This window comes from Kurthia zopfii (assembly GCF_003143955.1).
GTDB lineage: Bacteria > Bacillota > Bacilli > Bacillales_A > Planococcaceae > Kurthia > Kurthia zopfii.
The window spans coordinates 1-115,343 of record NZ_QFVS01000001.1; the positions used below are offsets into that span (position 1 = coordinate 1).

General features: G+C 36.5%; 108 protein-coding genes, 1 tRNA gene, 1 other RNA gene, 1 pseudogene and 3 other annotated features (1 of these 114 running past the window's edge). Of the genes and pseudogenes, 90 read left to right on the plus strand and 21 right to left on the minus strand.

What is annotated here, in order from left to right; all coding sequences use genetic code 11:
• The 4 genes from DF281_RS00005 to DF281_RS00020 form a co-directional block, all read left to right on the plus strand.
• On the plus strand, positions 1-154 hold a 154-nt coding region (locus DF281_RS00005), incomplete at its 5' end, for a transposase (protein ID WP_146191504.1).
• A gap of 151 nt (positions 155-305) precedes the next feature.
• Positions 306-890: an XTP/dITP diphosphatase gene (locus tag DF281_RS00010; protein ID WP_109348390.1), complete on the plus strand. Its 585-nt coding sequence runs from the start codon at positions 306-308 to the stop codon at positions 888-890.
• Positions 891-903: 13 nt separating this feature from the next.
• A complete protein-coding gene (locus DF281_RS00015; RefSeq protein ID WP_109348202.1) occupies positions 904-1,419 on the plus strand; it encodes a metallophosphoesterase in 516 nt (171 codons plus the stop codon).
• A gap of 69 nt (positions 1,420-1,488) precedes the next feature.
• Positions 1,489-1,562: transfer RNA gene (locus tag DF281_RS00020), tRNA-Arg, on the plus strand.
• Between the two features lie 161 nt (positions 1,563-1,723).
• Here DF281_RS00020 and DF281_RS14630 read toward each other — a convergent pair.
• Positions 1,724-1,891, minus strand: a complete 168-nt coding sequence (locus DF281_RS14630) for a hypothetical protein (RefSeq protein WP_166636027.1) — start codon at positions 1,889-1,891, stop codon at positions 1,724-1,726.
• Between the two features lie 1,164 nt (positions 1,892-3,055).
• Here DF281_RS14630 and DF281_RS00025 point away from each other — a divergent pair.
• Positions 3,056-6,304: an NACHT domain-containing protein gene (locus DF281_RS00025; RefSeq protein WP_109348203.1), complete on the plus strand. Its 3,249-nt coding sequence runs from the start codon at positions 3,056-3,058 to the stop codon at positions 6,302-6,304.
• Between the two features lie 1,148 nt (positions 6,305-7,452).
• Entirely contained in the window at positions 7,453-8,439 is a 987-nt protein-coding gene (locus tag DF281_RS00030; protein WP_109348204.1) for a proline dehydrogenase family protein, read from the plus strand.
• 52 nt (positions 8,440-8,491) lie between these two features.
• On the opposite strand, the gene DF281_RS00035 is transcribed toward DF281_RS00030, so the two are convergent.
• A complete protein-coding gene (locus tag DF281_RS00035) occupies positions 8,492-9,820 on the minus strand; it encodes an AAA-type ATPase lid domain-containing protein (protein WP_109348205.1) in 1,329 nt (442 codons plus the stop codon).
• A 181-nt stretch (positions 9,821-10,001) separates the two neighbouring features.
• Here DF281_RS00035 and pruA point away from each other — a divergent pair, with 181 nt between their 5' ends.
• The 4 genes from pruA (at position 10,002) to DF281_RS00055 (ending at position 14,166) form a co-directional block, all read left to right on the plus strand.
• Entirely contained in the window at positions 10,002-11,546 is a 1,545-nt protein-coding gene (pruA, locus tag DF281_RS00040) for an L-glutamate gamma-semialdehyde dehydrogenase (protein ID WP_109348206.1), read from the plus strand.
• Positions 11,547-11,712: 166 nt separating this feature from the next.
• Positions 11,713-12,600, plus strand: a complete 888-nt coding sequence (locus DF281_RS00045; protein WP_166636028.1) for an AraC family transcriptional regulator — start codon at positions 11,713-11,715, stop codon at positions 12,598-12,600.
• On the plus strand, positions 12,601-13,362 hold the full coding sequence (locus DF281_RS00050; RefSeq protein ID WP_109348208.1) for a class I SAM-dependent methyltransferase: 762 nt from the start codon (positions 12,601-12,603) through the stop codon (positions 13,360-13,362).
• A 75-nt stretch (positions 13,363-13,437) separates the two neighbouring features.
• The gene (locus tag DF281_RS00055; protein WP_109348209.1) at positions 13,438-14,166 is read left to right on the plus strand and encodes a sulfite exporter TauE/SafE family protein; all 729 of its coding nucleotides are present in this window, start codon (positions 13,438-13,440) and stop codon (positions 14,164-14,166) included.
• Between the two features lie 147 nt (positions 14,167-14,313).
• Here DF281_RS00055 and DF281_RS00060 read toward each other — a convergent pair whose 3' ends face one another.
• Positions 14,314-14,931, minus strand: coding sequence for a zinc ribbon domain-containing protein (locus DF281_RS00060; RefSeq protein ID WP_109348210.1), 618 nt, complete (start codon positions 14,929-14,931; stop codon positions 14,314-14,316).
• A gap of 177 nt (positions 14,932-15,108) precedes the next feature.
• On the opposite strand from DF281_RS00060, the gene DF281_RS00065 reads away from it, so the two are divergent.
• Complete coding sequence (locus DF281_RS00065; RefSeq protein WP_109348211.1) at positions 15,109-15,393, plus strand: hypothetical protein; 285 nt, start codon at positions 15,109-15,111, stop codon at positions 15,391-15,393.
• A gap of 90 nt (positions 15,394-15,483) precedes the next feature.
• Positions 15,484-15,627, plus strand: coding sequence for a hypothetical protein (locus tag DF281_RS14635; protein ID WP_166636029.1), 144 nt, complete (start codon positions 15,484-15,486; stop codon positions 15,625-15,627).
• A gap of 53 nt (positions 15,628-15,680) precedes the next feature.
• Here DF281_RS14635 and DF281_RS00070 read toward each other — a convergent pair whose 3' ends face one another.
• Genes DF281_RS00070 through DF281_RS00080 form a run of 3 tightly spaced genes read right to left on the minus strand, consistent with a single transcriptional unit; the run spans position 15,681 to position 18,178 of the window.
• A complete protein-coding gene (locus DF281_RS00070; RefSeq protein WP_370447840.1) occupies positions 15,681-16,619 on the minus strand; it encodes a metal ABC transporter substrate-binding protein in 939 nt (312 codons plus the stop codon).
• Positions 16,616-17,458, minus strand: a complete 843-nt coding sequence (locus tag DF281_RS00075) for a metal ABC transporter permease (RefSeq protein WP_109348212.1) — start codon at positions 17,456-17,458, stop codon at positions 16,616-16,618. Before DF281_RS00075 ends, DF281_RS00070 begins: the two co-directional genes overlap by 4 nt.
• Positions 17,459-18,178 (minus strand): metal ABC transporter ATP-binding protein, encoded by a 720-nt coding sequence (locus DF281_RS00080; protein WP_109348213.1) that lies wholly within the window; start codon positions 18,176-18,178, stop codon positions 17,459-17,461. It lies immediately after the preceding gene.
• A 188-nt stretch (positions 18,179-18,366) separates the two neighbouring features.
• Between DF281_RS00080 and DF281_RS00085 the strand changes: the two genes are divergently transcribed.
• Positions 18,367-18,816 carry a DUF1569 domain-containing protein gene (locus tag DF281_RS00085; RefSeq protein WP_109348214.1) on the plus strand — a complete coding sequence of 150 codons (450 nt, stop codon included), beginning with the start codon at positions 18,367-18,369 and terminating at the stop codon, positions 18,814-18,816.
• Positions 18,817-18,838: 22 nt separating this feature from the next.
• Complete coding sequence (locus tag DF281_RS00090; protein WP_109348215.1) at positions 18,839-19,144, plus strand: hypothetical protein; 306 nt, start codon at positions 18,839-18,841, stop codon at positions 19,142-19,144.
• 21 nt (positions 19,145-19,165) lie between these two features.
• Here the strand turns inward: DF281_RS00090 and helD are convergent, their stop codons facing one another.
• Complete coding sequence (helD, locus tag DF281_RS00095; RefSeq protein ID WP_109348216.1) at positions 19,166-21,484, minus strand: RNA polymerase recycling motor HelD; 2,319 nt, start codon at positions 21,482-21,484, stop codon at positions 19,166-19,168.
• Positions 21,485-21,747: 263 nt separating this feature from the next.
• Between helD and DF281_RS00100 the strand changes: the two genes are divergently transcribed.
• Positions 21,748-22,050 (plus strand): antibiotic biosynthesis monooxygenase family protein, encoded by a 303-nt coding sequence (locus DF281_RS00100; protein ID WP_109348217.1) that lies wholly within the window; start codon positions 21,748-21,750, stop codon positions 22,048-22,050.
• A gap of 120 nt (positions 22,051-22,170) precedes the next feature.
• Here the strand turns inward: DF281_RS00100 and DF281_RS00105 are convergent, their stop codons facing one another.
• The 3 genes from DF281_RS00105 to DF281_RS00115 all read right to left on the minus strand — a co-directional run bounded on the left by DF281_RS00105 (position 22,171) and on the right by DF281_RS00115 (position 24,646).
• Complete coding sequence (locus DF281_RS00105; protein ID WP_109348218.1) at positions 22,171-22,896, minus strand: 3-ketoacyl-ACP reductase; 726 nt, start codon at positions 22,894-22,896, stop codon at positions 22,171-22,173.
• A 68-nt stretch (positions 22,897-22,964) separates the two neighbouring features.
• Entirely contained in the window at positions 22,965-24,146 is a 1,182-nt protein-coding gene (locus DF281_RS00110) for an aminotransferase (protein ID WP_109348219.1), read from the minus strand.
• On the minus strand, positions 24,146-24,646 hold the full coding sequence (locus tag DF281_RS00115; protein ID WP_109348220.1) for an Lrp/AsnC family transcriptional regulator: 501 nt from the start codon (positions 24,644-24,646) through the stop codon (positions 24,146-24,148). The genes DF281_RS00110 and DF281_RS00115 overlap by 1 nt, the downstream gene beginning before the upstream one ends.
• Before the next feature lie 207 nt (positions 24,647-24,853).
• Between DF281_RS00115 and DF281_RS00120 the strand changes: the two genes are divergently transcribed.
• From DF281_RS00120 to mqo, 4 genes are all read left to right on the plus strand, one after another.
• Positions 24,854-25,177: a nucleoside triphosphate pyrophosphohydrolase gene (locus DF281_RS00120; RefSeq protein WP_109348221.1), complete on the plus strand. Its 324-nt coding sequence runs from the start codon at positions 24,854-24,856 to the stop codon at positions 25,175-25,177.
• Positions 25,177-26,157 carry an HNH endonuclease gene (locus tag DF281_RS00125; RefSeq protein WP_109348222.1) on the plus strand — a complete coding sequence of 327 codons (981 nt, stop codon included), beginning with the start codon at positions 25,177-25,179 and terminating at the stop codon, positions 26,155-26,157. The genes DF281_RS00120 and DF281_RS00125 overlap by 1 nt, the downstream gene beginning before the upstream one ends.
• 9 nt (positions 26,158-26,166) lie before the next feature.
• Positions 26,167-26,880: a hypothetical protein gene (locus DF281_RS00130; protein ID WP_240605490.1), complete on the plus strand. Its 714-nt coding sequence runs from the start codon at positions 26,167-26,169 to the stop codon at positions 26,878-26,880.
• Positions 26,881-27,210: 330 nt separating this feature from the next.
• A complete protein-coding gene (gene mqo / locus DF281_RS00135) occupies positions 27,211-28,692 on the plus strand; it encodes a malate dehydrogenase (quinone) (protein ID WP_109348224.1) in 1,482 nt (493 codons plus the stop codon).
• A 99-nt stretch (positions 28,693-28,791) separates the two neighbouring features.
• Here the strand turns inward: mqo and DF281_RS00140 are convergent, their stop codons facing one another.
• Positions 28,792-30,084 carry a globin-coupled sensor protein gene (locus DF281_RS00140; protein ID WP_109348225.1) on the minus strand — a complete coding sequence of 431 codons (1,293 nt, stop codon included), beginning with the start codon at positions 30,082-30,084 and terminating at the stop codon, positions 28,792-28,794.
• Between the two features lie 325 nt (positions 30,085-30,409).
• On the opposite strand from DF281_RS00140, the gene DF281_RS00145 reads away from it, so the two are divergent.
• The 4 genes from DF281_RS00145 (at position 30,410) to DF281_RS00160 (ending at position 33,649) form a co-directional block, all read left to right on the plus strand.
• Positions 30,410-30,736, plus strand: a complete 327-nt coding sequence (locus DF281_RS00145) for a hypothetical protein (RefSeq protein WP_109348226.1) — start codon at positions 30,410-30,412, stop codon at positions 30,734-30,736.
• Positions 30,673-31,008 carry a hypothetical protein gene (locus DF281_RS00150; RefSeq protein WP_109348227.1) on the plus strand — a complete coding sequence of 112 codons (336 nt, stop codon included), beginning with the start codon at positions 30,673-30,675 and terminating at the stop codon, positions 31,006-31,008. The genes DF281_RS00145 and DF281_RS00150 overlap by 64 nt, the downstream gene beginning before the upstream one ends.
• Positions 31,009-31,260: 252 nt before the next feature.
• Entirely contained in the window at positions 31,261-32,469 is a 1,209-nt protein-coding gene (gene sstT, locus DF281_RS00155; RefSeq protein ID WP_109348228.1) for a serine/threonine transporter SstT, read from the plus strand.
• A 142-nt stretch (positions 32,470-32,611) separates the two neighbouring features.
• Positions 32,612-33,649 carry an AbrB family transcriptional regulator gene (locus DF281_RS00160; RefSeq protein ID WP_166636030.1) on the plus strand — a complete coding sequence of 346 codons (1,038 nt, stop codon included), beginning with the start codon at positions 32,612-32,614 and terminating at the stop codon, positions 33,647-33,649.
• Between the two features lie 43 nt (positions 33,650-33,692).
• Here DF281_RS00160 and DF281_RS00165 read toward each other — a convergent pair whose 3' ends face one another.
• Positions 33,693-34,211 (minus strand): ClbS/DfsB family four-helix bundle protein, encoded by a 519-nt coding sequence (locus DF281_RS00165; protein WP_166636031.1) that lies wholly within the window; start codon positions 34,209-34,211, stop codon positions 33,693-33,695.
• A 546-nt stretch (positions 34,212-34,757) separates the two neighbouring features.
• Here DF281_RS00165 and DF281_RS00170 point away from each other — a divergent pair.
• From DF281_RS00170 to DF281_RS00240, 15 genes are all read left to right on the plus strand, one after another.
• The gene (locus DF281_RS00170; RefSeq protein WP_109348231.1) at positions 34,758-35,183 is read left to right on the plus strand and encodes a DUF1641 domain-containing protein; all 426 of its coding nucleotides are present in this window, start codon (positions 34,758-34,760) and stop codon (positions 35,181-35,183) included.
• A gap of 310 nt (positions 35,184-35,493) precedes the next feature.
• Complete coding sequence (locus DF281_RS00175) at positions 35,494-36,687, plus strand: NAD(P)/FAD-dependent oxidoreductase (protein WP_109348232.1); 1,194 nt, start codon at positions 35,494-35,496, stop codon at positions 36,685-36,687.
• Positions 36,688-36,957: 270 nt separating this feature from the next.
• Entirely contained in the window at positions 36,958-37,941 is a 984-nt protein-coding gene (locus DF281_RS00180) for a tetratricopeptide repeat protein (protein ID WP_109348233.1), read from the plus strand.
• Positions 37,942-38,046: 105 nt separating this feature from the next.
• Complete coding sequence (gene tig, locus DF281_RS00185) at positions 38,047-39,333, plus strand: trigger factor (protein WP_109348234.1); 1,287 nt, start codon at positions 38,047-38,049, stop codon at positions 39,331-39,333.
• Between the two features lie 280 nt (positions 39,334-39,613).
• Complete coding sequence (gene clpX / locus DF281_RS00190; RefSeq protein ID WP_109348235.1) at positions 39,614-40,882, plus strand: ATP-dependent protease ATP-binding subunit ClpX; 1,269 nt, start codon at positions 39,614-39,616, stop codon at positions 40,880-40,882.
• A gap of 167 nt (positions 40,883-41,049) precedes the next feature.
• On the plus strand, positions 41,050-43,374 hold the full coding sequence (lon, locus tag DF281_RS00195) for an endopeptidase La (protein WP_109348236.1): 2,325 nt from the start codon (positions 41,050-41,052) through the stop codon (positions 43,372-43,374).
• Positions 43,375-43,956: a ribosome biogenesis GTP-binding protein YihA/YsxC gene (yihA, locus tag DF281_RS00200; protein WP_109348237.1), complete on the plus strand. Its 582-nt coding sequence runs from the start codon at positions 43,375-43,377 to the stop codon at positions 43,954-43,956. It abuts the gene before it with no gap.
• A gap of 55 nt (positions 43,957-44,011) precedes the next feature.
• Complete coding sequence (locus DF281_RS00205; protein WP_109348238.1) at positions 44,012-44,596, plus strand: precorrin-2 dehydrogenase/sirohydrochlorin ferrochelatase family protein; 585 nt, start codon at positions 44,012-44,014, stop codon at positions 44,594-44,596.
• A gap of 159 nt (positions 44,597-44,755) precedes the next feature.
• Positions 44,756-46,120, plus strand: a complete 1,365-nt coding sequence (gene hemA, locus DF281_RS00210) for a glutamyl-tRNA reductase (RefSeq protein WP_109348239.1) — start codon at positions 44,756-44,758, stop codon at positions 46,118-46,120.
• An 88-nt stretch (positions 46,121-46,208) separates the two neighbouring features.
• Positions 46,209-47,039: a cytochrome C assembly family protein gene (locus DF281_RS00215; RefSeq protein WP_109348240.1), complete on the plus strand. Its 831-nt coding sequence runs from the start codon at positions 46,209-46,211 to the stop codon at positions 47,037-47,039.
• Between the two features lie 20 nt (positions 47,040-47,059).
• Entirely contained in the window at positions 47,060-47,992 is a 933-nt protein-coding gene (gene hemC / locus DF281_RS00220) for a hydroxymethylbilane synthase (RefSeq protein ID WP_109348241.1), read from the plus strand.
• Positions 47,982-48,743 (plus strand): uroporphyrinogen-III synthase, encoded by a 762-nt coding sequence (locus DF281_RS00225; RefSeq protein ID WP_109348242.1) that lies wholly within the window; start codon positions 47,982-47,984, stop codon positions 48,741-48,743. Before hemC ends, DF281_RS00225 begins: the two co-directional genes overlap by 11 nt.
• Complete coding sequence (hemB, locus tag DF281_RS00230; RefSeq protein WP_109348243.1) at positions 48,740-49,723, plus strand: porphobilinogen synthase; 984 nt, start codon at positions 48,740-48,742, stop codon at positions 49,721-49,723. The genes DF281_RS00225 and hemB overlap by 4 nt, the downstream gene beginning before the upstream one ends.
• A gap of 2 nt (positions 49,724-49,725) precedes the next feature.
• Entirely contained in the window at positions 49,726-51,018 is a 1,293-nt protein-coding gene (gene hemL / locus DF281_RS00235) for a glutamate-1-semialdehyde 2,1-aminomutase (RefSeq protein WP_109348244.1), read from the plus strand.
• A 565-nt stretch (positions 51,019-51,583) separates the two neighbouring features.
• Positions 51,584-51,797, plus strand: a binding site (T-box leader).
• A gap of 69 nt (positions 51,798-51,866) precedes the next feature.
• A complete protein-coding gene (locus DF281_RS00240) occupies positions 51,867-54,515 on the plus strand; it encodes a valine--tRNA ligase (RefSeq protein WP_109348245.1) in 2,649 nt (882 codons plus the stop codon).
• A gap of 153 nt (positions 54,516-54,668) precedes the next feature.
• On the opposite strand, the pseudogene DF281_RS14850 reads toward DF281_RS00240, so the two are convergent.
• From DF281_RS14850 to DF281_RS00260, 3 genes and pseudogenes are all read right to left on the minus strand, one after another.
• Positions 54,669-55,161, minus strand: a pseudogene (locus DF281_RS14850) (transposase); the annotation flags it as partial.
• Positions 55,162-55,444: 283 nt separating this feature from the next.
• Positions 55,445-56,269, minus strand: coding sequence for an ATP-grasp domain-containing protein (locus DF281_RS00255; protein ID WP_109348248.1), 825 nt, complete (start codon positions 56,267-56,269; stop codon positions 55,445-55,447).
• 7 nt (positions 56,270-56,276) lie between these two features.
• Positions 56,277-57,143 (minus strand): ATP-grasp domain-containing protein, encoded by an 867-nt coding sequence (locus DF281_RS00260; RefSeq protein ID WP_109348249.1) that lies wholly within the window; start codon positions 57,141-57,143, stop codon positions 56,277-56,279.
• Positions 57,144-57,241: 98 nt separating this feature from the next.
• On the opposite strand from DF281_RS00260, the gene DF281_RS00265 reads away from it, so the two are divergent.
• Positions 57,242-58,489, plus strand: coding sequence for a bifunctional folylpolyglutamate synthase/dihydrofolate synthase (locus DF281_RS00265; RefSeq protein ID WP_109348250.1), 1,248 nt, complete (start codon positions 57,242-57,244; stop codon positions 58,487-58,489).
• 54 nt (positions 58,490-58,543) lie between these two features.
• Here DF281_RS00265 and DF281_RS00270 read toward each other — a convergent pair whose 3' ends face one another.
• Positions 58,544-60,079: a hypothetical protein gene (locus tag DF281_RS00270; RefSeq protein ID WP_109348251.1), complete on the minus strand. Its 1,536-nt coding sequence runs from the start codon at positions 60,077-60,079 to the stop codon at positions 58,544-58,546.
• Positions 60,080-60,598: 519 nt separating this feature from the next.
• Between DF281_RS00270 and pilM (DF281_RS00275) the strand changes: the two genes are divergently transcribed.
• From pilM (DF281_RS00275) to pheA, 17 genes are all read left to right on the plus strand, one after another.
• The gene (gene pilM / locus DF281_RS00275) at positions 60,599-61,576 is read left to right on the plus strand and encodes a type IV pilus biogenesis protein PilM (RefSeq protein ID WP_109348252.1); all 978 of its coding nucleotides are present in this window, start codon (positions 60,599-60,601) and stop codon (positions 61,574-61,576) included.
• Complete coding sequence (locus DF281_RS00280) at positions 61,573-62,163, plus strand: hypothetical protein (RefSeq protein WP_109348253.1); 591 nt, start codon at positions 61,573-61,575, stop codon at positions 62,161-62,163. Before pilM (DF281_RS00275) ends, DF281_RS00280 begins: the two co-directional genes overlap by 4 nt.
• Entirely contained in the window at positions 62,163-62,879 is a 717-nt protein-coding gene (locus DF281_RS00285) for a hypothetical protein (RefSeq protein ID WP_109348254.1), read from the plus strand. Before DF281_RS00280 ends, DF281_RS00285 begins: the two co-directional genes overlap by 1 nt.
• Positions 62,880-63,081: 202 nt before the next feature.
• Positions 63,082-63,606 carry a Maf family protein gene (locus DF281_RS00290; RefSeq protein ID WP_166636033.1) on the plus strand — a complete coding sequence of 175 codons (525 nt, stop codon included), beginning with the start codon at positions 63,082-63,084 and terminating at the stop codon, positions 63,604-63,606.
• Positions 63,597-64,289 (plus strand): RadC family protein, encoded by a 693-nt coding sequence (gene radC, locus DF281_RS00295; protein WP_109348256.1) that lies wholly within the window; start codon positions 63,597-63,599, stop codon positions 64,287-64,289. The genes DF281_RS00290 and radC overlap by 10 nt, the downstream gene beginning before the upstream one ends.
• 95 nt (positions 64,290-64,384) lie before the next feature.
• Positions 64,385-65,404 carry a rod shape-determining protein gene (locus tag DF281_RS00300; protein WP_109348257.1) on the plus strand — a complete coding sequence of 340 codons (1,020 nt, stop codon included), beginning with the start codon at positions 64,385-64,387 and terminating at the stop codon, positions 65,402-65,404.
• A gap of 13 nt (positions 65,405-65,417) precedes the next feature.
• Positions 65,418-66,317 carry a rod shape-determining protein MreC gene (gene mreC / locus DF281_RS00305; RefSeq protein ID WP_109348258.1) on the plus strand — a complete coding sequence of 300 codons (900 nt, stop codon included), beginning with the start codon at positions 65,418-65,420 and terminating at the stop codon, positions 66,315-66,317.
• Positions 66,318-66,319: 2 nt separating this feature from the next.
• Positions 66,320-66,847 (plus strand): rod shape-determining protein MreD, encoded by a 528-nt coding sequence (gene mreD / locus DF281_RS00310; RefSeq protein WP_109348259.1) that lies wholly within the window; start codon positions 66,320-66,322, stop codon positions 66,845-66,847.
• 13 nt (positions 66,848-66,860) lie between these two features.
• Positions 66,861-67,541 carry a septum site-determining protein MinC gene (locus DF281_RS00315; protein WP_307725158.1) on the plus strand — a complete coding sequence of 227 codons (681 nt, stop codon included), beginning with the start codon at positions 66,861-66,863 and terminating at the stop codon, positions 67,539-67,541.
• A gap of 1 nt (position 67,542) precedes the next feature.
• Positions 67,543-68,340, plus strand: coding sequence for a septum site-determining protein MinD (gene minD, locus DF281_RS00320; protein WP_109348261.1), 798 nt, complete (start codon positions 67,543-67,545; stop codon positions 68,338-68,340).
• Between the two features lie 253 nt (positions 68,341-68,593).
• Positions 68,594-68,675: a sequence feature (ribosomal protein L21 leader region), on the plus strand.
• 13 nt (positions 68,676-68,688) lie between these two features.
• Positions 68,689-68,997, plus strand: coding sequence for a 50S ribosomal protein L21 (gene rplU, locus DF281_RS00325; RefSeq protein WP_109348262.1), 309 nt, complete (start codon positions 68,689-68,691; stop codon positions 68,995-68,997).
• A gap of 21 nt (positions 68,998-69,018) precedes the next feature.
• Positions 69,019-69,360: a ribosomal-processing cysteine protease Prp gene (locus DF281_RS00330; RefSeq protein WP_109348263.1), complete on the plus strand. Its 342-nt coding sequence runs from the start codon at positions 69,019-69,021 to the stop codon at positions 69,358-69,360.
• Between the two features lie 13 nt (positions 69,361-69,373).
• A complete protein-coding gene (gene rpmA / locus DF281_RS00335) occupies positions 69,374-69,667 on the plus strand; it encodes a 50S ribosomal protein L27 (protein WP_109348264.1) in 294 nt (97 codons plus the stop codon).
• A gap of 252 nt (positions 69,668-69,919) precedes the next feature.
• Positions 69,920-70,456, plus strand: a complete 537-nt coding sequence (locus DF281_RS00340) for a Spo0B domain-containing protein (RefSeq protein ID WP_109348265.1) — start codon at positions 69,920-69,922, stop codon at positions 70,454-70,456.
• 3 nt (positions 70,457-70,459) lie between these two features.
• A complete protein-coding gene (gene obgE / locus DF281_RS00345; RefSeq protein ID WP_109348266.1) occupies positions 70,460-71,749 on the plus strand; it encodes a GTPase ObgE in 1,290 nt (429 codons plus the stop codon).
• 18 nt (positions 71,750-71,767) lie between these two features.
• Entirely contained in the window at positions 71,768-72,223 is a 456-nt protein-coding gene (locus DF281_RS00350; RefSeq protein ID WP_109348267.1) for an ACT domain-containing protein, read from the plus strand.
• 15 nt (positions 72,224-72,238) lie between these two features.
• On the plus strand, positions 72,239-73,108 hold the full coding sequence (pheA, locus tag DF281_RS00355) for a prephenate dehydratase (protein WP_109348268.1): 870 nt from the start codon (positions 72,239-72,241) through the stop codon (positions 73,106-73,108).
• Positions 73,109-73,189: 81 nt separating this feature from the next.
• Here the strand turns inward: pheA and DF281_RS00360 are convergent, their stop codons facing one another.
• The gene (locus DF281_RS00360; protein ID WP_109348269.1) at positions 73,190-73,735 is read right to left on the minus strand and encodes a transcription repressor NadR; all 546 of its coding nucleotides are present in this window, start codon (positions 73,733-73,735) and stop codon (positions 73,190-73,192) included.
• Between the two features lie 180 nt (positions 73,736-73,915).
• Here DF281_RS00360 and ruvA point away from each other — a divergent pair, with 180 nt between their 5' ends.
• The 9 genes from ruvA to DF281_RS00400 all read left to right on the plus strand — a co-directional run bounded on the left by ruvA (position 73,916) and on the right by DF281_RS00400 (position 83,004).
• Positions 73,916-74,536 carry a Holliday junction branch migration protein RuvA gene (gene ruvA / locus DF281_RS00365; protein WP_109348270.1) on the plus strand — a complete coding sequence of 207 codons (621 nt, stop codon included), beginning with the start codon at positions 73,916-73,918 and terminating at the stop codon, positions 74,534-74,536.
• Positions 74,537-74,548: 12 nt separating this feature from the next.
• A complete protein-coding gene (gene ruvB, locus DF281_RS00370) occupies positions 74,549-75,553 on the plus strand; it encodes a Holliday junction branch migration DNA helicase RuvB (RefSeq protein ID WP_109348271.1) in 1,005 nt (334 codons plus the stop codon).
• An 18-nt stretch (positions 75,554-75,571) separates the two neighbouring features.
• Positions 75,572-76,618, plus strand: coding sequence for a tRNA preQ1(34) S-adenosylmethionine ribosyltransferase-isomerase QueA (gene queA / locus DF281_RS00375; protein ID WP_109348272.1), 1,047 nt, complete (start codon positions 75,572-75,574; stop codon positions 76,616-76,618).
• 3 nt (positions 76,619-76,621) lie between these two features.
• Complete coding sequence (gene tgt / locus DF281_RS00380; protein WP_109348273.1) at positions 76,622-77,767, plus strand: tRNA guanosine(34) transglycosylase Tgt; 1,146 nt, start codon at positions 76,622-76,624, stop codon at positions 77,765-77,767.
• 43 nt (positions 77,768-77,810) lie between these two features.
• Positions 77,811-78,086, plus strand: coding sequence for a preprotein translocase subunit YajC (gene yajC, locus DF281_RS00385; RefSeq protein WP_109348274.1), 276 nt, complete (start codon positions 77,811-77,813; stop codon positions 78,084-78,086).
• Between the two features lie 130 nt (positions 78,087-78,216).
• The gene (locus DF281_RS14640; protein ID WP_166636034.1) at positions 78,217-78,375 is read left to right on the plus strand and encodes a hypothetical protein; all 159 of its coding nucleotides are present in this window, start codon (positions 78,217-78,219) and stop codon (positions 78,373-78,375) included.
• A gap of 12 nt (positions 78,376-78,387) precedes the next feature.
• Entirely contained in the window at positions 78,388-78,684 is a 297-nt protein-coding gene (locus tag DF281_RS00390) for a post-transcriptional regulator (RefSeq protein ID WP_109348275.1), read from the plus strand.
• Positions 78,685-78,853: 169 nt separating this feature from the next.
• On the plus strand, positions 78,854-81,139 hold the full coding sequence (secDF, locus tag DF281_RS00395) for a protein translocase subunit SecDF (protein ID WP_109348276.1): 2,286 nt from the start codon (positions 78,854-78,856) through the stop codon (positions 81,137-81,139).
• A gap of 140 nt (positions 81,140-81,279) precedes the next feature.
• The gene (locus DF281_RS00400) at positions 81,280-83,004 is read left to right on the plus strand and encodes a S8 family serine peptidase (protein WP_109348277.1); all 1,725 of its coding nucleotides are present in this window, start codon (positions 81,280-81,282) and stop codon (positions 83,002-83,004) included.
• A 195-nt stretch (positions 83,005-83,199) separates the two neighbouring features.
• On the opposite strand, the gene DF281_RS00405 is transcribed toward DF281_RS00400, so the two are convergent.
• From DF281_RS00405 to DF281_RS00415, 3 genes are read right to left on the minus strand one after another with little or no spacing between them, the layout of a single operon-like run.
• Entirely contained in the window at positions 83,200-85,068 is a 1,869-nt protein-coding gene (locus tag DF281_RS00405) for a PilX N-terminal domain-containing pilus assembly protein (protein WP_109348278.1), read from the minus strand.
• The gene (locus tag DF281_RS00410) at positions 85,049-85,534 is read right to left on the minus strand and encodes a prepilin-type N-terminal cleavage/methylation domain-containing protein (protein ID WP_109348279.1); all 486 of its coding nucleotides are present in this window, start codon (positions 85,532-85,534) and stop codon (positions 85,049-85,051) included. The genes DF281_RS00405 and DF281_RS00410 overlap by 20 nt, the downstream gene beginning before the upstream one ends.
• Positions 85,535-85,546: 12 nt before the next feature.
• Complete coding sequence (locus DF281_RS00415; RefSeq protein ID WP_109348280.1) at positions 85,547-86,149, minus strand: type IV pilus modification PilV family protein; 603 nt, start codon at positions 86,147-86,149, stop codon at positions 85,547-85,549.
• Between the two features lie 217 nt (positions 86,150-86,366).
• Between DF281_RS00415 and DF281_RS00420 the strand changes: the two genes are divergently transcribed.
• From DF281_RS00420 to dtd, 15 genes are all read left to right on the plus strand, one after another.
• A complete protein-coding gene (locus DF281_RS00420) occupies positions 86,367-87,731 on the plus strand; it encodes a G5 domain-containing protein (protein ID WP_166636035.1) in 1,365 nt (454 codons plus the stop codon).
• Complete coding sequence (locus DF281_RS00425; RefSeq protein WP_109348282.1) at positions 87,728-89,386, plus strand: GspE/PulE family protein; 1,659 nt, start codon at positions 87,728-87,730, stop codon at positions 89,384-89,386. The genes DF281_RS00420 and DF281_RS00425 overlap by 4 nt, the downstream gene beginning before the upstream one ends.
• A 14-nt stretch (positions 89,387-89,400) precedes the next feature.
• Positions 89,401-90,441, plus strand: coding sequence for a type IV pilus twitching motility protein PilT (locus DF281_RS00430; protein WP_109348283.1), 1,041 nt, complete (start codon positions 89,401-89,403; stop codon positions 90,439-90,441).
• Positions 90,441-91,646, plus strand: coding sequence for a type II secretion system F family protein (locus tag DF281_RS00435; RefSeq protein ID WP_109348284.1), 1,206 nt, complete (start codon positions 90,441-90,443; stop codon positions 91,644-91,646). The genes DF281_RS00430 and DF281_RS00435 overlap by 1 nt, the downstream gene beginning before the upstream one ends.
• 110 nt (positions 91,647-91,756) lie before the next feature.
• Positions 91,757-92,227, plus strand: a complete 471-nt coding sequence (locus tag DF281_RS00440; RefSeq protein ID WP_172461965.1) for a prepilin-type N-terminal cleavage/methylation domain-containing protein — start codon at positions 91,757-91,759, stop codon at positions 92,225-92,227.
• A gap of 27 nt (positions 92,228-92,254) precedes the next feature.
• Positions 92,255-92,689, plus strand: coding sequence for a prepilin-type N-terminal cleavage/methylation domain-containing protein (locus DF281_RS00445; protein ID WP_109348286.1), 435 nt, complete (start codon positions 92,255-92,257; stop codon positions 92,687-92,689).
• A gap of 136 nt (positions 92,690-92,825) precedes the next feature.
• A complete protein-coding gene (locus DF281_RS00450; RefSeq protein ID WP_109348287.1) occupies positions 92,826-93,326 on the plus strand; it encodes a prepilin-type N-terminal cleavage/methylation domain-containing protein in 501 nt (166 codons plus the stop codon).
• A gap of 80 nt (positions 93,327-93,406) precedes the next feature.
• Complete coding sequence (pilM, locus tag DF281_RS00455) at positions 93,407-94,960, plus strand: pilus assembly protein PilM (protein WP_166636036.1); 1,554 nt, start codon at positions 93,407-93,409, stop codon at positions 94,958-94,960.
• On the plus strand, positions 94,960-95,679 hold the full coding sequence (locus tag DF281_RS00460; protein ID WP_109348289.1) for a hypothetical protein: 720 nt from the start codon (positions 94,960-94,962) through the stop codon (positions 95,677-95,679). The genes pilM (DF281_RS00455) and DF281_RS00460 overlap by 1 nt, the downstream gene beginning before the upstream one ends.
• 8 nt (positions 95,680-95,687) lie before the next feature.
• A complete protein-coding gene (locus DF281_RS00465; protein ID WP_109348290.1) occupies positions 95,688-96,431 on the plus strand; it encodes a prepilin peptidase in 744 nt (247 codons plus the stop codon).
• Between the two features lie 60 nt (positions 96,432-96,491).
• Entirely contained in the window at positions 96,492-96,869 is a 378-nt protein-coding gene (locus tag DF281_RS00470; protein WP_109348291.1) for a LapA family protein, read from the plus strand.
• Positions 96,870-96,974: 105 nt separating this feature from the next.
• Positions 96,975-99,314, plus strand: a complete 2,340-nt coding sequence (gene recJ / locus DF281_RS00475; protein WP_109348392.1) for a single-stranded-DNA-specific exonuclease RecJ — start codon at positions 96,975-96,977, stop codon at positions 99,312-99,314.
• Position 99,315: 1 nt separating this feature from the next.
• Positions 99,316-99,828: an adenine phosphoribosyltransferase gene (locus DF281_RS00480; protein WP_109348292.1), complete on the plus strand. Its 513-nt coding sequence runs from the start codon at positions 99,316-99,318 to the stop codon at positions 99,826-99,828.
• A gap of 166 nt (positions 99,829-99,994) precedes the next feature.
• Positions 99,995-102,190 carry a RelA/SpoT family protein gene (locus DF281_RS00485; protein ID WP_109348293.1) on the plus strand — a complete coding sequence of 732 codons (2,196 nt, stop codon included), beginning with the start codon at positions 99,995-99,997 and terminating at the stop codon, positions 102,188-102,190.
• 15 nt (positions 102,191-102,205) lie between these two features.
• Positions 102,206-102,643 carry a D-aminoacyl-tRNA deacylase gene (dtd, locus tag DF281_RS00490; protein ID WP_109348294.1) on the plus strand — a complete coding sequence of 146 codons (438 nt, stop codon included), beginning with the start codon at positions 102,206-102,208 and terminating at the stop codon, positions 102,641-102,643.
• Between the two features lie 74 nt (positions 102,644-102,717).
• Here dtd and DF281_RS00495 read toward each other — a convergent pair whose 3' ends face one another.
• Complete coding sequence (locus tag DF281_RS00495) at positions 102,718-104,085, minus strand: N-acetylmuramoyl-L-alanine amidase family protein (RefSeq protein WP_109348295.1); 1,368 nt, start codon at positions 104,083-104,085, stop codon at positions 102,718-102,720.
• A gap of 117 nt (positions 104,086-104,202) precedes the next feature.
• Positions 104,203-104,442, plus strand: a binding site (T-box leader).
• Positions 104,443-104,521: 79 nt separating this feature from the next.
• Between DF281_RS00495 and hisS the strand changes: the two genes are divergently transcribed.
• From hisS to ptsP, 10 genes are all read left to right on the plus strand, one after another.
• Positions 104,522-105,790 (plus strand): histidine--tRNA ligase, encoded by a 1,269-nt coding sequence (hisS, locus tag DF281_RS00500; protein WP_109348296.1) that lies wholly within the window; start codon positions 104,522-104,524, stop codon positions 105,788-105,790.
• A 17-nt stretch (positions 105,791-105,807) separates the two neighbouring features.
• Positions 105,808-107,595 carry an aspartate--tRNA ligase gene (gene aspS, locus DF281_RS00505; RefSeq protein ID WP_109348297.1) on the plus strand — a complete coding sequence of 596 codons (1,788 nt, stop codon included), beginning with the start codon at positions 105,808-105,810 and terminating at the stop codon, positions 107,593-107,595.
• Positions 107,596-108,080: 485 nt separating this feature from the next.
• Positions 108,081-108,262, plus strand: a non-coding RNA gene (ssrS, locus tag DF281_RS00510) — 6S RNA.
• Between the two features lie 78 nt (positions 108,263-108,340).
• Entirely contained in the window at positions 108,341-110,137 is a 1,797-nt protein-coding gene (locus tag DF281_RS00515) for a hypothetical protein (protein WP_115329390.1), read from the plus strand.
• A gap of 191 nt (positions 110,138-110,328) precedes the next feature.
• Positions 110,329-112,248, plus strand: a complete 1,920-nt coding sequence (gene nagE, locus DF281_RS00520; RefSeq protein ID WP_109348299.1) for an N-acetylglucosamine-specific PTS transporter subunit IIBC — start codon at positions 110,329-110,331, stop codon at positions 112,246-112,248.
• Positions 112,249-112,312: 64 nt separating this feature from the next.
• Positions 112,313-113,461: an N-acetylglucosamine-6-phosphate deacetylase gene (gene nagA, locus DF281_RS00525; RefSeq protein WP_109348300.1), complete on the plus strand. Its 1,149-nt coding sequence runs from the start codon at positions 112,313-112,315 to the stop codon at positions 113,459-113,461.
• 22 nt (positions 113,462-113,483) lie between these two features.
• Positions 113,484-114,206, plus strand: coding sequence for a GntR family transcriptional regulator (locus DF281_RS00530; RefSeq protein WP_109348301.1), 723 nt, complete (start codon positions 113,484-113,486; stop codon positions 114,204-114,206).
• Between the two features lie 10 nt (positions 114,207-114,216).
• Positions 114,217-114,933 carry a sugar isomerase domain-containing protein gene (locus DF281_RS00535; RefSeq protein ID WP_109348302.1) on the plus strand — a complete coding sequence of 239 codons (717 nt, stop codon included), beginning with the start codon at positions 114,217-114,219 and terminating at the stop codon, positions 114,931-114,933.
• Between the two features lie 14 nt (positions 114,934-114,947).
• Positions 114,948-115,217 (plus strand): phosphocarrier protein HPr, encoded by a 270-nt coding sequence (locus DF281_RS00540; RefSeq protein ID WP_109348303.1) that lies wholly within the window; start codon positions 114,948-114,950, stop codon positions 115,215-115,217.
• A 1-nt stretch (position 115,218) separates the two neighbouring features.
• A protein-coding gene (gene ptsP / locus DF281_RS00545) for a phosphoenolpyruvate--protein phosphotransferase (protein ID WP_109348304.1) crosses the window boundary here: on the plus strand, positions 115,219-115,343 show its 5' portion. The gene runs 1,585 nt beyond the window's last position; the window shows 125 of its 1,710 coding nt (coding positions 1-125); it begins with the start codon at positions 115,219-115,221; the stop codon falls past the right edge of the window.

A 115,343-nucleotide genomic window follows, 5' to 3' on the forward strand; every position in this document is an offset into this window, starting at 1 on the left:
CTTTCTTTTCCCTTATAACAACGGAAGAATTGAAGGAATTAACAATAAAATCAAAGTCTTAAATCGAGTTGCCTATGGTTACAGGAACTTTGAAAACTATCGCAACCGAATCTATTTACACTTCGCATTAAAAAGAGCGAGCCACGCTTCATAAATGAAAAGTGATCTCGCTCAAACCAATCGATTTTTATTCAATTGAAAACTCTCACCAACGTTATTTGACAAAGAGCCCTTTTTTGGTTGAAAACAGTAGAAAGAATAACTTTGTGCTAAAATAAGAGGACAATGTAATGGAGGTTTTAATGATGAAAAAAGTAGTAATCGCAACAAAAAATAGAGGGAAAGTGAAAGACTTCGAAGCAATTTTCGGCCCATTAGGTTATGAAGTTGTGACGATGTTTGACGTAGCACCAGATATGGAAATAGAAGAGACAGGTACTACTTTCCAAGAAAATGCCATTTTAAAGGCTGAAACGCTTTCTAAAGCGCTTAATATGCTTGTTATAGCCGATGATAGCGGTTTAATGATTGATGCGTTAAACGGCGAACCAGGCGTTTATTCAGCACGTTATGCAGGTGATCATGACGATGAGGCAAATATGGATAAAGCTTTGAAAAACCTACAAGGCGTACCTACTGAAGAAAGAACTGCAAGATTCTGCTGTTGTCTAGCAATTACAGGACCAGACTATCCAACAGAAACAGTATTCGGCACTTGTGAAGGTATTATTTTAGAAGAACGTCGTGGAGAAAATGGCTTCGGCTATGATCCAATCTTCTTCGTTCCATCAAAAAATAAAGCAATGGCAGAGATGACACCAGAAGAGAAGGGCGCAATCTCTCACCGAGGCAACGCATTACAATTATTGAAAGAAAAAATTAACCTATAGAGGTGACATAGCGATGAAAATTGTTGTATTAAGCGATACGCATGGTGATGCCAATCTAATCGAGCAAGTATATGAACAAGAGCAAGACGCAGATGCATTCTTCCATTGCGGCGATAGTGAATTAGCGTATGACGATGCCCATTTTCATAATATGTATCGTGTTAAAGGGAATTGCGATTTCGATCGTAACTTTGTAGATGATCTACTTATACCGATTGGCGAACGCTCAATCTTTATGACACATGGCCATCTTTATAATATTAAGATGACATTAACACCACTGGATTATAAAGCGCAGGAGACAGGTGCTGACATCGTACTATTCGGACATTCGCATCTACTTGGAGCTGAGCAAATTGGCGATACATTATTTTTAAATCCCGGCAGTTTACTACTTCCAAGAGGCGGTAATCCAAAAAGCTACGCAACAATTGAATGGCAAGCAAACACCGATGAAATCAAGGTTTCCTTCCTTTCACCAACTAAAGAAAAAATCTCAGAACATTATTTCTCTATATTGAAAAAATAATGTTGACATATTATCCAGTCCTGGTCTATAATAGGTATTGTCCTTAAGAAAATGTTCTTAAGAAACAATGTCTCAGTAGCTCAGCTGGATAGAGCAACGCCCTTCTAAGGCGTCGGTCGGGGGTTCGAATCCCTCCTGGGACATCAAAGGGTTCAGATTGAAAAAAGTTTGAACTTTAAAATTATGCTTCAAATCCTTTATAGATAAGGGTTTGAGGCATTTTTTTGTTTTAGGGGATTAAGATATGGATAGGTTGAAAAAGGTGCGGTTTGTATACCTGATTACACAAAATATGTACCGCAGTTTATACGCTTAATAATCGTTCGAAAATGCTAGTAGTTAGTTTTGAATCTATATCGCACAACTCTTCCATAAGTTGCGCATATGTAGATGTTGTAAAGTCTAATGATACGTGACCAAGTCGCTCTGATACATAGAGTAAACTAATTTCTTTATAAGGCAATATACTCACGTGTGTATGTCTTTAACCCCACTCTGTAATTATAGGTGTAATATGTAGAGAACGTTTGGAACGGAGCAGTACATCACTTAATAGATCTTTTGTAATTACATGAATAGGAGATTTAGCATGATAAAATATACGCTCATCTATAATCTTTTTATCATTTTATTTTTTAAGGATTTAATTCATTAGCAAACAAGTCTTTAGAATTTATTAAAGAGTTCAAATATTTTTTAAAAAGTATTACTGAAGTAACCGAATAAAATTACTTAGATTTCCCAAAGAAAATAATTTAAAATCAAAATTAAGTTTTATTGAATAAAAATATTAGTGGAGATTACATTATCCAATTTATATAATTATTAGTTAATAAATGTTTTTACGATATACAGGCTTCTTTAATGAAATTATATATTGGAAGTTATTGGTGTTGCAAAGAGACGGTATCTTTGCAACATGGAACACCTAAATCTAATTTTCCTGAAGAAAAGATGTAGAGGAATTTTAAAGTAATAGTTATAGAAAATATATAATTAAGGTTCCTTCATTTGACTAACATAATATTGAAAATTCTGGTTAGACTAATACTAAATGGCTATAATAAAAAGTAAAGTTCGAAATAAAGGGGGAGTTCTTATTCAAAAAACCTAAAATAAATAGAACAATCTCCCGAAATTAGACTTTATTAAAGGATTTACATAGTAAGGTAATAGGGGGTGGAGATAAGATTTTTCCTCTTTCGATAATTGAGATAGAAAATAAAAAATTAATTTATGAATTTGAAACTCTAGCTAGAGGTTTATTTTTATTATGAAATCAAGAGCCATATGAAGATGAAATATAAGCTGCTTCAGAAATGTTTAATAATGAATATTATTAAGAAATTATGGATTTTACTAATACCGTAATTAATCTAATCAAAGGTGTGGCTGCTTATCGGGAACTAATTTTTTTTGAAAAACCTAAAATATTTACTAATCAATTCAGTCTAGTTGATGAGTTCAACTGTCGAACAATTAAATTATGTTTGTTTAAAGGTATGAAAGTTTAAATGAAGTAAAATAGTATGACGAATGAAAACAAACAAAAATATCAAAATAGCGTTGAATTTATTAAGTTAATTTTAATTCAGTGAATTAAAGTTATAATGCAGACATAGATGGGGTGTTCTAATTGAAAACGGCAAAAAATTCTCTAATTGGTTATTCTTATCAAAAAACAGTGGCCTTTTATATATTAACTCTTATGGACGCAGAAAGAGAAATTTTAGAGATAGAAGTAGAAGCTGATGTCGAACATAAATTTGATGATTTAGTAATAGTTAATCATGATGGCTCTAAAACGTACTGTCAAATGAAAGACTTTAAAGAAGTAAAAGCCACTGATATCACTGTAAAGGATGGAGTAGCAAAAATTAAGTCCATTCCACATGTAATATCAGAAATGAAAAATATTATCTTCGTTAAAAAAATCGACATGGAATGTAACTCGGAAATATTAGGCTTGCCAAGCTATTCGATTAATGATGTCTACATTATTTCTTTATCTAGAGAAGAGATTAGAGCAAAGGTAGAAGAACTTTATGAAATAGATATGACTAGGATGGCACTTCTAGAATCATTTTTTGAAAAAAGGTTGGATGATCGAGAAATGTTAATTAGTCTTTCAGAATTACCTATCTTACAAACCTACTCTAATCAACTAGTAGACCCTTCTATTGAAGTCAGAGAGTTTCATCTTTCTAATCAAACGACTTTATTTATTGAAGGAAAGCCTGGTGTTGGTAAAAGTCACTTAGTAAATAATTTAAGAGTCGTTGGAGAAAAAATAATCTATAGATTTTGGATATCTAATCAGGACTATGATTATCAAGATAGATTGCGTTACGATAATTTTATTGGCAATTTAATAAAGATGATTTTTAAGAAGTTAGTTAAAAAAGACAATGCTGAAATTGCAGCTGAATTAGTAGCTAATAAAACTACACTAATTATAGATGGGCTAGATCATGTAGAAAATTATAATCCATATGAATTAGATAGATTTATTCAGTTTATAGAGATTATGGAACAGAGTGGTGTTAAGGTAGTCATATTTTCAAGGCCATTAAAACATTGTATTAAGTGGGAAATTTATAGATTACAAAATTGGGATTTTGACCAAACTTGCACCTTTTTGAATAAACAATATCATTTATCTGATTATTTATTATCTAAAGAGATATTCCAAATCACTCAAGGCTATCCGATTTTAGTGAAGTTTGTAGCAGACTCCTATAAAATAAATAAAAATATACCCGATTTACCACAATTAAATACTGTCAATGAATATTATGATGAAATAACGAAGCAGTATAGCAATAAAGAAACCTTAGGATTGTTCTTAACTTCTAATTCATATTTTATGAGGTCGGAGATAGATACTTTACTAGGTACTAACTCAATGTTTATTAATCAGATAATAGATGAGCATCCTTACTTATTTGAAATCAAGTTGAATAGGATATCTTTACTACATGATAGTTTGAATACTTATTTAAGAATATCTTTATCTGGAAATTTGAGTGTAGAACAAGTTGTAACTGATATTAAAAGCAAGGTATATGAATCAATTATGTCAGGGAAAAAACAATATATAAATAGATATTTACATTTTAATTTCGATATTAACGAGCAACTTCAAATTACAAGAACATATGCAGATATAAATTTCTTCGAAAAATGGTTTAAAGGAACAATAGATATAGAATCGGTTCAAGAGTTTTACAGTCAATTAAGGTATACACTTAAAGGTATTGCCCCAAACAAATTAACAATAAATAATTATTATGATTTAAATTTAATTTTAAATATTTTAGCTAGAGATCACATCTCAAGTTTAAAAGAATTTTTATATATTTATATTAAATCATTACTATTTAACGGATACACCGAAGACAATATCACAAGTAATGGTTATCTTTTCGGAATGTGGTACTTTATAAAAGAGGGGAATTATTCGTCTTTAGAAGTAGTTGAAGCTCATAATCATTTCGATACTACAGATTTTTATATGTCTATTCGGAATAAAATTGAAGATGTGGACAAGTATTTTGATATATTAGAAGCTCATGTTGATTTTAATAAGGCACAACATTTATTGGGTGAGGTTAGTGAATTAGACTTCAAAGATATAATAGAAAATATATTTGTAATACTATATATAAATGAGTCTCCAAAACAAACAGAATTTGAGGTGTGGAAAAATAAAATACATGATTATATAGACCGGAATGAAGATATAACATTTTTTATAAAAGAGATTTTTAGTAAATATGGTCATCGAGAACTGTTTATTCCATCTGTAATGGTATCTATAGTATATAGATTAAAGACATTAGGTTTTTTAAAAGAGGAAAATGAATTTTTAAATCTTTCTTTAGAAGATTTTTTCAGTCAATATAAAGGGAAAGATTCTTTTGAATTAATAAGCTATGTAGAAGATTATTTAAGGCTAAATCTATTTTTGAAAAATTCTATTGATATGGATTCCATTTATAAACTATTTACGTGTTATTATGCAAGGAAAGATTATACAGTCCATAATATTTGGAAGCCATTAATACTATTTCAAAGAAAAGGATATTTAGAAATCGAAAAAAGCACTGAAATAATTAGGGAACTTCAATCTAAATCAGAAAAAGGTATAAGACATATTCTTGATTACTATGTAGATAATTTAAATAATCAGGAGTTTAGTTATTTTATTCAAGAAATATATTCGAAGGATACAGACTTAAACTTAAATGTTTTTAATTTAGCACCAGATAAAATAAATATGCTAAGTTTAGAGCTTGTACAAATAGAATTCTTTAAAATGTTGCGCGGATATTGTTATAGTAAAAAAATCGAATATAACGAGCTAAAAAATATCTTACATTCAAAGTATTCAAACGAGGTATTAAAGATAATTAAGAGTTGTGAATACAAAATATGGGGAGAAAATACTTTTTTTGATCTTGAAGATTTTAAAGGGTATGAAGAAATTTTTCAAATAACTTGTAAAAGAGAACATCATGACTATATAGAAGTGACTAGCAATTATGAAAAGGGTTTTTTAACCGAAGAAGATATACAATTTGTTATCAACGAGGAGCTATTGCCAATAGAGATAGCTAGTTTACCAGATGGATTTCATAGTGCTTTTAGTGAGTTAGAATTATATCGACACTTTGAACACAAAACACTAACAAATAATTTTCAGGAAATTTTACATGCAGCAATATGTAGTAAAATTTCTAGTATAGACAGTCCATCAAACTTATTTGAAATGATAGGAAATGTTCCTGTTTTTGTAGAAGAGTTTATTTCTAGTGAAGTAGACTTCAATTCTTTGGCGAGTAGTTTTTTCACGTTTCTTAAAATTTCGGGAGTAGATGAGTAGGTTATATTACATTTAGTTGGATAATTCTAATTTAAGTATGTTAGTTACTAAAAAGATAGATATTAATAGGCAATTAAAAAATTTAGCGTAGGGTTGCTTTAATGACAATAGTTATTGCATGGGTGAGGAAGGTACGAGATGTAGAAGATTTATGGCTAGCTTCGCATAGCTGATTATCGTAGAATGGCACTGTTTGGGATGAATATTTGCAATCAAACTTACTTCCGGGAAAAAAAGTTTACTGCATTTGCTGATAACACACTTATCGCTTATCCTAATAAGAAGTATTCCATTTTTTAGAGAACTATAAGATTTAGAACTGATTTTACGTTCTTGAATTCCAAGAGGGAGACTCTCATTCGATGAATTTTGTTCTCGTTAGAAAACTAGGTTTGTATGTGTATTTGATTTGTTATTATAATAATTATTAATACTGAGTGAGCAGAAAAAATAATGAAAAAAGCGAGATCACTTTTCAATATCGAAATGTGATTTCGCTTTTAATTTTCATTAATAACCAATAATATTCGAGTAAATAAATTATTAAAAATCTGCGAATTAAAAAATGAATAAAGGATCGCATAAGTCTATATAGATCACTACTTCCAGCAAAACCGATTTTTATGAATAAAGAAAATAAGCGATGTATAGTCTAGTGAAAGAATCCTATTTGGTATCATCATTCTGTTCGCTTATATATGTTTCTTTCAAAAAAATAGAAAAACGTCGAAGAAATATTTTTTCTTTAAAAATAAAAAACATTTCCTCTGAAGTTGAAATAATAGCTGCAGATTAGAAAGACTCCTTTATGATGATTACTATCAAAAAAACACCATGTCCCATCTGAATGAATCATCCGATTTTGTATTGATCTAAACAAATATCAGAAATTGCATAAAATTCTTCTCAAAATTAACTCCTCGTTTTTAGAAAAAGAATAAAAATAATCGTGGAAATTGAAAAAATATCAATTTTACAAAAATATTTTTCGAAATAAAAAAGTGTCTAAACCATTGACGTAGTAAGAGTTTTGAAAAAATTATGGAAGATTATTATTTTAAAAAATAAAAATTGTTCTTTTAATTCAGAAAAATATAGTGTTATACTCTCGTTGCAAACTAATTTAAGGTGTTAGGGAGGAATTTTTTATGGCATTACGTGATGTATTTATGAGTTTATCTGAGAACCAATTACTAAATGGAATGGCTCAAAAATATGGTTTACGCATGGGGGCACAAAGTGTTGTAGCTGGAACAACTATTCCGGAAGTTGTGGAAACAATTAAGGAATTAAACAAAGCGAACATTTCATGTACAGTAGATAATTTAGGGGAATTTGTATTTGAAAAGTCTGCAGCAACAGCAGCTAAAGCAAATATTTTAGAAGTGATTCAAGCAATCCACGATGAAAATCTGGATGCGCATATCTCGTTAAAACCATCTCAACTTGGTCAAGATATCGATATCGACTTCTGCTATGAAAATTTAAAAGAGATCGTATCGGTTGCTCATGGTTACGGAATTTTCGTAAACTTTGACATGGAGAATTACGCTCGTCTACAAAGTTCATTCGACTTACTTGAAAAATTACATGTGGAATATGACAATGTTGGAACTGTTATTCAAGCATACTTTTTCGAGTCAGAAGCGAATATTGAAAAGTATAAAAACTTCCGCCTTCGTATCGTAAAAGGCGCATATAAAGAAAATCCAGATGTTGCTTACCAATCAAAAGAGGACATCGATGAAGCTTACTTACGTCTAATCGAACAACATTTACTAATCGGTAAATTCACTTCGATCGCGACACATGACCATAATGTAATTAATCATGTGAAAAAATTCGTAAAAGACAATAATATTCCGAATGATAAATTCGAATTCCAAATGTTATACGGTTTCAGAAAAGAAATGCAGTATGATTTAGCAAAAGAAGGGTACAATTTCTGTACATACCTACCATTCGGTAATGATTGGTACGGTTACTTCATGCGTCGTCTTGCAGAAAGACCACAAAACTTAGCGCTTGTATCTAAACAAGTGTTCACGAAGAAAACAAATACAGTGATTGCAGTAGGAGCAGCAACATTCTTACTTGGTAGACTTTCTAAGAAATCAAAAAAAGTTAAAAAATAATTAAATATAAAAAAAGAGATTAGGATTTTAGGTCCTAATCTCTTTTTTTGCGTTATTTTGTAAATTGTTTTGCATCAATTTGGAAGTTTTTCATACGATATTGCAAACTCTGTCTACGAATGCCGAGTGCTTCGGCAGATTTTGAAATATTCCCATCATGAAAATCGAGCGCTTTCGTAATGTAGTAGGATTCTACCTCTTTCATGTAGTGATCCAGTGGGCGAATATCGCTAGAATTTTTAATAATAAACAATTCACTTGATTCTTCAACGTCCGTTTGCATGACATGTTGGATTTTCCACTTGAAGTGAGGTGGCAATAAATGCATCTCAATAGTCGTTTCATTCGTAATGACAGTCGTCATTTCATCCAACAATGCTTCTAATTCTTTTAGATTGCCTGGCCAAGTGTAATTTAAAAATAATTCCTTCACTTCTGGTGATAAAGCTTGAATGGCAGAACCATAGTTTTCACGATGTCGTTGGAAGTAGTCATTAATAAATGGCATGATATCTTCTTTTCGCTCACGTAATGGCGGCACATAAATTGTAATCGATGAAAACAGTCGGTATAGATTTTTTGATAATTTTTGTTCTTGGATCAAATCAATCGGATCTTTGCCAACACTCGCAATCATCATATGGTCATGATGTGGGTGCTGTTCAAAGAGTGAGACGAGATGTTCCTGTGCAGGAATTGATAAATACTCGATTCGCTCTGCGAAAAAAGTCATCTTTTTCTCTTCGATAATTTGTTTTTCTAGCTGATTTAAAATGGTTTCTTCATCTCGACGACAAATCATATTAATAAACGCCTGATTCGGATTCGATAAATCGTGGTGAATACCTTCCGCAATCATGTCGATCCCAGTTCCAGATTCGCCAATGAGAAGAACAGGCATTTTACTTAGCGCAACTATTCTCGCTTTTTGAATGACTTCTTTCATGACTTTCGATACAGCCGTGATGATATCAAAAGTAAGAGGAGCGCCGTATCGACGTAAAGGGCGATACATCATTAGCTCGATTTGTGTAATATCTCGAGCGAATTCCACTGCACCAATTACTTCACCATCTTCAAGAAGTGGATAGATATTGCTAATGTACGTAACTTCTTGATTTTTCTTATTCCAAAAAATTTTTTTATGATTTGTTAATTGTTTTCCTGAATGCAACACTTGGAAAATTTCACTTTGATCAGATTCGAAATCGATTATTTCATGCGCACGATGATTTTCAAAATCGATTTCATCAATGCCTTCAAGTTCTCTCATTTTCCCATTGTAGACAATGAATTCGCCATCTAAATTGATTGCGCGGATTCCAGTATCACCTTGCTCGATAATATATTTATAAATATTTAATAATTTTTGATTGTCCATAATGTCCTCCTGTATTGCACATATGGGTTTTATTGTAACATTTGACGAGTAGTTTGCGCGATATTTTAAAAGATTTTGAAAATTATAGTTGCGTAATGCTAAAAAATATTGCATGATATATTTAGAAATAGAAATTAAGTGCAAAATTATTTGGCACTTCATCACTTAGGGGGCAATTTACATGATTCCATACAAACATGAACCATTTACTGACTTTTCAATCAAAGAGAACAAAGATGCATACTTAGAAGGATTAGCAACTGTACAAGGTTACCTTGGTCAAGCGTATCCATTAATCATCGGTGGCGAAAGAGTTTCTACTGAGGAACAGATCACTTCTTACAACCCAGCTAAGAAAACTGAAGTAATTGGAAGCGTTTCAAAAGCGTCTAAAGACTTAGCTGAAAAAGCAATGCAAGTAGCAGATGAGACATTCAAAATGTGGAGTCAAGTTGAACCAGAAATTCGTGCAGACGTTTTATTCAAAGCAGCATCAATTATCCGTCGCAGAAAACACGAATTCTCAGCACTATTAACTTTAGAAGCTGGTAAACCTTGGAATGAAGCAGATGCAGATACTGCAGAAGCAATCGACTTCTTAGAATATTATGCACGCCAAATGCTTCGCTTAAAAGACGGTCAAAAAGTTGAGAGCCGTGTAGGTGAATACAACCGTTACGACTACATTCCACTAGGTGTAGGGATCATCATCTCACCATGGAACTTCCCATTCGCAATCATGGCGGGTACTACAGTAGCAGCAGTTGTAACTGGTAACACAGTTCTATTAAAACCAGCTTCTACAACTCCTGTAGTAGCATACAAATTTATCGAAGTTCTTGAAGAAGCGGGTCTTCCTGCTGGCGTAGTAAACTTCGTACCAGGTTCAGGCGCAGAAGTAGGCGATTACTTAGTTGATCACCCACGCACTCGTTTCGTATCATTCACTGGTTCTCGTGATGTAGGTCTACGCATTAACCAACGTGCTTCAGTTCTTAACGAAGGACAAATTTGGATCAAACGTATCATCGCTGAAATGGGTGGTAAAGATACAATCGTAGTTGATAAAGAAGCTGATTTAGAATTAGCAGCTCAATCAATCGTGAAATCTGCATTCGGCTTCTCAGGACAAAAATGTTCAGCTTGTTCTCGTGCAATCATCGTAGAAGATGTATACGAAGAAGTAGTAGCACGCGTAACTGAATTAACAAAAGCATTAACAATCGGTGATCCAACTGACAATGCAAACTTCATGGCTACAGTAATCGATGAAGCAGCATTCAAAAAAATCACTTCATATATCGAAATCGGTAAAACTGAAGGTAAATTAATGGCTGGTGGTACTGCAGATGATTCAGTTGGTTACTTCGTAAATCCAACAGTATTCGCTGATGTAGATCCAAGCGCTCGTATCATGAAGGAAGAAATCTTTGGCCCAGTAGTAGCAATCGCTAAAGCAAAAGACTTCGACCAAGCAATCGAAATTGCAAATGATACAGAATACGGCCTAACAGGTGCTGTTATTACGAAAAACCGTCTGAACCAAGAGAAAGCTCGTAAACAATTCCACGTAGGTAACTTATACTTCAACCGTGGCTGTACTGGAGCAATCGTTGGTTACCAACCATTCGGCGGATTCAACATGTCAGGTACAGATTCAAAAGCTGGTGGCCCTGATTACTTACAATTACACATGCAAGCTAAAACAACTTCAGAAACTTTCTAATAAAGTCTGAAATTGACGAGAGAGATCGCATTTTTACATGCGGTTTCTCTTTTTTATTTGGAGTTTCTTCTATTATAATGTCGTAAAAAATATAGCAAGTTTGGAACAGAGTTCTCATTTCAAGATTGTTATAATGAAAATAGATGCAAGAGAAGGAAGTGAGCCATTGAATTATCATGAGGATATTAAACGAAGTATTGAATATATTGAGCTGCGTATTAAAGAGGATCCCAAAGCATTTGATATTGCTCATAATGCAGGTTATTCAGTATTTCATTTTAGTCGCATTTTTCGCTTATATTATGGCACACCGTTAATGGATTTTGTCCGAAAAAAACGACTAATCGAAGCGAGGAAGGAACTAAAATCAAAAAGAAAAATAATTGATGTGGCAATGGATTTCGGATTTCAAACTGCGAGTGGTTTCTCGAAGGCGTTTCGGAAAGAGTTTGGTTATAGTCCAACAGTATATATTTCGCGAAGTACGGAAACGAACTTTGAATCTATTTTACAAGATGGAAATATAATAAAAACACCTACTTTTATTCAAAAATCTTCATTCAAAATAGCTGGATATGGTATAAAAACAATGCAATCTGAAGGAAATACGAAAGATATCGCAGCTTATTGGGATACGTACACAGGGGAGAATTTAGAAAGCAAAATGTATGCCAAACTAGAACCACCAAATCACGGAGAAGTTGGGATTAGTGTGACTTCAGAGGAGGGGCTATTAACTTATCTATTCGGAGTTATTGTAGACAACTATGATAAAGTAACTCAAGAAATGATGACATTTGAAGTACCAGAAGCACAATATGCTGTTTTTACAACGCCACCAGTGAATAATATTGTCACAGCTATGAATTATGACGAAGATCCACTGGCGAAAGTTGTGAAATCAACTTGGCAATATATATTTGAAGAATGGTTTGAAACGAGTGACTATGTTTTTGATGAATCAAAAGTGGATTTTGAATTTTATGATGAAAGATGTCATGGTCTCGAAGATGCAGTAATGGAAATATACGTACCAATAAAAAGGAGAGATTGAATGTTTAGTTATTACGGTAAATTATGTACAGAGGTTTATGAATTAACCAAACCAGTTGGTTGTTCAATAGATGGTGACCTTGAGTATTATAAAAGTCGATTAAAGGATGTACAAGGAAAGATATTAGAAGCGGCTGTTGGCTCAGGAAGAATCATCATTCCTTTGCTAGAAGAAGGCTTTGATGTTGAAGGCATTGACTACTCAAATGAGATGTTAAAAGTTTGTCGCGAAAGATGTGAAGAAAGAAATTTGGATGCGCGTTTATTTGAAGCGAATTTAAAAGACTTCACATTGCCGAATCAATATGAGGCAATAATCATCCCGACAGGTTCATTTTGTTTAATAGAAAAGCGGGAAGATGCTATGAACGCTTTACAAAGAATATACGAACATTTGCAAATAGGCGGGCGTTTTATTGTAGATCTTGAAATTCCGTATGATTGGAAAACAGATGAAATTACAACCTCTACATTCGAGTTACCAAATGGGGATGGCATCACGATGGAAAGGAAATCAATCGACATGGATTGGTTGAATCAAGTGACGACTTCCTATTTGAAATATGAGAAATGGCGTGAAGGAACACTAATTGATTCGGAGTTACAAAAATTCTCATTACGTTGGTATGGGATTGAGGAATTCCGGTTACTATTAGAAAAAATAGGTTTCACAAATATTAGTTGTTCTGCAAATTATGAATACAATAAACAGCCAACAGATATCACTCAAAGCATTACATTTGAAGCAACTAAAAAACTCTGAAATTTCGGATTATTTAACTTTGACAAGTAAATTCTATGCTAAAATTGTGTTACAACAATGGAAGCAGGGGATACTATGGATTTCGCAATATTTTTTATGATTGGCGTTGTCGGCAATGTCATCGGAACGCTCGTCGGTGGTGGAGGGCTCATCAGTTTGCCAACGATGTTATTAATGGGGATGCCCGTCCATTCCGCAATTGGCGCAAATAAAGTATCCAATACAATTAGTTCATTATCGAGCTTTTTAGTGATTTTTAGACGTAAAGAAGTAACGATGAAAGAAGCGGGAGCTGTCCTCATCTTTTGTCTAGTCGGCGGAATTCTCGGTGGACTTGTCGCTTCTTTACTTAGTGGTGAAGTGTTGATGATGATTGCGATCGTCCTACTAAGCTTCGCATTCATTATGTCCTTTATTAATGCGGGCAATTTTGATGGAACGAATATTTTTAAGGCGAATAAGAAAACAGGTGCTGCATTAGTCGGAATCGGCATGTATGATGGCATGTTCGGCCCTGGAAGCAGCACGCTTGCGATGTATGTGTATGCAAGTCAAAAAATCGCATATATTCGCGCAATCGGTTTAGCTAGAGTAGGGGTTTTCGCAAGTTGTTTTGGATCGGCTATTACATATATTGCGACAGGGAAAATTCATTGGCCACTAACAATCGCATTAATGACTGGTGCAATTATTGGGGCTCAAATCGGTGTAAGAATCGCCCGTAAGTTAAAAACGAAACATATAAAGCCGCTGCTACGACTTGTCACCATCTTATTAATTGTACAAATGATCATTGATCATTGATTATTTTGCATAACAAGAATGGCTAAACGAAAAAAGAAAGGACTAAGGCATAAAAGCCAAAGTCCTAGGAAGTAATAATTTTGATATAGTGAGCCATTTCAATCTTATAGAGAAGAATTGAGATTTTCTTCACGTGTTTTTTTTCGATTAATTAATGCAATTACACAAACGCCTATAAAAAAATAAATTGATTAAGAAAAATCCAATGAGAATATTCACAACTGGATTGGAATACTCAGGGAAATAGGCAAAGTATTGAGCGATTGCTAGACCGGACCATTGATAAAGACCGAAAAATCTAAGAAAAGAATCATAAGGGAAGTAAAGTAAGATTAATGCCCATATTCCAGTAAGCCATATTAATTTATTACGCGTATAGTATTGTAGTATTAATAGAATGAGTAACCCGATGCCACTGATTACAAAATAAAGTGCTACTCTTGGTTTAACTGAAAAATCATCTGTATCCGATTCAATAATACCAGCTGTAACATAAAGTACGTACCACATAATAATATTAGCTATAATGGCTGTATTTCTAAGGTGGAAAATGGGAAGAAAAGTACCTATTTTCTGAGTAGATTGATTCGATTTAACTCGGCTAGACGAAAAATGTTGTTGAGTATAGATGAGCTTTGTAGTATCGCTTGAATCCAAAGTGTTTTCATTCTCTTGATTAAGCGTATTCGGTAATTTGATGCCACAATTACCACAGAAATTTGCGTCACTGATCAGTTTAGCTCCGCAATTATAACAAAAATTCATTTATTTTAAACTCTGAAAAAATATAAATAATGTATGAAATTGATAAATCCTTCATTTATTTATGAAAACTATAATGAATGTATTTACAAAAAAGGTATAGATGTATAATAATGGTTAACCTCCGTGAAATATAGCAGCATTGGCAACACAAAGTCTGAAGAGCGAAAGGAGAGAATGATGAGCAAAACAAATTATATAGAATTATATATCCTTTCTGGTGTATTAATCGTTGTAGGAATTCTATTAATGTTTAAAAGTTATAGTATGGGCGTAGAAATTAGTGATGAGTGGTTAGCAAACAGAGAAGATGATATTGGAGATACAGTTAAATACATGAGTTTGGGGCAGTTCTATCAAAATAATTTCGTCTTTATCGGGCGCACTCTTTTTGTCTTTGGTTTAGTCGTATCGATCGTGACATTTTTTGTTTCGAATTTAACGAAAGATAAGGCAGAACAATAAATGAAGATCATCCTTCGTGAATTGCTTTATTGACGGTGAGCGTGTAAAATAATCATAGTCTATTTAAGTGATCGAAGAAGGTGAAAGAGAATGGGGAAGTATCAATTAGATTCAAAAGGGCATGCTGCAGTGAATAAGTATCATGAGAAAAACATACCAGCACAAGATGATAAAAAACAACGTCTTGCAAAGTTACGTGAAGAAATATTAAAGAAAAAACAATCAAAAAAATAAATAAATCCAAATGAAAAAATCGCTTCCCATAATAGGAGAGCGATTTTTTTGTATTATTTTTTCACTAAACCGTCGTGAATTTGAGTTAAGTTCCATTCCATCATATCGTAGTAGCTATCGCCTTCTTCACCTTGTTCTGAAATAGAGTCAGTGAAGATTTTCGCATGAATTGGAATATTTGTTTCTTTAGAAATCATTTTCATAGGGCGATCATCTACACTACTTTCAACAAATAAGGCAGGGACTTCTGTTTTACGAAGTTGATCGACTAGATTTTTGATTTGGTTCGGTGTTCCTTCTTCTTCTGTGTTGATTTCCCAAATGTAAGCTGATGGGATGTCATATGCTTTCGAGAAGTATTTGAAACAACCTTCACTCGTTACGATCATTTTTTGAGCTTTTGGAATATCAGCAAATTTTTCTGTTGCTTCAGCGTTTAATTTCGCAAGTTTTGCAGTGTATTCTTTTACATTTTTTTCGTAAGTTTCTTTATTAGCAGGGTCTTTTGCGATTAATTGAGTCGCGATGTTGTTGGCATAAATAATGCCGTTATCAAGATTTAACCATGCGTGAGGATCTTCTTTACCTTGGCCTTTTTTACCTTCTAAATAAAGTGGTTCTACACCTTTACTCACCGCAAAGTAATCTTTACCATCTTCTTTTTTCGCATTGTTCATTAATTTTGTGAACCAAGCATCTCCGCCTGTTTCAAGGTTTAAACCGTTATAGAAAATCAAATCTGCATCTGTGGATCTTTTAATATCTTCTGGTAACACTTCATAATCATGTGGATCTTTACCGACTGGTACGATACTATGTAGCTCAATTTTGTCACCTGCGATATTTTTCGTCAGATCCCAGAGGATTGAATTGGTTACAACAACTTGTAATTTTCCTGAAGCTGCTTCTTTTTTGTCGCCACATGCTACTAGGAAAATCGATAATGCGAGTAGTAAGCTCATGAAGACTGTTGTTTTTTTGGTCATTCTCATGCTTTTAGTACCTTCTTCCGTAAATGAATTTGTTTTGGTGAAACTAAGAAACTAATTAAAAAGATAGATGTTGAAGTAAGTACGATTGTCGAACCTACCGCAATATTGAATGAGTAACCGATGAACAGTCCGATTATAGATGAAAATGCTCCAAGGAAGGCGGACAGTACAATCATTTTACTCAAACTTTTCGTATATAAATAAGCAGTGGCTGCAGGAGTGATTAACATGGCAACAATTAGAATTGTACCAACACTTTGCATCGCACTTACTGCAACAACAGTTAGAAGTGCCATCAATAAGTAGTGATAAGCATTAACTTTTACACCGAATGCTTTTGCCATATTCGGGTCGAATGATGTAAGTAATAATGGTTTGAAGAAGATGACTACGACTAGAATAACGATCGCAGATACGATGATTGTTAGCCATTTATCAAAATCTTGAACAGCTAGGACATTCCCAAATAAAATGTGGAAAAGGTCTGTAGAACTGTTTGCGACACCGATTAGAATAACACCAAGTGCTAAAAATGAACTGAATGTAATACCGATTGCTGTGTCACTTTTGATCTTACTATTATTAGAAATGAATGTGATGATAATAGAAGCAAAAAGTCCGAATACGATTGCACCAACGAAGAAGTTGATACTTAAAATGTATGAAATTGCGACACCTGGTAATACAGCGTGTGAGATGGCGTCACCCATAAGTGACATCCCTCTTAATATGATGAAACAGCCGACAACACCAGCGACAATGCCGATGACAGTTGCTGTAACTAATGCGTTTTGTAGGAACTCGTAATCAACAAGTCCGTTTATGAAATTTGAAATCATTTATAACACTCCTAACCCTAAAGCTGCGCCATATGTGCCAATGATATTGCTTTGGACGAATGTTTCTTTCGTTGGACCATAGGCGATTAATTTTTTATCCATCATGATGATTTCGTCGAAGTAATGATCAACTTTTCCTAAATCATGGTGGACAATCATAATCATTTTGCCTTCATCTCGGAAGCTTCTTAAAATATCCATGATGATTTTTTCAGATGTTGCATCAATACCGACGAATGGCTCATCTAGGAAGATCAAGCTTGCTTCTTGTACAAGTGTTCGAGCGATTAGTACACGCTGGAATTGACCACCTGATAATTCGCCGATTTGACGGTTTTTATATTCGACCATTTTCACTTTTTCAAGTGCTGCGTCGACTTGTTGCCAATGTTTTTTCGTTAATTTTTGCATTAAGCGTAGTTTTGGATAAAGTCCAAGTGATACACATTCGCGTACTGTAATGGGGAATGTATAGTCGATGGCACTTTTTTGCTCTACATATGCGACTTCTTTTTGCATTTTTTTGAGTGGTTGTCCTCGGAAGAACAGCTCACCTTTACTCGGAATTAGTTTTAACATTCCTTTTATTAATGTTGATTTACCTGCGCCGTTAGGTCCTAAAATACCGACAAGTGCAGGACGATCAATTGAAAATGATACATGGTCAACAACGTTAGTGATGCCATCATAGGATACTTCGATGTCTTTTACTTCTAGCACTTTCCTTCATCCCTTTCTTTTCTCTTAAGGCAATTAACATTCCCTTGTATAAATTTCTTTCCCTCGGGAAACTTTATTCTTATGATACACTTTCTCAGTTAAGTTGTAAACCCTCTAAAACTGACAAAATGCAAAAATATCCATATAATGAAATGTATATATTAATAGGTAGAGGAGCGTGATTTTTTATGAAAACTATTTTTGAAAAAGATGGTTTTTCAGAAGTTTTAGAACGTCTTGACCGCTTATCGCCACAATCGCAAGCAAAATGGGGGAGTATGAATGTTGCGCAAATGCTCGCTCATTGTAATGCATTTCAAGATATACCGATGCAAAAAACGCAGAGTGAACTTGATTTCATTGGTCGTTTCGTTGGTCCGTTTATTCGACCGATGATGTATAATGACAAACCTTTACCACATGACTTGTCGACGATTGCTTCGATCAAAATGACGGATGAGAAAAATTTTGACGTTGAAAAAATTACGCTTAAATCAAAATTACAGGAGTTTTATGAAGCAGGGCCAAATTCATGTGATGGAGTTATTCATCCATTTTTCGGAAAATTAACGGGAGAGCAATGGGGAAAAGGGGTATATAAACATTTAGATCATCATTTTCAGCAATTCGGTGTATAAAAATAATTGGGTGGTGTAATTCATGGTTCATGATGGCAATATTATGTTTGCGGTACTTATTTTATCTTTCATCTTATTAATGCTATTACTAGAAAAGCATATAAAGCTTTCGCAATCGGAGGGTACAATTACTTTACCCAAAATTGCTGCACCTACAACAATTGTTGTACTTTTTATGCTTAATTTCTTTTTATCGCTCAATTGGCAAAAACCAAGTGAAAGAGAGTGGATTTTACTAGTTGGTTTCATGATCATTGCTGTTCTCTTTATTTTGAACTTAGTTATTCGATCGAAAATACGAAAAAAAGTAGGAATCGTGGCAAAATAATTGCCTGATTCCTACTTTTCCTTAGTTCATTTCATATCGATTTTCTGGGACAGCTTCCAATAAAGGTGTTACGGATCCAACAGAATGAATTTGCAACGCATGCATGGCGCGTGTACATACAGTGTAGAAAGTTTTGCGAAGTGAATCGTCCGCATATACTTCAGTAGAAGCGTTGTAGACAATTACTGCGTCGAATTCAATCCCTTTCGACAAGTAAGAAGGGATAACAACAGTGCCGACTTCATACTCTGAAGTACTTTGCTTCACTCTTTTAATATTTGGAATATTAGATAATGCTTCATAAGCTTCCACACATTCCTCATCTGAAAGACAAATTACGGCAATGCTTTGGTAGCCGTGATTTTGGAAGTCGTGAATTTGCTTTGAAAGAGCATCATGTAGAGCTTTTTTCGATGTGTGCGTTGTCACGACTGGACGTGAACCTGCTCGATTGAAAGAGACAATTGATTCACCATTCGGCACGATGCTTTTCGTGAATTCGATAATTTCCTTCGTTGAGCGGTAACTGCGCTGAATATTGACGACAGCCGTTTCATCCTCGCCATACAATGAAGTAAGCGACATGAAGTCATTTGTATCTTTCGCATGGGCGAAAATGGCTTGATTGAAGTCGCCAAGAACTGTCATATTCGCAGCAGGGAAGAGACGCTTTAAAAATTCAAATTGGAAAGCAGAATAATCCTGTGCTTCATCAATTAGTAAATGTCTAATTTGGCGATTTGTTTGGAATCCTTTCATCAATTCTTGCATGAAAAGGAATGGAGTTGCATCCTCATAATACAATTCATCCAGATCCATTTTTCTGAAAGTATCGATGCGAATTTCTGACCAAAGTGTTAGATTATCTTGAACGAGCCAGTCAAATAGATGGCGATAAATTGTTTTTGAATCAATGAAATCGACATTATTGACTTTTTTACGTAGTTTATTCATTTTTCTTTTCACTAAGTAAATCGCTAAATCTCGATGTGTTAAATCGTATTCATCATATTCAGAAGGTCTATAACCTTTTTTCTTCGCCATGATCTTATGGATTTTCGTGAAGCGGTCATCTGAAATTAATTCAATTTCATCGAGGATCCAATCTGATTTAATCGCTTTTTTCTCCGTTTCTTTCAACAGTTTTAAAATCGATTCCTTTAGTAAATCAAGGCGATTGTGAAGCTTCATACCAAGATTTTCACTATAAAATTGATTGTATAATTGCTCTTTCGTCATAATGACTTCACCATTGAAATTGAGATCATGGAATAGCATGCCTTCTTCACTTAATGACACGAAATAACGTTCCATCGCTTCGAAATAGGCAGGGGAAGCTTTATATTTAATCGCTTGAAGTCTTTGCCCATAGCCTTCTTGATTTTTCGCAGTTAAAATAAATTCAAGTTGATCATACGGGTTTTCTAGCTTCATTTCGTCACCAAGGCGATGCTCCAAATAATCTTGGAAAGTCACTTGCTGCATATTTTCCTCACCAAGTTCAGGCAAGACATTCGACACATAGCTATTAAACATCGTATTCGGCGAGAATAGAATGATTTGATCTGCTGTCATCGATTCACGGTATTTATATAGTAGGTATGCAACACGTTGAAGTGCGGCAGAAGTCTTCCCAGATCCAGCAGAGCCGTGAACGATCAGAAGTCGACTACCTGTATGGCGAATAATTTTATTTTGTTCTTGTTGAATTGTTGCGACAATACTATGCATTTTTTTGTCGGTACTTTGACCAAGCACTTGTTGTAATACTTCATCGCCAATCGTGACAGAAGCATCGAACATTGTCTGTAATTGGCCATCACGAATCATATATTGGATTTTCTTCTCCAATTGACCGGTTATTTTTTTGTGAGAAGGGGTGCGGTAGTAAGTCGGCCCAATTTCAGATTCATAGTAAATGCTCGAAATCGGTGCGCGCCAATCATATATTAGAATTTCATCATTTGCTTCGTCAGTTAAAGTGGCAATGCCAATGTAAATTTCATCCGTTGTTTTTTCGCGATCTTCACGAAAATCGATTCGACCAAAATACGGATTATCCTTCATTTTTCTAAGTTTCGAACTTTTCTTATTCGCATGGCGATGCATACTTTGGTTCACCGCAAGCGCTTGCGTTTCTTGACGTAAGCCAATCATCGTTTCAAGGTAGTCATCGAAGCTTTCGACATTTACTTTTACTTCATCCCAGAAATATTTCTGAATGTTATTCCGTTCATTTTTTAATTGTGATGATTCTCCAACTAGTTGTTGTAGTTCATTATTGATCGTTTGAATTACTTCTGTGATCCGTTGTTGCTCTCGTTGAAATGCTGCATCCAAATGGATCGCCCCTTTGACTATTTGATGTTTGACAAAATTTGATTTGTACTGTATTATTTAAAATAAGGAATACTATACGATTTCTTCTATAAATGCGTATAGCTAATATAATATACCATGAATAAAGTATTGTCGCAATCATATTGATGGTTGACGACGTTTTTTTATGCCTTTTTTTAATTAATAATGAGAATCATTTTCATTGACAATGCATTAATATGTTTAGTACGCTTAATACATACATAGTGAAAGGGAGTTTTAACATGATTGTACAAATGAGAAGATTCACCGTAACAGAAGGCAATGGCCATTTAATGGTTGAAAAATTTACAAAAGGTGGCGGCTTAGTTGAACAACAACCAGGCTTCATCGACAAAACTGTTTTAGAGAAAAAAGTACGCCGTGGCGAAGAAGAAGTCATTATGCTTGTTCGCTGGGAATCAGAAGAAGCATGGAAAGCATGGGAGAAAAGTCCGGAACATATCGCCGGACATCGCGAAAACCGTGGCAAGCCAAAACCAGACCATGTGTTGAATGTTGAAGTAACGATGTATGAAGTGAAATAATGAATTAAGTCTAGGTATATGTGCAAACTAATTACCGCTCAATCGTGGTTTCGTTTTTTTAAAAAGTCTAAAACCCCAAAAAACCCGTAGCCGAAAAATTTCAGCTACGGGTTCATTTTATTAGTAAGGGTTCGTTCCTAGAATAGTTGCTTGTTTTACGTAGATACGGTTTGGAAGAGTTAATTGGTTGACGATTACTTCAGCCAAATCTTCTGGTTGCATCATACGTGCTTCTTTCGCTTCATCTACCAGTCCAGAGTTACGCGCTAAATCCGTTACAACTGTACTTGGAGCAAGTGCAGTCACACGAATATTATTGCGACGAACTTCCTGTGCTAATGATTCGGTTAAACCAATCATCCCAAATTTCGCTGCAGAGTAGGCAGTAGAAGTAGCGGCACCGTTTAAGCCATTTGTAGAAGAAATATTGATGATGTCGCCTTCATTTTTCTCAATCATTTGAGGAAGTACTGCATGTGTTACATGGTAAGTACCGAAAAGGCTTGTATCAACGATTTTCTTCCAAGTAGTAGGATCTTGTTCGACTAATTTGCCGAAACCACCCATACCCGCATTATTAATTAAAATATCTGCTTTGCCGTTTTCAGAAGTTAATTGTTCGATGGCACGATTTACTTCTTCAAAACTTGTAACATCAGCAGTAGCAAATGCAGCTTGACCGCCATTCGCTTTGATTTTTTCAGCAACAGCTTTTACTTCAGTTTCTGTACGAGATAGAAGTCCAACTGTAACACCTTCAGCTGCTAGTGCTTCAGCAACAGCGCGACCGATTCCACGGCCAGCTCCTGTTACGACAGCTACTTTACCTTTTAGAGATTGTGGCATTTAAATCATTCCTTTCTTATTTCTTCTATATTATAAAGGAATTTAAGTTCTGTATAAAGAAATGTGCATTAGACAGACTGTTTCAAAGATTCCACGAAATGCCCAATACGTTTTATGGACTCTTGTAATTGTTCAAATGAAGCGGCGTACGAACAGCGGATATGTCCTTCACCACTCGTACCGAATACATCACCAGGTACTACCGCAACTTTTTCTTGTTGAAGCAACTGTTCTGCGAATTGCTGTGAAGTTAAGCCTGTTGATGCGATCGAAGGGAAAGCATAAAATGCTCCACCCGGATTATGGCAAGTAAGGCCCATATCATTAAATGATTGAACGATGTAATTACGACGACGACGATAACTTTTGACCATTTCATCTACTTCTGGACGACCATTACGAAGCGCTTCAATTGCCGCGTATTGAGACATAGTTGATGCACACATTAATTGATATTGAAAAATCTTCAGCATTGCTTCTGCAATAGGTTCAGGCGCACAGACGAATCCTAGTCGCCATCCAGTCATTGCGAAGCCTTTAGAGAAGCCTGACACGAGAATCGTACGCTCTTGCATCCCATCGATTGCAGCCATACTCGTATATTCTTCATCATATGCAAGTTCAGCATAGATTTCATCGGCAATTACGAGTACATCATGTTTGATGGCATACTGAGCGATTGCTTGTAGTTCAGATTTATTCAGCATTGTGCCAGTCGGATTATTCGGAGAACAGAGCATGATTGCTTTCGTTCGAGGAGTCGTGACATCTTCAAGTTGTTCTGCAGTAATTTTAAAATCATTTTCTTTCAAAGCTTGGACTGTCACTGCTTTACCACCTGCTAAAGTAACCATTGGTACATAGGATACGAAGCAAGGCTCGACGACGATCACTTCTTCGCCAGGATCTAAAATTGTGCGCATCGCAATATCAATTGCTGAACTTGCGCCTACAGTGACGATGACTTCATTATGCGCGTCATATCGAACGCCAAATCGCTGATTCATATAATGAGTGATTTCTTGGCGAAGCTCTAATAGACCAGCATTAGGTGTATAGGCTGTGTAACCAAGTTCAAGTGAGCGAATCGCTTCCTCACGAACATGCCAAGGTGTGACGAAATCGGGTTCACCAACACCGAGCGAGATCACGCCTTCCATACTTGCAGCAAGGTCGAAAAATTTTCGAATGCCAGAAGGTTGTAAGTCGTTCACCATTTTTGATACATAGGAATTGCGTGTGGAGATCATTAAGGTGACACCACGATTCTTTGGTCTGTGTTGCCAACTTCTAAAATTGTTCCATCATGCTTGTATTTTTTAAGGATGAAATGAGTAGTAGTTGAGATGACTGAATCAAGTGTTGAAAGTTTCTGTGAGACGAAATTTGCTACTTCATTCATTGAATTGCCTTCGACGATTACAGAAAGGTCATAAACACCTGACATTAAGTAAACAGATTGCACTTTGTCGAAGCGGTAAATGCGTTCTGCGATATCGTCGAAACCTACGCCTTGTTTTGGTGTTACTTTAACATCAATCATTGCGCGCACTCCAGGGTGTTCCTCTACTTTTGTCCAATCGACAAGTGAGATATATCGTACAAGGATTTTTTCATCCTCCAATTTTTTAACGGAAGCAGTCGTTTCTTCAAGAGAGAGGCCGACCATTTTGGCAACGTCTTCTAAAGGCATACGTGCATCTTTTTCTAAAATTTCAATGATTTCGATTTGCTGAGAGCTAAGTTTCATATAAAATCTCCTATTCTATTTAGTTACTTTTTAAATTATATAAGATTTTTACTTATATTTATAGAAAAAAACGAATACTTTTTATTTTGAAAATATTTACATCTTTAAACCTCGAAAAATGGGGAAATTTAACGAAACTCGTATTTCATAAATAAATCGTGTAAAATAGAATCATTGTAAAATTTAGGGAATGTAAGGGGTGTTGAAGTGCCGATTTATCATAAACTAGTGCGTGATCGCATATTAGATATTTTAGAATCGAAAAACTTAACATATTCAGCGAAAGTATTGAGTGATGCGAATTTCGAGCAGGCAATTAAGGCGAAATTCAATGAGGAAATAATTGAGTATCAGCAAACGGATTCGACAGAGGATGCGCTCGAAGAACTTGTCGACTTATTAGAATTAGTTTATGCCGCTGCAAGCATACATAATACGACACCTCAGCAATTAGAGTTACTGCGCCAAGATAAGGTTCAACGTAAAGGCGCGTTTGAGAATAGACATTATTTGATTGAGGTTGAGGATTGATGGAGAAGGAAGAGAAAGTAAGATATTCAAGATTAAAAATTGGTGAAAGAAAGGAAGGATTCTTAAAAGAAGACCAGATTTGGCAACATATTCATAGCTTTTTTTATCATGGGAAAAATTCAAGTACATATAAGTTCGGCTTTTTTAAGGCATTATTAGAAACTGTATCAGACGTCAATGTACATAATGAATTAACTTTTGACCAAGTGTTTAGACCTTTCACTAAAATTTATTGGAATTTAGTTGTACATCATAAACTTTGGCAATCAAATAATACAAATAGAATGGCGAGTGTTCAAAGGGTGATTGAGGAGTTTCATCAGAAATATGAAATCCCTGACGAGTGGAACTTTGACCGTATTGAAACAGCTCAACAAGATCAACTAATTCGTAAAGTAAAACAAGCTGGTAAAATCAATGTAATTGGAGCGATGTTTGGAGATTTTGATGAAAGCATCTATTCCTTTAATATAAAGGAAGAAAAAATTACAATGAACGAATTATATGTTGATTTCTTTTTGAAATTTAAAAGAATTTTAAAAGATATTAATAACTATCAGTTAGCGATGTTTTTAGAGAAATATAATGAAGCTGAGAAAGTGAGTAATTTACTTTCAACCGTAGAGTTAGTATCTCAAAGAAAATCATTGAAAGAATTTGAGAATATTTTAAGACAAGCTGGCGTACATAGTTGTTTTTATTGCGGGAAAGAGTTGAAAAACAATGCCCATGTCGATCACTTTATTCCATGGAGTTATATACAAAATGATCGTTTATGGAATTTTGTATTGGCGTGCCAAAGTTGCAATTCTAAAAAGAGCAATAAATTAGCGCCACAAGAAGCGGTCGATCGCATTATCGCACGAAATGAACTGATGGTTTGCGAAGAAAAATATTCATCTTATTTCACAAATTATGATGAAGAAAAAATATTAACAAGCTATCGCTACTCTGAAGCAAATGGCTTTAAGCATTTATAACAAACAGGAGTGAATCCTTTGAATTTAGAAATTAAAACATTTATTCGCATCCATCCAGAAAGAGAGGAGTTAGATGTTGATCAAGAATATCCGGGCTATATAGAGATGAAAGGTCTGGAAGATGAAGGTGTCTTCAATTTTGAGTTTGGGCGTTCGGGTGGGTATCCTTCGGGGAAAGTGGTATTTTATGTAGATGGGCAGCCGCTTCATTTTAACGCGGATGTGTGGGAATTGTATCCTTTTTGGGAGGATTTGATTAAAGAATTAAGAACAGTTGATCGCTCGATTGAGAAAAGTAATGTGCATGTACACTACGCGAGCGACTTAATTTCTGATCAGTTTACGATTCGATATTTTCATCATCAGAATAAAATGCAATTACTGTTCAAAAATCAGGATTTCCATTATTCAACGGATGTATTAGGCGAATTCATAATAATCGACTTCAAAAAAGCGATATTACAAGGTTTTTTAGATTTCATGTGGCATACGAATTTAAATTTCGAAATCATCACGCATGATTCAAATGAAGATGAAATTGAATTTGAGCGATTGCGCGAAGAGGAGAAGGGGGTCAGTGAATTATATAATTGTCGCTATATTTTCCAACAATTTATGAAGGAAGCATATCGGCAAAAAAGCTATAATCTCGATCAACTTATTCAGTTCGATTTTGATTCAGGATTCCGATTTTCAAAATTAGTATATGATTTAGGGGATTAAAAATTAAAAACACCTTTGACCAAGTAGTCATTTTTTTGACTAACTGTTCAAAAAAGGTGTTTTTTTTCATAATTCAGACCGCCATTAAAAACATTTTTTGTTAAATAAAATGTAAAATACTCTAGACTATGTACCTTTTTTGTTGATTCGTGTTCACACAATTATCACTTGTTTCCGAGTTATTCTATTCTTATTACAAGTATGCTACACTATGATAAGGATATTTTTCATAAAAGAAAACGTATTAAAATATAACATTTTGACTTGTTGTTGCGTTAAAGTGTTAGCGGATACATTTTCGGCAAATTTAAGTATATAAGGATGGTAAATATGAGTAACAAACAAACTTCAACTGACGTTATTTTAGTTGGCGCTGGTATTATGAGTGCTACACTAGGTACATTCTTAAAAGAATTAGCACCTGAATGGAACATTAAAGTATTTGAAAAACTTGATAAACCAGGCCTTGAAAGTTCAAACGAATGGAACAATGCTGGTACAGGTCACTCTGCACTATGTGAGCTAAACTACACACCAGAAAAAAATGGTGTAGTAGAAACTACAAAAGCGGTTAATGTCAATGAACAGTTCCAATTATCTCGTCAATTCTGGGCTTATTTAGTAGAGACAGGCGCTATTAAAGATCCATCAGAATTTATTATGCCAATCCCACATTTAAGTATGGTACAAGGTAAAGACAATGTAGAATTCCTTAAAAAACGCTTCGCCGCATTATCTGATATTCACTTATTCGACGGAATGGAATTTTCTGAAGACGAAGAAACATTGAAAAAATGGATTCCATTAATTATGAATGGACGTAAAGATTCTAATCCAATCGCTGCAACACGCATCGCTTCTGGTACAGATGTAAACTTCGGTTCATTAACTCGTATTTTAATGGATAGCCTTGAGAAAAAAGATGGCGTTGAATCAACTTACAATGCAGATGTTCAAAATGTAAAACAAAACGCAGACGGTCTTTGGGAAGTAAAAGTTAAAACTGAAGATGGCAAAATCATTACTCAAACTGCTAAATTTGTATTCTTAGGTGCTGGTGGCGGTAGTCTGCACCTATTACAAAAAACAGGTATTCCTGAAAGTAAACATATCGGTGGATTCCCTGTAAGTGGTCTTTGGTTAGTATGTAATAACCAAGAAGTAGCAAACAAACATCACGGTAAAGTGTATAGTACTGCTGAAGTTGGCGCACCACCAATGTCAGTACCTCACTTAGATACTCGTTATATTGATGGTAAAAAATCATTATTATTCGGACCATTTGCTGGATTCTCTCCAAAATTCTTAAAAACGGGTTCAAATATGGATTTAATTACTTCAATCAAACCGAACAACTTATTCACAATGTTAGCTTGTGGCGCGAAAGAAATGGGCTTAACAAAATATTTAATCCAACAATTAATGTTAAACAAAAAACAACGTATTGAAGAATTACGTAAATTCGTTCCTGAAGCAAAAGACGAGGAATGGGAAATCGTAGTTGCTGGACAACGTGTACAAGTAATTAAAGATACTGAAAAAGGCGGTAAAGGTACGCTTCAATTCGGTACTGAAGTTATTACAGGTGCAAACGGTTCAGTAGCGGCATTACTTGGAGCTTCTCCAGGTGCTTCAACAGCTGTTCAAGTTATGTTAAATGTTATGGCACAATGTTTCCCAGAAGAAATGAAATCTTGGGAACCGAAAATTAAAGAAATGATTCCTTCATACGGTCAAAAACTGATCGATAACGAAGAATTATTCCACGAATTATTTGCAGCAACAGCAAAATCATTAAAACTAGAAGATTAATTATAAGAAAGAGGAGTCGCAAAATGATGCGGCTCCTCTTTTTTGCATTAAAAAAGAAAGAATCCTCATAAACTGTGATTCTTTCCTTCGTGTAACTTATTAAAATGAATGAATGGTTTGATCCAATAACGCAGCAGATTCATGCAAGTCATTTGAAGTAGTCGCCATAGAAGTAATGACAGAAGTTAAGGTCGTCATCTGTTCACCAACAGATTCGATATCTTGAATTGTCTTCATCGTACTTGTCGAGATATGATCAAATGATTGTTTGAGTTGCTCGTTTTGTTTTGTGCCTTCGGATACGAGTTGTTGAATATGGAAAATGGCATCTACAACTTGAATGGTTACTTCATTAGAATCTTCTATTAGAACGCCGATTTTTTCAACGGATGTTTTCGTCTGATCTGCAAGTTTGCGTACTTCTTCAGCTACAACAGCAAAACCTTTTCCGTGTTCTCCAGCTCTAGCAGCTTCGATTGCTGAGTTTAATGCTAATAAATTTGTCTGATTGGCAATTGATTTTACGAGATCAATGACATCTTTCATTTCAACAGAAGATTGATTCAATCCTTTTACCATTGTGGACATTTCAGAAGTTTTCTCGTGAATCAATGAAGTTTGTGAAGTTAGAAACTCCATTTGATTTTTACCATCAATCGAAGCATTTTTCGTATTCAATGATTGTTCGACTGTTTTTTGGACATTGGATTCTACTGCACTCGTATTTTCCACTAATTCTTCCACGGCTTGAGCAGTATTCGTCGCTTGCGCTTCAAGTTCACTCGATACGGAACCCAGTTCTTCTCTCACACGTGCATTCATTTCTTCACGATGCGCAGCCATTAACTCATCAGAGTATAGCTGATATTCTTCTAATACTAATTGTTGTTCAAAACTACATAATTTACCGACAGCATCTGTCATTTTCACTTTTTCTTCGATGGATACATCCAACTCACGAATAATTCTTCTTAATTCAATTTCTAGTTTTTGGAATGCAGCTAAATACCATTTCGGATATAGATTGATCTTTACATGCACTCGAGCAACTGTACTTCTTGCCTTAATAAATTGATCATCAATACGTCCGCAAAACATTTGTTCAATATGTACGCGAAGTGTTTTTCCGAGATGTTCAAATGTTGAATGATCACGAACGATTTGTGTTAGATGGGGCACTCTCTCCAAAGCGCTGTAGAAACTTTTAATAATTGTATTCAATTCAGGAATGATAGCAGCTTGCAAATTGCGAATAATCATTAAATCTTCTTTTTGCAATGAAATCATCTCTAATTGAGTTAAGTAATCTGTGTTTTTAATGAATATTCCGACATTAGAATAGTCAGTTGAATGCGAAATCATCGCTTTTTCTTTTGTTTTAATGAAAAACATCTAGTACACCCCTTATTTGTTTTTAACATCATAGCATAAATATAGGTTAAAAGACATTGTCCAAAAGTGAAACTTTTATGTAAAATTACTCACTAGATATGATAAAAGTCCTTGTGCAATTATTCATGATAATAGATAATACTCAAAAATTATAGGGAAATAAGTATGATTGTAGCAATTTGATCTAAAATCCGACTATTTTTCTTAAAGAATTAAAATTTTTCTTTTAAAAATATCAACTGTACAAATACTAGTACATCACCTTCCGTATACTATGGTTATTAGTTACGAAAGAGGCGAAGGAATTGGAAAGAGTAAAGAAGAGTTGCAAAAAGAGAAGGCATTACTAAAAGTTAGAGAGACCATGATTCAAAAAGAAAAGATGGTGGTTTTAGTACTGATTTTCATATTTGTGATTACGGTAATCGGGAGTTGTGGTGCGATGTTTAAAGCTGTAGATGAAGAATTACAAAAAGGAAGCGTTGGAACAGAGAGGGTAGTTTCTAACGTTGGCGATTCAAATTCGAAAGAAGATCAAGAAAAAGTAGAGAAGAAAATATTGTTGTTATTGATTCAGCAGATGCAAAAGTGGTTATTACAGGATTCTCCACATATAAAGGTGCGATTTTCGGTGAAACAGCGAAATTATTAGTTGAGATTACAAATAAATCGGATCGAGCGATTTCAGTTCATGCAGATCATATTTCTGTCGATGGCGTGATGGCAGATGATGTATCATTCCTTGATGAAACAGTAGCGGCGAAGAAAACGGCTAAAACGGATATTACTTTTGACGAGCTACTTGTAGAGAAGGGCAAAGAAATGCCGAAATTTGAAGAGGCAATTGAAGGTAAATTCACAATTTATGATGATCAATCATATGATACATTAATTGAAAAGCCATTCAATGTAAAACTTAAATAATGATATTTGAAGAAGAATCGGAGATATTCCGATTCTTTTTTTACTTTTTTATAATAATACTACAAGTAATTTTATGGAAAAATAAACGAATGGCAATGAAACGAAATAAATTTTCGAAAGTGTTAAAAAAACAATACACAATGTACAATTTATGTTAAACTGTATTTTATAGAAATACAGAGTGTTTTCTCAGGTGGAATTATAGCACTACTATTTTATATTATATTATTATATTTATTGGGGGGTTTTGAAATGCGCACTTTAATTCAGAAGTGGAATGCGATGAGTCTTGTACTTCGCATTATCATCGGGATCGTTGTCGGTATTCTTTTAGCAGTAGCTTTCCCACAAGCAACATGGTTGTCTATGTTAGGAACATTATTCATAGGTGCATTAAAAGCCGTAGCACCAATTTTAGTATTCGTACTTGTTATGAATGCATTAGCTAGTCACGTTGGTGGCACAAAAACAAATATGAAAACAATCGTTGGTTTATATATCTTCGGTACATTCATTGCTGGGACAGTCGGCGTAATTGCTGCGAAATTATTCCCAGTGAATTTAACACTTAAGCCAAGTGAGACAGAATTAACGCCTCCATCAGGTGTTGGTGAAGTTGTTCAAACATTATTGCAAAATATCGTATCGAATCCAGTAGACGCATTAATCAATGCAAACTACATCGGTATTTTAGCTTGGGCAATCGTTTTAGGTCTTGCACTTAAAGCAGCAAATGATACGACTAAATCTGCCATTTCTAACTTCTCGGATGCAATCTCAAAAGTTGTGCAATGGGTAATTACACTTGCACCAATCGGGATCATCGGGATCATGTTCGATACAATCGTAACAAGTGGTTTTGGCGAACTTAAAAATTATGGTACATTAATCATTATTTTAGTAGGGTGTATGTTCTTTATGGCATTAGTGGTGAACCCATTAATCGTCTGGGTAGTAGCACGTCGTAATCCATACCCACTTGTATTAACTTCATTAAAAGAGAGTGGAATGACAGCGTTCTTCACTCGTAGTTCTGCGGCGAACATTCCTGTAAACATTCGCTTATGTGAAAAATTAGGTTTAGACAAAAATACTTACGCAGTATCAATTCCATTAGGAGCGACAATTAATATGGGTGGTGCGGCAGTAACGATTTCTGTCTTAACAATGGCAGCTGCACATACATTAAATGTCCATGTTGATATGATGACTGCAATCATCTTAATGGTCGTAGTAGCAGTATCAGCAGCGGGTGCTTCAGGTGTATCTGGTGGTTCATTATTATTGATCCCACTAGCTTGTAGCTTAATCGGTATTCCAAACGATATCGCAATGCAAGTTGTTGGTGTTGGTATGATTATTGGTGTAATCCAAGATTCATGCGAAACAGCATTGAACTCATCTTGTGACGTTGTCTTCACGGCAGCAGCAGAGTATGCTAGCGATCGTAAAAATGCATAATAATGATAAACTCGACTTCGGTCGGGTTTATTTTTTTTGAAACATCCATTTCTTTGAGACAAAGTGGTTCTCTTAGTACTTTATTTCATTTACACTTAATGGGATAGATTATTTAAGTACTAACCTAGAACGGAGTGTTCGATTGAATAAATTACATAAAATACTTTTTACTTTCATCGTCGGTTCAATCGGAGGTTTACTATTTTCGATAATCGGAATTCCTGTACCATGGTTACTTGGGCCATTAACTTTCTTATTAATAGGAAGTAGTTTGAAACCAGATTTATTTTACTGGCCTAAAACATATAAAAGTGTTGGGATGGTATTAATCGGTTATACGATTGGTTTGGCGCTTGATGGTGATGCAGTAAAGGAGATTGGTCGTCAATTACCGTATATGTTTGGCATGACGATGTTATTGATTCTATTAAGTGCAGGGATCGCATGGATTGTTGCCAAAATATCGAAAATCAATTATGCGACAGCATTGCTTAGTAGTATTCCTGGAGGTATGACACAGGTAATGGTCATGGCTGAAGAGACGAAAGGCGTGAATTTAACGATTGTTACAGTCACTCAAACAATTCGTCTTATGATGATTGTCATCGGTATGCCTCTCGTACTGACGTTTCTTGGAGCGGATACGACTGGTGGAGCAGTTGAGGATGTTGCGTCTTCATTTAGTTGGCAAACAATCCTCATTTTAGCGATCTGTGTTGCTGCCTCCTTTATAGGAAAGAAAATAAAATTCCCTACAGCATTTCTTCTCGTTCCTGCACTTGTCACAGCATTAGCGCAAGGAGTAGGGATGGAAGCAACAGAACTACCTTCAAGCGTCCTACAGTTTGCTCAATTAGTTATCGGAATCCATATAGGTCTGATGATGAAACCGAAAGAGCTTGAAAATAAGGGAACGACCATTTCTCTAGCTATAATTAGTGCCGCATTATTGTTCATTGTCGCAATGGGGCTAGGTCTGATTTTTGCACAATTAAATGATTTAGACTTACCGACAGCGCTTCTAAGCCTTGCGCCTGGTGGCATGGATCAAATGGGGGCAATTGCCCATGCAGTAGATGCAGAACTCTCGCTCGTAGCGGGATATCAAGTGTTCAGAGCATTCTTTATTCTGTTCTTGATTCAACCATTGCTCGCGTATTTCTTAAAAAGAATGAATTAATAAAAAAACTCGGAAGAATGTAATCGCACATTCTTCCAAGTTTTTATTTTTTGGGGTGCTTTAACAATCGTGCATACTGTCGCATAATTTTCATGGCCCATTCATAGTGACTTGAAGTTGCAGAGATGAAATAAGCGCCAAGTGTAGTAGATTTCGTCCAAGATACTTGGTTTTTTAAGAAAAGTTGGTCATTTGTTAAGGAGTGGATTAACTTCATTATTCGGATATGGGAGTCATTTACAAGGTTTTTCGCATCTTTTAACGATGTACTTTCGTATTTAGCGTGAATCTCCTTGTTGAGTAATGGCGTCGTTCTCCAGTTGTGGTCAGGAGCTGGAATCTCGGGTTTTTCACCACGTTCACCGGTTTCATGCCAATTGAGTAACATCAGATGCCATTCATGGATATGCGTCAGTAAATCACGAATATTGCGATTCATCGTCGGCATCGGGAAGTCGCTTTCCTGTTGTTCAGGCGTGAAGCTTTCGACTAGTTGCATCATTTTTTCAAAGCTGGTTTCCGCATTTTCGATTAAATCTGTTTTATTCTTCGCTCTTGCCAATATTATCGCCTTCTTTCAAAAATTAGGTGGCCAATATACTCAAATTCGCAGTAAGATTCTTTAATGTTAAAATATTTTTAAATAAATTGATGCGGTGTAAATACCGTCATAATTGCACTTTGTGAATGTTTTAACAATAGATTGCCTTGAATCAAGAAAAAAATCAACTCACTTCTATTGGAATTACCGATATAGGGGTGTATAATTCATTATGGAAGTTAAAAATGAAAGAACCTAATAGTGAATTTAAGTTCTATCTGTTGTTTATTTTGAGCTCGAATTTACTTGAATTTCCGATTCGAAAAATTTGATTATTCCTTATTTTTAAGCAATAATCGGCTTTACAGAAAACAATTCAGTTCTTAAGTCTTTTGGGTTTGAAAAAACTGTCAACTTAGTTATTTACTTACTATGTTGCAGGTTCAGCGATTACGTGTCATGATGTAAGAGCGATTCTCGTGTTACATGAATAATCTAACACTTGAAAAGAAGTAATGTTCGGGTTTTCCCGAAAACAGAAATAGCTATTGTAAAGGAGAATTGGATATGTCAGAACAGACTACTCAATCAGTACAACCGGCAGTAAGCCAAGAACAATTAGATGTTTTAGATCAATTATTAAAACCAGAAGTACAAGCATCATTAACTACATTAGTGGATCAGTTACCAAAATTAACTGAAATGATGACTACTTTAACGAAAGCTTATGATGTAGCACAAACTTTAGCTACGGATGATGTTTTCCGCAACGACGCTGTAGGTGCAGTTACAGAAATGGCTCAACCTGTAGTAACTTCAGCTAAATCATTTGCTGCAAATGCAATTGAAGCAAAAGACCGCGCTGCTGAAAGCCAAGAAACAATTGGTTTATTCGGTATGCTAAAACTGTTAAAAGATCCACAAGTACAAGGTATCTTCCGTTTTGCGAACGCTTTCTTAGAAGTTTCAAAAGAAAACAAAGCTTCAAAATAGTTTATGAAATAGCCGAGAACACTCGCTACTTTAGTCGTGTAGATGAATCGGCTTCGGTTGTTTAATATAGCTTCAGCTATATTAAACAACCGATTATAAATAAAATATTGTATACCTTTTTGAAATTTAATGATTACGTATGTTAGCAGAAAGTATACAACAACCGTAGGGACTATGGGGTTAGCTTGGTAAATAAGAGAAACCTCTAGTAGTAAAGAAATACGCTATCAAGTATGCTCTCTTCCCAAGAATCTCGTGACTTTAGTCATGAAAGGTTCAAAACACTTAGTAATATGGAGGTTTAACTATAATGTCAAAAAAAATCGTCATTTTAGGTGCAGGTTATGGCGGCGTGCTATCTGCATTAACTTTACGTCAATTTGCAACTAAAGAAGAAGTAGAAATCACAGTTGTAAACCAATTCCCAACTCACCAAATCATCACTGAACTTCACCGTTTAGCTGGTGGTACAGTTAAAGAACAAGCAATCTCATTCCCATTAACGAAATTATTCAAAGGGAAAGATATCGAGATCAAAATTGCTAAAGCTGATTCATTCTCAGCTGACGAAAAATTCGTTAAATTATCAACTGGTGAATCATTATCATATGATGTATTAATCGTAGGTGTTGGTTCTAAAACTGGATTCTTCGGTATCCCAGGATTAGAAGAAAACTCAATGGTTCTTAAATCAGTTGAAGACGCGAACAAAATTCGTGAACACATCATCGGTCGCATTAAAGCATACGCTAAATCAGGTGACGAAGCAGATGCAACAATCGTAATCGGTGGCGGTGGCTTAACTGGTACTGAACTTGTTGGTGAAATCATCGACAACATGACTAAAGAAGCTATCAAATATGGTGTTCAACCAAGAGATCTTAAAGTTAAACTTGTAGAAGCAGGTCCAAAAATCTTACCAGTACTACCTCAAGATTTAATCGACCGTGCTACTAAATCTTTAACAGATCGTGGCGTTGAATTCCTAACAGGTCTTCCAGTAACAGGAGTTGAAGGTAACGTAATCTCACTTAAAGATGGTCAAACTATCACAGCCAACACGCTTGTTTGGACTGGTGGCGTAGCTCAATACCCTATGGTAGAAGAGTCAGGTCTAGTTTGTAACCGTGGTAAAGCAGTAGTAAATGATTTCCTACAATCAGATTCACATAAAGATGTATTCGTAGTAGGTGACGCAGCAGCAGCATACGCTCCTGGCGCTAACAAAGAAACGGATCGTCCTTACCCACCAACAGCACAAAATGCTTGGCAAATGGGTGAATTAGTAGGTTACAACGTATTCGCTTACTTAAATGGTCGCGAAATGAACGAGTTTGCTCCAGTTAATTCTGGTACATTAGCTTCACTTGGTCGTAAAGACGGCGTAGCTACTGTAGGTGCTAGTAACACTGAACTAAGAGGTCTTGCTGCAACACTTATGAAGGAAGCTTCAAACGTTCGTTACTTATCACACATCAAAGCTCTTTACGGATTAGTATACTAAGCCTTAATGTAGCAAAAGAGGATCGCATATGCGATCCTCTTTTTTGATGTATGTATGTCGACTTGGAAGGGGATTACCAAGCCGACGCTATTGGGGATGAACACACTCATTTCCCCTATAAGGGAATTTCTAATAACTATTTTCCCGAAAATTGATTTGCTAAACATCTTTTATAAGAATATTTAAGTCTTAAATAAAAAACATAGACTATTGATTCTCAATGGAAATGTCCTATGGTACACTACTATTGACAAAAGGAGCGTGGCACAATTGAAGAAAAAAGAAGTGAAATTTCTAAGTAAAAATGTCGTCATGTTTCCAGGGATGTATGATCGACTTTTAACAGAAGCTCATAGTGCTGCAGAAGAGTTGGATTATTCAACTGCAGTTGAAAAGTTTTCTGAAGCATTTAAGTGTGGAGATGGCGATGAGCATTCATTAGCTGTATTCGCGTATTCATTGTATGAATTAAGAATGTTTGAAGAAGCTAGGGAAGTAGCGGAGACGCTTTTAGCATTAGGCCCTGATCGATATATCGAAGCGATGGAATTATATTTGTCGATTTGTATGGAATTAAGAGACTTTCATCATGTCAATAAACTCGTAAGTTCTTTATTAGAAGAAAATATTGTCCCAGAACCATCAATCGAAAAATTCCAAAGTATTTTAAATTTAAGTGAAAAACTAACAGGCTTGTCAGAAGAAGCGGTGACAGTTGAAACACCTTCTAATGAAATGTTCGAGTTAGACATGTTTAAATCCCTACCTATCTATACGCAAATGCAACATGTATCTATGTTAGAAAATATGAATATTAGACCAATTGTCGAAGAAATTATTGCAATAATCGAAGATATGGATTTACATCCGATTATTCGTAGTGTAGCTTTATATATGTTAGTAGTCCAACAAGTGGAATGCGAGGTTCAAGTTGAGAAATTTGGTCATTCCGAGTCGGTGAATACTTCAAAACTAGCTTTTCCAGAAGAATTGCCAGTCACGAAGGAAGTTTTATCGTTAATCGAGGACCTTTTATTAAAAGAAAGCAGTATGTATGAAGTAGCGAAACCTATGATTACAAGACATATTTTAGCATCCTACCCATTTGAGTGGTTTGGCCATGAGCCGAATGAAGTAGCGCAAGGATATGTTGACTTTATTCATATGATTTTTGGACAGTCAAATCCTGAAATGAATGAAATGATTTCTATAATTGAAGATCTCGAAGTAAATTCTCACTTACCAGAAGTATGAAATTTGTTGAAACTATGTAGAACTATGATATACTAAAACAGTTGTCAAAGTCGTAATAAAGAACGCTTTTAAAGCGCTTTGAATTTATTTTTGGAGGTTATATTAATGTCAGTTAAATTTGAAAAACAAGAAGGTAACAACGGTTTATTAACAGTTGAATTACCAGCTGAAACAGTAAACGCAGCTCTAGACCAAGCGTTTAAAAAAGTAGTAAAAGAAATCAACGTACCAGGTTTCCGTAAAGGAAAAATGCCTCGTCAAATGTTCGAACAACGTTTCGGTGCTGAATCTTTATACCAAGATGCACTAGAAATTCTAATCAACGAAAACTACCCTAAAGCTATTGTTGAAGCTAACGTAGAACCAGTTGATCAACCAGAAATCGATTTCGAAAAAATCGAAAAAAATGCTCCATTCACTTTCACTGCTAAATTAGTATTACGCCCTGAAGTTCAACTTGGCGAATACAAAGGTTTAGAAGTAACTAAACAACCAACTGAAGTGACTGAAGAAGAAATTACTGCTGCAATCGAAGCGCAACAAGCTCGTCTTGCTGAATTAGTAATTAAAGAAGACGGCGCAATCGAAAACGGCGATACTGCTGTAATCGATTTCGAAGGTTTCGCTAACGGCGAAGCATTCGAAGGTGGTAAAGGCGATAACTACGCACTTGAAATCGGTTCTGGTTCATTCATCCCAGGATTTGAAGAGCAATTAGTAGGCGCTAAAGCTGGCGAATCTAAAGAAGTTGAAATTACATTCCCAGAAGAATACCACGCTGCTGAGCTAGCTGGTAAACCTGCTACTTTCAAAGTAACAATTCACGAAGTTAAAGCAAAAGAACTTCCAGAATTAAACGATGAGTTAGCTACTGAAATCGATCCTGAAGTTAAATCTTTAGACGAATTACGCACTAAATTAACTGAACAAGCGAAAGCAGAAAAAGTACAAGTTGCTGAATCTACTTTACGTGACGAATTAGTTGAAAAAGCTGCTGCTAACGCAACAATCGATATTCCAAACGGCATGATCGAAACTGAAATCAACCGTATGATGCAAGAATTCGAACAACGCTTACAACAACAAGGTATGAACCTTGAATTATACTTCCAATTCTCAGGTCAAGACGAAGCTGCTTTACGTGAACAAATGACTGCTGACGCTGAAAGCCGCGTACGTGTATCATTAGTTCTTGAAGCAATCGCTGCTGCAGAAAACTTAGAAGTTACTGAAGCTGCTCTTGAAGTAGAATTAGAAAAAATGTCAGCTCAATTCAACATGGATGCTGAACAAATCAAAACTGCTCTAGGTGGTACTTCAATCTTAGAACACGATATCAAAATCCAAAACACTGTTGAATTACTAGTAGAAAACGCTAAAATTTCTGAGTAATCCATACAGTTTGTAATAAGGATTAATTCTATTACAAAATGAACAAGAGACTGCCCACGAAGTCACTCACGCTTTATTTTAGGGAGTAGAGGAGTTTACCTTCTCTACAAACAAAATTCTGTTGTGTCTCTAACTTTTACGGAAGTCTCTTGTTTTCATATTGATAAGGAATTTACTTATACATATTTCAAAAATGAGTAAAAAATCGCATTACAGTTCGTAATGTTTGAAAAATATATTATAATCTTGTAATATAATTGCTTGAATAGGGGTGAAATAATTGTTCAAATTTAATGATGAAAATGGTAATTTAAAATGTTCATTCTGTGGTAAACCACAAGAACAAGTTCGTAAACTTGTTGCTGGTCCTGGCGTTTACATTTGTGATGAATGTATCGATCTTTGTTCTGAGATCGTAGTTGAGGAACTAGGAACTGAAGTTGAAACGGAACTAAAAGATATTCCTACACCAAAGGAAATTCTTGATACATTGGACAGTTATGTCATTGGTCAAGAACGTGCTAAAAAAGCCCTATCGGTTGCAGTATATAATCACTACAAACGCGTAAACTCAAATAGTAAAGTTGACGACGTTGAATTATCTAAATCTAACATTGTTTTAATCGGTCCTACTGGTAGCGGTAAAACATTACTTGCTCAAACTTTAGCTCGTATTATTGATGTACCATTTGCTATTGCAGATGCAACTTCATTAACTGAAGCGGGTTATGTAGGTGAAGATGTTGAAAATATTTTATTAAAGTTAATTCAATCTGCTGATTATGACATCGAAAAAGCAGAGCGTGGAATTATTTACATCGATGAAATCGATAAAGTAGCACGTAAATCTGAAAACCCATCAATCACACGTGATGTATCTGGTGAAGGTGTTCAACAAGCGCTTCTAAAAATCTTAGAAGGTACTGTGGCAAGCGTTCCTCCTCAAGGTGGTCGTAAACACCCACATCAAGAATTTTTACAAATCGATACGACGAATATTTTATTCATCGTAGGTGGTGCATTTGATGGCATCGAATCAATTATTAAACGCCGTATGGGCCAAAAAGTAATTGGTTTCGGTTCAGGAGACAAGCAGGAAACAGATGAGAAGAACTTAATGAAACATCTAATTCCAGAAGATCTACTAAAATTCGGTCTAATCCCTGAATTTATTGGTCGTCTACCTGTATTAGCTAGTCTAGAACAATTAGATGAGGAAGCACTTGTACAAATCTTAACAGAACCTAAAAATGCATTAACGAAACAATACGAAAAAATGATTGAGTTAGATGATGTACAATTAGAGTTCGATAAAGATGCGCTATACGAAATTGCTAAACTTGCGATTGAGCGCAAAACAGGTGCGCGTGGCTTACGTTCGATTATTGAGAACGTTATGCTGGATGTAATGTTTGAAATACCTTCAAGAGACGATATTGCAAAATGTGTGATCACGAAGGAAACACTTACAGAACAAGCTCATCCTAAACTTTTATTAGAAGATGGTACTGAAGTAAAAAATTCAGACGATAAAAAAACATCAGCCTAATTTAAATGAAGGAAGGCTGGCTTCGAATAAGTGCAAACTATGCACATTTTCGATAGCCAGCTTTTTCTTTTATATAAAATAATCTTATAGTTTCATGTTTTTAGTCGATATGCATTATAATTAAGGAATAAACAATATTCTTTTTAAATCTACGGAGGTGGTTCCGCATGACAAGTGAAATGAGTAAACATAGAATACCTATGCTACCTCTAAGAGGATTAATTATTTTCCCTCATACTTTGTTACATATTGATGTTGGTCGTGAAAAATCAATCGTTGCAGTTGAACAAGCGATGAAGGATGATCAAATCATCTACTTGGTTACACAAAAGGAAATAGCGAAGGAAGACCCAAAGGCTACAGATTACTACAGCATGGGTGGACTTGCGAAGATTAAACAAATTATTAAGCTACCGAATGGTACTTCAAGAGTTTTAGTTGAAGGTATTTGTCGTGCCAAAGCAATCGATTACATTGAAGAAGAGAAAATGACGGTTGTTGACGTTGAGACGTTTGAAGATTCAACTGAGAAAACAGTTGAAATCGAAGCGTTAATGCGTACTTTAGTTACTTCATTCGCCAAATATATTAAAGCTTCAAGTAAAATTTCTCCTGAGTTGATGGATACGACGGAAGAAATCGAAGAACCAGGCCTATTAGTGGACACGATTGCTAGCCATCTACCGTTAAAAATGGTCGCAAAACAAGAAATTCTACGTACAACAGATGTTGAAAAACGTTTGAATATTCTTGTACAACGTATTTTTGATGAACAAGAAATCTTAAATGTCGAAAAGAAAATCCATTCTAAAGTGAAGCGTTCAGTTGAGAAGTCACAAAAAGACTTTTACTTACGTGAGCAAATGAAGGCGATTCAAGAAGAACTTGGTGAAGCTGATGGTAAGACAGATGAAATTTCTGAATTACGAACTAAAATTCTCGAAGCAAAAATGCCTGAAAATGTCGAAAAAGCGACTTTGAAGGAATTAAAACGCTACGAAAGATTACCAGCACAAGCAGCTGAAAGTGGTGTCATCCGCAATTATCTTGATTGGATGGTCGCATTACCATGGACGAAAGAGACTGAAGATCGTAAAGACATCAAAAAGGCACAGGAAATCTTAGATGAAGATCATGATGGCCTTGAAAAAGTGAAAGAACGAATTTTAGAATACTTAGCTGTTACACAACTGAAAAGTTCACTACGTGGGCCGATCCTTTGTTTAGCAGGACCTCCAGGGGTAGGTAAAACATCCCTTGCGAAGTCTGTTGCAGCTTCATTAAATCGTGAATTCGTTCGCGTATCGCTTGGTGGCGTACGAGATGAGTCAGAAATTCGTGGTCATAGAAGAACTTACGTAGGTGCTATGCCTGGTCGTATCATTCAAGGAATGAAAAAAGCAGGTACGAAAAATCCTGTATTCCTACTAGATGAAATTGATAAGATGTCGAATGACTTTAGAGGAGATCCTTCTGCAGCGATGTTAGAAGTGTTGGATCCTGAGCAAAATAATTCATTTAGCGATCACTACATTGAAGAAGCATATGATTTATCAAATGTATTGTTCATTGCGACTGCAAATGATTTAGGTTCAATTCCAGGTCCATTGCGTGATCGTATGGAAATCATCTCAATCGGTGGATATACGGAGCAAGAGAAGTTACAAATTGCGAAAAACCATTTAGCACCTAAGCAAGTAGTAGAGAATGGTTTGAAGAAATCACAATTACAATTCCGTGAAGACGGCTTAACTGATATCATTCGTTATTATACGCGTGAAGCAGGTGTGCGTGGATTAGAGCGTACAATTGCATCTGTCTGCCGAAAAGCAGCAAAACAGATCGTCATGGAAGAAAAGAAAAAAGTAATTGTCACTTCAAAAAATGTTACGGATTACTTAGGGAAGCATAAATTCTCACATGGTGAAATGGAAGCGGAAAATCAAGTAGGCGTAGCGACAGGACTAGCATATACGACTGTTGGTGGCGATACATTACAGATTGAGGTTTCAATTACACCAGGTAAAGGTAAAATTATTTTAACAGGTAAATTAGGTGATGTAATGAAAGAGTCTGCACAAACTGCTTTATCATTTGTCCGATCTAAGTTAGACTTGTTAAAAGTGGAATCAAATTATTTCGAAGAGCATGATGTCCATGTCCACGTTCCAGAAGGTGCAGTGCCTAAAGACGGCCCATCTGCAGGTGTGACGATGGTGACAGCAATTGTTTCAGCAATAACAGAGAGACCAATTAAAAAAGAAGTAGGAATGACAGGTGAAGTCACACTTCGCGGTCGTGTATTACCAATCGGTGGTCTAAAAGAGAAATCGATTAGTGCGCATCGTGCTGGTTTAAAAACGATTATTATTCCGAAAAAGAACGAAGCAGATATTGATGATATACCAGAAAGTGTACGAAATGAACTTACATTTAAGTTAGTGTCAAACGCGGACGAGGTATTGAAAATAGCGTTAGACGGAGGGAAATAAATGAAAGTCCACAATGTAGAAATGGTGATTAGTGCAGTACGCCCTAATCAATACCCAGAAGACGGATTTCCAGAATTCGCGTTAGCAGGTCGCTCAAACGTAGGGAAATCTTCTTTCATCAACAAAATGATCGGTCGTAAAAGTTTAGCTCGTATTTCTTCAAAACCTGGGAAAACTCAAACTTTAAACTTTTACAAAATTGAAGAACAACTATTTTTCGTAGACGTACCTGGTTACGGTTATGCAAAAGTATCGAAAACTGAGCGTGAAGCTTGGGGTAAAATGATCGAGATGTATTTCACAGATCGTGAACCTTTAAAAGCAGTCGTTCAAATTGTAGATTTACGCCACGCACCATCTGCGGATGATTGCATGATGTATGATTTCTTAAAACACTTCGATATTCCGGTTATTATTATTGCGACAAAAGCTGATAAAGTGAAAAAAGCGCAATGGCCAAAACAAAAGAAACTTGTGAAAACAACATTAGACATGGTTCCAAGTGATCCACTAATCGTCTTTTCATCTGAAACAGGTATGGGTTTCGACGAAGCTTGGGCAGAAATCGAAAGTCGTATGTAATAAATTTAGGAGTGACCTTCAATGGTCGCTCCTTTTTTATAAGGGGAGTTGGACAATGTCATATTTGCCGATATTTATAAAAAATAAAGATTGTCATGTATTAATTGTAGGTGGCGGTCGAATTGCTTGGAATAAGTACAAATTATGTAAAGAAGCAAAAATGAATATCACGGTTGTAGCAGAACAGTTTTGTGAAGCTTTTCAACACGAAGAAAATGCTGATTTTCTCGAACGTCCATACATCGATGGAGAGGCGAGTAAATATGAACTTGTCATTGCAGCAACGAATAACACACAAGTGAATACAGTTATTTCGCAACAGGCAAAACAGTTTGTATGCCGGACTGATGCAGTTGAGAAGGGGAATTGTCTATTACCATCTGCCATACATAGAGGTGATTTTGTCATTTCTTGGACGACAGGTGGGGCGAGTCCTTTTTTATCAAAAACAATTAAACAGAAATTAGAAACAACTTTCGATGAGGATTACGAAGGGTATCTGACCTTTTTAAAAGCAGTACGAGCTGAGCATAAAGACAATAAAGCATTGCTACGGTATGTTGTAGCTGAGCGATTCATTTCGATGACGGATGAAGAAAGATGGCTGGAAATCAAGAAATTCATACCTACTCTAAACTAAATTATTGAATAGTATGAGTACTTTTGCTAAACTTATGTGAGAATCATTCTAATGTAAATATGACAGGAATTCTAACATTGTATGACATTTCAATACTTAGTGAAATACTGTGTTATAATAATATTCGTCAATTATAGAACGTGAGAGGTGTATGATTTCATGCATACAATGGTCGTAGGATTAAATTATAAAACTGCTCCAGTCGAAGTTCGTGAAAAATTCTCAATTAACGAGAATGCACTTGCTGATGCTATGAGAGCATTACAAAATGAAAAAAGTGTTTTAGAAAATGTCATTGTATCAACTTGTAACCGAACAGAGATTTATACTGTTGTGGAAGATACGCAAGCTGGTCGCACTCAAATCAAACAGTTTTTAGCTGATTGGTTTAAAATGCCTGTAGAAGAATTTGATAACCATCTTTATATCCGTGAAGATGATCAATCTATCCAACATTTATTCAAAGTAACTGCTGGGATTGACTCAATGGTTTTAGGTGAGACGCAAATTCTAGGGCAAGTGAAGAACAGTTTCCTTGAAGCGCAGGAAATCGGTACAACAGGAACAATGTTCAATCAACTATTCAAACAAAGTGTTACTTTTGCGAAAAAAGCACATGGTGAGACAGCAATCGGTGAAAATGCCGTATCTGTATCTTATGCTGCAGTCGAACTTGGTAAGAAAATATTTAATTCACTAGCTCATAAACATGTGGCGATTTTAGGCGCGGGCAAAATGGGCGAGTTAGCGATGGAGAATTTATACGGTAGCGGTGTAGGTAAAGTGACCGTCATCAACCGTACAATTTCAAAAGCTGAATTATTAGCTGAAAAATTCGATGGTACGCCAAAATCCATGCAAGAATTACAATGTACACTTTTAGAAGCTGATATTTTAATTACTTCAACTGGAGCGACGGATTATGTCATCGATTATGAATTGATGCAATTTGTCGATAAATTAAGAAAAGGTAAGCCGCTATTCATGGTGGATATCGCAGTACCACGTGATATCGATCCGCGAGTGGGCGATCTTGGCAATGTTTTCTTATATGATATTGATGATTTACACGGTATTGTCGAGGCGAATTTAGCAGAACGTGAACGCGCTGCGAATCAAATTTCGACAATGATTGTTTCGGAAATCGAGGACTTCAAAGATTGGATGGGCAAACTAGGTGTTGTACCGGTTATTTCGGCATTACAACAAAAAGCGAACCGTATCCAAGAGGAAACGATGTCGAGTATCGAAAATAAAATGCCAGATTTAACAGATCGTGAGCGTAAAGTATTATCGAAACATACGAAATCAATCATTAACCAACTGCTGAAAGATCCAATTCTTCAACTGAAAGAATTAGCGGGATCGAAAGAAGCAGAGAAGCAACTTCAATTATTCCAAAAAATATTCGGTATTGAAGAAGAAACACAAATTCAAAGTGAAAAACAACAACTTCATGAAAAAGAGCGCCGTCAAAAAGCAGCGCAAGAAGATTCAATTGTCGAACCGAAATTATCATTTTAAGAGCTGAATTAAGAGCGTTTTCGAATCTATGTGATAGACTATAGGTGCGAGAACGTTTTTTTTCGACGTCAAATAAGGGGAGTATCGAATGTCAGACTTAGCCATGACGCGATTACATGAGGCGATCGTAGTACTCTATGCAATCGCTATCATATTTTATTTTGTAGATTATTTAAAGAAAAACGCCAAAGCACATCGTGTCGCATTTTGGTTTATTTCAGTCGTGTGGATTTTGCAGACAATTTTTCTAGTTGTCTATATGATTGAAACACAGCGATTCCCATTACTATCTTTATTCGAGGGGATTTACTTTTATAGTTGGTTGCTCGTTTCGATTTCAATCCTTCTACACTGTGTTTATCGTGTAGATTTACCGGTATTTTTCATTAATATTATTGGATTTATCTTCATGGTCATCCACACATTTGCACCGACGCAAATTGCGCAGTCGCCAGTTGGTGATAGTTTAGTGTCAGAATTGCTATTAATTCATGTAATGTTCGCAATTTTGTCATATGTTGCATTTTCTTTATCATTTGTTTTCTCCACATTATATTTAATCCTTTATAATGTATTAAAAAAGAAACAATGGACGAAGCAGTGGACGAGGTTGCCATCTTTGCAACAAGCGGAAAGTAGTGCGATTTGGTCCATCGTAATTGGCGTACCCATTTTATTTATTAGTTTGACATTGGGGCTAATGTGGGCGTATCTTACAGTTGCACACTTTAATGTTTTCGATGTGAAAATCATCGGATCATTCATTGCATTACTAGGCTATTGCATCATTGTCCTTTTGAATCACAAAGGCAAATTGAACACGACGAAGCTAGCATGGGTTAATATTTATGCATTCATCTTCGTCATTGTTAATTTCTTTTTAGGAAGTAGTTTATCAGGTTTTCACTTTTGGTATTAATAGAAGGGTAGGCTTATATTTTGAGAAAAATTATTGTAGGTTCTAGAAGAAGTAAATTAGCTTTAACACAAACGAATTGGTTCATTAATGAACTGAAAAAAACAGGTGCTCCTTTTGAGTTCGAGATCAAAGAAATCGTCACAAAAGGAGACCGTATTTTAGATGTACAACTGTCTAAAGTAGGTGGTAAAGGGTTATTCGTAAAAGAAATCGAACAAGAATTATTCGATGAAGAAATCGATTTTGCAGTACATAGTATGAAAGATATGCCTGCAGTTCTTCCTGAAGGATTAGTAATCGGTTGTATTCCGAAAAGAGAAGATCCACGTGACGCATTTATCTCAACAGGCCATGTAAAATTCATGGATCTGCCAGAGGGCGCGACAGTTGGAACTTCAAGTTTACGTCGTAGTGCGCAATTACTTAAAGCGCGTCCAGACCTTAATATTAAGTGGATCCGCGGTAATGTTGATACACGTTTAGCAAAATTAGAAACGGAAGAATACGATGCGATTATTTTAGCTGCAGCAGGCCTTAAACGTCTTGGCTGGTCTGAAGATGTTGTAACGGAATTCCTGTCAACAGAACTATGCGTACCAGCAGTTGGACAAGGTTCTTTAGGGATAGAATGCCGTGCGAACGATACGGAATTACTAGAAGCATTGTCTAAAATGACAGACAAAGCCACTTGGGAAACAGCGCATGCTGAACGTGCATTCCTAACAGCAATGGATGGCGGATGCCAAGTGCCAATCGCAGGATATGCAACGTATAACGAAGGTGAAATTACATTCGAAGGATTAGTAGCAGCACCAGATGCATCTGTATTTTATTCTGATACAGTAGTGAGTAAGGATGCAGTGTTAGCAGGTAAGGAAGTAGCGAAAATACTGACTGAGCAAGGCGCTTATGAATTAATTCAAAAAGTAAAAGCTGAGCAAGATGAAGTCTAATAATCGCTTACTTGGTGAACGAATCGTCTTAACAGGGACCTCAATCACGAAGAAAGCTCAGTCCAAAATTGAGGCTTTAGGTGGTCAGGCAATTCATTTACCGCTAATAGAAGTGGCTGAAATTCAAAATATGGAAGATCAGCAACTGCTACATCAGAGTCAAAACATGGATTGGCTCATTTTTACGAGTCAAAATGCGGTGCATGCATTCGCAAATAAATTACAAAAGTATCGATTTTCTGCAGATCAATGGTGCTCAAAAATCGCTGCAGTCGGTAGTAAAACGGCACAATCCCTTGAAGAACTTGGTTTTTCGATTGATTTCATGCCGACTACTTTCAGTGCAGATTGCATGGTCATCGAGTTCAACGAAATACTTCACAACAGCGACCAATGTATGTTTATGAAAGGTTCGATGGCGAAGGATACGTTAAAAGATGGACTTCATTGTCAACTCGCAATTTGGACGATTTACGAAACTGTGGTCTGTACGAAATATTTGGAAGAAATGCGTGAACTCCTTTCTAAAGAAAAATGTACAGTCGTTTTCGCAAGTCCTTCAGCAGTCGATACTTTTGCGCAATATATACTCCCTTCAATCAATTGGAACACGCTTCAAGTTGCAGCAATTGGGCATATTACAGAGGCTAAATTGAGCGAATATGGAGCAGTAGATATAATTCAACCATCTGTTTATACGATGGAAAGTGTTATAGACGAAATCGCAATACGAAAGGAACTAGAACAATGACAAACTTACAATTTAAAAGACATAGACGTTTAAGACAAAACCCGACAATGCGCGCAATGGTAAAAGAAACATATCTTCATAAAGAAGATTTCATTTACCCGATTTTCGTAATGGAAGGGGAAAATATTAAAAATCCTGTTGCTTCAATGCCAGGCGTTTATCAATTTTCAATTGACCGTCTTCAAGAGGAGATGGACGAGGTTGTTTCATTAGGTATTCCTTCAGTGATTCTTTTCGGCTTACCAGCGGAGAAAGATGCAGTAGGTTCTCAAGCTTATCATGATCATGGAATCGTACAAGAAGCGACTCGTTTCGTAAAAACAAATTACCCAGAAGTGATGGTCATTGCAGATACTTGTTTATGTGAATATACTTCGCATGGACATTGTGGTGTTGTATCAGAAGATGAACGTATTTTGAATGATCCTTCACTTGATTTATTAGCACAAACAGCCGTATCACAAGCGAAAGCAGGAGCGGATATTATCGCACCTTCAAATATGATGGATGGCTTCGTAACAGCAATCCGTAAAGGTTTAGATGAAGCTGGTTTTGAAGATATTCCAATTATGTCGTATGCCGTTAAATATGCATCTGCTTACTACGGTCCATTCCGTGAAGCTGCGGATGGCGCACCAAAATTCGGCGATCGTCAATCGTATCAAATGGACCCTTCAAACCGAATGGAAGCGATGCGTGAAGCAACTTCGGATGTAGAAGAAGGCGCAGATTTCCTAATCGTAAAACCTGCATTATCTTACTTAGACATCGTTCGTGATGTGAAAAATAACTTTGACATTCCAGTAGTTGCATACAATGTATCAGGGGAATATGCGATGGTAAAAGCAGCCGCATTAAACGGTTGGATGGACGAGAAGAAAACAGTTCTTGAAACATTATTAAGTATGAAACGTGCGGGTGCAGATTTAATTATGACGTACCACGCGAAAGATGCAGCACGTTGGTTGGAGGAGAAATAGAGATGACACGTACTTTCGATAAATCACGCGAAATTTTCGCTGAAGCAGAAAACTTAATGCCGGGTGGCGTAAACAGTCCCGTTCGAGCATTCAAAGCAGTAGAACAAGAACCAATCGTTATGGAAAAAGGGCATGGCGCAATCATCACAGACGTTGATGGGAATGACTACATTGACTATGTATTATCATGGGGTCCACTAATTATTGGTCATACTCACCCTGACGTTGTATCAGCGATCCAAAGAGTAGCTACTACAGGTACATCATTCGGAGCTTCAACTCAAATTGAAAATGAATTAGCAAAAGAAGTAATCAAACGCGTTCCATCTGTAGAGATGATTCGTATGGTTTCATCTGGTACGGAAGCTACGATGTCAGCAATTCGTGCAGCGCGTGGCTTCACTGGTCGCGATAAAATCTTGAAATTTGAAGGTTCTTATCATGGTCATGGTGATTCATTATTAATTAAAGCGGGTTCAGGTGTAGCGACTTTAGGTTTACCAGATAGCCCTGGAGTACCAATGTCAATCGCTCAGAACACTTTAACAGTGCCTTACAACAACTTAGAAGCTGTTTTGCAAGTGTTTGAGAAGTATGGTGAAGAAATTGCCGCAGTGATCGTAGAACCTGTTGCAGGGAATATGGGATGCGTTCCACCACTTCCAGGTTTCTTAGAAGGGTTACGTGATGTAACGACTAAAGCTGGCACAATCCTAATCTTTGATGAAGTAATGACTGGTTTCCGCGTTGGATATCATTCAGCTCAAGGTTACTACGGAGTAACGCCTGATTTAACTTGTTTAGGTAAAGTAATCGGTGGCGGACTTCCAGTAGGTGCTTTCGGTGGTCGTCGTGACATTATGGAGAAAATCGCTCCAGCTGGTCCAATCTATCAAGCAGGAACACTTTCAGGTAATCCACTTGCTATGACAGCAGGTTTAGAAACAATCCAACATTTAACGGAAGATTCATACAAACATTTCGAAAAACTTGGTGACCGTTTAGAAGCTGGATTCCGCGAAGCAGCTGAAACTTACAATATTCCGCATACTGTAAACCGCGCTGGTTCAATGATTGGCTATTTCTTAACGAATGAAAAAGTTATTGATTTTGATACAGCGAAAACATCTGATTTACAATTATTCGCAGAATACTATGGATTAATGGCGCAACAAGGCGTATTCCTACCACCTTCACAATTCGAAGGCGTATTCGTATCAACTGCACATACGGAAGAACATATTGATCATACGATTAAAGCTTTCCAAAATGCATTTAAACAATTGAAAAGATAATGATATTTGACCTTCTAGTCGTGTAGACTAGGAGGCTTTTTAAAAACGAAAAGCAAATCACGCTCGATCATATGCGAGGGTACTGCAAGGTTTGAAGAGAAAGTAAAAGCCCCATCACTTTCTCCCGAAAACCTGAAGTATCCCATAGCATATAGCGTGAATTTGCTAGACAGGGAAAGAAAAGTGAAGGTGGCTCGTTTATCTCGAGAGCACTGCAGAAAACGAAGGAAAAGTAAAAGCTTCACCACTTTTCCCCGAGTTTTCGAAGTGACTCAAAGAGAGTAGTGGAACAAGCTAGCTAGACAAAGAAACGAAAAGCAAATCACGCTCGATCATATGCGGAATATCTAGACAAAGAAAAGATTACTACACACTTGCTTTTCGGCCGGAATCCTCGTTATTTCTTTCAAAGATGATGCATAAGAAAAAAAGGGGACATCCATCTTTACAGTCAATCAACCTACTAATTGACTCAGAAAAGATTTTCTCAAGAGTCATCAATTCCTTAGGAGTTCACTATTGCCAAACGAATCGCTTTCGGCTACAATAAGAATTATTCAAATAAACAATTGCTTTGACTGGGAGGAGTAAGTTACTTTTCTTGTTGAGAGAGGGAACGGTTGGTGAGAGTTCCTCAAGAAAATTACCTGAAGGTAGCCCATGAGCAGATTTCGTGAACTAATAGTAGCGAGATTCGGTTTAGAGACCGTTATCCAATGAAGTTGCCAGTCTTTTGTGCTGGAATAAAGGTGGTACCGCGGAGTTCTCTCGTCCTTTTCATATAGGATGATGGGGATTTTTTTTATGCCTAAATTTATTGGAGCGTCATTTTAAAGGAGGAAACCAACATGTCAGAAAAAGAAATTTCAATGCCAACGAAATATGACCCGCAAGCAGTTGAAGCTGGTCGTTATGAGTGGTGGCTACAAAAAGACTGTTTTAAAGCACAACCTGAAAGTGGAAAAGAACCATACTCAATCGTAATTCCACCGCCAAACGTAACAGGTAAATTACACCTTGGACACGCTTGGGATACGACTTTACAAGATATTTTAATCCGTATGAAACGCATGCAAGGTTACGATGCACTTTGGTTACCAGGAATGGACCACGCTGGGATTGCAACACAAGCAAAAGTTGAAGCAAAACTACGTGAACAAGGCGTATCTCGTTATGACCTTGGTCGTGAAAAATTCTTAGAAAAAACATGGGAGTGGAAAGAAGAATATGCTTCTACAATCCGTTCACAATGGGCAAAACTAGGATTAGCTTTAGATTATTCTCGTGAACGTTTCACATTAGATGATGGTCTTTCTGAAGCGGTTAAAGAAGTTTTCGTTAAATTATACGAAAAAGATTTAATCTATCGTGGCGAACGCATTATTAACTGGGATCCAGCAGCTCAAACAGCATTATCTGACATCGAAGTAATTTACAAAGATGTTCAAGGTGCTTTCTACCACATGGAATACCAAATTAAAGATAGCGATGAAAAAGTAGAAATCGCTACAACTCGTCCAGAAACAATGCTTGGTGACTCTGGTATTGCAGTAAACCCGAATGATGAACGTTATGCTCACTTAATCGGTAAAACAGCGATTCTACCAATCGTAGGTCGTGAATTACCAATCGTAGCAGATGATTACGTAGATGTTGAATTCGGTACAGGTGTTGTTAAAATGACGCCAGCGCATGACCCGAATGACTTTGAAGTCGGTAACCGTCACAACTTAGAACGCATCATGGTTATGAATGGCGATGGTACGATGAATGATAGGGCTGGCAAATACGCTGGTATGAATCGTTTCGAATGCCGTAAAGAAATCGTGAAAGATCTTCAAGAACAAGGAGTACTAATTAAAATCGTAGAACATTTACACTCAGTAGGTCACTCTGAACGTTCTGGTGCAGTAGTAGAGCCGTACCTTTCTAAACAATGGTTTGTTAAAATGGAACCACTTGCGAAAGAAGCTCTAGCATTACAAGAGAAAGAAAACGAAAAAGTTAATTTCGTTCCACAACGTTTCGAAAACACTTATACACGTTGGATGGAAAATGTTCATGACTGGTGTATTTCTCGTCAATTATGGTGGGGTCACCAAATTCCAGCTTGGTATCATAACGAAACTGGTGAACTTTATGTTGGTAAAGAAGCACCAGAAGATGAAGAAAACTGGACACGTGATAATGACGTTCTAGATACTTGGTTCTCATCTGCACTATGGCCGTTCTCTACAATGGGTTGGCCTGATGGCGATGCTGAAGATTTTAAAAAATACTTCCCGAACGGTGCATTAGTAACTGGTTACGATATCATCTTCTTCTGGGTTTCTCGTATGATCTTCACTTCATTAGAATTCACAGGCGAGCGTCCATTCGAAGACGTATTAATCCACGGTTTAGTACGTGATGGCGAAGGTCGTAAAATGTCTAAATCACTAGGAAACGGTGTAGATCCTATGGATGTAATCGCAGACTACGGTGCAGATTCATTACGTTTCTTCTTAGCAACTGGTTCTTCTCCAGGTCAAGATTTACGTTACACAACTGAAAAAGTTGAAGCGATTTGGAACTTCTCAAACAAAATTTGGAATGCTTCTCGTTTCGCATTAATGAATATGGAAGGCATGACTTACGACGAAATCGATTTAACAGGCGAAAAATCTGTTGCAGATAAATGGATCTTAACGCGCTTAAACGAAACAATCGAAAAAGTTACTGAGCTTGCTGATAAATACGAATTCGGTGAAGTTGGTCGTTATTTAAATAACTTCATCTGGGATGATTTCTGTTCTTGGTACATCGAAATGGCGAAACTTCCATTATACGGTGAAGACGAAGCAGCGAAGAAAACAACTCGTTCTGTATTAGCATATGTTTTAGACCAAACAATGCGTCTACTACACCCATTAATGCCATTCATTACAGAAGAAATTTGGCAACACCTTCCACACGAAGGCGACACAATCGTAAATGCAGCTTGGCCAACAGTTCGCGAAGATCTTCATTTCGAAGAAGAAGCGAAAAACATGCAATTACTAATGGATATTATCCATGCTGTTCGTAACATTCGTGCAGAAGTAAATACACCAATGAGCAAAAAAGTACCAATGTTCATCTCTGCTAAATCAGATGTTGAAAAAGTAGTACTTGAAGCGAATAAAGGCTATATCGAAAAATTCTGTAACCCTGAAACATTAACAATTGGCTTAAACGTTGAACCAGAAGGTCAAACGATGTCAGCAGTTATCTCAGGTGCTGAATTATTCTTACCACTTAAAGGTTTAATCAATGTTGAAGATGAGATTGCTCGTCTTGAAAAAGAACTTGATAAATGGAATAAAGAAGTAAAACGTGTTCAAGGTAAATTGAACAACGAAAAATTCGTAGGCAGTGCGCCAGAAGCAGTAGTAGCTGCAGAACGCGAAAAAGAAACTGACTATCTTGAAAAACAAGCAACGGTTGAAAAACGTATTGCTGAACTTAAAAATATGTAATTGAAATAGGAAAGACTTCGGTAGTTTTGAACTGCCGAAGTTTTTTTGTATGGCTCTGTGTCAAATGTTGGGGTGAATGAAATTGGATTTTCAATTTCATTCACCTTGAACAGAACGACGCACCTTATCCAAAGCCCAATAGATATAACGTCAATGATGAAATCGAACCGCAATTATGACAGGTCGATTCAAGGCTTCTTTAACAGCTGCTTTGAAACTTTGATTCATATCCATTACAACGATTTCTACTTGATCACCATATTTTTGTAAATATTGTTTAATCGTATCTTTTCTTCGATTGGGCAGAATATCGATTGGTTCATGTGCTTCCGCATTGGCAATAACTAATTGGAATTTCCCAGCGTTGGTATCAATCAATGAAAGAGGACTTTTCTGAAAAACGTTTCCCGCAAGAACAAGAATAACGACGGCGTTTATAGTAAAGCAACGTTAATCTTTCAAACTATTTTAAATGACTAATTCTTTGGATTCGATAATCATGTACTTTCGAAGTAATGGAATGGCAAGATGGGCAAGTATGAGGAACCTAAGTCATCTCAATATAAAGGGCATACTTTCCCTCGATTTCTTCAATTTTTGTGATTAAAACATCTTTTAATCCTGGAATATTCATGATAGACTTCATATAGCATAGCTCACCCTTCTTTAGCTTATTACTTAGCATTTTAAGTATAAAGGAATTGGTGAAACTGTGCTTTTTTTTGCCTTTTTTCACATAGATCAACATTGAAAGAAATAACGAGGACTCCTGCCGAAAAACAAGTGGAAAGAAATAGTGCGGCACTTGTCGGCGGAAAGCATTCGTTATTTCTGAAAGTTACAACGTGAATTATTTTAAGACCCCAACATATATAATAGAACCTTTTGTAAGGATAAAAAAAGAAACCACCGAAGTGATTTCTAGTTCATTAAAATATAAATGATTCATAGGCATAACGCCCAACTAAGTATTTCATTAATAAATCAGGCAAATTCTCTTCATATAAATCATAGAATGAACGAGCACCTACTGGATCTTCTATTTCATTTAATAGCCATGTGCCATCCTCTAATAATAAGAAGTCCATACCGATATAATCACTCTTAATCGCATTTTGCATCGCATGAACATGGTCAAGCTGCAAATGGTTTAGTTCATAGCGCTCAATTGATCCACCAAGCGTCAGATTTGAACGGAAATCCTCTTTACCTTGGCGTTTCACAGCGCCGATTACTTGATTACCAAGCACCCATACACGTACATCTGTCGCATTTGATTCGATATAAGGCTGTACGAGTGTTAAGCGATCTTCGTATTGCTTCTGACAAACGCATAAATCTGCATTGTCTTGGCAAAGTACAACTTCTGCACCACCGTGACCATCGACCGTTTTGAAGACAAGTGGGTATTCATATTGTTCTGGTTCAGTGAAAAGGGGAACCGTTGGAATGCCTAGCGTTCGAGCGAATTGTAAGGTCATATATTTATTATTAGCCAATGCATTTACATGGCTACTATTTACAACAGGTATATTCGCTTGTTCTAATGATGTTACATAGTCACAATTTCTCGCTCGATAAAAAACAAATTGAGCGTTTTGACAATGAGCGACAAGTTCGCTAACTGAAAAATTATTTGTTAATGCTAATTGCAGTTCTAAATCGTAATTCTTACCAGCCTCGATTAACTGCTCGATAAAAGCCATATTTTTTAAGGCATCAGTTTTTTCGTAGACGATAAAAGCTTTTTTCAAATCGTCCTCATCCTAACTTTTTTAAAATATATTGAACGAAGGCATCTCCGACATTAATGCCTGTCACATTATAAATATTTCGAATATGGGAAGCGGCATTCACTTCGCATACGATTGGTTCGTCCTGTTCATCAAAAAGTAAATCAACACCAGCGAAGTCAGCTCCTACAGCTTGTGCAGCGCGTATAGCTAGATCCTTCTGTGCTTCTGTTAATTCAATTTTTTCAGCGACACCACCATTTGTAATATTTGCTCTGAAATCAGTTTCAGAGTGGCGATACATGGAAGCGACTACTTCATTTCCAATTGTGTTCACACGAATATCTCGTCCAAAACTGGAAGCAATATATTGTTGGAAAACGAAGTCGATTCCTCGCAATTCTTCTACTTTAACATAAAAATCAGCTTCTGTTTCAATTAAATACACTTTCATACCAAATGAACCATGTGCCTCTTTAATTACAAGTGGTAAACCTAAAATTTTTAATACATTTTCAAAGTAACCACTATTTCGTATTGTAAATTTTGGATAAACCTTAGGCGCGACGATTGTGCGTGGCATACGAATTCCTGCATTCGCCAATTGAATATATTGTTTTGCTTTATTATCACAAGTTTCGATTACTTCGGGATCATTAAAAATAGGAATCCCTGCATTTTTTAAATAGGTTGCTAATAATATATCTTTATCTAAAAAAATGACAAAGTCCGGTTTATTTGTAAGTGGTGTCAGTAAATCCATTGGAATTTCATAGTTTTTATATAGGGTAGGTTGAATACCTGCGTTTTCACAAGCTTGCGCCATCAATCTTGCTTGATCGACAAATTTATCAGAAATAAGGCTCCCATTATAAATAATCCAGCATTTTTTCATGCGTTCAAACCTCCGTTGACAGTGCTATAATAGTAAAAACAATCATTACAAATTTTAGCACGTTTTAGAGAGAAAATGAATAGTTAGGATGAATTCAGATGATACCGAAATTTGATTATTATAAACAATTAAATGAAGTCGTAAGTAGCGATGACATAAAACCAGGGCTTGAAGCCATCGAAAATGCGATGGAATTGTCGGGGCATCCTGAACTTGCAATCCCTGTCATTCATGTTGCAGGGACGAATGGCAAAGGTTCTACCATTAAAATGATGGAGCGTTTATTACAAACACATGGTTTGAAAACAGCTACATTTATGTCCCCTTGTATAAATGATGTTCATGATCAAATACAGTTTAATGGAGAGTCTATTACGGAGCAGCAAATGAATAGTGCTTTTCAATTTGCGAAGGAATGTGGATTGAGTGGTCGACTAACGGATTTTGAATTGTTAACGGCTATTGCATTTATTGCAATTTCTCAAGAACAGCCAGATATTGCCCTGATCGAAAGTGGGTTAGGTGGCCGTTTTGATAGTACAAATGTTGTAAACCCGATTGTTTCGGTTATCCCAAGTATTGCACTTGAACATACAGCTTTTTTAGGGGATACCATTGAAAAAATCGCGACACATAAAGCAGGAATCATCAAAGAAGGTAAGCATGTTGTAATCGGGGAATTACCATTAGAAGCTGAAAAAGTGATGCGATTTGAAGCGGTTCAAAAAAATGGCGTATTAAAAATAAATGGCATTGATTTTTCAGTCGATCACGACAATAAATGGCATAATGGTGAGTTGGAGTTTTCGGAATTAATTCCAAGTTTAAAAGGGGAACATCAAGTCGGCAATATGGCAGTAGCGATTCAAGCATTTCTCATTGTCGCAGAACAGTTAGAGATTGAAGCAAATGAAGCGCATATTCGAGAAGCCGTATCCTCAACAACTTTGGCAGGGCGATTCGAACAGATTAGTTCAAATGTTTGGATGGATGGCGCACATAATCCTGCAAGTGCAAAAATGCTGAAGGAAACAATCCAGCAACAATTTCAATTTGAGAAAGTGACGATGATTGTCGGCATTTTAAAAGACAAGGATGTTCAAGGTGTTTTACGCCAACTTGAAGAAGTGTCAGATGAATTTATTTTCGTAGAAGTTGAAAGAGAACAAGGGCGGCTAATGAGTTCTCAAGCATTACTTGACTTGAGCGCAGCCACTCAGAAATCTGTTTCTAATTCAGTATTGGAAGCAGTTAAATCAATTTCTCCAACTCAAAAAATTGTCATTACGGGATCGCTTTATTTATTGGCACAATGGCGAGATGTGTTACGGAAGAATTTAGTCTAGTAAAATAAAAGGACGTCGACATTGTAAAGTACAGTGTCGACGTCCTTTTGCTGTTTAGTTTTCTTGAAGTTTACTGTATAAAACATACTGTCGAACTTCTTGATATACAGGATATTGAATAGGGAAGCGTAGTAATTCTGACGGTTTGGCAAATGTAACGGAAGATTGATTAATAACAATCGCATTTGCAATCATCGAACCTTTGAAACTTGTGCGATTCGTCAGTTCAAGATTACCTTTTGGTAGAACGATGAATTGACTTTGTGGCGAAGCACCACCATCGATTAGTAAATGCTGACCACCTGAAATGATATTCCCTTTATACGTATCCATCATTAATGTGGCATCCGCATTTTTTAAGTAAATAAAACCATCGCTAGTAAAGTTTTTAGAAAATGTAATCGGTGCTTTAGAATCATAGAAAGTCGCTAATTTAGCACCATCCGCAATTATTGAACCGTCAGTTGCACTGAATGACTGAATGAACAATTGGACTTTTCCAGAACCCACAAAGTGAAGTTTCGCATTGCCGGTTAATCTTAATTGATCGATGCGCAATGTTTGAGAATTGTCACCGATGTCGATAAATGCTTCTTCACCATCAATTGAAAGTGATGAAAGATGCGTTTCTGTCGATGTGAACTGGAATGGATTTGATTCAGTGAATTTCTTCTTCGTTAAATGATCCACTGTTAATTGACCGTCTTTTAAGTAATAGATTTTCACTTTTTTCTTTTGGTCTTTAATTTTCTTTTTGAAATATAATTTTTCATCATTTATACCTGCTTCATCTAAAGCCTTAATTTCTTTAGTTGGAAAAGAGGGTAGGAATTTTTGGAACGATAAATCATTCATAATTTTACTATTTGAAGCAGTTGTATTGCCGTCATTTAGACATTCATTCAAATATGCGCCATTCCTTAATTCATGTTGGCAAGAAGAACCGTCGACTGTGATGTTTTTGACATTGCTACTCGCTAATAGACCAAGAACATTAGATGCATTTTGAATTGCGATGCGTTTAGAAGTATGCGCAACATATTGAGGGCGATAAAAGTCTGAGATGATTTTTTGATCAACTTGAAAATCAACTTTAAATTGCTGTTTAACAGTTGAGTGCTTTTCTCCAAGAGTCGCAGTCGATACTACTTCGTACCGATCTTGATTTGCACTAAGTTGTACAGTGGTTTTAGTAGTCGGTTGAAGACCATCTGTTTTTTCGAAAGAATCATCGAAAATTGATTTGCCAATTTGTTTTTGAATTGAAGCATTTACTTGGCTATTCGTAATTTTTTCAACATCAAATGCTGCCTTCTCAGTTGTCGATAATTGATTGTAACGCTCAAGATTGATTTTGTATTGATCAGTAGCATATTGTTCAAGGCTTTGACGATATGTAGCGATACTTTTCTTTGCCATTGAAGTGATTTTAGAGCCATTTTGTTTTGGACTATTTGCATTTGAATCATTGGAATCGATTATTTTATAAACAATCATGCCCGTAATAAGTAGCGTGATGACCAACAATATGGAAGGGACTAACCAAGTTTTCATAAAAGCGGATTTCTTTTTACTTCTTTTTTTTGTCACTTTGAGCACCTCTTTTTAGTAGATAGATGTTAGAATAGAGGAAATGAAGGGATATTCCTTTTATTCCAAATATTAATAATTATGTACCCTTTATTCTTCTTGAACATGCGATTATATGGAAATACATGATAATAAAAATTTTATTATATATCATAAATCATCATACAACCTAAAAATTGTAGACTCAAGCATTCTTTTCAAGTGAGTGACGAAATGGAAATCAACTTTTAATTATTATATTAATAAAATGAATTTATTGTAGATTGTTTTAACGCTTAAATAATCTATTAAGTGGAGATTCGTGATTTATTTTTATTAAATAGTTTATTTTCCAAATAGAAGGGACTATAATGAAAAAATGTATATAGTGCTTGAGTTTTCTTTTTTAATAAAAAAAAGGAAATCATTCATAAAAAAATACCTTAAATTGCATATTTTTTAACATATTTAGGGTATGCGAGGCAGTAGAGAAAGAATTTGTTAAAAAGATGGAAGCACTACAAAGAGGAGGTACGGACCATGTTTGGCGGTACAAATAAAACAATTTCAATCGTCTATAACGACTTTGCACTTAGCCTATTAGCCGTAACAAAAGGTGAGTTGGAACAAGCACTCACTTATCAAATTCCTCTTGAAAAAGGAATTGTAAAAAACGGTATGATTGAGGACGAAGACGCGTTTTTTAATACATTGAAAGATGTGCTTAAAAAGAAAAAAATTAAAAGATATGATGTAAGAATGGTAGCACCTGCAAATTCGACAGTGATGAAGAAAATTAATTTACCAGCACATTTAACAACAATTGAACAAGTTGAAGAATATATCGAAGCTGAAATGAACGATTCAATTCGCGTACCTTTTAGCGACCCGCTGTATGATATTTATGATGAAGATCCATCAGATGGCGAAGCGTTATTATTTGCTTCAGAGCGCGAAGAAATTACTAAAGTTGTAGATTTAATGGATGACTTAGATTTAGATTTACAAATTGTTGATTTAAAATACTTAGCAGACTTGAGAATTGTGGAGAAAGTAATTCCGAATTTTTATTCTCAAACAATGTTAGTCTTGGATTGGTCTATGGATCAATTATTAATTTCGATTATAAATAATGGAAAACTCGAATTAAATAGAGAGTATACACTCCGCACAGATCATGAAGATTGGTCTGAAATTATTTCGAATGAGGAAGTAGAGTTCAAACTTACTCAAAATAAGGAAGCATATGAAATCCAAATTCATGATGCATTAAATGAAATCGATCAAATTGTTCATTTTTATCAATATTCGTTGAATAAAGGAACTGCTGAAATTCAACGTGTGATTAATATCGGAGATCACCCGATGCTTACAGAAATCGATGAATTAATCGAAGGAAAAGTATCTTTGCAAACGAGCCGTATTACAGATGCTGATATAAATGCATACTTCCCAGGGTTTAAAGCGAAACATAGTACATTACTAGGATTAGCAATTAAAGGAGGACATAAAGAATGATACCGGATATTAACCTCCTGAAAAAAGATGGTCGTGAAACGCATAAAAAAGGAAATTTTGCTAAGTTATTTTTAATCTTACTAACTTTAGCAATCATTATTTTCTATGGTATTAACTATTATTTATTGCATCGCGATGTTGCAGATATCCAAGAGAAATCTGATCGACTTGCAACTCAAATTGAACTACAAAATAAAGAGTTAGAAGAATTACAACAAACGCCTAAAGGACAACTTGTGCAAGCAATTGATTTCGCAGGAAAAGAACAAATCTCTGTAGGTAAAATTACGGATGTTGCCAATAAGAACTTAGATGGTTCGGGTGAATTAGCGGGCTTTGATTATAATTATGATCAAGCGCAAATTGCTGTTTACTTTGATGATCTATCTGAAGCAGCAACGTATGTGAAGAAAATGAAAAAAGAATCGATTTTCAAAACAGTTGAATTAACATCGACTGCTGCATTTACGGAAGTGGATGTTCAAAATGTAAGTGATGAAACTGATTTAGAAGGCGATTCAAGATACAAGGCGATTATTCAAGTAACCCTTAATCTTAAAAAACTTGGATCAGGGGGTGCGAAGTAATGAAAGAAAAAAACGCTAAACAAAGTTGGCTTGTTTATACATTACTTATTTTACTGATTATCTCTGCCGGTATAGCGCTGTATTTCTATTTATTGAAGCCAGAGATGGATAAACGAAATTCATTACAAGAAAAATATGATTTTCAGAAGAGTCACCTAGAAGGGCAAGCGAAAAAAGTTGAATCAACAAAGAAATTAATTGAAAAAGCTGGACCTGTTGGCGATTTGAAACTGAAAATCCCAACAAATAATCAACTGACAGGTATTACGAATGATTTAGCAGAACTAGAAGGAAGTACATCAACTGTCATTACTGATATTCAATTCAATAATTACGGCTCGAAAAAACAAGTGCAAACGCCGAAACTTAAGAGTACGGGACTATCTGAAGCAGAGCTAATTAATCCACTTAGTGACACGCAAGTAGTATCTAGACTGGCAGATCAACAGAAGCCAAAAGATTTGAATCTATTAACTTTTGAAATGTCTGTAAGTGCTTATGATGCAAGTAATATCACAGATTTTGTCAAAGGCATTACTGAAATGTCGAGATTATATGTTGTAGATTCAGTGAAGTATTCGGATCGAAACGTTGAAAATGGTGTCGTTACGGCAAAAGTTCAAGTGACGACTTTCAATGTGAAATTGAAAAAAGAAGCGAGAATGGGTAAAGCACTTACTCCTAAAGCAACAGAAGAATCGAATAAAGAAAAATAGTTAAGATGAGTATGCCATTTTTTGAAAAATTATGGTGTACTCTTTTTTAGTTGTTTTTATTATTTATTTCAATAAAATAGGCCAAATTAGAATAATGTGGTTCTATTTTTAAAGGAATTAGAACTTTCTACAAAGAAAAATAAAAAAATATATTTGAAAATAGATTATTATGCATAAAAAAGGGGGAATGGTTATGTGTGCGATGCCAATTTATGTATATACGAATGTTTCTCATAGCGAAAAGATGTGGAAGGAAGTTTTCTCAACTTGTGAATTCACTTATTTTGAAGTACCTAAATCACCTTTAAAAGCTAATATAGCTCAAGTTGAAATACATTTTCAGTTATTTGAAATGTTGCGTAGAAAAGTGAAAGGATATCATTTTGCCCATTTTCAACTTGTCGAAAAGATCTCAATTGATCTATTTTTGGTTACTTCATTTGTATTATTAAAACACGAAAATGAAAACTATACGGAGAAAACGAAAACAGTCGTTCGCATTCAGTGTAGCAATCAAAAAAACAATGAAAAATATATGAAAACTAAGGAACCTTTTATGCAGTTTGTTGGTTATAATATATTAGGGGAAAAGCAAATGATGATCGACAATGTTGTTGGATGTGCATATAATGCTGGTGGATTTCCTTTACAGGCAATTCAAAAGTTAATTGGCAGAATTAAACAGAATGCCATTTCGCCGGTTAGAGGTGATTTTGTATGTCAGTAGAAGTGCCTGTTTTTGTAAGAGATGTAGCGAAACTAGAAAGACCAAGAGAGAGGTTGCTTCATTTTGGTGCAGACAATGTATCGAATCAAGAACTGATTTCTATTTTGCTAGGTTCGGGAACGAGGAAAGACTCAGTTTTGGAAATGTCTACAAAGTTATTAAATCGATTTGAGACATTGGCAAATCTAAAAAATGCAACAATTGAAGAATTAAAATCGATTGATGGAATTGGCGAGATTAAAGCGATTCACCTCCTTGCTGCATTTGAGTTAGGCAAGAGGGCGAGTTTACCAAATCGTATTGAGAGAACGGTAGTGAAACATCCAGATGATGCGGCAGAATTTTTGATGCCTGATATGGCTCAGTTATTACAAGAGCATTTTGCGGTATTATTCCTTAATGTGAAAAATGAAATCATACATAAGCAGACCATATTCATAGGTAGCTTAAATGCGAGCATAGTTCACCCAAGAGAAATCTTTCGTGAAGCGGTCAAAAGATCAGCTGCATCCATTATTTGTGCACACAATCATCCTTCAGGAAATCCCACTCCAAGCCCTGAAGATATAGAAGTTACAAAACGCATAGCGGAAGCCGGATTGATTATAGGAATAGACTTATTAGATCATATTATTATCGGGGATCATAAATATATCAGTATGAAAGGAAAAGGTTTCTTCTAATACTGTAATTTTTCACATTTTTCCGTTATAATAAAACGTATGATTTTATGACAGCTAGTTTATATTACAACGGCTAAGGAAAGGAAGAAATTAAAGTGTTCGGATTAGGTGGAAAAGATGTCGGTATTGACCTTGGTACAGCAAATACGCTTGTATTTATTAAAGGAAAAGGGATTGTTTTACGCGAACCATCAGTAGTAGCGAAAAACACTCAAACAAACACTACAGTTGCTGTAGGTAACGAAGCAAAAAATATGATTGGTCGTACTCCAGGTTCAATCGTTGCAATTCGTCCAATGAAAGATGGCGTAATCGCTGATTTTGATATTACTACGACGATGATTAAACATTATTTACAAAATGCATTGAAAGCAGCCGGTAGCTCTTTCAAAAAACCAAATGTAATGGTATGTGTACCTTACGGAATTACTTCAGTAGAAAAACGCGCAGTAATTGATGCTGCTCGTCAAGCTGGCGCTCGTGAAGCATTCGTAATTGAAGAACCTTTCGCAGCTGCAATTGGCTCAAACTTACCGGTTTGGGAACCAACAGGTAGTATGGTAGTTGATATCGGTGGCGGTACAACTGAAGTAGCGGTTATTTCTTTAGGTGGTATCGTAACAAGTGAATCAGTACGTGTCGCAGGTGACGCAATGGATCACGCAATTATCGCTTATATCCGCAAAGCTTATAACTTAACAATTGGTGAACGTACTTCTGAGTCAATCAAAATGGAAATCGGTTCAGCAACAAGTTCACCAGATGAAGAGCAAAAAATGGAAATCCGTGGTCGTGACCTAGTTACAGGTTTACCGAAAACGATTGAAATTTCTTCAATTGAAATTGCAGATTCATTACGTGAGTCAATCTCTGCAATTATCGATGGCGTTAAGAAAACGTTAGAACAAACTCCTCCAGAATTATCTGCAGATGTTATGGAACGCGGAATTGTTTTAACAGGTGGCGGAGCATTACTACGTAACTTAGATAAAGTTATTAGTGACGAAACGAACATGCCTGTATTTATCGCAGAAAATCCATTAGATTGTGTAGCAATCGGTACTGGTATGTCATTAGACCATATCGATGTAATGAAACAACACCAAACAATTTAAGGGGGAATAGGCAATGCCACATTTTTTATCGAATAAACGATTACTTATGCTGCTCGTCGGCGTCATTTTGTTAGTGGCATTGATCAGTTTTACCTTGAGCGATCGTCAAAAGGTATCATTCCCTGAACAAGTTATTAAAGATACAGTCGGCTTAGGACAGAGTTTTGTCGCGAAGCCGGCTGGTTATGTTACAGGGCTAATAAATAGCGTAGATGATTTATTAAACACTTATGAAGAGAATAAACGACTTAAATCACGTTTAGAAGAGTACGGTTCACTGCAAGCGCAGGTTAATGAGCTGGAAACCGAAAATAAAGGTCTTCAAAAATTAGTAGATAAAAAATCCGATTTACGTGCATACAATCCAATTCAGTCGAATGTAATCGCTCGTAATCCTGATCAATGGGAAGAGAAATTAATTTTGGATACGGGTGCTAAAGATGGCGTAAAAGTAAATATGGCTGTTCTTACATCTGAAGGTTTAGTCGGTAAAATCGTGCAAACGACACCGTACACATCCGAAGTTGAACTTCTTTCTACGAATAATACAAATTATCGAGTATCTGCAACTGTCTCAAGTAAAGGTAAGACTGCAAGAGGTTTAGTGGAAGGGTTCGATGCTAAACGTGGAGAACTAATGCTAAAACGTATCGACTCTAAAATTAAATTGAAAAAAGGTGACAAGGTTACTACTTCCGGCTTAGGAGGTATTTTCCCTAAAGGCGTGTTAATTGGTGAAGTAACAAAAGTATCTACGGATGACTTTGGACTTACGAAATTAGCATATGTAAAACCTGCAGCAGATTTCCAAATGCTGGATCATGTTGTGATTGCCAAGCGTCAAGCAACACAAATTGACGGTTCGGATGGTAATTCTTCAAATAAGGACTTAACTTCACAAGGAGCTGAGTAATTATGGCGAAGTATTTAATTCCTGCTGTGGCAGTTTTACTATTTTTTCTAGAAACAGAATTCTCACTGTTCTCTCCAATTGATTTTCAAGGGGAGAGAGCATATTTAGTACCTCGCTTCCTAATTTTATATTTAATATTCTTGTCAATTTACTATGATCGTAAGAAAGCAATGTGGTATGGGCTAGTGTTCGGTTTACTTTATGATATTTTCTACATAGATATCATTGGACTTTATACATTCCTTTATCCATTTATTTGTTTTATTGCTGGTTCTACAGTAAAATATATACATCAGCATCTTGTGGTAACAACAACTTTGTCTTTACTTCTTGTAGCACTTCTAGAAATCGTGTTACATCAGTTCTTTTTACTCATCCAATTTACTGATTTATCTTTCACAGAATTTTTAAATCACAGATTAGTTCCAACTATGATTGCCAATTCTATCTATTTAATAATGCTTGGATGGACTTTCAAGTATTTGTTAAAAGCTAGGGTTTTAGAAAAGGCGAATCAATCAATACTTTAGATGAAAAGCGGAGGTGGAATTTTTGATAACGAAACAGCTAGTCTACTTGAAAGGTGCAAAAGAAGGACTGATTTTGCATCTTGATGATCAATGTGGCTATGATGAACTGATTCATGCAATACAGAATCGGTTTATGGAAGGTCATATAGATGAACAGGTAGAAATTCAAATTTCTACTGGTAATCGCTACTGCACGAATGCCCAAATGACTGAAATCTTAAATGAAGTTGAAAAAGCATTAAAAGTACGTGTGTCAAAAGTGAGAAGTGATGTAGTCACGATTGAAGAATTAAACCAGCGCTTAAGCGAAAGTCAATCATCTACATATATCGGTATTGTTCGCTCTGGACAAATGGTTGAAGCAACCGGGGATCTTATTGTTATTGGTGATGTTAATCCTAATGCAAGGGTTCAGGCTGGTGGAAGTATTTATGTTTTAGGAAAACTAAAAGGTATGGCTCACGCCGGAAAAGATGGCGATAGTAATGCAGTTATTGGGGCATCGTTTTTATCAGCTACTCATCTATCGATTGGGGAAGTTCGAGAGACGATGACAAACGAAAGAAAAGAATTGTCAGAAATGCCAGAGATGAGTTGTGCATATTTGAATGACGAAGGTGATATTTCGGTTAAGCGTCTTCAAGAAATTCGCATTATTAGACCGGAGTTAGCTACGTTTAAGGGAGGAAGCTAATGTGGGAGAAGCTATTGTAATTACTTCCGGAAAAGGTGGAGTTGGTAAAACAACTACTACTGCCAATTTAGGTACTGCATTGGCACTACAAGGAAAAAAGGTTTGTTTGATTGATACGGATATCGGTTTACGTAACTTAGATGTTATATTGGGGCTAGAAAACCGCATCATTTATGATTTAGTTGATACACTTGAAGGACGTTGTAAAGTTCATCAAGCACTTGTAAAAGACAAGCGTTTTGAAGATTTACTGTTTTTATTACCAGCAGCACAAACTGCCGATAAAAATGCAGTAAGTCCTCATCAAATGAAAGAACTTGTTGATGGACTGAAGGGTGAGTTTGATTATGTATTAATTGACTGTCCTGCAGGAATTGAACAAGGTTATCGTAATGCTGTCGCAGGGGCAGATAAAGCGATTGTTGTCACTACACCTGAAATTTCAGCTGTGCGTGACGCAGACCGTATTATCGGACTTTTAGAACAGGAAGCGATTGAATCACCTAAGTTGATTATTAATCGTATTCGTACGCAGTTAATGGATCGCGGTGAGACTTTAGATATTAATGAGATTACGACTCACTTATCTTTGGATTTACTAGGAATCATTCCGGATGATGATTTAGTTATTACTTCATCAAACAAAGGTGAACCAATCGTAATGGAGCCATCAACTCAAGTGGCGAAAGCTTATCGTAATATCGTACGTCGAATTATGGGTGAATCTGTTCCACTAATGTCTTTAGAGAAGCAAAAACCTAGCCTGTTTTCTAAATTCAAAGCTTTATTTTCTAAATAGCATATAAACCTTGAGCGAGATTCCGTTTTATTATGAAATGGAATCTCGCTCTTTCTTTCAATGTTGATGTAAGTGAAAGCCCGATTTCGTTCATCCAACATTAGATGTTGAGCTGGAATTTAGAGTTAAAGTTATGACTTTATCCAACATCCGACAAAGTAGCACATGAAAATTTTTCGAATGACTAACAATTATTACAAAATAGCTTGACTCGACTTTCTATCTATGATAATATTTCATATGTTATGTAGCACCCGTGCTACAACCGCACTGACGAGGTTTTATGTAAGTATCTACTATGTAGATCACCTTTGAAGGCGAGTCTGAGTCTATTGAGGAGGTGCAGTTATGTACGCAATTATTGAAACAGGTGGTAAACAAATCAAAGTTGAAGCTGGCCAAGAAATCTACGTTGAGAAAATCAACGCTGAAGATGGTGAAGTAGTAACTTTTGACAAAGTTCTTTTCGTTGGTGGCGAAAACGTTAAAGTTGGAGCTCCATTAGTAGCTGGTGCAACAGTTACAGCTAAAGTTGAAAAACACGGTCGTCAAAAGAAAATCGTAGTTTTCAAACTTAAAGCTAAAAAGAACTACCGTCGTAAACAAGGTCATAGACAACCTTACACTAAACTAGTGGTAGAAGCTATCAACGCTTAATTATTGGTGAGGTGAAATGTTATGATTACAGTAGAAATTCATAGTAATGAAAATCGCGAATCATATGGCTTTCAAATTTCAGGGCACGCCTATTCAGGTGAACCTGGACGTGATTTAGTTTGTGCAGGTGCTTCTGCTATCGCTTTCGGTAGTGTGAATGCTATCGGTGAGCTAGTTAAGGTCACTCCGGGAATCGATCAAGGTGAAGAAGGCGGATTTTTATCTGTCACAATTAATCCGAGCGATTTAAGTCCTGAACAAAACGTAAGACTGCAAACAATTCTTCAAACGATGGTAACCCAGTTTTATACTATGGTTGCTAGTTATGGAGATTTTATCGAATTAAAATATAAAATGATGTAGGAGGTGCAACATTATGTTATTGAAATTAGACTTACAGTTCTTCGCATCTAAAAAAGGTGTAGGTTCTACAAAGAACGGTCGTGACTCTGAATCAAAACGTCTAGGCGCTAAACGTGCTGACGGTCAATTCGCTTCTGCTGGTTCAATTTTATACCGTCAACGCGGTACTAAAATCTATCCAGGTGAAAACGTTGGTCGTGGTGGCGATGATACTTTATTCGCTAAAGCGGACGGTATTGTTAAATTCGAACGCTTAGGACGCGATAAGAAAAAAGTTAGCGTGTACCCTGTAGCTAAAGAAGCTTAATTTTTTATTAAGTAGCTCAGATTACTACGTGCTTTTACACGAATACATCTAAGCATAAAAACGGGAATCGCGTCATGCGCGATTCTCGTTTTTCATTTCAATCATATGTAATCCTCGTTTTGACATCTCAACATTGGAAAATCGGAGTTTGCTCAAATTGCGGATCCCGATTTTTTTTCGGTTTTTAAAGAATTATTGAAGAAATATTGTTATACTAACTACAAGAACATCTCGTCAAAGGAGTGTTTACTTGTGACAGGACAGCCACTATCAGTAAATGAAGTGCTACGTTTTATGAATCATGATTTTTTGAATCAGTTACAATTGATTAAAACGAATTTAGCATTAGAGAATGTAGAAGAAGCAAATCATGTCGTAACGAATATATCTACTAAATGTAGTCAATTTTTTCAAATAAATGGATTGAATAGTGAACAACTTGTTGAATGGTTGCATACGTGTGAGTGGCGTTTTCCTTCAATTAATATTACAATGGAGAGCGATATTTCAGATAGCTCTCTAGTAGAATGGGATGTCCCATTAAGAGATTATTTGGAGAGTACGCTACAGCACGTTTGTGAATCTATTGATCCTATGATTGATCAATCATGTACTATACATGTGAATTCGAGTAAAAACAATTTGGTTATAGAAGTAGAATTGAACGGTAAATGGTGCTCGCCGCCATTCGAAACACCGATATACACAACGGATTTAGTTGTAACACATGAGCATTACTCAGATATACTGTGGCGTTATCGTGTCATAGGAAGTAAGGAGGGAAAGTAAATTATGTTTGTCGATCACGTAAAGATTTACGTTAAAGGTGGAGACGGTGGCGATGGTATGGTCGCGTTCCGTCGCGAAAAATTTGTTCCAAACGGTGGCCCAGCAGGTGGTGACGGTGGTAACGGTGGAGACTTAGTGTTTAAAGTAGACGAAGGTTTACGTACACTTATGGATTTCCGATTCAAACGTCATTTCAAAGCCGAGGCAGGTGAGAACGGAATGAGTAAGAACGCACACGGTAGAGGTTCAAAACCTACTGTAGTAAGCGTTCCACCAGGTACAGTAGTAACAGATGCAGAAAACGGTCGCGTAATTGCCGACTTAGTTGAGCATGGCCAAGAAGCGATTATCGCTAGAGGTGGCCGTGGTGGTCGTGGTAACTCACGTTTCGCTACACCATCAAATCCAGCGCCAGAACTTTCTGAAAAAGGCGAGCCAGGTCAGGAGCTTAATGTTATATTAGAGTTAAAGGTATTAGCGGATGTAGGTTTAGTTGGATTCCCAAGTGTTGGTAAATCAACTTTACTATCTGTAGTATCTTCTGCAAAACCTAAAATCGGTGCTTACCACTTTACAACAATTGTTCCTAACTTAGGAATGGTACAAGTGGCAGATGGTAAGTCATTCGCTATGGCAGATTTACCAGGATTAATTGAAGGAGCATCTGAAGGAGTGGGTCTTGGCCATCAATTCTTACGTCATATCGAGCGTACACGTGTAATCGTGCATGTAATTGATATGTCAGCTATGGAAGGTCGCGACCCTTACGAGGATTACCTAACGATTAACCGAGAATTAGAGCAATATAACTTACGCTTAACTGAACGTCCACAAATCATTGTAGCTAACAAAATGGATATGCCTGAAGCTGAAGCGAACCTAGAAGAATTTAAGAAGAAATTTGATGATGATGTAAAAATCTTTGCAATTTCTGCTTTCTCTCGTCAAGGTTTACAAGAATTATTATATGCGATTGATGAATTACTAGAAGTTACACCTGAGTTCTTATTGTACGATGAAGAAGAGGAAGAATCTGACGCAACAGTACTTTATAAACATGAAATTAAAGGTCCAGACTTTATCGTAACTCGTGATGAAGATGGTGCATTCGTCTTAAGTGGCGACACAATCGAACGTCTATTCAAGATGACTGACTTCAGTCGTGAAGAATCAATCCGTCGTTTCGCGCGTCAAATGCGTGGTATGGGTGTTGATGACTCACTACGTGAACAAGGTGCTGAAAGTGGCGACGTCGTTCGCATACTGAAATTCGAATTTGAATTTGTAGAATAACGATTTGGGGGGAAATAGATGAAAAATGTAGCGGATCAAAGATATTTTTTAGTTCGTGAGGATGTTTTAACAGATGCAATGCACAAAACCCTAGAAGCAAAGCATTTACTACAAACTGGAACAGTGTCATCAATTTGGGATGCTGTGAAGCAAGTAGATTTATCTAGGAGTGCTTTTTATAAGTATCGAGATGCTGTTTTCCCCTTTCACTCTATTGTTCAGGAACGCATTTTAACTGTGTTCCTGCAATTAGAGGATCGTAAAGGTACATTAGCAAAATTATTATCTACAGTAACTGATACACACTGTAATGTACTAACTATTCATCAAACAATTCCAATTCAAGGTAGAGCCAATGTAACGTTATCCTTAGATGTTACTGCAATGGATGTTGATTTAGACGATTTGATTCAAAGTTTGAAAAAACTTGATTTCGTTGAATCAGCTGAAGTGATCAGTTCAGGAGCATTATAAGGGGAGGGCTTTGAATTGGCAAAGAAAGAATGGGAAAAAAGAATCGCTTTTTTAGGTCCTGAAGGTACATTTACAGAATTGGCTACAAAAGAGTTGTTTCCAAACGATTGGACAATTCCTTTTAAATCGATTCCAGAGTGTATTGAAGCGGTTGATGCAGGTCAGGTAGATTTAGCTGTTGTACCTGTTGAAAACGCGTTAGAAGGCTCTGTGCCACTAACTATTGACTATTTGTTTCATGAGGCTGATTTATTTATTTCTGCGGAAGTATTAACACCGATTGAACAAAATTTAATGGTACATAAAAATAACGTAGAAAAATATGAAGAAATTGAAAGTGTTTATTCGCATCCTCATGCGCTCGCTCAATGTCATAAATATTTATATTACCATTTTAAATCTGTACCATTGAGTCAATCTTCATCAACAGCGGCAGCAGCTCAATTTGTTGCTGAGAACCCAGAACTTTGCGTAGCAGCAATTGCCAATGTAGCGGCAGCAGAACAATATGATTTACAAATTGTGCAAAAGAATATTCACGATTTCCATTTCAATCATACGCGTTTCTTCGTTTTATCTAAGCGAAATGACCGAATCGAAAGAGATGAAGACAAGCAGCAAATTAAGACGACATTGATGATTAAATTACCGAGCGATCGCTCAGGTGCTTTACATCAAGTGTTATCGGTTTTTGCTTGGCGTCAAATCAACCTTAGTAAAATCGAATCCCGTCCACTTAAGACAGGATTGGGCGATTATTTCTTCATCGTTGAGCTATTAGAGGACGAAAATGCGCCTCTAATGCGAGGAGCGATGGAAGAATTACGCACACTAGGGTGTTCTGTGAAGTCGCTCGGAAGTTACTACACATATCACCAAAAATAGAGTTATGAAAGAGCCATTCGAATTCACTTTGGATTTGAATGGCTTTTTTGCATATGAAAAAAGTGACTCCTAATTTAGGAATCACTCATTATGATTTAATAAATAGCCTTTTTCACGAAGCATTGCTTCAGCAGCATCTAATTTTTCTTCAGAATCAGCTGAAATTACGTGTAAATGCGCGCCTTCTGTAAGATTCATCAGTAAATTCGCTTCAGTTTGTTGGATTTTTTGAATAAATTGTTGTACGTCATAACGGCTGGATACCATGATCGAAGCAGTTAAATCGCCATAAACAGGATGTTCGACCGAAACGTTTTTAACGGTTACGCCTGCATCGACAAGAATATTCATCTCGTCCTCGGCTTCACTATTTGTATGGAAGCTCGCAATTTCACGTTCAAAAAGAATATGTTCTTTATTATCTAATAAGTATAAATAACCTTGGCTTGTCGCGATGATTGGCTCATTCTTTGCTTTCAGTAGCGCCATATCATTGACGATCACTTGTCGTGATACATTGGAACGTTTTGCGAGTTCTGTACCTGTAATCGCCTTATGCTCCGTTTTTAAAATAGCTAATATAGCTTGGCGACGTTCTTCACCTAATAATTTCTTCAATGATTTCACCTCTATATGAATAACAAATCTTTTCTAATAGTAACATGAAATAAAGTGTAATAGGTATGATTCCGTATTCGAATCTCAAAGTCCTTTATGTTATCATTATATTTATGGGAATATGTGTTTGTTTTTTTATAAATGGCGGATATGCTATAATATTAAAGCTTTTAAAAGGAGAGAATATTCATGTACGATTACATAAAAGGTCCGATAACTCGTATTACACCAGAGTTTATCGTCATCGAAATTCAAGGGATTGGGTGGCAATTGAACACGCCAAATCCTTATTTATTCACAATTTCAGATGATTCTGTCCAAGTATTTACACATCTAAGCGTGAGAGAAGATGCACAAGTATTATTCGGTTTCAAATCATTAGAGCAACGCGAGCTTTTTAGAAAACTGATTCAAGTATCAGGTATTGGTCCAAAAGGGGCGCTTGCGATTTTAGCGAGTGGCAATCCAAGTCACGTCATCGCTGCAATTGAACAAGAAGATGAAGCTTTCCTTGTGAAATTCCCTGGTGTTGGGAAGAAAACAGCAAGACAGATGATTCTCGATCTAAAAGGGAAGTTAGATGCATTGCTAGAAAATGTCGAATTACCGAGTACGGATGAGGAATTACCATTATTCGGCGTTAATCCGAATAAACATGAGCTTGAAGAAGCGATGTTAGCGTTAACAGCATTAGGCTATTCTGAAAGAGAATTGGCAAAAGTGAAGCCTAAACTTGATGAAGATGAACATCTAACAACGACGGAAGCTTACATGAAAGAAGCATTAAAAATATTATTGAAACAACAATAGGAGGTGTGGTAAATGGAGGATCGTGTCGTATCTGGAGAATCGACATCAGTAGATGAACAGATGGAGCTTTCATTAAGACCGCAAACATTAGATTCCTATATTGGCCAACATAAAGTGAAAGAGAATTTACGTATTTTTATCGAAGCGGCAAAAATGCGTGAGGAATCTTTAGATCATGTGTTACTTTATGGTCCACCAGGGCTAGGAAAAACAACGCTTGCTGCTGTTATTTCGACAGAGATGGGTGTTAATATTCGTATGACGAGTGGCCCAGCAATTGAGCGACCAGGTGATTTAGCTGCCATTTTAAGTTCACTAGAACCTGGAGATGTGCTATTTATTGATGAAATTCACCGACTACCACGAGCGATTGAGGAAGTTCTTTATCCAGCGATGGAAGATTTCTGCCTAGATATCGTCGTCGGGAAAGGTCCAACAGCTCGTTCTGTACGTCTTGATTTGCCACCTTTTACATTAGTTGGGGCAACAACAAGGTCTGGCGCATTATCAGCACCACTTCGAGACCGTTTTGGTGTATTATTAAGATTGGATTATTATGATGAACAGTCATTATCCGAAATTGTCACGAGAAGCGCTGATTTATTCGAAATCGAAATTGATGCTACGGCAGCCAATGAGATGGCGAGACGTTCTAGGGGAACACCTCGAATTGCCAACCGACTATTACGTCGTGTACGTGATTATGCGCAAGTAATTGGCGATGGTGACATTACATTGCAATTATCGCAAACTGCATTAGGGCTTCTACAAGTCGATCCACTAGGGTTAGATCATATCGACCGTAAATTAATCGAGAATATGATTGAACGCTTTAGAGGAGGTCCTGTGGGCTTAGATACAATCTCTGCAAGTATCGGGGAAGAATCTATGACCATCGAGGATGTATATGAACCTTATTTAATGCAAATTGGTTTCATCCAAAGAACGCCACGTGGACGCATTGTTTCAGCGCTTGCATATGAACATTTTGGATATGCATATCCATCAGAAACTTAAATAAAAGGAAGTAAAGTCATGAAATTAGAAGATTTTGATTATGAATTACCAGAGGAATTAATTGCACAAGTACCACTTGAAAATAGATCAGCAAGTCGCTTAATGGTTCTTGATAAAGAGACTGGGGAAGTCGAGCATCATCATTTCCCTCACATCGTCAATGAATTAGAAGCAGGCGATTGCTTAATTTTAAATGATACGCGTGTATTACCAGCCCGTTTAATCGGTTTAAAAGAGGAAACAGGCGCGCATATTGAAGTTTTATTAATTAAACAAACTTCAGGCGATGAGTGGGAAACACTTGTGAAGCCGGCGAAACGTATTAAAAAAGGCACAATCGTTACTTTTGGCGAAGGTCTTTTAAAAGCGGTTTGTACAGCTGAACTTGATCATGGTGGCCGTCAGTTCAAATTTGAATATGAAGGCATTTTCATTGAAATCCTAGAAAAATTAGGTACGATGCCATTACCACCTTATATCCATGAGAAATTGGATAATCAAGAACGCTACCAAACGGTTTATTCTCGTGAGTTAGGTTCTGCGGCAGCACCGACAGCTGGTTTGCATTTCACGGAAGAAATTCTTGAAGCAATCCGCGCAAAAGGTGTGCAAGTTGCATTCGTAACTTTACACGTTGGGATCGGTACATTCCGCCCTGTAAGTGTTGATACAATTGAAGAACATGATATGCATGCGGAATTTTATAACTTACCAGAAAGCACTGCGAAAATTATTAATGAGACGAAAGCAAATGGCGGCCGTGTAATCGCTGTCGGAACAACTTCGACACGTACATTGGAAACTGTTGCTCAAAATAATGATGGCCAAATCATTGCGGAATCAGGTTGGTCTAAAATTTTCATCTACCCTGGCTTTGAGTACAAAGCAATTGACGGTATGGTGACTAACTTCCACTTACCTAAATCATCTTTAGTCATGATGATTAGCGCGCTTGCAAGTCGTGAAAATATTTTAAATGCATATAAAACAGCTGTTGAAAACAAATACCGATTCTTCAGCTTTGGCGATGCGATGTTTATTCGCCCGAAAAAGAAAGGAAATTAATTTATGTCTGAACAACCAATTCGTTATGAACTAATCAAAACATGTAAGCAAACGGGTGCGCGTCTAGGAATCGTCCATACGCCACACGGTTCTTTTGAAACACCTGCATTTATGCCGGTAGGAACGCAAGCCACTGTTAAAACAATGGCTCCTGAAGAAATTAAAGCAATGGGCGCAGGTATTATTTTAAGTAACACTTATCATTTGTGGCTACGCCCAGGAAATGAGATTATTAAAGAAGCAGGCGGCCTTCACAAGTTTATGAACTGGGACCGCGCTATTTTAACGGATTCAGGTGGTTTCCAAGTATTCTCATTGAGCGATATGCGTAAAATTACTGAAGAAGGCGTTCATTTCCGTAACCATTTAAACGGTTCGAAAATGTTCCTTAGTCCAGAAAAAGCAATGGAGATCCAAAATGATCTAGGGTCAGATATTATGATGGCTTTCGACGAATGTCCGCCATTCCCAGCTACTTTCGAATATATGAAAGCTTCGGTTGAACGTACTTCACGTTGGGCTGAACGTTGTCTTGAAGCGCATGCGCGTCCACAAGATCAAGGTTTATTCGGAATCGTACAAGGTGGAGAGTTTGAAGAACTTCGTAAACAATCTGCAAAAGACTTAGTATCAATGGACTTCCCAGGTTATGCGATTGGTGGTTTATCAGTAGGTGAGCCGAAACCAATCATGAACCGCATGTTAGAATATACAACGCCACTATTACCAGACAATAAACCACGTTACCTGATGGGTGTAGGTTCTCCTGACTCATTAATTGATGGTTCGATTCGTGGGATCGATATGTTTGACTGTGTATTACCAACACGTATAGCACGTAATGGTACTTGTATGACGAGTCAAGGACGTGTCGTGCTGAAAAATGCGAAATTCGCAAAAGACTTCACGCCGATTGATCCAGAGTGCGATTGCTATACTTGTAAGAACTATACGAAGGCTTATATTCGCCACTTAATCAAGGCAGATGAAACTTTCGGTATTCGCTTAACTTCTACGCATAACTTACATTTCTTACAAAACCTTATGCGCCAAGTTCGACAAGCTATTCAAGAAGATCGTCTAGGCGATTTCCGTGAAGAATTTTTTGAGCAATACGGATTTAATAAACCGAATGCAAAAAACTTCTGATTCTTGTATAATTATTAAGAGAGATAGAAAGGGGGAGAAATAAATGGGAGTTTTAGGTAACTTTTTACCACTAGTGATTATTATTGCGTTAATGTACTTCATGTTAATCCGTCCAGCGTCTAAACAACGTAAAAAGACTTCAGAGATGCAATCAGCTCTAGGTCGTGGTAACAAAATCGTTACAATCGGTGGATTACACGCTACAATTGACTCAATTGACGATAAAACAGCGGTAGTAGTATTAGAAGATGGTACGAAAATGCGTTTTGAACGTGCTGCAATCGGTCGTGTTGTTGACGAATCAGAACCAGCAAACTGATCGTAAATGAAGGTCTATAGAATTTATTCTATGGGCTTTTTTTTTATGGACTTACATAGCGTTAAATCGCTTTTTTTAAAGAAATGTGGAATAATAAAGATAACCAACTTTAAAAAGGGGCGAGGACCGAATGCCAAAACGACATGAAAGACCTCAAAAAATGGCAGATAGTCAAACCTATACGAAACTATCAAAAACTGAGTATAGTATGCGAATCTTCGGTGCAAGCATTATCGTACTGTTAGCATTAGGTATGATTGCTTGGACAGTGAAAATCTTTTTATTTTAAGGAGTGTAGTGAATGGTCAATTTTGAGTCATTGTTTCGAGAAGTGCATAGTGTACTTCAGATGAAAACGAAGGATTTTGAAAATCAAGGCGTTCGTAACATCACAGAAGAAACTGTGTGGCAATACCTATTAGAAAAAAAGTGGAAAGATCATGATGAAGAAGATCTACGCATGTACAAAATCGTAAGTGATATTTTTAGTTTATCCAAGGATCAAATCGTCGTGTACCAGCAACAAGGCAAAGTAATTGATGACGCACCGATCATAGAACTTAATGCGGATGAAATTGCTGCATTACTAGAAGAATAAAAAAATTCTCCAGTTCATTTGACAGTTGTTGGGTACTGTCTCATAATATATTTGTTACAGAATAGCGATGACAAAGTGTCGTTATTCTATTATAGTTATAATATAATGGTAGTATATTACTGCATTTAAATGGCATTATGCGTTTTTAATGTTCAGGGAGGATTATTGAATGAAATTGAGAAGTCGAATCGTCGCCTTCTTCATCATTGTTGTCGCGCTACTTGCAACTGTAGGTACAACAACTGAAGGCGTCGTAAAGGACATTAATCTCGGCCTTGATTTACAAGGCGGTTTTGAAGTTCTTTATCAAGTAGAGCCGTTAAAAGGTGCTAAGCCATTAACGGACAAGGATATGGAAGCCACTGTAACGGCCATACAAGAGCGTGTAAACGTTTTGGGGGTTAGTGAGCCAAGTATTCAAATCGAAGGTGGGCACCGTATTCGTGTACAATTAGCGGGCGTCAAAGACCAAGATTCAGCACGTGAATTACTGTCTACACAAGCGAATCTAACTTTCCGCGACATGGATAATAAATTATTACTTGATGGTAGTGATTTAAAACAAGGTGGAGCGAGCGATGGCTTTGACGGGAACTCTGGTCAGCCAATCGTATCTTTAAAACTAAAAGATGCTAAGAAATTCGGTGAACTTACTACTGATTTAGCAAATCGTGGACCGGGTAAAAATCTAATGGTTATTTGGTTAGATTACCAAAAAGGTGACACATACGAAAAAGAAGCTGCAAAAGAGGCAGCTGGAGAAAAACCAAAATTCATTTCAGCAGCAACTGTTGAAAACCCAATCAATTCTGACAGCGTTCAAATTTCAGGTAATTTCACAGTTCAAGAAACGAAGGATCTAGCAGGTATATTAAATGCTGGTTCTTTACCTGTACAGTTAGATGAAATTTATTCAACATCTGTTGGTGCTCAATTCGGTCAAGAAGCGCTTAAATCGACTGTATTTGCAGCAATCATCGGTGTAATCGCAATCTTTGTCTTCATGTTATTCGTTTATCGTTTACCAGGACTTATTGCAATCATTACATTAACAGTATTCACATTCATTACACTTTGGATCTTCGGTATGATTAATGCAGTATTAACATTACCAGGGATTGCGGCACTTGTACTTGGTATAGGGATGGCAGTCGATGCCAACATCCTCATGTACGAGCGACTGAAAGAGGAAATTCGTGTAGGTAAAACTGTAAAACAAGCATTTAAAGAAGGGTCTAAAAATTCATTCTCAGCAATTTTCGATGCCAATATTACAACTTTACTTGCTGCAGCAATTTTATTCATCTTCGGTGTAAGTTCAGTTAAAGGTTTCGCAACTACATTAATCATTAGTATTCTTGTCAGCTTCCTAACAGCAGTTTGGGGAACTCGCGTATTACTTGGATTACTTGTACAAAGCGGATTCTTAGACAATAAGAAAACTTGGTTTGGTGTTAAAAAATCACGTATTCACAAAATTGAAGAAGGTATTGATACTTTAGACCTTAAAACAAAATTCGACCGATTGGACTTTGTTCACACACGTAAACGATTCTTCGTCGCATCAGGTGTATTCATTTTAGCTGGTTTAATCGTATTAGGCATCTTCAAATTAAACTTAGGAATCGACTTCTCAAGCGGTTCACGAGTAGAGTTACAATCAGAACAAAAATTAACGACGCAAGAAGTTAGTAAGTTTTTAGACAAGACAGGTTATCCATCTGAAAACATTACAATCAAAGGCGACAAGTCAAATCAAGCTTCAGTCGGTTACGTTACAGATTTAGGAAAAGATGATGTTAAAAAAATTAACGATGCTTCTGAAAAAGAATTCGGACATAAAGCATCAATTAGTTCTGTATCACCTCAAGTAGGTAAGGAAATTGCGAAGTCTGCAGTGTATGCATTATTAATTGCGGCACTGGGTATTATTATCTACGTGGCATTCCGTTTCGAATGGCGCATGGGTGTTGGGGCAATTGCGTCACTATTCCATGATGTATTCTTCATGGTAGGGATCTTCAGTTTATTCCGCTTAGAAGTGGATATGACATTCATTGCGGCTGTTCTGACGATTGTCGGTTATTCAATCAATGATACGATCGTTACATTTGACCGTATCCGAGAAAATCTACATCGTGTGAAAGTAGTCGAAAATGCCGATGATTTAGCGGAAATCGTCAATAAATCATTACGTCAAACACTTGGTCGTTCTGTGAACACGGTATTAACTGTAATTGTAGTAGTTGTCGCATTATTAATCTTCGGTGCTCCAGCAATTACGAACTTCTCAATTGCATTATTAATCGGTTTAATTACCGGTATGTATTCATCAATCTATATCGCTGCTCAAATTTGGTACGTATTAAAAGTACGCCAAATGAAGAAACAAGGCGGTAAAGTAAATGTAGATAAGAAAAAACGCGAATGGGGTTCAGACGAGCCACAGGTGTAAAAATTTCATAATCGGTTATATTAAATACTAGGCTACTTTTGTAGTCTAGTATTTTTTTATAAAAACAATTCCAATTTAGTGGGTATAATGATACAATCTGATAAAAGGTATTTAAGACTATTTATTTGAGGTGTAATCATATGATTCATAATAAACTAGCTATTAGCGTGATTTTATCACTAGGTATCAGTTTCGGGGTAGGAATAACAGCTCATGCACAGGATAAAGTGGAAGATGTATCAGTGTTTTATAAAAATGAAGTAGGTAAGAAATTAGTATTACAAAAAGCAGGGCAAGTAGATGCTCAATTGAATGAGATCGATGCAGTTGTCGGTGAATTTTCAAAAGCAGATCTTCAAAAACTAGAACAATCAAAAGATATTCAAGTTGTTCATACGAGTAAGAAGAAGTTACGCACATCAAGTAATTTCTTAGCCAACCCATTATCTATGTATGAAAGTAGTTGGAATTTAGATATGGTAAAGGCTAGTGAAGCATGGAATCAGCAATTTGATGGTAAAGGTGTAAAGGTTGGTATTATTGATTCTGCAGTTGCGCCAAGCAATTATTTAATCGATGTGAAGAAGAAGGATTTTATTTCAGATCGTACGCAAATTGATCATTCATTATATGCTGCAACGCATGGCACATTCGTAGCGGGGATTATCGCTGGTCAGCCTTCTAAATCAGGCGAGCTTGTAGGTGTGGCTCCTGGAGCTGATTTATATTCAATGAATATTGATGGTAAAGATGGAGCGGATTTAATCGATTTTATGGAAGCAATCGATTATGCAATTGAAATGAAATTAGATGTATTAAATATTTCGATGGGGATTTCTCAAGGAGATTTATTAGATCCAGGCGAGAAATTAGCAGATAGCCCAATATATATTGCTGTAAAGAAAGCGTTGGATCGAAATATATTGATCGTAGCGGCAACAGGTAATTACGGCAATTCGGTTGATTACCCTGCGGCGATTAATGGCGTAGTAGCTGTTGGCTCAGTTGATTCAAAAAAAGCTATTTCAAGTTTTTCGAATCAGGGGAAAGAGGTAAGTGTTGTTGCACCGGGAAGTTATATTAAGTCACTTGGTACTTCGAATAATTTTGAGTCGAAAAGTGGTACTTCCTTTGCGACACCTCATATTGCAGGTTTACTAGCGCTTTATAAACAACAATATCCGAAAGAGTCGAATGCACAAATTCGCGCGAGATTATTAAGTAATACGATTGATTTAGGTGCGAGTGGTTTTGATTCAACATTTGGAAATGGTTTAGCGGTTTATCCGAAAAATAATAATTCGGTGGATTATCCAGTAGTCCTTCCAGATAAAAAGCCAGTCGTTAAACCAAAAGTGGAAACAGCAGCTGAGAAATATGTACGTGTAAATAAGAAGAAAATTACGACTTCTGTTGCGACGATGAATAAAAAGAAAAAAGTGAATTTCTTAACGGAGTATGCGCCAATGTATTCTGTATATGGGAATCTTGCAGCAAGTCAGAAGAAAATCGTCCTAGCATATCGCAAACAAATTGGTATGACGGTTGTTTCGAGTACAGCAAAATCTAGTCGTGTGAAGGTAACGAATTTAACTTCGATTCATACAAAGAAAACTTCTCGTTTAACGTTTACAACTCCTTTGAAAAAGTCAACGGTGAAACGAGGCGCAGTTACAATGTATAAAGATGGCACGAAATTCAATTCATTCAATATGACGGTTACGACAAATGGGAAGTATGTGACGATTCGTCCAACGAAGGCGATGACAAAAGGTACGTATCATTTAGTCATCGATCCTGCGAAGATGCGCACGACGAAGAATAAAACAGTCAAACCATTTGATATTAAATATACGGTGAAATAAGAGAATAAGAAGAAGCCCCACATGATCGTGAAATCATGTGGGGCTTGTTTATGGATTCGACATATTAGAATGCAATTCACAGTTTTGAGATTAAGTGATTAAGTAAGCAGCAACTGGAGTCAGGCAGAAGCAAGAGTCCTCGCTATTTCTTTCATCCATTATTATTCACTTTGTATGAATTGAGTTTAACTAAAATTATCGATCATTATCGATCTCAACTGTACCGGAATCTATTGCATCACTGAATGATGAATCGATGATGATGGAATCGCCGTTGTTTGAACCGTTATTTCCTGGTGGAAGAGGGTCAGGCATAACACCAATTTCCGGAGCTTTATACGTAATTTTTGGCGTTCCTCCTCCACTACTTATAATGTTTTTAGCAATTAATGAACCAGAGAAAACTACTTCACCTTCAAACTTGATATTCGAGAAGGGAGCTAAGTAATAATTCTTAGTTGTAACTGGGGAGTTTTGAATAAGGCAATAATCAGATGAGTTAGAATTGTTATAAAGGAAAATATCTCCAGTTACTTTAGCTGTTTCAATATTAATACAACTATTGAAAGAGTATAAATCGGCTTTATAAACAATCTTATTAATCAGGTTTAAGTGGGACTTTCCTTTATAAAATATGTTAGTGTGTTCTCCGGTTAAACCAAGATTATTTGAAGCATTGAAAGAGTTTTCGATATATAAATTTGTATCTTTTGTTGAGTTAATTTTTGTGTCTACAGAGATATTTGTATCTTTTGTAAACAGGCTTAGATTCATTGAAGATTTTAATTCAGTATTATTAGTTAAGGAAAGGGCATTTGTATTGACAATTAAGTTATTTGAAGAAACAATCTTCGTTTCGTTACTTAGGTTAATTGAATCAGAGAAAATATTAAGTGGACCTGTTGAAGAAATATTACTTGTATTTGATAGACTGATTGTATTTACAACCAGATTCAAATTTTTAGAGTTTTTTAACGAAATATATTGAGAGTTATCTAAAGATATTGTGGACAATTCATTTGGTTTTTTCTCATCAACGACTATCAATGTGATGTTTTTATCGTCAATTTTTATTCCGTTTTTTAAGTCGTTTAAAAAAATTTTATAAATTCCATCTTCGCGAGAGTTATTCGCTTTATACATATTGAAATTTTGCAGTTTGCTTTTAAGGGCTAAATTACTGTTAAGTTCACTACGAAAAACATTGAATGACTCTTCTGGAAATACAGGCAATTTAGGGATTTTTTTGTCACCTTTAATAATATGCTCTTTTTTTACTGCAGCATCGAATGAATAACAAGTCGCTGGGTATCCAAAAGTATTTGAACATTTATTCTTTAGTGTGGGTGATTGTTCACTATACTTATATGACCAATTTCCCCAACCAAGGTTAAAAGGATAGTCGTTTGAATAGTTATTTTCATCATAAATGCCAATTTTACCTATGATTGCTGGAGTTGCGAACTCCATTTTCCCTAATGCATGAATTACATACTTTGAACCGCCTTTATTCTCATCTGGTTTTACTTCTGGTTTTTGTTCTTCAGAATTCACTGTTAGGTCATAGCTCATTGTTGATGTGATTGTTCGTTTTTGGTTATCGATCATGCCGACTGATTTAATTTTGTAAATGTAGTTTTGTACTGCTTTGGTTTGATTGTCGGTCGTTGTTTTTGCACCTGGTTTCGTCGTGTATTCCACAGTAACTTTTGCAGAAGCGTTATTCGTATCGAATACTTTGTCTGTACCATTGCTGTTTTTAGAATTATATGTTGTAGAAATGTTAATCTTAGGTGGTTGTTTTAATGCTTCTTCAAGCTTTGAATCTTTCCATCCTGCCGTATCTTTTCTAAATTGATCGGCAGCTTTTTTTATTTCGGCTTTTTTCAAGTTCATGCCAGCTTCAGCAATGTAATAGGCGGCTTGGTTTTCCTGTTCCTTATTCGCCATTTTTTTAGAGTTTCCAGTTGTAGCCATTAAACTGATTCCTAAAATGGATAAAACGGTAATTACTAAAACAGCAATTGCTAAGGCATATCCTTGCTCATTTCTTAGTTGTTTCATTATTTTTACCTCCTCGTTCGTAAATCATCGTTTTCACTTCATTACCTTCAACATCTATTAAATGAATGTATAAACTATCGGCATCATTTGTTTTCGGCTTGGGCAGTTCTTCACTACAGTTAGTACTTTTCTTTGTTTTTGGATTTGGATTCCCTATACAGATATTCTTGAACTTCGTTTGAAATAGTTCAGAATCACGTTCAATTTGATTGTTGACTATTTTATAGTTGATGTTTCCAACTTTGAACGACTCACCAGAAACCTGAAGTGATACCGATTTTCGAAAATCGCGTGTCATCAGTTTTGCGATATACGAAAGTTCATTTAGTGAGTTCGCATTTTTCGTTTGTGATTGATAATCTTTGCTCGAGGTTGAGAGCAAATTCCAAAAAGCTGTAGTGATCACAGTTAATAATACAAGCACTACTAAAACCTCTGTAAGTGTGAAACCTTTATTATTTCTCATATGAACACCTCATTAATCATCATCGTAATCATCATCGTCATCGTCAAATTTCATGAAAATCATATTTTCAAATTGAACTTTTGGTTTTTCAGTAATTTTTTTGCATCCAGAATTAGTAATATGTCCTTCATAAATATCAATTTTAATTTGTAACATACCTTCTTCGATGTCATCTGAATCTCTTTCTTTTAATTGCTGATCAAAAGTTGGGGCATTACTAATCGTTAAAATAATTGTTTCATTATTTTCGATTTTTGAAAATGTAGCAGTTGTAAGACCTTCGTCAAATTCAATTTCATCATCATCGTCAGATACGACACATTCGGGTCTGAAGTCTTTCAAAATATTTTCTTCGTCGTCGTCATCATCATCGTCGTCGTCATCATCATCGTCGTCGTCATCGTCATCTAAATCATTCGTCGATTTAATTCGGTTCGTAATATCTTCCATTATATTCTGTGCTGTATAAGTCGCAGTTACTGTCTTCTTAGATGATTCATTCGTCGCTTTACTCGATAGAAAAAGCGATGCAAAAGAAGTAAGGACAATCATTAGTAGTACAAATGCAGCGAGAATTTCGACTAAAGTGAAGCCATCCTCTTTTAATTGTTTCAAAATGCATTCTCTCCTTTATAAAGCTTTCATATTTAGAGTATATATATTCCTATGACATTAGTCAAAAAGACCTTTCAGTTAGTAAAAAGTAGATTTGTTTTTTAAAAACGTATGATAAAAGGTATAGCCTTTTGTTGTATTATACTGTATATTAGCTATAGTAAATACAATAAATTCCTGTAAAACGAGAATTGTATAGATGAATGGGGCTAATTACATGAGAATAACGAAGAAAATAGGTGTAACTTTCAGCTTAGTCGTATTTTCGCTCTTTTTATTAAATTCAGCGAATGTTTTTGCGTCATCTGTTAGCTCAAAAATTGGGCCAATTGATGTAAGTGGAATGTCAAAAAAGGAAAAGAATATAGAAGTTCGTAAAATCGTAGAAGGTTGGCAAAAGAATGATATTGCCATTCAAATAGGTGGAGATGAAATAACAGTACCAGGTACGGCTTTCAATTTTGATGCACAACGTTCAGTTGAGGCATTAGAAAATTTGCAAGAGAATCCCTGGTATGATTTTTGGTCGAAAACGCCAGCTGCTCAAACTGATTTAATCGTACATGCGACAGATCAACTTCGTACGGCGGTTGAAAATCGTGTTGGAAAAGATGAAATCGAAGAAAAAATGGACGAGTTATTATTGCAAGCAGGTCAATTGCCAAACCGACCTTTGAAATTAACAGTTGAACGATTTGAGTTTAAAGATGGCAAAGTAGTTTCAACTGCTGTCGTTCCGTTAAAACAATCAGAAGTTGCCACATTAACAGCTTATGCAAAACAAATAAACGGAAAAATCATTAAACCAAATGAAAAATTTTCATATATGAAGCATTTTGGTGCGCCACATAATATTCGTGTCGGAAGTTTAATGGCAACTGCACTTTATCAAAATGCTTTATCAATAGGATTTGATATTGATGAACGCAATCAAGCATTGGGGATTCCGAATTATGCAGATGCGGGTTATGAAGCGGTAATTAAAACAGGGAAGAATCAAGATTTACAATTTACTTCAACGCATGTAGCAAATGTGAAAGTGCAAGCGATTGTCGAAAAAAATCAATTGCTCGTTTCTTTCTATGTTGCGAAGGGCGATGTTGTAAATGATGTTCGTGTTTATGCCGTTGGGAAAAAACAAATCGAAGCGAAAGTAATTAATCGATATACGAAGGACCTATCTGTAGGGCAAGAACAAGTAGTGCAGCAACCAAAAGATGGGCTTGTAGTGAAAATCTACCGTCAAATTACTTCTGAACAATCTGGGAGAGAAAAATCAATCGTAAGTTCGAATTACTATGCACCGAAGCATAAGGTAATTTTGAAATCGATGGACCGTCCGAAACCAGAGCCGGAAGAGCCGATTATTGAGGAAGAAATTCCTTTAATCGATGAAGAGCCAGTTGCACCAGAATCTGAAGAACCGCCAGTAACTGAAGAAGTTCCTGAAGATTTATCGGATTTACCGAATCGACCGACTGCAGATCAACTTGAAAATGCAGATTTAGTTTATTCGGAAGATGATGATAGTTACTACTATATTTATACAATTGATAAAGAGAAAGGTGAGGGTGAGAAGTGATTCAAGGTCGAAGAAGATTAGGTGATTTATTAGTTGATGCAAAAGTAATCACAGAAGAACAACTTCAAGATGCTCTTGCCCGAAAAGAATCTGGTGAACGTCTAGGTGATGTATTAATTCGAGATCATCTTGTAACGGAGCAAACTTTAATTGAAGTGTTGGAGTTCCAACTGGGGATCCCACATGTAAGCTTAGGTCAGTTTCCGATTGATCCAGATATTATCCAACTCGTTCCGAAAGAAATTGCGAAACGATATTTATTAGTGCCGTTACGTAAAGAAAAAAACAAGTTATTTATTGCGATGGCAGACCCGATGGACTATTTTGCAATCGAAGAAGTTCGAATGTTGACTGGTTTTAAAGTTGAACCATGTATCGCTACAAAACAAGATATTTATAAAACGATTAGTAAATACTATGAATTACAAGCGACGATGGATGCAGCGATGAGTGATTTAATTGGTGATTCAGAAGATGAAAATCCAGATATCGTAGCAGATGATTCGCCGATTGTCGTATTAGTAAATCAAATTATTTCGGATGCAGTTGTACAAGGTGCGAGCGATATTCACTTTGATCCTCAAGATGCAGAATTCCGTATTCGTTTCCGTATTGACGGTGTATTAAAAACGGAGCGTTCATTGCCGAAATCAATGCAAAATATGGTAATCGCACGTATAAAAATTATGGGGAATTTGAATATTACGGAAAATCGTTTGCCACAAGATGGTCGTATTCAAATACAGGCACAAATGCGCGCAATCGATTTACGTTTATCTACTTTACCCACTATCTATGGTGAAAAAGTAGTTATGCGTGTTCTTGATACGAAAAATGCACAAATCTCAATTGAAAAATTAGGATTATCACAAGAAAATTTAACACGATTCCAACAGTTAATCGTTAAGCCGAATGGCATCGTATTAATTACTGGTCCAACAGGTTCGGGTAAATCATCAACGCTATCTGCAACATTAAATAGTATTAATAATGATGGCTTGAACATTATTACAGTAGAAGATCCTGTGGAATATCAATTGGAAGGTGTTAATCAAATTCAAGTAAAAGAAGAAATTGGTCTAACATTTGCGACAGGACTTCGCTCAATTTTACGACAGGATCCAGACATCGTTATGGTAGGAGAAATTCGTGATACAGACACAGCGCAAATTGCGACAAGAGCTTCATTAACAGGGCATCTTGTACTTAGTACATTACATACGAATAGTGCAATTGAATCGATTGCCAGACTGAAAGATATGGGCGTTGAACCATACTTAATTACTGCGTCTTTAGAAGGTGTTGTAGCACAACGTCTAGTTCGTAAAGTGTGTCGTGATTGTTCTACGGATCGAGAAGTAACTGCAACTGAATTAGCCGTATTACGTGAACATCAATTAACCGCAATGACGATGAAGTCCGGTAGAGGTTGCTCGGCATGTAATAACACAGGTTATAAAGGGCGTATGGCGATTCATGAAGTATTAGCTATTAATGAAGATATGCGTACAGCAATTTTAGAAAATAAAAACCGTTCGGCGTTATTAACAATTGCTGCAAATAGTGGCTTTAAAACATTAATGATTGATGGCTTGGAAAAAGCAATCGCTGGTTCCACTACAGTTGAAGAAATATTACGTGTCGTAGCAGATTAGGTAGAGGTGAGTACATGTCAAAAGATTTAATTGAATTATTAACACAGGCGGACGAATTGAATGCTTCCGATTTGCATTTGACTGTAGGAATACCACCTACTTTTCGAATAAATGGTCAGCTGCAAACATTTGATGAGCAAAAACTATTGCCTGACGATTTACAACGAATCGTATTACAAGCAATTCCTGAATTCCGTCGTGATGAATTTGAAGAGAAACGCGAATTGGATTTTAACTATTCTTTACAAAATCGTTGTCGATTCCGTATGAATGCTTATCATCAAAGAAATAGTCTGACGCTTGCAGCTCGTAAAATAGATGCTGTCATCCCAACCATCGAATCATTGAATATGCCGAATGTTTTATATGATTTATGTAAAAAACCTCAAGGACTTATTTTAGTAACAGGTCCAACAGGTTCGGGTAAATCAACTACTTTAGCGGCGATGATTGACTATATTAATCAAACGCAAGCGAAGCATATTATTACTTTGGAAGATCCAATTGAGTATTTACATGGACATCAAAAATCGATTGTCAATCAACGTGAAGTAGGTTCAGATACGCAAACTTTCGCAAATGGTTTACGAGCAGCACTTCGACAAGATCCAGACATTATATTAGTAGGGGAAATGCGAGATCTTGATACGATTTCTACAGCAATCACAGCTGCTGAAACAGGTCACTTAGTCATGGCAACTCTTCATACGAGTAGTGCGCCAACAACGATTGACCGTATCATTGATGTATTTCCACCTCATCAACAAGGACAAATTCGCATCCAATTGGCGAATGTATTACAAGGAATTATTTCACAAAGATTATTCAAACGAGTTGATCAAAAAGGGCGAATTGCAGCTACAGAAGTGCTAACGCATACACCTTCCATTGCCAACTTGATTCGAAATGATAAAGTTCATCAAATCGCAAATATATTACAAACTTCAAGAGCTTTAGGAATGCATACTTTAGAAGCTTCTATTCAAAAGCTGTTATCAGAGCGGAAAATCGATTTTGAAACAGCGCAAATTCATTTGAATACAGGTGAATATTAATGACAACTTTCAAATATATTGGTCGCTCAAAAAAAGGTGAACAAGCGAAAGGTACAGTTGAGGCAGATTCTAAATCAGCAGCAATTAAGAAAATTAAAGAGATGGGCATTAGCCCGCGAGAAATCACTGAGTCAAATAGTATTCTTCATATGGATTTAAATTTCGGAGCTGCTGTTAAGATGGAGCATTTCGTTATTTTCTGTCGTCAATTTGCCACTTTAATTCGTGCAGGTGTTTCGATTGTTGAATCTGTTCATATTTTGGCAAAACAAACAGAAAGTAAAATGTTGAAAAAATCTTTATTTGCCATTGAAGAAGATTTACGCGCAGGGATTTCATTTTCAACTGCGGCAAGTAAATTTCCGAAAGTATTTCCAACGCTTTTCATTAATATGATGAAAGCTGGGGAAGTTACCGGAAATATGGATGAAACACTTGAACGATTGGCTTCAAGTTATGAAAAAACATTTAAATTAAAAAAGAAAATTCAATCAGCGATGATGTACCCGATTGTACTGATCATTTTAATCTTATTTGTCGGCGCATTTATGCTTCTATGGTTAGTACCGCAATTTACGCAGAACTTCGAAAGTTTTGGAGCAGAATTACCAACGATTACTGTAATTGTTCTGAAATTTAGTGATGCATTAAAAGATTATTGGTGGATTTTCTTATCGGTCATAATCGCAGTAGTCGGAATCTTTATTTTCCTATTTAAAAATAATAAACAATTTCATTACAGCGTTTATTATGTCCTATTGAAATTACCGGTATTCGGAGCGGTTTTACAAAAGTCAGCAATTGCGAGAATGACGAGAACATTATCTTCTTTATTCAGCAGTTCGGTTCCAATTTTAAATGCATTGACGATTGTTGAAAAAATCTCAGGTAATCCAATTATCGAAGAAGTAATTCGCGATTCAAAAAAATCACTTGAAGCAGGTAGCTCTTTAGCTGACCCATTAGAGAAAAGTTGGGTATTCCCACCACTTGTAACGCAGATGGTATCGATTGGTGAAACGACTGGTTCACTTGATTATATGTTAGAAAAAATCGCGGAATTTTATGAGGATGATGTGGATCGAACGGTCGATTCATTGAAATCACTTATTGAACCATTAATGATTTTATTATTAGCCGGTATTGTCGGCTTTATCGTGGCAGCTATTATGATGCCAATGTTCAGTTTATACGACCAAATCTAAGATGTAAGTCAGTCCAGTTCATGCGCGCCTTGAAGGGAGGTGAACGGACGTTGCGCAAGCAGATCGGACGTACTTTCATCAAGGGTAAAAAAACTATAGGAGGGTTTCCATTGAGAAATCTATTAAACAAGAAATTAAACAATGAAAAAGGTATGACGCTAATCGAGTTACTAGCAGTAATCGTAATTTTAGCAATCATTGCATTAATCGCTATTCCAGCAATCGGTAACATCATTTCGAACTCGAAATCAAAAGCAATTTTAGCAGACGCAACAACAATTATTTCAGGTGCAAAAACAGCAATTGCTGACGGATCATGTACAGAAAGTGGTAAAACAACAACATGTACTGGTGAAAACTTAAAAGATTTCGTAGAGATTTCAGGTACTCCATTAGATGATACAAAAGATACTGTTGTAAAAACAAAAGCTGATGATGGCACTGTATCTTATAAAATCACGTATAGTGCTTTAAAAGAACTAAATGATAAGTACTCAAACTTAGTTGAAACGGGTAAGAAAAAAGGCGGTATTACAGCAGCTACACAAAAGCAAATTTCCACAGTAATGGGTAATAAATAATTCTAAATAGAAAACGGAGGGTTTCCAATGAGAAATCTATTAAATAAGAAATTAAAAAACGAAAAAGGTATGACGTTAATCGAATTACTAGCAGTAATCGTAATTTTAGCAATCATCGCCTTAATCGCTATTCCAGCAATCGGTAACATCATCTCGAACTCAAAATCAAAAGCAATTTTAGCAGACGCAACAACAATTATTTCAGGCGCAAAAACAGCAATTGCTGATGGTGCTTGTTCTACTTCAACTAAATGTACAGGTACAGAATTAAAAGATTTCGTTGAGATTTCAGGAACTGCATTAGTGGCAACTGACACAGTTACTAAAAATGCTGATGGTGGTTATACTATTGTGTACACAGGATTAAAAGACCTAAATGAAAAATATAAAGCAAAATTACCGGATAATTCAGAAAACAAAGCTACGCAAAAAGAAATCGCAACAGCAATGGGCGGTAAGTAATTTCAACTCATTCGTTTAGAGGCTGTCAGATGACAGCCTCGTGCCGAAGTAGTTGAAGGAAGTTAGGGGAAAACAGACTACTACAATGGATGGGAGAAATGGAGAAATCTATTACCATTAATGAGGAGGTTTTCCTATGAAAACAATTATTCGTCAAAAAGTAAGAAATGAAAAAGGTATGACATTGATTGAGTTATTAGCAGTAATCGTAATTTTAGCAATCATCGCCCTGATCGCCATTCCAGCTATTAGCAATATTATTTCAAATTCAAAATCAAAAGCTATTTTATCGGATGCAGCCATTATTATTAAAGCCGCGAAAATAGCAGTTGCAGATGGACATTGTACAATTCAGAACAAGAATAACTTAAAATGTTTTAAAGAAGATTTAGAACAATATGTGGAACAAACAAATCATAAGTTAGGTGAGAAAGATCTGGTTCGTCGAGATTATGTCCCAGAAGAAAATAAAGATATTTATTCTATTAATTTCTCTGAATTTGACAATTTAAATGATAAGTATTCAGACCTGCTAAAAGATGCTTCAGTTTCAGGTGGAGATGATATAGACGAAGCAACAGAAGAAGAAATAGCAACTGCGATGCAAGGGAAAAAAGTTGATCCAAACAAACCATAATCTCCACTCTTTCGTTTAGAGGCTATCCTATGATGGCCTCGTGCCAAAAGAGTGGATTTAAAAGAAGTGAGGGAATTAGTATGTTTTTTTCATCAAAAAAGAAAGTAGCGTTCACATATACAGATTATAAAATACAATTTTTCCGCTTCGTAGATAAAGACGTTGCAAAGGGAGAAGTTATCGAAGCGCCGTTAGTAGGGGGGACAGTTCGTGAAGGGCTGATTGTCGATGAAATCGTATTTTTTGATACATTAAAAGAAATGGTGAAAATCAATCATATAAAAGGCCATTCAGTGATTTATACAGTGCCGGATCATGCTGTGACGATGCGAAATGTCGAGCATCCAGAAGATTTACATAATCAATCTTTGAAGGAATATTTTGAGTTAGAAATTGGTGAAACTATACATCTACCTTTTGACGAACCGGTAATTGATGTTTATGACCCGGATCCAGAAGATCAGCATGCGATTTTATTTGCTTCAAATGGGATTGAAGTAATAAAAATGCAGCAACTTTTAAATGATGCTGGTTTAAAACCGATTGGCGCGGACATTAAGTCATTAGCGAATTTACGTCTTGCTGAGCAAATCTTCCCTTCATTAGAAGATCAAACAACGATGGTCGTTTCAACATTGATTAATGAAATGTCATTATCAATTTTTTCGAAAGGACATTTAGAGTTTTTAAGATTTCAATCGATTGAAACGGAATTAACGCAATGGCAGTTGAATGAGACGGAAAATGGCTTTACATATACGTATAACGGCAATTTAGCAGATTATAAAATGAATTTGATGGAAGCATTAGCGGAAATCGGGCGAATCATGAATTTCTACCGTTTTTCAGTAAGTAAGGATCAACGTCAAATCGAACAGATCATTTTGATGGGTGATTGTCCAGAAAATCAATATATTTATGATATGTTGTCGAGCCAATTTGAGTTGCCAGTATTTAAATTAGATGATTTAAAATTGAAACAATATTATCCGAACTATAATGCCGGTCATGCGGAATTACTAGGCTTAGCGTTACGTGCAGATCCATTTACGCAAGTACCACTCATTAATTTGATGCCACCTTTAAGAAGTGCGCGAAGTTCAAATAAAATTGGGATTTGGGCTGCTGCGATTTTAGGTGTTCTTTTCATTGCGGGTGTCGCAGTTTGGAATTACTCATTATCAACAGATGTTGCCGATTTACAGAAGGAAAATGAGGCGAAAGTTGCCGCTCTTGATGAAGCGAACAGTCAATTAGAGCAACTTCAAAGTTCAGATGGTGATTCATTAGAGGATGCGGTGAAAACGATTGAACAATTATCCTATCCTGTAACGCCGATCATTGCGGCTGTGAACAAAAATTTAGCGGACTATAATTATAAAACGAATTATGAATTTGCTGAAACTTCGGCAAAAGCAGTTATTCAATATGAAACATATTCTGAATTAGCGAATTACATCGAAAAAATACAGATGAATCCTATTTTTAAAGATGTAAAAGTAAATACGATCAATACGAAGAAACCGGGCAATGAAAATGATGAAGTCCAAATCGACGAAACGATTGATCGTCATATTGCTGAAATTGAACTTGATTTAAATCTAACAGCACTACAAGAGGAGCGTAATGATTAATGAAGAATAAACCAATCTTACTTGGACTACTACTATTCTGCTTAGTTGGCGCTCTTGCCTATGCAGTGTATACCTATATCATCGGGCCAAAATTCGATGAGAAAGCATCGCTACAACAATCCAATATCCAACTTATTTCGGATGTTGAAGATGTGAAAAATCAAATGGATGTCTTAAAAGAAAATCAAGAAAGTTTGAAAATGAATGAATCAGCCTTGCGTTTGAAAGTGCCAAAAACACGAGAAATCAGCCAAATTATAAAATTGATTGAACAATTTGAGTCGTTAAGTGAAACACATATTTCAAATGTCAGCTTTAATAATTATGATGAATCGGCAAAAGATGCGTTACAAAAAGATGATCAATCAATTTCTGAAGGGGATGTGCAAAATCCATTAGAAGAAAATGACGCTGAAAAAAAGGACGAAATTACGAATACGGAGCCTTCTTCGCCTATTTCAGAAAAGTCATTGCCAGCGGATGTGAAATTAGTTACTGTAGCATTAACGGTATCGGCAGATGAAGAACAAAACATCGTTGAGTTTTTAAAGGAAGCGGAGAAGAACCCTCGTCTAATCCGTATTGATTCTGTAGTTTATACAATCGAAAATCCAGAAGATGTCACTTCAAGTGAATCGGAGGAAATTACTACCGAGAAGAAATATCCTGTTTCAGCAACCGTTCAATTAACAACATTCTATTCGAAAGATATTCAGTAGGTGATTTTTTGGAAATTTATTATAGTATTTTCTTCTTTCTATTCGGTGCAGCATTCGGCTCATTTTACAATGTTGTCGGAATGCGTTGGCCGGCTGGGAAGTCGATCGTTCAACCAGGTTCGCATTGCGATGCTTGTCAAAAACCATTGATGGCGCTTGATTTAATACCCGTATTAAGCTATGTCCTTCTACGTGGAAAATGCCGTCAATGTGGCGAGAAGTTCGGTGCTTTTCATGCATTGATTGAATTATTCACGGGGTTATTATTCATTTTAGCTTATGTACATTTCGGCTTTACCGCTGAGTTAATAGTCGCATTATTATTCATTTCATTATTTGCTATTATTACGGTATCCGATATTTGCTATATGATCATTCAAGACAAGGTACTGTTAATCTTCGGTAGCCTAATTGTCATCGGTAGAATTATTTCACCACTCACACCTTGGTGGGACACGGTTGCTGGAGCTGTTTTTGGTTTTGGACTTCTACTACTCGTATCGATGTTCTCAAAAAATGGCATGGGTGGAGGCGATATTAAACTTTATTTCGTCATCGGTTTAGTACTTGGTGTGAAATTGACGTTTATCTCCATTTTCCTTTCATCTGTCATAGGATTAATCGTTGCGGTCTTTCTTAAAAGAGGCTTCGGTAAGACGATTCCATTTGGACCATCCATTGCTGTCGGCTCATTAATCGCTTATTTCTACGGCAGTGAATTATTTGATTGGTATACATCATTATTCTTCTAGCGGTTAGAAAACTTTGGAAGTCGGGTAAAGACTACAAAGTTTGACCGAAGGAGGAATTTGATGAAATCACAATGGGGTATTTTATTTGGACTATTATTTGCCATTATCGTAGCAGTTTTTGCTGTATTCAATGTCGACAAAGTTCCAGTGAATTATGTGTTCGGGGAAGCGCAATGGCCACTCGTACTCGTTATTTTAGGAGCTGCTTTACTCGGATCTTTATTAAGTATTTCATTTGCTTCATATAAGATTTTTGGGAAATCACGTCAACGTAAGAGTTTACAGAAGGAACTCGATGAAGCGAATGCGCGCAATCAAGTGTTGCAAACTTCATTAGATTCAACTGCACGTGACTTAGAACAACTGAAATTAAATTCAACTACAGCTACGCCGAAAGATTCAGGGCGGATTAATGTAAGGGAAGATGATTTACATTAAAATTAACCGTTTGAATGCCCAGTGCATTTGAGCGGTTTTTTCATGTTATACATATGTTTTACAACTTTGTTTCGTTATAATAGAAGGAAGGATGTGATGAGGAAAATGACAGAGAAAAGATGGATCATTGAAAATCCAGATGAGTCAAAAGTGAATCAATTAATGGACGAATTAAACATAAATACGATATCAGCGAAAATCCTTGTGGCGAGAGGATTTAGTGAAGTGGAAGAAGCAAGAGCCTTTCTACAAGTAGATGAAACTTCTGTCCATGATCCATTTTTATTAAATGGAATGAGCGAAGCTGTTGAGCGAATTAACAATGCCATTGAACAAAATGAGCAAATTCTGATCTATGGTGATTATGACGCGGATGGGATCACAAGTACAAGTGTTTTAAAGCACGCTCTACTTGAGTTAGGAGCTAATGTGGATCACTGTATACCGAACCGTTTTATTGATGGTTACGGCCCTTCTGAACGCCTTTTCCGTAAGGCTGCAGAAGATGGTGTGAAATTAATTATTACAGTGGATAATGGTATTGCAGGGAATGAACCGATCGCTATTGCGAAAGAGTTAGGTGTCGATGTCATCGTGACAGATCACCACGAACCTGCGAAAGAATTGCCGAATGCAGATGTCATCATTCACCCAAGAATTCCTGAAGGTCAATACCCATTCGGTGAACTTGCTGGGGTAGGTGTTGCATTCAAATTAGCACATGCACTTTTAGGTCGTTTCCCAGAGCATTTAGTAGAATTCGTTGCGATTGGAACGATTGCCGATTTAGTGCCGCTTTTAGATGAAAATCGTTATTTAGTGAAGCTAGGTCTAGAGAAACTTCAAACTACGCAACATGTTTCTTTGAATGCTTTAGCAAAAGTATCAAATGTACCATTGAACGAAATTACAGAGGAAACAATTGGTTTCTCATTCGGCCCTCGATTAAATGCCATTGGTCGTCTTGGTGAAGCTGCACCAGCGGTTGATTTCATGCTGTCACAGGATCAAGCAGAAGCAGCTCATATGGCGCAACAATTAGATGATAAAAATAAAGAGCGAAAAGATATCGTATCGACAATGACGAAGGAAGCAATCGAACTCGTTGAAAATATGGAGGAGATTAGCCAAGCTCAAGTTCTTGTCGTTGCAGAAGAAGGTTGGAATCCAGGGGTTGTCGGAATCGTCGCATCACGTCTTGTTGAGAAATATTATAAACCAACAATCGTCTTAGGGATCGACGTGGAAAAAGGGATTGCAAAAGGTTCGGCACGTAGTATTGAAGGGTTTAATATGTATGGTGAATTGGACCAAAATCGTGATGTATTAATCGCATTTGGCGGTCACCCGATGGCTGCAGGTATGACACTTGCGATGGAAGATGTCGATGAATTACGCGAAAGACTACACGCGCAATCATTAGTAAGTCTGTCACCGGAAGATTTGATTCCCATTTTAAAAATTGATGTGCCAGTGTCAATCGACGAAATTGATGTTGATGCGATTCAAGCAACGCGAAACCTTGCGCCATATGGAACTTCATTTGCGAAGCCTTTATACGGCATTCAAGAAACTGAAATTAAGTCGATGCGCAAAATCGGCGCCAATGAAGATCATATAAAAATGGACTTAGGTGAGAATGGGCAATCGCTTGCAGCAGTTGGCTTCCACAAAGGCTATTTAAAAGATGAATTGACGACGGGTGTGAAAGTATCATTTGCCGGTGATTTACAAATCAATGAATGGAATGGCAAAAAACTTCCGCAATTGATGATTTCAGATGTGCATACGGATGAATGGCAATTATTCGATTTACGTGGCGGAAGCAATAAAGTTTCTAAGTGGTTGCAAACGATTCCTATTGAAGAAACAACTTTTATTGCTTTCAAAAAAGATACGGTTGAATACTTCAAAACATTAATTCCGAAAGAAATTACTTTATATAATGAAGAAACGGAACAAACTTACTCGAAATTCTTAGTGCTGCTCGACTTACCTACGCATCAAGAACAACTTGCGAATTTATTGAGAACAGTTGAACCAGTGCGAATTTATGCGCATTTCTATGTCGCGAATCCTCATCTTTTTGAAGGTATGCCGACACGCGAACAATTCATTTGGTATTATTCATTTTTAAAACAAAGAAAACAGTTTAATGTTCGTCAAAACCTAAATGATTTAGCGAAACATAAAGGTTGGAGCCGTGCTATGTTGATTTTCATGACACAGGTGTTTTTTGAACTGAAATTTGTTACAATAGACGATGGTCTTGCAAAAATTGTAGATAATCCGGATAAGCGTGCGATCGAGTCTGCGCTTATTTACAAAGAACGCACGGAACAAGTGGCGCTTGAAGAGAAACTTCTTTATGCGCAATATAAGGATTTAAGAAATTGGTTTGAACAATGCTTTACGAAACAACCACTTTCTGAGGAGGAAAATTAAGATGGATTTAAAAAAATACGTAACAGTTGTTGAAGGTTGGCCAAAAGAAGGCATTTCTTTCAAAGATATTACAACAATCATGGATAACGGTCCTGCATACAAATATGCGACGGATCAAATTGTTGAGTACGCTAAAAAAGTTGGTGCTGAACTAATCGTAGGCCCTGAAGCTCGCGGTTTCATTACAGGATGCCCGGTTGCTTATGCATTAGAAATTGGTTTCGCTCCTGTTCGTAAACCAGGTAAATTACCTCGTGAAGTGATTTCACAAGAGTATGCACTTGAGTACGGTACGAATACATTAACAATGCATAGTGATGCTGTAAAACCAGGTCAAAAAGTATTAATCGTCGATGATTTACTTGCAACTGGCGGTACGGTTGAAGCTTCAATTAAGCTAATCGAGCAAATGGGTGGCGAAGTTGTAGGTTGTGCATTCTTAATCGAATTAGAAGACTTAAAAGGTCGCGATAAAATTGCGAAATATGATATCTTCACGGTTATGGAATATTAAGATTAAATAAGGAGTCCGTTTGAAAAGTTAAAACTTTTTGAACGGACTTTTACTTTTCTGACAATTTCGGTTGAATTTTAGCCCAAAACCTTTACAAACCATGCATTAGTTTTATACAATAAAAGTTATATCTAATCGGTAAATTTATGAAATAGGGTGAGCTAACATGGCGAAAGATCGAGTGATGACAGTAGAAGAAGTTTTTGAAATGCTTGCTTCATACATGAACAAAGAACATGTGGAATTTGTAAAAAAAGCATATGATTTGGCAGAGGACGCACATAAAGAACAATTCCGTAGTTCGGGCGAGCCTTATATACTTCATCCAATCCAAGTAGCGGGTATATTAGCCGAGCTTCAAATGGATCCTGAAACTGTTTCTGCAGGTTTTCTACATGATGTAGTAGAAGATACAGATTTTACGCGTGAAGACCTAGTAGAACACTTTGGCGAAGAAGTAGCCATGCTTGTCGACGGCGTAACCAAGCTCGGAAAAATAAAATTCAAATCTAAAAAAGAACAACAAGCAGAAAATCATCGTAAAATGTTCGTAGCGATGGCACAGGATATCCGTGTTATTTTAATTAAATTAGCGGATCGTCTGCACAATATGCGTACTTTAAAGCATTTACCAATCGAGAAGCAGCGCCGTATTTCAAAGGAAACACTTGAAATATTTGCACCACTTGCTCATAGACTTGGTATTTCTACAATCAAGTGGGAGCTTGAGGATACTGCTTTACGCTATCTGAACCCGCAACAATATTATCGCATCGTTAATTTAATGAAGCGCAAACGTGTCGAGCGCGAGCAGTATTTGAATTCTGTCATGGAAGAAATCGGCGATCAATTAGATGATATTAATATCGATGCAGAGTTATCGGGTCGTCCGAAACATATTTACAGCATCTATCGCAAAATGGAGATGCAAAACAAGCAGTTTAATGAAATTTATGACTTATTAGCGATTCGTTTGATCGTTAGTAGTATTAAAGATTGCTATGCGGCACTTGGCATCGTTCATACATTATGGAAGCCGATGCCAGGACGTTTCAAAGATTATATCGCAATGCCAAAACAAAATTTATACCAATCCCTACATACGACTGTCATCGGACCTTATGGAGATCCACTTGAAATTCAAATTCGTACAGTTGAAATGCATAATATTGCAGAGTATGGGGTTGCAGCTCACTGGGCTTATAAAGAAGGAAAAAATGTCGTTTCTGAAAAACAAGATATTAATAGTAATTTAACGTGGTTCCGAGAAATTTTAGAATATCAAAATGAATCATCTGATGCGGAAGAATTTATGGAATCATTAAAATTCGACCTTTTCTCAGATATGGTTTATGTATTCTCACCAAAAGGCGATGTGCTGGAACTACCAGCTGGATCTGTGCCAATCGACTTCGCATACCGCGTCCATTCAGAAATTGGGAATAAGACAATTGGTGCGAAAGTTAACGGCAAAATGGTTCCGCTTGATACAGAATTATTCACGGGTGACATCGTCGAAATCATGACGTCTAAACAATCATTCGGCCCTTCGCATGATTGGTTGAAAATCGCTCAATCTTCTCAAGCAAAACATAAAATTAAGCAGTTTTTCAAAAAGCAATCGCGTGAAGATAATGCGGATAAAGGACGTCGCTTAATTGAAGAAGAAATTAAAGCGCAAGGCTTCGATATTAAGGAAGTGCTTACGCAAGAAAACTTCAAGCGTGTTTGTGAAAAATTGAACTATAATAGCGAAGAAGATTTAGTAGCCGCAGTTGGCTTTAATGGTATGACGGCACAACAAGTTGTCAATCGACTCGCTGAAAAAATGCGTAAACAACGTGATCACGAAGAACAAATGGAGAAAATCTCAAAAGAGATGAGTACACCTAAAAATACGAAACCAACTGAAACGGGCGTCGTAGTTCCTGGTCTTGAAAATCTATTAATTCGTTTATCGCGATGTTGTCGACCTGTTCCGGGAGATGAAATCGTAGGGTTTATTACGAAAGGTAGAGGCGTTTCTGTTCACCGTGCAGATTGTCCAAATGTCGCGACATCTGAAGAGAAAGAGCGACTGATTGATGTGCAGTGGGGAACTGGTGGCGAGCAAGATACGAAGCTTTATGCAGTTGATATTGAAGTGACGGGGTATGATCGTCCAGGATTTATCGCGGAAGTCATGGCAGTTGTTGCTGAAACAAAAACATCGATTAGTGCAGTCAATGCGAAAGCAAATCGTGATAAAGTGGCGACCATTCATTTAACATTACAAATAAAAAATATTCCACATATGATGAAAGTTGTCGATAAGATCAAATCGATTCAAGATATATATTCAGTACAACGTGTCAATAATTAATAGGGGATGTAAGTTGTGAAAATTGTTTTACAAAAGGCTAAAAATGCTTCTGTAGCAGTAGATGGTTCAGTTGTAGGGAAGATTGCTGAAGGGTATGTTCTGTTAGTTGGAATTACACATGAAGATACAGAAGAACAGGCGGATCAATTAGCAAATAAATTAGTAAAGCTGCGTATTTGGGAAGATGAGGATGAGAAGATGAACCACTCGATTATCGATCATGGTGGCGATATTTTATCGATTTCGCAATTTACGCTTTATGCCAATGCGAAAAAAGGGAATCGTCCAAGCTTCACTGACGCTGCTAGACCTGATGTAGCAGAACCTCTATGGCATTATTTCAATAACAAGCTTACTTCTTTAGGAATGACAGTAGAAACTGGGGTATTCGGGGCGATGATGGATGTGTCGTTGACGAATATTGGACCAACGACAATTATTTTAGAAGCATAGCAAAACAAAAGCCCGAGTCGCAAATGCGATTCGGGCTTTGTAATTGAAGATTTTAAATGAATCTTATGATTGCATTAATCTCTTCCGTAGTATGTTTTTAATCCTGCAACTACGCCATCAGCAACAGTTGTACGGAATTTATCAGTATTTAAACGAGTTAATTCTGCTTTGTTAGACATGAATCCTAATTCTAATAAAGTAGCGAATACTGAGTTGTAACGAACTACATAGAAATCATAAGCTTTAAGCGTACGGTCTTTATAACCTGGGTATTCTTCTTTAATTGAGTCAACAACGCCTTCGTGAACTGCTTTTGCGAATTCTTTACTATTCGTTTTGTTCGAGTAGAAAGATTCGAATCCAGTAGCCGATGATGAAGCTGAGTTGTGGTGAACACTAATAAATGCGTTACCACCATTTTTAGAAGCGTATTTCGCACGTTGATCAAGTGTTAAGAAAGTATCGCCGTTACGTGTCATTAAGACGCGGCCACCAGCGTTTTGGATCGCCACTTGAATCGCTTGTGCAGCTTTAAGGTTTAAAGTTTTTTCGTTTACTTTATTACCGTTTAAATCAACACCGTAAGAACCGCCATCATGATTACCATGACCTGCGTCAACTACGAATGTAAGACCTTTTAATGAATCAGTAACTTCATCACCAACTTGGTCGATTGATTCAGTAATAATTGTTAGGTCAGTATTTGTAGAAACCCAACCTTTTTCTTTATTTGAGAATTGTACTTCAGCCCAGCCGTTGCTAGACATACGTAAGATTTCAGCTGTGAAACCAACGCCAACTTTACCAATTGATGGTGCAGCTACGTTTGGCATTTTACGAACGTTTAATGAATTACCATCCATTACTAAGTAGCTTTTCACATCTTCTTTTTCAGAAGTGAATGAGAATTTCTTCGTTGATTTAAATCCATAAGCGTTACTACCGTTGATCCAACCAGTTTTTGTACCGTATTTTACTTGGATCCAACCGTTACTGTTTTGTTTTAAAATTTGTACGCGTTTTTCAAAAGGAATTGTTTTTCCTAATGCTTTGTAAGACACACCTGCACCAGAACGCATAGAAAGTCCTGTAGGTTCTGTAATGTAGTAGTATGTCGTTACCGCTGGTGTAGAGTTTGTTGAAACTGACGGCTTTTTAACAGGTGTTAAATATTTTGAAGAAACATAACCTGTTTTTGAGCCTGACTTGATTTTGAACCAAGTACCTTTTTTAGATTGGTAAGTAACCGTGTTGTTTTTCTTTAATGCGAATAAAACTTTGTAATTAACTGACGGGCCAGTACGAACATTTAGCGTCGTCGATGTCACCTTATAACTTTTAGTTGCGGCTTCAGCACGATCTGGAGAAAGTGTGAAAACAGCAGAAAGTAGTAATAAAGTCACGACTAGCAATTTAGTGAAAATAGTGTATTTTTTAGCCATGATTCTCCTCCTTTACTATATTGTATAATTAATTAGGTCTAAAAAGCTACAATTATTATAAAAGGTTGACATATTAGGCTGAAAACTCTATCATATTAGTTAATCTGAAATAAACAAAAAACACCAATGACCAAGCAAGTAGCGAACTCTACTGCCTATTCAAGAGAGGAAAAGACGTGGCTGAAATCTTTTCTAGTAGGACGAGAATGTGAATAACACTTGAGAGGTTTTTCGTCGAAATGATTTTTCATAGTAGGCGAAGACGGAATCGGCCGTTATCCGATTTTAAGAGGATTTACGATTTTGTAAATCAACTAGGGTGGAACCGCGGAAGACTATACAGCTCTCGTCCCTTGCATACGATGCAAGTGGCGAGGGCTTTTTTTAATTCCGAAAAATGTAAATTCAGTAAACTTTGATGAAAGGAGTTAATCATATGAGCTTTAAAGTACCTAGAGGAACACAAGATATTTTACCTGGCGAATCAGAAAAATGGCAGAAAATCGAGGGGATTATGCGACATCTTTGTCATGTCTATCGTTACCCAGAGCTTCGTACGCCAATGTTTGAATCAACTGAACTTTTCCAACGCGGTGTAGGTGATTCAACAGATATCGTTCAAAAAGAAATGTATACATTCGAAGACCGTGGTGGCCGTTCATTAACACTTCGTCCTGAAGGAACTGCTTCAATCTCACGTTCTTATGTAGAACATAAAATGTATGGTTACGCAGATCAACCTGTGAAAGTTTCATATTTAGGGCCAATGTTCAGATATGAGCGCTCTCAAAAAGGTCGTTACCGTCAATTCGTACAATTTGGTGTAGAGGCGATTGGTTCAAAAGATCCTGCTGTTGATGCAGAAGTTATTGAATTAGCGATGCGCGTCTATCAAGAAGCAGGTTTGAAGCATTTAAAACTTGTGATTAATTCATTAGGGGATAAGGAAGTACGTGATGCACATAGAGATGCATTAATCGCACACTTTGAACCACATATCGGCGAATTCTGTGCAGATTGTCAAAAACGTTTGCAACAAAATCCACTGCGTATTTTAGATTGTAAAGTTGATGCGGCCAATCCACTGATTGAACAAGCACCTCAGCTTACAAACTATTTAAATGAAGAATCAGCAGCATATTTTGATCAAGTGAAGAAATATTTAGACGCTTTAGGCATCGACTATGTAGTGGATCCTAATTTAGTACGTGGTTTAGATTACTATAACCACACTGCATTCGAAATTATGAGTACTGCAGAAGGCTTTGGCGCAATCACAACTCTTTGTGGTGGTGGTCGTTACAACGGTCTTGTTGAAGAAATCGGTGGTCCGGAATCACCTGGTATCGGATTCGGTATGAGTATCGAACGTCTACTTTTAGCTTTAGAAGCTGAAGAAGTTGCACTTAATATTGAAAACGACTTAGATTTATTCATCGTTGCGATGGATGAGGATGCGAAATTGAAAGCGGTAGAATTAACAAGCTCATTTAGAGTGAAGGGGATTGCTACTGAGATCGATTACGCTGGTCGTAAGATGAAAGCGCAAATGAAAGCAGCAGACCGTTTAAATGCTAAATATGTCATCGTTTTAGGTGGATCTGAATTAGAAGAACAAGCAGCTAACGTGAAAAACATGGAAACAGGCGATCAAGAAAAAGTGCCATTCCACGATTTAGTAAATTACTTGCTTGCACATAAATAATACTGGAGGAATTACAAATGGCTTTAAGAACACATGATTGTGGCGTACTACGTGCTGAAAACGTAGGTGAACGCGTTGTATTAAAAGGTTGGGTACAATACCGTCGTGACTTCGGTGGTTTAATTTTCATCGATTTACGTGACCGTACTGGATTAACTCAAGTGGTATTCACTCCAACAAACTCTCAAGCAGCTTTAGATTTAGCAGATTCATTCCGTAGTGAATATGTTATCGAAGTTGAAGGTGAAGTTCGCGCTCGTACAACAGATATGGTAAACCCTAACTTAGATACAGGTATGATCGAAGTTTATGTTGACCGTGTTGAACTAATTAACAAAGCGAAAACACCTCCATTCCAAATCGAAGACCGTATTCAAGTAAATGAAGATTTACGTCTGAAATACCGTTACTTAGATTTACGTCGTCCAGTAATGTACAACACTTTCAAATTACGTTCTGACGTAACGAAAGTAGTACGTAACTTCTTACAAGACGAAGGTTTCTTAGAAGTAGAAACACCAATCTTAACGAAATCAACTCCTGAAGGCGCACGTGACTACTTAGTACCTTCTCGTGTACATGATGGTGAATTCTATGCATTACCACAATCTCCACAATTATTTAAACAATTATTAATGGTTTCTGGTTTCGAACGTTACTTCCAAATCGCTCGTTGTTTCCGTGATGAAGATTTACGTGCAGATCGTCAACCAGAATTCACTCAAATCGATATGGAAATGAGCTTCTTAAATCAAGAACAAATTCTTGATATTAACGAACGCTTAATCCAAAAAGTAATGAAAGAAGTAAAAGGTATAGACATTCCTCGTCCATTCCAACGCATGAAATACGATGAAGCGATGTCTCGTTACGGTTCAGATAAGCCAGACGTTCGTTTTGACTTAGAATTAATCGACCTTTCAGATGTAGTTGAAGGTTGTGGATTCAAAGTATTCGCTCAAACTGTAGCTGATGGTAAACAAGTGAAAGGTTTAAACATCAAAGGCGCTAGCGATCAATACTCTCGTAAAGATTTAGATGAATTAACGAAATTCGTTGGTCGTTACGGTGCGAAAGGTCTTGCATGGATCAAAGTTACTGAAACAGGCGTAGAAGGATTAACTGGACCAATCGGTAAGTTCTTCCAAGATGATTTCGGCGTGAAATTAATGGAACGTATGGGTGCAGAACCTGGCGATACATTAGTATTCGTAGCAGACAAACCTTCAGTAGTAGCTGACGCATTAGGCGCTTTACGTAAAAAACTAGGGAAAGATTTAGGTTTAATTGATAACTCTAAATTTGCATTCCTATGGATTACTGACTGGCCATTACTTGAGTATGATGAAGAAGCGGGTCGCTACACAGCAGCTCACCACCCATTCACTCGTCCTTTCGAAGAAGATATGGAATTAATGGATACTGATCCTGGTAAAGTACGCGCGCAAGCATACGATATCGTTCTTAACGGCTACGAGCTTGGTGGCGGATCATTACGTATTTACGAAAAAGATTTACAAGAAAAAATGTTCGAAGTACTTGGTTTCTCTAAAGAGCAAGCGCAAGAACAATTTGGTTTCTTAATGGATGCATTTGAATTCGGCGTTCCTCCACACGGTGGTGTAGCATTCGGTCTTGACCGTTTTATCATGCTATTAGCTGGTCGCGACAACTTACGTGACACAATCGCATTCCCTAAAACTGCTTCTGCAAGCTGTCTATTAACTGATGCTCCTTCTGAAGTAGCAACAGCTCAATTAGATGACTTACACATTCGTGTAAAAACAATGGCTGACGAAGATTAATTAAATAATAATTGCTCTACAGTTGCACTTGAACATAAGTGTCGCTGTAGAGCTTTTTTTGTGTTGGAACAATTCAGGTTAAATAGATTCACAAATAACGCGGTACTTGTTTGTTCGTGTGGGGTTTTCTTCAAGCGGGGATCATTTCACTGTTATTGATCTGTAGTAATGATAGATCATTTTTAGAGGCGAAAAATGTAATTCCTCTTAGAAAAACTAGTGCTTAAGAAATGGTTGAAATGCAATGTCGTTTTGTTGCGCAAGTGAGAAGTCAATTGTTTTCATCTATAAATCGCTTGAAATATGAATGTGTGACACAATTATTTCAAAAATCTGGTATTGTATCTTATAGGTCAAATGGTATAATAAAACTAAAGAAAAATAATGTACATATTTTGGGAATGCTCATAAATAAAAAAAATTTACTTTTTTATATCATATTATTTGAAATAAACAGAAATCTTATGTTATTGTGTTTGTAATAACAAATCCTGATGTGTTCGTTGCTAAACATCAGTTTTGACCGAACACCATTTATAAGGGAGTCCAACATCTTTTAGTAGAGAATATGCCCTCCGGGGACATTGATCGACTAAATTGAGGACACCCACCTGCTGAGAGCGGGTTTAAACGATGATTTATAAATGACGGCACAATTGGGATTTGTTCTTATTATGACTATTCCCACCTCTGATGACTAAATCAGGGGTTTTGTTATTTTTTTATCGAAAGGAGAGAATCAGTCGTGAACAGTGTAGGTCAATTGTGTTTTTGTAATAGTGGCAAAAAATTAAGTGAATGTTGTTTCTCAAAAAATAATATAACGATTGAAAGACACTGGTGTGCGATTAAATCTCGAATTACATATGAGTTTATTTTCACCCACCAAACAAAAGGTGAATTTGAAAAATTGATTGTGCCGTGGCTTGGAGAAAGTCGAATGGCAGCACTATCGAAAAGTAAGTCCGATTTGCCACTATTTGAAATGGTGACAGATGCGTACTATTTTACAGCGAATAAACGTGAGTGGGGCTTCTTTTTGATGAAGAAAATGAAAGAAATCGTCCAACCTAAATCGCATATCATGCTTTCGAAATGGAAGGAACCGGTGTTTTTCATCGGTCAAATCATTGATTTTATCCATGATTTTGTCATTGTCAAAGATGTTATGAATGATGAAATCGTCTATATTCAAAATTTGGAAGTCGATGAATCGAAATTACATTCAATCATTGTATGCCAATTATTATCTGGCGCAAACCCAAACTTTTATACAAAATTAAATACCGCGTTATTTATAGATGCAAAGGATTTGGATTTTTTAGAAGCGATTAAACAATTAATTGATCAATCGAATCAAACGACTTTGCAAGATTTTTATGAGCAGCATATTTTAGGTTGCTTAGATATTATTTTGCCGAATGGCGAATCCATTGTTGAAAGTGAAGCATGTAACCAAATTGAACATACGGAATCAATTATTCAGCTTGAGTATGAATTGAATCGAATGGGTGTAAACAACGAAGATTTGATCATTGTTTTTGAAAAATATTTGATTGAAGTTGAAAATGTCCAAAGAGTTCGAACACGCAAAAAACAGGCGTTAATAGCTGGTATTATTGACTTTGCGATTAAATATGATTTCATTCCTAAAATGATGACTAAGAAAAAATTAGGCGAGTTCTATGAAATTTCAACAAGTACAATCACAAGGAAAAGTCAGAAAATCTCACTTTATTTTGAAGAAGTATTTGATTTTTCTTTAATTGAGCAAATGCGCCAATCGAAAGAAAGGATTGGAACGGATGCGACACAAGAAGAATTTACGAAGTGGCAAGTGAAGAAGCAAATGGAGAAACTTGTTTTTACAAATGAATTAGATCGCAAGAGAATGGAAAAGGCTCTGCAGGAAATACCGTACAATCCGCAAAAGAAACAACTTAAGGCGCAGAAGTATGCCTATGAAGCATACTGCGCGAGAAATCAAAAAAGACGGTGGGATTTGGCTGCGTTAGCTTTATCAAAAGATCCGAAAAATATTGATGCGCAAATTATTTTATCTGAAAATCAAGAAATCCCTAAAAGAATTCAATTGCTAAGTAATCTCGAATGCAGCGATTATTCGGAACGTACAGTCTTGCTCAAAATTACATTGTATTTTCAAATCGGAGCGTATGAGGAAGCACTAAAAACGATTGAATCAATTCCGGAAACCTTGCTGCAAAAAATAAAAATTCTGCATTATTTTAAAACAGTATTGTATGTATTATTTAAAAAGATCTCAACGGAACAAGTTATTCATAGCAATCTGCCGAATAAGTTGAATCCGATGGAAGCGTGGTTATGTTATTCAATTGCTCACTATTTGAAATGGAAAAGTGAGGATCATTTTGAAGCTGAAGCAAAATCATTGAATCGATTTGTTCCATTCTATTTAAAAATGGGAAAAGCGCCATTTGGTTTTCCGACAAATAGTTACTTTGAAAATGGCGATTTGAATGAAGCAAAAATCATTTACTTCCTTATTTCTCCTTTATTTTAAAAAAACATTCGACTAGACAAGTTATTGTAAAATGCTTTCACAGCAACAATAACTTGTTTTTTTGTTTTATTCCAATCTATTAAGGGAATAAAATTTCAAAATAAAGGGTTTTCAAATAATTGTGAACCCTTTATAATTGGTATAGACAACTATACCAATTAGCAAGACAATACAATAAGGGAGTGAATCAGATGTTAGCATTTTTGCAAAAAATCGGGAAATCATTAATGTTTCCGATTGCTACACTTCCAGCCGCTGCACTATTAGTACGACTCGGTGCAGATGATATGCTTGGTTGGAAAGTAATGGCATCAGCAGGGGATTCGATTCTTGGCAATCTTCCACTAATCTTTGCGATTGGGATCGCGATGGGCTTCGCATTTGATGGAGCAGGGGGAGCAGCACTTGCCGGGGCAGTGGCACACATTGTATTAACGGGTGTATTAAAGTCAGTTAATGAGGACATTAATATGAACGTTTTCGGAGGCGTAATTGCCGGGGTAATTGCCGGACTACTTTATAACAAATTCTATAATGTTAAATTCCCAGAGTGGTTATCGTTCTTCGGAGGTCGACGGTTTGTCCCGATTATAACCGCCGTCGTCATGATGTTAATTGGTTGGGTATTTGGATATGTATGGCCGCCAGTTCAAGGTTGGATTGATTCAGCGGGTAACTGGGCAATTGATAATGGTTCAATCGGGGTTGGGGTGTATGGTTTCTTAAACCGTCTACTTATTCCTGTAGGACTGCATCACGTAATCAATACAGTTGTATGGTTTGATTTCGGATCATTCACAACTGCAGACGGCACAGTCGTAAAAGGTGAGATTAACCGATTCTTAAAAGGTGATCCGACAGCTGGACCATTCTTATCTGGTTTCTTCCCAATTATGATGTTCGGTCTTCCAGCAGCATGTTTAGCAATGTATATGGCTGCGAAAAAAGAGAAAAAAGCAATCGTTGGTGGTATGTTCGTTTCCATCGCTTTAACAGCATTTATTACAGGTGTTACTGAACCAATTGAATTCTCATTCATGTTCTTATCACCAGTACTATATGTCGTTCACGCGGTATTAACAGGACTATCCTTAATGGCAGCAAATTGGCTCGGAATTCATGATGGTTTCGGATTCTCCGCAGGTTTAATTGATTATATTTTAAACTTCGGGATCGCTCAAAAACCATTGCTACTGATTCCACTCGGATTAGTAGTCGGGGCAATCTACTTTGTAATCTTCTACTTCTTAATTATCAAATTAGATTTGAAAACGCCAGGTCGTGAAGATGATGACGAGGAAGATGAAGATGGCGCACCACTTGTTGGTTCGACAGATGAAGTTTTAGATGCTAAAGCCTATCATACAATCGAAGGATTAGGCGGCAAAGAAAATATTAAACATGTTGATTATTGTACAACGCGACTTCGTTTAACTTTAAACGATTCATCTGTAGTAGATGAGAAGAAATTGAAGAAATACGGCGCTCGTGGTGTCATGAAAATTAGTAAAACAAATGCACAAGTCATTATCGGAACTTCTGTAGAGTTCTTAGCAGAAGCAATGAAATCAAGATTGAAAGCAGGGAATCCGCCATTAACTTCTGAAGTGAACGCAGAAGCTGTGCAAGAGGAAATGACGAGTGATGGTACTGAATTCATTCCGAATGATTTCGTCATGCCAGTAACAGGTGACCTCATTCCATTGAATGAAATCCCGGACCAAGCATTTGCATCAGGTGCGATGGGGCCAGGATTCGGTATTAATATTGAAAACGGTGAAATTAAATCACCTGTGGATGGGAAAGTTATGATGATTTTCCCTACGAAACATGCAATTGGCATCGTTTCAGATACAGGATTGGAAATTTTAATTCATATCGGACTTGATACAGTTAAGCTGAACGGCGAAGGATTCGAAACACTTGTTGAAACTTCTCAATTAATTCAACGAGGAGATCCGCTAATCAAAGTTGATTTGAATTATGTCGCAGGTAAAGTTCCTTCAACAATTACACCGGTTGTTCTAACGAATGCACATGGTAAAAATGTTGAAATTCTAAAATCAGGACGTCAAGAAGCAGGTACAGAAGGCATTATTGATTTAAGGTAATGTAAGATGAGCCTCTAGTCTCTTGGCTAGAGGCTTCTTATTTTGAAATGGAGGATGTTTAATTATGACGAATTCCATACTCATTAAAAATGTTCAAGTCGTAAATGCTAATTACTCGATTGAAAAAACAGATGTCTATGTTGTAAACGGTAAAATACAATCAATCGAACAAAATATTGATCTAACTGATCTTCAAATTATAGATGGCTCGAATCAAATTTTATTCCCTGGATTTATTGACATGCATATCCACGGTTCTGCAGGTGTAGATACGATGGATGGCAAGCAGGAAAGTCTTCATAAGATGGCGAAATCCTTAGTAAAAGAAGGGGTTACAGGTTTTTTAGCAACGACGATGACACAGAAGTTAGAAGAAATTGAACATGCATTGGAAGCGATTGGACAATTTGAAAATGATGCGAATGAAGCAGAAATTTTAGGCGTTCACATCGAAGGGCCATTCATCTCAATTAAGAGAGTCGGCGCGCAACCGGAAGAATATATTATCCCACCAAATATTGAAACCTTTAATCATTGGCAAAAGCTATCTGGTGGCATGATCAAAGAAATAACAGTCGCACCTGAAGTTGAAGGTGGCTTTGACTTTGTAAAAGAACTGTCGAAACAAGGCATAGTTGTATCCATTGGGCATTCAGATGCTACTTTGGAAGAAGTTGAACGAGCCGTATCGCTAGGCGCAAAACAAGGAACACATCTCTATAATCAAATGCGTCCATTCCATCATCGTGATCCAGGTGTAGTGGGTGGCACATTATTAAACAATCAAGTGAAAACAGAAATCATTGTCGATTTCATTCATAGCCATCCGAAATCAGTTGAATTTGCTTATCGTTTAAAAGGCGCAAGTCATATTATTCTCATAACGGATGCGATGCGAGCAAAAGGCGTACCTTATGGCGATTATGATTTAGGCGGCCAAATGGTTCATGTAACGGAAACAGGGGCGCATCTACCAAACGGTGCATTAGCAGGAAGTATTTTGACGATGGACCGAGCGATTCGAAATATGAAACAAGCGACAAACTGCTCATTAGAAGATTTGGTTGCGATGTCATCTTACAATGCAGCACAACAAATGAATCTTTCGAATAAAGGGGTAATCAGCGTAAATGCGGATGCAGATTTCGTCCTTTTATCTAAGGATTTAGTTGTACAAAAGACAATAAAAGCAGGTAAAGTAGTGTATGAATAAGTGATGAGGAAGGTGAGAATAATTGGTCAATAAAAATTCCCATGTACCAATTTATATTCAAATCGAAGAAGAATTAAAACAAAGAATTTATTTAGGTGAATATGAAGTTGGCTCGCCAATTCCCTCAGAACGTGATTTGTCTAACAGTTTTGAAGTAAGTCGCATGACTGTTAGGCAAGCAATCACGAACCTTGTGTCGAGTGGTATGCTCTACCGCGAAAAAGGGCGAGGAACATATGTGTCGACGCCAAAATTAGAACAGCCTTTAAATGGTTTGACGAGTTTCACAGAAGATATGCGCGCTAGAGGATTAACACCGAGCAGCAAAATAATAAAGTTCGAACAAATTCTCCCACCATTTGATGTGGCGAAAGATTTACTACTTGAAGATGGAGAAGAAGTTTATTTCATGGTGCGAATTAGAAATGCCGACGATCAACCGATGGCAATTGAGCGAACATACATACCAGTGAAGACACTACCAGGGCTAGATGTGAAGAAATTGAATGGATCACTCTATAAAATTGTGGAAGAAGAATATCAACAAAAGATTGGCAATGCAATACAACAGATGGAAGCATCACTAGTTGCCAAAGAAGATAGTAAGTATTTGCAGATGGATGTGAGTGCGGTTGTCTTAATCATTAAGCGAATTAGTTTTTTATCGGACGGCCAGCCTTTTGAACTTGTAAGGTCTGCTTATCGAGCGGATCGCTACAAATTTATTAGCGAAATTCAAAGATAGAGGTGTTCAGATGAGTGCTTTTTTTGAAAATATTCGTCATTTAATTGATGAAATAGAAAAACAAGAATCCCTTGCAATGGAGAAAGCAGCTGAAGTGATTGCAAAATCAATCGAAAATGGTGGAATCATGCAATTATTTGGCAGTGGACATTCCCATTTATTAGCACAGGAAACCTATTACCGTGCTGGTGGGCTTGTTCCGGCAAAGCCCATACAAATAGAGGGATTAATGTTACATTCAGGTGCGATTACATCATCTGAAAATGAGAAAAACCTTTCAAAAAGCGAGGAATTCTGGCAGGAAATTTCACTCAAACCAAATGACGTACTTGTCGTAATTTCTACAAGTGGGAGAAATCCAATCCCTGTTGAAATGGCTTTACGAGCGAAGAAATTGGGTATACCAGTAATAACGCTACAATCACTTTTTTATAGCCAACAGCCTTCAAGGCATCCATCTGGAAAGCGATTGGAAGATGTGGCGACAATCGTTCTAAATACACATGTGCCAATAGGTGACGGCATTGTAACCGATGACAAACTACAATATGGGCCGGTGTCGACGATTGCAGGTGCAACAATAATAAATGAAGTGATTGTGCAAGTGATCCAAATTCTTCAATCAAAAAACATTGAACCACCTGTTTTCAGTAGTAATAATATTGAAGCTGAAAACAATAATGACGTTTGGCTACAAAAATATCAAAATCGAATTAACTTTAACTAATCGGAGGTTTTATCATGGAAAAACAATATAAAATTACAAGCGCAGAAGGATTACACGCAAGACCTTGCACATTACTAGTTTCAGCGGTTACACCATTCGCATCGGATGTTCAAATTAGCTACAACGAGCGTTCAGTGAACTTGAAATCAATTATGGGTGTCATGGCATTAGGTATTCCATCAGGCGCGACAATTACCATTTCTGCAGAAGGTGCAGATGCAGAAGCAGCATTAGAAAAGGCGGCTACAGTGATTACAAGTGAAGGTATTGGCATAGAAGCCTAATATGACACAAATCAAAGGGATCGGGGTTTCAAATGGTATCGCTATCGCATCTGCTTACCGCCTAGTAGAACCGGATTTATCATTTGAAAAAGTTGAAGTAGCAGACCATGTAGCTGAGAAAAATCG

Bases quoted from the DNA above. Each gene is read 5' to 3' on its own strand.
- DF281_RS00010 (WP_109348390.1), top strand. From the start codon at position 306: ATGAAAAAAGTAGTAATCGCAACAAAAAATAGAGGGAAAGTGAAAGAC.
- DF281_RS00015 (WP_109348202.1), top strand. From the start codon at position 904: ATGAAAATTGTTGTATTAAGCGATACGCATGGTGATGCCAATCTAATC.
- DF281_RS00030 (WP_109348204.1), top strand. From the start codon at position 7,453: ATGGCATTACGTGATGTATTTATGAGTTTATCTGAGAACCAATTACTA.
- DF281_RS00035 (WP_109348205.1), bottom strand. From the start codon at position 9,820: ATGGACAATCAAAAATTATTAAATATTTATAAATATATTATCGAGCAA.
- pruA (WP_109348206.1), top strand. From the start codon at position 10,002: ATGATTCCATACAAACATGAACCATTTACTGACTTTTCAATCAAAGAG.
- DF281_RS00050 (WP_109348208.1), top strand. From the start codon at position 12,601: ATGTTTAGTTATTACGGTAAATTATGTACAGAGGTTTATGAATTAACC.
- DF281_RS00055 (WP_109348209.1), top strand. From the start codon at position 13,438: ATGGATTTCGCAATATTTTTTATGATTGGCGTTGTCGGCAATGTCATC.
- DF281_RS00060 (WP_109348210.1), bottom strand. From the start codon at position 14,931: ATGAATTTTTGTTATAATTGCGGAGCTAAACTGATCAGTGACGCAAAT.
- DF281_RS00065 (WP_109348211.1), top strand. From the start codon at position 15,109: ATGAGCAAAACAAATTATATAGAATTATATATCCTTTCTGGTGTATTA.
- DF281_RS14635 (WP_166636029.1), top strand. From the start codon at position 15,484: ATGGGGAAGTATCAATTAGATTCAAAAGGGCATGCTGCAGTGAATAAG.
- DF281_RS00070 (WP_370447840.1), bottom strand. From the start codon at position 16,619: ATGAGAATGACCAAAAAAACAACAGTCTTCATGAGCTTACTACTCGCA.
- DF281_RS00075 (WP_109348212.1), bottom strand. From the start codon at position 17,458: ATGATTTCAAATTTCATAAACGGACTTGTTGATTACGAGTTCCTACAA.
- DF281_RS00085 (WP_109348214.1), top strand. From the start codon at position 18,367: ATGAAAACTATTTTTGAAAAAGATGGTTTTTCAGAAGTTTTAGAACGT.
- DF281_RS00090 (WP_109348215.1), top strand. From the start codon at position 18,839: ATGGTTCATGATGGCAATATTATGTTTGCGGTACTTATTTTATCTTTC.
- DF281_RS00100 (WP_109348217.1), top strand. From the start codon at position 21,748: ATGATTGTACAAATGAGAAGATTCACCGTAACAGAAGGCAATGGCCAT.
- DF281_RS00105 (WP_109348218.1), bottom strand. From the start codon at position 22,896: ATGCCACAATCTCTAAAAGGTAAAGTAGCTGTCGTAACAGGAGCTGGC.
- DF281_RS00110 (WP_109348219.1), bottom strand. From the start codon at position 24,146: ATGATCTCCACACGCAATTCCTATGTATCAAAAATGGTGAACGACTTA.
- DF281_RS00115 (WP_109348220.1), bottom strand. From the start codon at position 24,646: ATGAAACTTAGCTCTCAGCAAATCGAAATCATTGAAATTTTAGAAAAA.
- DF281_RS00125 (WP_109348222.1), top strand. From the start codon at position 25,177: ATGGAGAAGGAAGAGAAAGTAAGATATTCAAGATTAAAAATTGGTGAA.
- mqo (WP_109348224.1), top strand. From the start codon at position 27,211: ATGAGTAACAAACAAACTTCAACTGACGTTATTTTAGTTGGCGCTGGT.
- DF281_RS00140 (WP_109348225.1), bottom strand. From the start codon at position 30,084: ATGTTTTTCATTAAAACAAAAGAAAAAGCGATGATTTCGCATTCAACT.
- sstT (WP_109348228.1), top strand. From the start codon at position 31,261: ATGCGCACTTTAATTCAGAAGTGGAATGCGATGAGTCTTGTACTTCGC.
- DF281_RS00170 (WP_109348231.1), top strand. From the start codon at position 34,758: ATGTCAGAACAGACTACTCAATCAGTACAACCGGCAGTAAGCCAAGAA.
- DF281_RS00175 (WP_109348232.1), top strand. From the start codon at position 35,494: ATGTCAAAAAAAATCGTCATTTTAGGTGCAGGTTATGGCGGCGTGCTA.
- tig (WP_109348234.1), top strand. From the start codon at position 38,047: ATGTCAGTTAAATTTGAAAAACAAGAAGGTAACAACGGTTTATTAACA.
- lon (WP_109348236.1), top strand. From the start codon at position 41,050: ATGACAAGTGAAATGAGTAAACATAGAATACCTATGCTACCTCTAAGA.
- yihA (WP_109348237.1), top strand. From the start codon at position 43,375: ATGAAAGTCCACAATGTAGAAATGGTGATTAGTGCAGTACGCCCTAAT.
- DF281_RS00205 (WP_109348238.1), top strand. From the start codon at position 44,012: ATGTCATATTTGCCGATATTTATAAAAAATAAAGATTGTCATGTATTA.
- hemA (WP_109348239.1), top strand. From the start codon at position 44,756: ATGCATACAATGGTCGTAGGATTAAATTATAAAACTGCTCCAGTCGAA.
- DF281_RS00215 (WP_109348240.1), top strand. From the start codon at position 46,209: ATGTCAGACTTAGCCATGACGCGATTACATGAGGCGATCGTAGTACTC.
- DF281_RS00225 (WP_109348242.1), top strand. From the start codon at position 47,982: ATGAAGTCTAATAATCGCTTACTTGGTGAACGAATCGTCTTAACAGGG.
- hemB (WP_109348243.1), top strand. From the start codon at position 48,740: ATGACAAACTTACAATTTAAAAGACATAGACGTTTAAGACAAAACCCG.
- hemL (WP_109348244.1), top strand. From the start codon at position 49,726: ATGACACGTACTTTCGATAAATCACGCGAAATTTTCGCTGAAGCAGAA.
- DF281_RS00240 (WP_109348245.1), top strand. From the start codon at position 51,867: ATGTCAGAAAAAGAAATTTCAATGCCAACGAAATATGACCCGCAAGCA.
- DF281_RS00260 (WP_109348249.1), bottom strand. From the start codon at position 57,143: ATGAAAAAATGCTGGATTATTTATAATGGGAGCCTTATTTCTGATAAA.
- DF281_RS00265 (WP_109348250.1), top strand. From the start codon at position 57,242: ATGATACCGAAATTTGATTATTATAAACAATTAAATGAAGTCGTAAGT.
- pilM (WP_109348252.1), top strand. From the start codon at position 60,599: ATGTTTGGCGGTACAAATAAAACAATTTCAATCGTCTATAACGACTTT.
- DF281_RS00280 (WP_109348253.1), top strand. From the start codon at position 61,573: ATGATACCGGATATTAACCTCCTGAAAAAAGATGGTCGTGAAACGCAT.
- DF281_RS00285 (WP_109348254.1), top strand. From the start codon at position 62,163: ATGAAAGAAAAAAACGCTAAACAAAGTTGGCTTGTTTATACATTACTT.
- DF281_RS00290 (WP_166636033.1), top strand. From the start codon at position 63,082: ATGCCAATTTATGTATATACGAATGTTTCTCATAGCGAAAAGATGTGG.
- radC (WP_109348256.1), top strand. From the start codon at position 63,597: ATGTCAGTAGAAGTGCCTGTTTTTGTAAGAGATGTAGCGAAACTAGAA.
- mreC (WP_109348258.1), top strand. From the start codon at position 65,418: ATGCCACATTTTTTATCGAATAAACGATTACTTATGCTGCTCGTCGGC.
- mreD (WP_109348259.1), top strand. From the start codon at position 66,320: ATGGCGAAGTATTTAATTCCTGCTGTGGCAGTTTTACTATTTTTTCTA.
- rplU (WP_109348262.1), top strand. From the start codon at position 68,689: ATGTACGCAATTATTGAAACAGGTGGTAAACAAATCAAAGTTGAAGCT.
- DF281_RS00330 (WP_109348263.1), top strand. From the start codon at position 69,019: ATGATTACAGTAGAAATTCATAGTAATGAAAATCGCGAATCATATGGC.
- rpmA (WP_109348264.1), top strand. From the start codon at position 69,374: ATGTTATTGAAATTAGACTTACAGTTCTTCGCATCTAAAAAAGGTGTA.
- obgE (WP_109348266.1), top strand. From the start codon at position 70,460: ATGTTTGTCGATCACGTAAAGATTTACGTTAAAGGTGGAGACGGTGGC.
- DF281_RS00350 (WP_109348267.1), top strand. From the start codon at position 71,768: ATGAAAAATGTAGCGGATCAAAGATATTTTTTAGTTCGTGAGGATGTT.
- ruvA (WP_109348270.1), top strand. From the start codon at position 73,916: ATGTACGATTACATAAAAGGTCCGATAACTCGTATTACACCAGAGTTT.
- ruvB (WP_109348271.1), top strand. From the start codon at position 74,549: ATGGAGGATCGTGTCGTATCTGGAGAATCGACATCAGTAGATGAACAG.
- queA (WP_109348272.1), top strand. From the start codon at position 75,572: ATGAAATTAGAAGATTTTGATTATGAATTACCAGAGGAATTAATTGCA.
- tgt (WP_109348273.1), top strand. From the start codon at position 76,622: ATGTCTGAACAACCAATTCGTTATGAACTAATCAAAACATGTAAGCAA.
- yajC (WP_109348274.1), top strand. From the start codon at position 77,811: ATGGGAGTTTTAGGTAACTTTTTACCACTAGTGATTATTATTGCGTTA.
- DF281_RS14640 (WP_166636034.1), top strand. From the start codon at position 78,217: ATGCCAAAACGACATGAAAGACCTCAAAAAATGGCAGATAGTCAAACC.
- DF281_RS00390 (WP_109348275.1), top strand. From the start codon at position 78,388: ATGGTCAATTTTGAGTCATTGTTTCGAGAAGTGCATAGTGTACTTCAG.
- secDF (WP_109348276.1), top strand. From the start codon at position 78,854: ATGAAATTGAGAAGTCGAATCGTCGCCTTCTTCATCATTGTTGTCGCG.
- DF281_RS00400 (WP_109348277.1), top strand. From the start codon at position 81,280: ATGATTCATAATAAACTAGCTATTAGCGTGATTTTATCACTAGGTATC.
- DF281_RS00405 (WP_109348278.1), bottom strand. From the start codon at position 85,068: ATGAAACAACTAAGAAATGAGCAAGGATATGCCTTAGCAATTGCTGTT.
- DF281_RS00410 (WP_109348279.1), bottom strand. From the start codon at position 85,534: ATGAGAAATAATAAAGGTTTCACACTTACAGAGGTTTTAGTAGTGCTT.
- DF281_RS00420 (WP_166636035.1), top strand. From the start codon at position 86,367: ATGAGAATAACGAAGAAAATAGGTGTAACTTTCAGCTTAGTCGTATTT.
- DF281_RS00430 (WP_109348283.1), top strand. From the start codon at position 89,401: ATGTCAAAAGATTTAATTGAATTATTAACACAGGCGGACGAATTGAAT.
- DF281_RS00435 (WP_109348284.1), top strand. From the start codon at position 90,441: ATGACAACTTTCAAATATATTGGTCGCTCAAAAAAAGGTGAACAAGCG.
- DF281_RS00445 (WP_109348286.1), top strand. From the start codon at position 92,255: ATGAGAAATCTATTAAATAAGAAATTAAAAAACGAAAAAGGTATGACG.
- DF281_RS00450 (WP_109348287.1), top strand. From the start codon at position 92,826: ATGAAAACAATTATTCGTCAAAAAGTAAGAAATGAAAAAGGTATGACA.
- pilM (WP_166636036.1), top strand. From the start codon at position 93,407: ATGTTTTTTTCATCAAAAAAGAAAGTAGCGTTCACATATACAGATTAT.
- DF281_RS00460 (WP_109348289.1), top strand. From the start codon at position 94,960: ATGAAGAATAAACCAATCTTACTTGGACTACTACTATTCTGCTTAGTT.
- DF281_RS00470 (WP_109348291.1), top strand. From the start codon at position 96,492: ATGAAATCACAATGGGGTATTTTATTTGGACTATTATTTGCCATTATC.
- recJ (WP_109348392.1), top strand. From the start codon at position 96,975: ATGACAGAGAAAAGATGGATCATTGAAAATCCAGATGAGTCAAAAGTG.
- DF281_RS00480 (WP_109348292.1), top strand. From the start codon at position 99,316: ATGGATTTAAAAAAATACGTAACAGTTGTTGAAGGTTGGCCAAAAGAA.
- DF281_RS00485 (WP_109348293.1), top strand. From the start codon at position 99,995: ATGGCGAAAGATCGAGTGATGACAGTAGAAGAAGTTTTTGAAATGCTT.
- DF281_RS00495 (WP_109348295.1), bottom strand. From the start codon at position 104,085: ATGGCTAAAAAATACACTATTTTCACTAAATTGCTAGTCGTGACTTTA.
- hisS (WP_109348296.1), top strand. From the start codon at position 104,522: ATGAGCTTTAAAGTACCTAGAGGAACACAAGATATTTTACCTGGCGAA.
- aspS (WP_109348297.1), top strand. From the start codon at position 105,808: ATGGCTTTAAGAACACATGATTGTGGCGTACTACGTGCTGAAAACGTA.
- nagE (WP_109348299.1), top strand. From the start codon at position 110,329: ATGTTAGCATTTTTGCAAAAAATCGGGAAATCATTAATGTTTCCGATT.
- nagA (WP_109348300.1), top strand. From the start codon at position 112,313: ATGACGAATTCCATACTCATTAAAAATGTTCAAGTCGTAAATGCTAAT.
- DF281_RS00535 (WP_109348302.1), top strand. From the start codon at position 114,217: ATGAGTGCTTTTTTTGAAAATATTCGTCATTTAATTGATGAAATAGAA.
- DF281_RS00540 (WP_109348303.1), top strand. From the start codon at position 114,948: ATGGAAAAACAATATAAAATTACAAGCGCAGAAGGATTACACGCAAGA.